The following is a 112,278-nucleotide window of genomic DNA, read 5'->3' as shown; positions in this document are numbered from 1 at the left end:
GGAAATCTCGGCGGCAGCCCAGGAAGCGGCACCGATTCCGTCCCGCAGAGTCTGAACCGCGCGGTGGATGACAGCCAGCAGACCGCCGAGGCTCCGGGCGCTCTGAACGAGGCGGCGGAAGAACTGGGCCGTCAGGCGGAGTTGCTGCGCGGCGGCGTGCAGGATTTCCTGTCGGAGGTGGGGGCGGCCTGATCAGGCCCGGCCTGCGGCGCCCGGCATTGACCGTGCCACGACCCGGCCGCCGGCCCGACCCTCCGCCGCCCAGGTCAACGCATCGTCCATGTCGGAGGTGATCAGCCGGTCCTGGTCGAGCATCGTGCCGAGGAATTCCGACCAGAGCCGCATCAACGGCTGTTCCCAGTCGCGGCCGACGACCATCGCCACCCGCGTCGCGCGCCGCTGCTGCAGCGTGCCGACGAAATCCGCCAGCTTGCGCATCTCCTCCATATCGAAACCCGTCAGGTCGGCCGGCCGCAGGTCCCATACCGCCGGCGCCCCGCCGGCAAAGGCCGGTTCCCGCACCAGGTCCTCGAAGATGGCACGGAAGCGCGGATAATCGAGACGGCCCTCGCAAGGCACCAGCACCACCTCGACCCCGTTCACATACCGCATCTGACAAGGCATCCGCCCTTGCCCCCATTGCCGGCTTCGCAACGGTGCCAGGGCCCGCAAGGGCACCCGGTCGAGCGTCCATCCTATCGCAGAATCCAGTGCGATCGCAGAGGTCAAATGGCGGACGCGCCTGCGCCGGCGGCATGGCTGGCACCTGCCGGCGGCCGGCAGCGGCCGGGGCGAATGCCCGACCGCTGCCGCGATTGACCGGTAGTGTCAGACGCGGATGGCATCCACCGGTTGCCCCGCCGCGACGGTGCCCATACGGGCCTGGCTGGCCCGCTGGTAGCGGAATTCCAACCAGGCATAGACGGCCACCATGTCGATGGTGAGAAGGACCAGGATCCAGCCGGCCCAGGAGATGCCGCCGCCGCCGAACAGCAGCAGAAGGCCGCAACCCGCCACGAAGGCCAGATTGGCACCGACGATCGTCGCGACCGCACCGCGGTGCGGCCGGACCGGCGCCGCCGCCGCGGCGACCGAGGCAGCGAAGACCAGGAAAGCGAGGCCGGTGACCAGAAGCCAGCCCGCGGTATCGAGGCCGAGCATCGTGCCGCCGTCGGGAAAGATCAGCGGGGCCAGGCTCTGCGGCAGGACGGCCAGCACCAAGCCGGCAGCGGCAGAGGATGCGGCGTCGACGAACAGGACGCGACGGAGGTTGGTGCGGGCCCGCTCGCTCGCCGCGGCGGAGGTCGGACGGTCGTGGGAGGTCATGGCAGGTTCCTTTCGGTTGCCGTTGCCCTTCCGATCTTGGCCTTTCCCTGCCTGCAGCCAATTACGCCAGACGTAAGCAACGGCGGCCCGACGACTACCTGGCAGGTAGTTGGGAACCGGCCCGGCTGCGATATCATGCCCGCCATGGACAGGAACGCGGCGGCATCGCAGTCGACATCGGGCCGGACGGAGCCGGGACGGACAGGGCCGGGACGGGCGGGGACGGGACGGGCGGCAACCGGCAGGCGGCAGGCCCGGGCCCGCAGCTCCTTCGGCGACCTGCTGCGCTACTGGCGCGGCAAGCGCCGGATGAGCCAGCTGGAACTGGCCCTGGCGGGCGAGATCTCGCAGCGCCATGTCAGCTTCCTGGAATCCGGCCGCGCCAATCCCAGCCGCACCATGGTCTTCCTGCTGGGCAACCTGCTGGACGTGCCCTTGCGCCACCAGAACCTGATGCTGCAGGCGGCCGGCTTCGCCCCCGCCTTCCGGGAGAGCGACCTGGAGGAGGCGGAGCTGGCCGCGGTCCGCCAGGCCCTGACCTTCATCCTGAAGAGCCAGGAGCCCTACCCCGCGATCGTCGTCGACCGCGGCTGGAACCTGCTGATGCAGAACGGCGCCTCCGCGCGGCTGCTCGGCGCCCTGCTGGGACCGCTGCCGCCGGGCGGCGAGCCGCCCAACGCCTTCCGCCTGACCCTCGATCCGGCCGGCCTTCGCCGCTACATCGTCAACTGGGAGGAGGTCGCCGCCCACCTGGCCCACCGGATCCACCAGGAACTGGACGCGATGGGCCCGCACGACCCGGCCGCCGAGGAGCTGGAGGCTCTTCTCGCCAGCGACGGCATGCCGGAGAAGGGCAAGGTGCTGGACTGGGCGGAGCTGCCCGGGCCGACACTGAACGTGGTGCTGGAGATGGACGGCACGCGGGCCGCCTTCTTCACCACCCTCACCACCCTGGGCACGGCGATGGACGTCACCCTGCAGGACCTGCGGATCGAAACCTGGTATCCGGCCGACGAGGCGACCGCGGCCCTGTTCCAGCCCGGCGGGCCCTTCGCCGCACCTTGAGGCGCCGCACCTTGAGGCGCCGCACCTTGAGGCGCCGATCCGGGAGGCGCCGATCCGGGAGGTGGTGGGGGAGCCGGCGCGACCTGCGCCCCGCCCGACAGATAAAGCTGCTGCAAATCTACCGGCAACGCCTTGACACAAGCCGCCTCATATAAGCCCGAGAACGACAAGGTTTCCATCAAGGGTGGGAATGCTCTATGGCGCGACGTGGCGCCGGCTCTCCGGCCGCCCGCGCAGCTCGTCGGCGAAGCGCTGCATGATCTTCACCGTGCGCTCCGGCGCGAAGCGCAGCTGCGCGAAGGCCGGGCCGGTATTGGCCACCTCGTGATATTCCGCGATCAGGCCGTCGCGCAGGGTCATCAGCGCGACCCCTTCGAACATCACCCGCTCGCCCGCCGCCTCCGGCAGCTTGGTGGCATAGCTGAAGACGTAGCGCGCCAAGCCGAGATCCGGACCGGCAACCCGCTCCTTCATGTCCCAGCGGAAGCCCTCCGCGGTGCGGTGGAACCAGTCGTCGATCAGGCCTGCGATCGCCGTCCGGCCGGTGAAGCTGCCGTAGAAGACGTCGTGATAGACGCCGTCCTCGGTGAACAGGGCGGCCAGGGCGGCGCCGTTGCGCGCCTCCACCGCCGCCGTGAAGCGGTCGAGCAGTTCATCGAAGGTCATGGCTGTGTCCCTATTCCGCCGCGTCGGCCCGGTCCTGCGGCTCCGCCGCGTCGGCCCTGTCCTGCGGCGGCACCTCCGGCACGGCGCAGCCGGTGACGCAGCAACGGCCCGGCTGCTTCGACACCCGGCTGCCGTCGTCGATCACGCCACGGTCCAGCAGGCTCTCCATCAGCGCCGCCTTCTCCCCCACCGGATAGTTGCGCCAGATCTCCCGCTTCATCGCTTCCGGCGAACCGCCGCCATGCAGCGAGATCACCGAATACCAGCCCGCCTGGTAGGAGGCGGTCAGGTCCTCCATCACCCGCGCCAGTTCCAGCCGCCGCTCCGCCGGGATGTCGGGCCGGCCGGCCAGCACCGCCGACAGCGATGCCGCGGTCTCCGGATTGTGGTCCTCCTCCGGTCCCGGCAGGGCGACGACGAGCCCGCCGGACACGTAGTGTGCCAGGCGCTGCATATCGTAGATCTTCGTCGCCAGCAGCAGCTTGCCGATATTGGCGAAGACCGGGTCCGGCATCGCCGCGCCGGACGGGTCCTTCACGCAGTAGGTGGAGGCGGCGACGCCGCAGGCGAAGAAGCTCTCGGTGATGGTGATCAGCTCCACCATCGCGTCGCGGATATGGCCGTGGCGGTCGGGGTCCAGGCCGTTCGCCTCGATCATCATGGCGCCGGCGCCGATCAGCAGGTCGCCGAAACCGGCCCGCGCGCCGATGCAGGAATGCCGGTGGTGGTTGGCATAGCTGGTGGTCATGAAGCCGCCCGCCTCCACCTGCCCGTCCAGGAACACCCGGTCATGGGGGACGAAGACGTCGTCGAACATCACCACGCCGGTCGACTGGCCGTAGCGGCCGCTGAACTTCGCCGCCGCCTCCCCCGGCCGGCCGGCGGGGCGGGCGATGATCGTCACGCCGGGGGCATCCACCGGCACCGCGCAGGCCACGGCGCAGGCCGCATCCTCCGGCCGGTGGGTGCGGCAGGGCATCACCAGGAACTCGTGCATGTAGGGGGCGCCGGTGACGATCGCCTTGGTGCCGCGGATCACGATGCCGTCCGGCCTGCGCTCGGTGACATGGACATAGACGTCCGGATTGGCCTGCGCGCCGGGCCGGGCCGCGCGGTCGCCCTTCGCATCCGTCATCGCCACGCCGAGGGTCAGGTCCTCCGCCTGCACCCGGTGCAGGTAGGCCAGGAAGCGGTCGTGCCAGCCCGCCGTGCCGCCCGCCTCCCCGTCCAGCCGCTTCGTCGCCTGGAAGATCGCATTCAGCGCGTCATGGGTCAGGTAGCGCTGCGCGCAGCCGGAGCGCTGGCAGACCAGGCGCACCGCCTCCAGCTTCCACAAGAGGTCGGTCGAGGTCTCATTGATATGCAGCATCCGGTTGACGGTCTCGCCGCTCGTCCCCTGGCACGCCGTCATCACCGGCCGGTGCTTTTCCTCCAGCGCCGTGTCGTAGGTGACGCCCACGGCGGCGATGCCGGGCGCCAGCAGGGGTTCGTCGGCGACATTATCCACCGCGCTGCCGTTGACGAACACGCGCGGGCTGTAGCGGCGCAGGGACTCGCGATAGTCGGCGGCGGTCATCAGCATGGGCGGTCTCCTGGAATCCGTTTGTTCGATATTTCTAACACTGTTAGAATTTCCGTCAATGAGCACACAGAACCGCCGTAAGGCCGTCAGCGCCCACAAGCGCGCCCTGATCCTGGACGCCGCCCGCGCCATCTTCGAGGAAGAGGGGCTGGAAGGCGCCAGCCTGCGCGCGATCGCCGCCCGCGCCGGCTATACCCCGGCGGCGCTCTACTTCCACTTCCCGTCGAAGGAGGCGATCTACGCCGCTGTGCTGCACGAATCCCTGGCCGCGCTGCGGGCGGCGGTGGACAGGGCGGTCGATGACGCGGCCGGGCCGGCGGCGCGGCTGCGGGCGGCGGGCATGGCCTTCTTCGACTTCTACGCCGCCCGCCCGCGCGACCTGGACCTGGGCTTCTACCTGTTCCGCGGCGGCATGAAGTCGGCCGGCCTGGGCCGGGACAACGATGCCGCGCTGAACGCCGCGCTGGAGGCGGCCCTGCAGCCGATCGCCGCGTCGGCGGAAGAGCTGGGCGCCGACCGGGCGGAGGCCGGCCGCATCATGGTCGATTGCTTCGCCCATGCCGCCGGGCTGCTGCTGCTCGCCCATACCGGCCGGATCCGCATGTTCGCCGCCTCCGCGCCGGCGCTGATGGAGGCGCATCTGGAGGAGAAACTGGCGCGGCTGCAGGGCCCTGCCGGCGCATGACCCCTCGATCCCCCTTGACCTCTGCGGTCATTGGCGGGACCGCAGCCCGCCTCTAGTCTCGCCGCCCGTCCAACCGATACCCGGAGCCCTGATGCACGGAACCAGCGCCAGCCATCCCTTCGACCGCGCCACCGCCGTGGAGATGCAGGCGGACGGCACCGCCACCGCACATACCGGGCCGGAATATTACGGCTTCGTCGGCCAGTTCGGCGGCGCCACGGCCGCCACCCTGCTGCGCGCGGTGCTGGCGCATCCCGACCTGCTGGGCGAGCCGGTCGCGCAGACGGTGAACTTCGCCGCGGCGGTCGAGAAAGGGCCCTACCGGATCGAGGCCCGCCCGGCGCGCACCAACCGCTCCACCCAGCACTGGCAGGTCGCGGCCTTCCAGGGCGACGACCCGATGCCGCGGATCACGGCCACCACGGTGACCGGGATCCGCCGCGCCGGCTGGAGCCACCAGAGCGCGGAACCGCCGGTGCTGCGCGACCCGTCGAGCCTGGCCGCCCACGAGACCGGCGGAGGCAGCGGCTGGACCTCCCGCTACCGCTTCCACTTCGACAGCGGCGCGCCGGAGATCGCCGCACCCGGTTTCGGCGAAGCGGCCCCGGCCGCGGCGGCCGAACCGGCGCCTGCCGCCTCCACCCTGTGGCTCGGCGATGCGCCGGACCGGCCCATCGACCATCTCAGCGTGGCCGCCCTGGCCGATGCCTTCTTCGCACGGGTCTTTCACATCCGGCGCGAGCTGGTGCCGCTGGGGACGGTCACCATGTCGACCTGGTTCCATGCCGGTGCCGCGGAACTGGCCGGGCTGGGGGCCACCCTGCTGGCCGCCCGGGTGGACGGCCGGCGCAGCAACGATTCCTATTCCGACCAGAGCGCCGAGCTCTGGTCGCCCGACGGGCGGCTGGTCGCCACCTCGCACCAGCTGGTCTACTACAAGGCCTGACCGCCACAACCGCATCGCAGGGAGTGCCAGTTCATGCCGACGATCGACCCCGCCGCCTCGCTGCTGCTGGTGATCGACTTCCAGGGACGGCTGATGCCGGCGATCCATGACGGTGCCACGGCCGTCGCCAATGCCCGGCGCCTGCTGGACGCCGCCGCCCTGTTCGGGGTGCCCACCCTGTTCACGGAGCAGAACGCCAAGGGCCTGGGCGGCACCGTGGAAGAGCTGGCGCCGCCGCCGGACCTGGTGGTCCACAAGATGAGCTTCGACGCCTGCCGCACCCCGGGCCTGCTGGAGCGCCTGCCGCCGGAACGCCACCTGGTGGTCGCCGGCTGCGAGGCGCATGTCTGCGTGCTGCAGACCGTGCTCGGCCTGCTGGACCATGGCCGCCGGGTCCATGTCGTCGCCGATGCCGTCGGCTCCCGCACAGCGGAGAACCGGGCGGCCGGCCTGAAGCGCATGGCCCGCCAGGGGGCGGAGACGGTGACGACGGAGATGGTGGTCTTCGAATGGCTGCAGACGGCGGAGCATCCGCGCTTCAAGGAGGCGATCAATCTAATTCGATAGAGCGCTGGTACGGTTGCATCATTGCGCCATAAGACATCAGACTGGAAGCAGACACCGCCTATCGGTGGACAAGCAGTGCGGCTCACGTCACCACGTCTAGATTTTGTTAGCCCGACGATAGCCCAGAAGTACCAAGATGACGGTGAGAGCAAAGCATTGGACTACCTCATGACATACAATGGCAATCTAAACAGACGACCCGACCTGAAACAACTACCCGACCAAATTTTTCTGTTGCTCCCAGATACTTGGTCAGTAGTACCGCACGAAGGTCGACAAAGGAGACCAAGTGCGAATCGCAGCTCATTCCACAATTGCCGCAAGTGAGCGGGCGCTTCACTCCATAGCTGATGCCCCGGTCGGCGAGCCATTGAGGCTCCCAAGCAATATCAGACATCTGGCCGGCGGCGCAGAAGCCGCCTTGGCGCAGGTTATCATCTCTTGGGCGCAAAAAAATCATGATGGCATGCTTGAAACCTTTATCGATACTCGCGAAAAAATTGACGATTTCGTGCGTCGGCTTCCGGGTCTAGTTGCGGCACTCTGCGCGGTTCAGGCGTCCGGCAAAGGCACAATCGGATCGATCGATACGTCGCTCAGGAATGCCGCATTGAAGCGCTTGGAGCAACTTCAGAGCGAACGCCCGAAACAAGGCTATCGGGGCGCCTCGGCGGAAATCCTATGCGCCGACCACCTAGGCCGAGACAGGCCCTACTTGTTGTATCTACCTCAATCTGGAAATGGAGCGGCGCTGCGCCCACGCGAGAACTTCCGAGCGCTGGCAGATTGGTTGTTGCGCGGTGCCATCCGCGGAGCGTACCGCGCAAATGTGCCCACAGATGCAGCGGACGCGATTGGTGCGATGCTGTACGAGACCTTCAAGAACACCGAAGATCACGCCTTGTCAGATATCGTGGGCAATCTACTCGACATTTCGATCCGAGCGATAAAAACCAATCACCATGCCATAGAACCAGAGAAAATGGCACGCATTGTTGGCGAATATAAGCCTCTAGCAAAATATTGCAATACTCTAACCGTTCCTAAAGGCGCCATTTATACTCATCTTTTCGAACTTTCTATTCTCGATTCTGGCCCCGGCTTCGCTGTGACTTGGACCGGGCGTTCACTGAAGGAGCTCTCTCTCGACGACGAAGAAGCTGCGGTCAAGGCATGCTTCGGACGCGGTAGCGCGAAAGGTCGCAGCCGCTTCGGCGAAGGACTACCGCACGTGATGCGGCTACTTGGTAGTCAAAAAGGATTTTTGCGGCTACGGACCGGCCGCATGTCGTTCTACATAGATTTCTCGGAGGAAGAACAGGCGGCTGAAGTAGCGCTACGGCGACATGAACAGGCCGACCTTGATTTTCTGGCACCAGTGGCCGGAAGCCTCCTGACGATCCTTATCCCCATTCGGCGGGCGTGATGAACTCGATCTACTCGTATCGCTTCGATATCGTGCGAAAAGCGTCAACATACGACGTCTTGCTGGTCTTTTCGGCAACGCCAAGCCTTAATTCTGAGGCATTGGCAGATTTGATAGAAAGTGAAGTCGCACAAAATCTGCTCCCTGACGAAGTAATTATTTTGGTGCGCGACTCCGAATTTAATACTACTATCTCGGAACTTACCAAAGACTCTCAGAACCTAGCGACGCTGGCCCGCCTGGGGAAGCGAACCAGTGTGACACTGATCGGCTACGGCTGCCTGGGCGAAGAACTACAGCGTAAACAAGTCAATGGACAAAATCCAGAAGCCAATGTCACGTTTTCAGAATTTAAGCGAAGAGCACTCACGAGCATATTCAGAGCTCGTCATGGATTCGTCGAATCCACGTCCACATACCATTTTGAGAACCCATCAGGACGACATACAGAGCGCTTCATAAGACTTTCCAATATTTTAGTTCGAGGCGCCGAGATTGCATTTATTGGCTTCTGCACACTGCCATATGTGCCTACACATGTGAGGACAGCCTATTTAGATACACCATCGCTATATCCCGTAATTGCGGCAATCAACGAGCAACGATCATCATTCAAGAACTCAAAGCCAATACTTGCCGACAATTTTTCATCATACGCCGGTATCCGAGGGTATAGATTTACGCATATTAAAGATTCTGTCTTGCTGATTTCCGCTTCATCAAGTGGCTCACTCGCATCAAAACTTATCGAAGAATATGGTTTTACGCATAATCAAGTAACTCACTTACTTTTTTTGGGCAACGACCACAGCCGCTCGAACATCGTGTGCGATTTGTACCGAGATCCCGTCTTCAATGCTGAAGGCATTGCCACACTGCCCTCTGTAGAAAGACCTGAGAATTGCAAAATGTGCCAAACCGGGTCACACGCCATCAAACTACAGGGCGATCAGTTTGAGTTTGCGGGCCCCCAGCAGGAACCGCTGCTAATCGCGAAAGGTGATGCACCTACCGGTCTTGCCGTACTTATGGATAGGTTTGCCGGAAGTAAAGTTTTTACAGTTGGCCTAGGGCAAAGTGTCGGTAGGCAACCGCGACAATTCAACATTAATTCAAAATTCTTACTCGAAAATAGGAGTTTTCAGGATCGTTTTCATTATGTAATTCGCCGCTCTATGCCCGCGAGCCTTAGACATGTGATTGCAGTTGACGAAGTTTGTATTCCATTCGCAGAGCAAATCGCGAGCGCCGTTTCGCCTGAAGTACAAGTTATAATTCGCGAAAATATCGATAACATTCCTAAATCGACGACTTCCTCTATAGTGATCGCCGGATTGATTATCGAAAGCGGACGCAACTTACTCGATGTCAGTCGAGACCTTCGCAGTATCGTGCCCGAAGCACCATTGATGTACTTGATTGGCTTCTCGAAGACGACCGGCGAACCCCGTCGGGAGTCGCTAGAGCGAACTCTCGTCCAAACTGCCAATCCCTACCCGTATCAGGTAATCGAGGTAGAGCGGATGGTGTTGCCGCTCTCGTCAGAGAGTAATCCTTGGGCGGCAGAGCGTAGACTATTACTCGATCCCGAAGTAAAGAAATTGATACCAAAAAATTTGCAAACCGCGATACTCAAACGGGTTAAACGCCTAAGCAATTCATCGACACCTCTTGAAAATGAACTTTTCGTTTCGAATACCGTAGGAGACAATCTGACCCTGCAGCCGGGTTTTGTATTTTGGCCGAGTGGTGTGCCGCAACGCAATCATTCTCAGGCGGATGTATACTTTACTATCGCGTCGGTATTACAACAACTCCGTGCGAATGCACACAGAACTCAGAAATCAGCAATCAAAAGTAATTGGTTTCAGCAAACGGTTCTCGCACCAGGAAATTTCGGCAGGTTCAACGACGACATTATTCAGGCGAGTATTCTACGAGCGGCGTACCCGTATGAAATGAATTTGACTGATTCACCCTCGGATAGTCGCGAGTTAAGTCGCTTAATCCGGCGCATCATCCAAGCAGCAAAAACTGAAAGAGGTGGCGCAGCTTCCGAGTTTTTGTTGGCGATTGCTACCGGTCGGGTTCGCTTGCGTCAAGCAGATCTTGAAACTGCGTTGTCGGCAAAACCAGGAAATGTGCCAATGGTCAATTTCTTGCTTAAAGTCTGCCAGAGTCGCCTTTTATCGCAAAAATAGATTAATTTACTCGGATAAAATATATACATGATATTATTATGATCGGATTTATGAATCGGTATATATTTTACGAAAATAGAAATCAATCTTCATCTCGCATAATTCTTTTCTGAGATTTTCTTTTCTTGTAAAAGCTGATATTTGGAAAAATTCTTTAGCAATCCTCCCTATGCTAACGTATTCCTCCCCGTCCAGATAGTCACACAGGGCATCGCTCACCACTTTGTTGATGTTGAGCCCCTTGCAGCGCGAAGATCATTGTGCGGCGACGCAGGTTCGGGCCCGAGCGCAGTTTGAAGCTCCCTTTGAGCAGGAGGTCAGGCTTGCGCCGTTCCTCACCGCTGGGTCCGAGGTAATCGTCCACAATCTCGTAGAACACCCGCTTCAGGCTCCTGGCATCTCTACCCTCGGAGGGCGCGGAGGTACTCCAGCCGGGCGCGGAAGGTTTCGCCTTCGTCGTTCTACGCGACCGAGCCGAGATGACCCCCGTATTCCTGCATCGTCGTTATAACTGCAGCTAAGGATGCCGGACTCCGCACCTTTTCACCGGCATGGCATACGATCATCTCCGGTCTTATTCTTCAGCATCGACCGAGAGGGGCCGCACCATGACCGGCGATCGCAGCTTCATCATTCCTGATGCCAACGCCTGGTGCCGCGACATGCCGGCATCCTCCGCCGTGCGCTGCGGCGACCTGCTGTTCATCGCCGGCCAGGTCAGCGCGGATGCGAAGCTGCGGCCGCTGGCGCGCGGCGATGTCCGGCGGCAGGCGCGCAACGCCTTCGCGCGCATCGCGGAGATCCTGGCGGCAGAGGGCGGCAGCATGGACGACGTGCTGGACGTGATGGCCTTCGTGAAGGATCCGCGCGACATGGACGCGGTGCTGTCGGTGGCGGCGGAGCATTTCCCCGACGAGGGGCCGGCCTGGAGCCTGGCCGGCATGGTGGGCAGCTACCGGCCGGAACTGCTGGTCAGCATCCGCGCCATCGCCCATCTCGGCCCGGGGAGGCGGCGTGGCGTGACGCCGCCGCGGATGGGGTGGATGCGGGGGCTGCCGATATCGGCGGCGGCGGCGAAGGGCGACCATGTCTTCACCTCCGGCCTGGTGGCCGCCGACAGTCGCGGCCTGCCGGTCAGCCCCGGCGACCATTTCGCGCAGGCGCGCTATGCCTATGACCGCCTGAAGGAGGTCCTGGCGGAGGCCGGCAGCGGCCTGCACGACGTGATCGACATGATCGCCTTCAACCACGACGCCCGCGGCATGGATGCCGCCGTGGGCACCTGGTGCGACGAGACGATTGCCGACACGGCGGTCGCGGAGGCACCGACCTATACCGCCATCGGCATGACCGGCCTGTGGCGGTCGGGCATGGTGGGTGCCTTCCGCGCCATCGCCGACCTGAGCGCCGGGCCGCGGGTGGCGCACAACCTGCCCAGTGTGCACTGGCATGCGGAGCGGAATTCCGGTGCCACCCGCAAGGCCGGCGGGCGGCTGGTCGGCATTGCCGGGCAGGTCGCCTCCGACGGGCAGCGCAACATCGTCGGCCGCGGCGATCCCGCCTCGCAGGCGCGCTACTGCTTCAGCCAGATCCAGGGCGTGCTGGAGAAGCACGGCGCCGGGCTGGAGCATCTGGTCGAGGTCACCTCCTTCCACAAGGATGTCCGCGACTGGGAGGCGGTGATGGCGGCCGCCGCCGACATCTTCCCGGCCGGCGCCGGCCCGGCCTGGACGCCGGTCGGCTGCACCGGGCTGTACCTGGAAGGCTATCAGCACGAGATCTACGCCCTGGCCATGCTGCCGGGGTGAGACAAATCGCAACCGCAGCGGCCCGGTGCTACATTGGCACCGTCGCTGACGGGGGCGGCCGAGCAAGGGGGCATACGTATGCAGGCTTTTCCGAACACCTTCTCTTCGTACCGCCTGGGGAACCTCACCCTGAAGAACCGGATCGTCATGGCGCCGCTGACCCGCCAGTCGGCGGAGGATGACGGCACGCCCACCGACGAGATGACGGCCTATTACGCCCGGCGCGCCCGCGGCGGGGTGGCGATGATCATCTCCGAAGGCACCTACGAGGAGGATGCGCTGGGCTGCATCGCCTACCTGAACCAGCCGGGCATCGCCAACGAGAAGCACATCGCCGGCTGGCGCAGGACGGTGGACGCCGTCCATGCCTGCGACGTGCCGATCATCCTGCAGCTGATGCATGGCGGCCGGGTCAGCGACCCGCGCTGCCTGTTCGCGGGCGAGGCGCCGGTCAGCGCCAGCGACACGCAGAGCCCGGGCTGGGTGCTCTATACCGACAGCGACCAGGAAAAGTATGACCGCCAGGTCGTCGGCCATTGGCCGAAGGTGACCTTCCCGCCGGCCCGCGCGCTGAGCCGGGAGGAGATCTTCCGCATCGCCGACGGCTTTGCCGAGGGCGCCGCCCGCGGCATGCAGGCCGGTTTCGACGGGGTGGAGATCCATGCCGCCAACGGCTACCTGCTGTACCAGTTCGTCGACCCGAAGCAGAACCTGCGCAGCGACGAGTTCGGCGGCAGCCCGGAGAACAACATCCGCTTCGCCAAGCTGGTCTGCGAGCGGGTGCGCGAGGCGATCGGGCCGGGCAAGCTGATCACCCTGCGCCTGTCGCAGGACGGGGTGGACGATTTCGGCGGCGCCTGGCCGGACGGCGTGCGCTATGCCGAGGCGCTGGGCCGCGCCCTGGCGGATGCGCAGGTCGACGCGCTGCACTGGTCCAGCTTCGACTGGACCGACAACCGCGACCCGAACAGCGCCGACCCGATGCCGACCGTTCTGCGGCGCGCCAGCGGCAAGCCGGTGATCGTCAATGGCGGCATCGCCGAGGGCCCGCATGCCGAACAGGTGATCACCTCCGGCGCCGGCGATCTCTGCGCCGTCGGCCGGCCGCTCTTCGCCCATCCGGACTGGCCCTACATCATCCGCGCGGGCGAGCCCTACAACTGGATCCCGTTCGACCGGAAATACGTGATCAAGCCGCCCTACGACTATAGCTGCGGCTATCCGCTGGACCTGAAGCGCAGCGTCTGGCCCGCCGACCTGAACCTGCGCCGGCGGCATCCGGAGGGCTGAGGGGGGCGAAAGGAAAGCCGGTTGCCGCCGCCGATGCTGCGGCAGGGATCCCCTGCCTCTGCCAAATATCGTCACCCGCGTACTTGATACGCGAGTCCATGCCGCCGCCTCTCAATAAGAGCCTGCCCTGATTGAGCCTCGCAGCACCATGGATTCGCGCAACAAGTGCGCGAATGACGCGTTGGAGGAGAAGCATGTGGCCCGAACTGCATCCTCGCCACGCGGAAGCGGTCACCAGTGGCCCAAGACTGGCCATGCCCGGTGAGGTCGGACATGACCGGCCATTGGGGCAATGCGGCGGCCACATGCGGCATCTGCGGAAGCGGCATTCCCGCGGCCGGGCCCGATCCCCTACCCTCTGGGCCGAGGAAACAGGACAGGGTCCACGCCATGCCGGAACAGGCCGCAGAGCCGCGCTATCGCTGGGTGATCGTCGCGGCCGCCGCCGTCATGCTGGCGGTGACGATGGGCCAGCTGGTCAGCGGCCTGTCCGTCTTCTTCCTGCCGCTGGAGCGGGAGTTCGGCTGGGCACGGGGCGATATCGCCCTGATCAACACCGCGGGGCTGGTCGGGCTGGCGGCTGGCGGCATCCTGCTGGGCCGGGCCGCGGACCGCTGGGGGATCCGGTGGATCTGCCTTGCCGGCGGCGCGGTGCTGGGCCTGTGCATCCTGGCCGCCTCCCAGGCGGAGGCGCTGTGGCAGCTCTACCTGCTGTTCCTGGTCGGCGGCGCGTTCGGCGGCGCCGCCTTCTTCGCGCCGCTGCTGGCGCTGGTCGGCAACTGGTTCGCGACCGGCGCCGGCATGGCGCTGGGCATCGCTTCCGCCGGCCAGGCGCTGGGCCAGGGCACGATCCCGGTGATCGCCGCGGTGGCGATCGAGGCGTTCGGCTGGCGCGGCGCCCTGGCGCTGCTGGGCGCCGGCACCCTGGCCCTGCTGCTGCCGCTGTCGCTGCTGGCACGCGACCCGCCGCCGCGGACCGGCGGCGCGGGCGGCGGCGCGGCCGGCCTGCACGGCATCCTGCCGCACCGCACCGTGGTGATCGTGCTGAGCGCCGCGGTGCTGTGCTGCTGTACCCTGATGGCGGTGCCGCTGATGCACCTGGTGCCGCTGATGCAGGACCGCGCTTTGTCGGCGTCGGAGTCCGCCGGCGTGATGTTCGCGATCCTGGCCGCCGGCATCCTGGGCCGGCTGGTGTTCGGCAAGCTGGCCGACATGGTCGGCGCGATCCCCGCCTACATGACCGCCTCCCTGTGGCAGACGGCGATGGTGTTCGGCTTCACCCAGCTCGACGGGCTGGGCAGCTTCTACCTCTACGGCCTGGCCTACGGCTTCGGCTATTCCGGCGTGATGACTGGCGTGCTGACAACGACGACCGCCCTGACTGCGCCCGCACGCCGTGCCGGCGCGATGGGCATCGTCACCGCCTTTGCCTTCCTGGCGCATGGCTTCGGCGGCTTCCTGGGCGGCCGGCTCTACGACATCACCGGCGGCTATACCCTGGCCTTCGCGGCGGCCGCCGCTTTCGGCATCGCCAACCTGGCCATTGTCGGTGGGCTCTACCTGCACATCCGCCGCGGCGGTACGCCCGTTCCTGCCTGAGCGCCGTCAGCGCGCCCGCTCCCGTGCCAGCAGCAGGCCGGCGGCCACGATCACCGCGATGCCGGTCCAGGTGACCGCGTCGGGGAATTCGCCGAAGACGAACAGCCCGATCGCCGCCGTGCCGACCAGTTCCAGGTAGACCAGCGGCGACAGCAGCGAGGCATCGGCATAGCGGAAGGCGTTGATCGACAGCACATGGCAGAAGGCGGAGACCGCCCCCATGGTCAGGATCAGCACCAATTGCGTCGCATCCGGCACGGCGAAGGTCCAGATCGCCTGCGGGGTCAGCAGCAGGGCGCCGACCAGGCATTGGAAGGCCAGGGTCGGCAGGACGCCGGCGCTGCGGGCCGCGACCCGGGTGGCGATGATATAGCCGGCGAAGCAGATCCCGCTGCCCAGCGCCAGCAGCATGCCGGTGGAGATCCCGCCGTCCGGACGGACGACGGTCATGGCGCCGGCGAAGCCCAGCGCCACCGCCGCCAGCCGCAGCGGCCGCGCCTTCTCCCGCAGCAGCAGCATCGCCAGCAGGGCGGCCACGACAGGTCCGACGAAATAGGCGCCCGAGGCTGTGGCCAGCGGGATCCGCGCGATTGCCAGGAAATAGAAGCTCATCGCCGCCATCAGGAAGGCGGTGCGCAGCAGGTGGGCGCCCAGGCCGCGCCGCGGCAGCGCCTTTCGCGGGCCCAGCCGCCACAGCGCGACCGGCAGCACGATCAGGGTCGCCGCGGCATAGCGCGACCAGGCCACGAAGAGCGGCGAGAAGCTCTCCCCCAGATGCTTGGCCACGCCGTCGACCGTGGGAATGATCAGCATCGCCGCCGCCATCAGCGCGATGCCCAGCAGTGGCCGGCTGTCGCCTGACTCGGCGCCCGGCGATGCCGGGCCGGTCAGTTCCCGGCCGCCTCCATGCGGCGGGATTCCAGCACCTCTTCGAGCCAACCGAGCTTCATCTCCGGCACCGACTTCAACAGCAGGTCGGTATAGGCGTCATGCGGCGGGGTCATCACCTCCGCCCGCGGCCCCTGGCAGACCACCCGGCCCTGGTACATCACCACCACATCGTCGGCAATCGCCTTCACCGTCGCCAGGTCGTGGGTGATGAACAGGTAGGAGAGATTGTCCTCCCGCTGCAGCCGCAGCAGCAGTTCCAGGATGCCGTCGGCGACCAGCGGGTCGAGGGCGGAGGTGACCTCGTCGCAGATGATCAGCTTCGGCTCTGCCGCCAGCGCGCGGGCGATGCAGACCCGCTGCTTCTGGCCGCCCGACAGTTCGCCCGGCAGGCGATTGGCGAAGCTGGCATCCAGGTCGATATGTTCCAGCAGCTCCACCACCCGGTCCATCCGCTTCCGTCCGCGCAGGCCCAGGAAGCGGGTCAGCGGCCGGCCGATGATCTCGCGCACCTCCTGCCGCGGGTTCAGGGCGACGTCCGGCATCTGGTAGATCATCTGCAGGGTCCGCAGCTCTTCCCGGCTGCGCCGCTTCAGATGCGGGGTCAGGGGGGCGCCGTCGAAGCGCAGTTCGCCGTCCCACGGCGGCAGCAGGCCCATCGCCACCCGCGCCAGGGTCGACTTGCCGGAGCCGCTCTCCCCCACCACCGCGACGGTGCGGCCCTGCGGCACGGCGATGGTGACATCCTCCAGGATGGTCTGGCCGCGACGATAGCCTGCGGTGATGCCGGTCATCTGCAGCACCGGCTCCGGCGCAGCCACCCCGGCCATCGCGCCCTCGGGCTGGCCGACGGAACGGACGCTGACCAGTGCCTTCGTATAGTCCTGCCGGGGCGCGTGCAGCACCTGCCCGGTCTCGCCATATTCCACCGTCTCGCCATAGCGCAGGACCATGATGGAATCGGCGATCTGCGCCACCACCGCCAGGTCGTGGCTGATGTAGAGGGCGGCGGTGTCCAGGTCGGAGATCGCGTCCTTGATCGCGGCCAGCACCTCGATCTGGGTGGTGACGTCCAGCGCCGTCGTCGGTTCGTCGAAGACGATCAGGTCCGGCTTGCAGACCAGGGCCATCACCGTCATCGCCCGCTGCAGCTGGCCGCCGGAGACCTGGTGCGGATAGCGCTCGCCGAAGCGGTCCGGGTCGGGCAGGCCGAGGCGGTGGTACAGGTCGCCGGCAAGCTGCCGCCCCTCATCGGCGCTGCAGACGCCGTGGATCACCGCCGGCTCGACGATCTGGTCGCCGAGCCGCAGCGCCGGGTTGAAGGCCGCCGCCGCGCTCTGCGCCACATAGGCGACCCGCTGGCCGCGCAGCTTCCGCACCGCCACCGGCGGCAGGTCCAGGACATTGTCGCCGTCCAGGATGATCTCGCCGTCGCTGATCCTTGTGCCGGGACGGGCATAGGCCATGGTGGCCAGGCCGATCGTCGACTTGCCGGCGCCGGACTCGCCGATCAGGCCCAGCACCTCGCCGCGGCCGACGGTGAAGGAGACACCCTTCACGATCTGGCTGCGGGCGTCCGGGTCGGACTGGCTGGTCTCGATCCGCAGGTCGCGCACGTCCAGCAGGGTGCCGCCCTGCGCCTGTCCCGTATCCACCATGTCCGCCTGCGCCATCCGCCTACCCTCCCCGCCGCAAGGTCGATGTGCGGTTCAACACCCAGTCGACCACCAGGTTCACGCCGATCGTCATGATCGCGATCGCCGCCGCGGGCAGCAGCGGCGCGATCAGGCCGAAGCTGATCGCCGCGGCATTCTCCTTCACGATGCCGCCCCAGTCCGCGGTCGGCGGCTGCACCCCCAGGCCCAGGAAGCTGAGCGCGGAGAGGAACAGCATGGTGTAGGAGAAGCGCAGTCCGAACTCCGCCACCAGCGGGGTCAGCGCGTTGGGCAGGATCTCCCGCCCCATGATCCAGGCCGGCCCCTCGCCGCGCAGGCGCGCGACCTCGACATATTCCATCACGGTGACGTCCATCGCGACCGCCCGCGCCACCCGGAACACCGGCGCGGCGAACAGCACCCCCATCACCGCGATCAGGATCGGGATCGACGAGGGCATCACCGACAGCACCACCAGGCCGAAGATCAGCGGCGGGATCGCCAGCACCGCGTCGACCGCCCGGCTGATCACCTGGTCCAGCGCGCCGCCGGCGGTGGCCGCCAGGAAGCCCAGCACGCTGCCCAGCAGGAAGGTGACCATCGTCGCCGCCAGCGAGATGCCGACCGTGGTCTGCGCGCCGTAGAGCAGGCGGGTCAGCATGTCGCGGCCCAGGTTGTCGGTGCCCAGCAGGTAGGTACCGAACAGCGGCTCCCAGACATCGCCGACGATCTCCCCCTCGCCATAGGGGGCGAGCCAGGGGCCGAAGGCGGCCAGGACGGCGAACAGCAGGACGATCGCCGCCCCGACCCAGACCGAGACCGGATAGCGGGCGGTCATTTCGCCTTCCTCACTTGGGATGCCGCAGGCGCGGATTGGCGAGGATCGCCAGGATGTCCGCGCTCATGTTCAGCAGCACGTAGGTCGCCGCGAAGATCATCGCGCAGGCCTGCACCACCGGCACGTCGCGCTTGGCGACATGGTCCACCATCAGCTGGCCCATGCCGGGATAGACGAACACCACCTCCACCACCACGACGCCGACCACCAGGTAGGCGAGGTTCAGCACCACCACGTTGATGATCGGCGACAGCGCGTTGGGAAAGGCGTGCCGGAACACCCGTCGCGCCCGGCTGACCCCCTTCAGGGTCGCCATCTCGATGAACGGCGCGGTCAGGATGTTGATCACCGCCGCCCGGGTCATCCGCATCATATGCGCCACCACCACCACCGTCAGGGTGGCGCAGGGCAGCGCCAGCGCGACCAGCTGGTCCCAGAGGCCGAGCTGCGGATTGGCGACCGCATTCGAGTTCGGCGGCAGCCAGCCCAGCAGGATCGCGAAGACCAGGATCAGCAGGTAGCCGACGAAGAATTCCGGCATCGACACGGTGGAGACCGTGCCGACCGACAGCACCCGGTCGAAGATCGTGTTGCGGTACAAGGCCGCCAGCAGGCCGAGCAGCAGCGCCAGCGGTACCGACACGATCGCCGCCACCGCCGCCAGGGTCAGGGTATTGCCCAGCCGGGCGCCGATCATCTCGTCGATCGGCCGCTTCGATGTCAGCGAGGTGCCCAGGTCGCCGGACAGGATGCCGCCCAGCCAGTCCGCATAGCGTTCCCAGGCCGGCCGGTCGAGGTCGAGATCGGCGCGGATCGCCGCCACCGCCTCCGGCGTGGCGCCCTGGCCCAGGATCGCCTCCGCCACGTCGCCGGGCAGCAGCTCCGTGCCGCCGAAGATCAGGAAGGAAACGGCCAGCAGGGTGACGGCCCCGTAGAGGAGCCGCCGCCCGACCAGCAATGCGAGTGCGCGCATCGCGGGCGTGCGCCGCGCCCGGTCCGGCTCAGCCTTCGTCCAGCCAGACCTTTTCCGCCGCCTTGTGGCCGGAGAAGTCGAACAGCGGATGCGGCTCGAAGCCCTTCACCGCCTTGGTGCCGGCATCCAGCCAGTCGTTGAACACCGGCACGATGGTGCCGCCGTCGGTGTTCACCAGGGTCTGCATCTCGGCATACATCGCCTTGCGCTTGTCGAAGTCGAGCTCCGCCCGCGCCTTCACCAGCAGCTCATTGAATTTCGCATTGTCCCACTTCGCCTCGTTCCAGGCGGCGCCCTTGGCATAGGCGGTGGAGAAGATCATGTCCGGGGTCGGCCGGCCGGCCCAGAACACGTAGCAGGCCGGCACCTTCAGCCAGACGTCGGACCAGTAACCGTCCGCCGGGTCGCGGATCACGTCGATGGTGATGCCGGCCTTGGCCGCGTTCTCCTTGAACAGCACCGCGGCATCGATCGCGCCGGCGAAGGCGGCGTCCGAGGTATGCACCTGCAGCGGCCCCGAATGGCCCGACTTCTTGTAGTGGAAGGCCGCCTTGTCGGGATCGTAGGTGCGCTGCGGCATCTCGGCATTGAAATAGGGATTGGTCGGCGCGATCGGGGTGTCGTTGCCCAGGCTGCCATAGCCGCGCAGGATCTGGGTCAGCATCTGCTCCCGGTCATAGGCGTATTTCATCGCCATGCGCAGGTCGTGATTGTCGAACGGCGGCTTGTCGCAATGCATCGGCAGGGTGTAGTGCGCCCAGGCCGGCGAGCGCAGGATCTGCACGTTCGGGTCGCGCTTCAGCAGCGAGATGGTCTTGGCGTCGACCCGGTTGATCATATGCGCCTGGCCCGAGCGCAGCGCCGCCAGCCGCGCTGTCGGGTCGTTCACCACCGACAGTTCGACCGCGTCGACATAGGGCCGGTCGCCGTCCCAGTAGTCCGGGTTGCGGGTCGCCGCCCAGCGCACGCCGGGCTCGAACATCTCCTTCACGAACGGGCCGGTGCCGACGCCGGCATCGGCCGGCAGGTCGCTGGGCAGGATCATCATGTGGTAGTCGGCCATGATCGCCGGCAGGTCGGCATTGCCGCCGTCCAGCTCCACCACCACGACATCCTTGCCCTCCGCCTTCACGTCGGTGACGGCGGTCAGCAGCGCCTTGGCCGCGGACTTGGAGTCCTTGCCGCGATGCAGGTTGATCGACCAGACCGCATCCTCGGCGGTCAGCGGCTTGCCGTTGTGGAAGTTCACCCCCTTGCGCAGCCGGAACCGCCAGACCCTGGCGTCCGGCGTCGCCTCCCAGCTTTCCGCCAGGTCGGGCACGATCACACCCTTCGCGTTCGCCTGGGTCAGCCGGTTGGCGTACTGGAAGGCGATGTCATTCATGACGAAATCGTCATAGGTGGTCGGGTCGAAGCTGTTGGTCGACGAGCCGCCGCCCACCGCCATCTTCAGGGTACCGCCGCGCTTCGGCATATGGTCGTCCGCCAGAGCCGGCCGAAGTAGAGACGGCGCGACGACTGCACCACCGCCAAGTACGGATGCCCCGGCAAGGAAATGACGGCGTGAGACGCTGAAAAGTCCGTCCTTGTCTTTGAATTTTTCTTCGGACATGGCAAATCCTCCCCATCGGCCCGTATGATTTCCCAGACGGCCGCGTTGGCCGCGGCGACTCATGCGGCATCATTCCGGATTGGATGGACTTTGCCAAGCATGCAGGCCGCTCCGCTTGCGCCGGACAATAGATTTCCATCCGTCCGAACTATTCACCGGACAGCATTCTGATCTTGGGAAATGTCCGCCCGCGTGCCGCCGCGGCGGGGCCCCCGGTCCCGTTCTCAGGAGCCCGGCGCGCCCATTCCCCATTTCCAGGGGCGGATTTCCACCGTCGCGAACAGCCCCGCCTTGCTGTAGGGGTCGTCGGCAACGAAGGCCTCGACATCTGCCAGGCTGTCGGCCTCGACCACCAGCATGGAGCCGTTCATGCGGGCGCCGTCGGCGGTCAGGGTCGGGCCGCCATGCAGCACCGTCACCGGGTGCGGATGCGCGCGCAGATGCTGCTGGTGGCTCGGTCGGGTATCCAGGCGCAGCTGTTCCGTGCCGGGCCGGTCGGTACCGAAAACGACGAAATACATTGCTTCCTCCCCCTCGCCAGCATGACCGGCGCCGCGGCATGCTGCACGTCCGAACGAAAGCCCGTCTTAAGGTTTCCGGGCTAGGCTATTGTCAGGGTGCAGGATCGCACCAACGACACTGGCAGATTGCGACCGGCAGGTCGGGACAGGCAAGGTGCGCGGGACGGTGATGAGCACCAGATCGATACAGCATAGGGAACGGGCGGCGGATGCCGACCACGCACCGGTCTCGGCGTTCAGGGCGCTGAACCGGTGGCTGGGCAGCATCCATATCGCCGCCGCGACCGCCCTCGTTACCTGTTTCGCCGTGACCTGTGCCCTGTCCGGGGCAGCGCTGCTGATCGAGAACGGCTTCTTTGGCGAGAAGTGGCAGGTCTATCTGGGTGCCACCGCGATCACCGTGCTGATCGCCGCGCCGATCGTCTACCTGGCGCTACGGGTGATCCGGCAGCTTGTCGCATCGCGGGAAGCGCTGCGCCAGATGACCGCGCGCCTGGCTTGGGCGCTGGACAGAGCGGAACGTGCCAGTGACGAGAAGTCGCGTTTCCTTGCGACCATGAGCCACGAACTGCGTACCCCGCTGAACGCCGTCATCGGCTTTTCCGACATGATCATGAACGAACGTCTCGGGCCGCTGCAGAACCAGCGCTACCGGGACTATGCCGGCGACATCAACGGCAGCGGCCAGCACCTGCTGGGCATCATCAACGAGATCCTGGACCTGGCGAAGATCGAGGCCGGCGAGATGCGGATCGACGATGACGATATCTGCGACGTCTCCGAGGCGCTGTCCACCGCAGGCCGCATGATCGCGCCGGACGCGGCGCGGCGCAGTGTCGACCTGACGGTCCTGCCGATGCCGCAGCGGGTACAGCTTCAGGCGGCAGACCGGATGGTGCGCCAGGTGCTGATCAACGTGCTGGCCAATGCGGTGAAGTTCACCCCGGCCGGCGGCTCCGTGGTGCTGACCCCCGAACTGCGGCCGCACGGCAACCTGGTGCTTGCCGTCACCGACAGCGGCATCGGCATGACCGCGGACGAGATCCGCGTCGCCCTGACCCCGTTCGGCCAGGTCGGTCATGCGCAGCGGGCAGAGAATGCCGGCACCGGGCTCGGCCTGCCGCTGGCCCGGGCGATGATGGAGCTGCATGGCGGCCGGCTCACCGTCCGCAGCACCCCGGGGCGGGGCACGACCGTGGTGCTGATCTTCCCCGCAAACAGGGTCCTGCCGGCACCACCCAACGTGATGCCGCTGAACGCATCGGCGACCCGCAGCGACCGCCCCCCCGCCGCCGCGGGCCTCAACAGCGCCGACATCATCCCGCTCAACGCGAGCGGACCGGAACGGTCGAAGCACCAGCCCTGACAGCCCGTCCGTGTCGTTACGCCGCCTTCAGCCCGAAGTCGTAGGCGACCTTCCAGCCCGGCGTCCGGATGCCCAGCTTCGCGGCCTCGTCCGCATCCTGCACCGGCTCGTAGCGCACGATCAGCGGCGACTTCACGCCGAACACCACGTCGCTGTCGATATAGGGATCGCCATCGGTGAACAGGTGCGTCGTCACCGGCTCGTAGCCCGGCGCGGATACGATGAAGTGCACATGCGCCGGCCGGATCGTGTGCCGGCCCAGGGCCTTCAGCATCCTGCCCACCGGCCCGTCGTCGGGCACCGAATAGCTGACCGGCTTCACGGTGCGCAGCGCATAGCGGCCATCGGCGTCGGTGGCGAACTTGCCGCGCAGGTTGAACTCCGGCTGGTCGGGATCCTGCACCTCGTACAGGCCGTTCGGCGCGGTCTGCCAGACGTCCAGGATCGCGCCCTCGATCGGCTTGCCGTCCCCATCGGTCACCCGGCCGCTGATGAAGACCTCCTCGCCGGGCGTGTCGCCGGCGATGCTCTCGCCTGCCGCGAAGGTCTTCGCGCCCTCGCGATAGAACGGGCCCAGCACGGTGGACTGGGTCGCCGTCTCCGGCTTCCGGTTGTTGATCGCATCGACCAGCATGGAAACGCCCAGGGTGTCCGACAGCAGGATGAATTCCTGCCGCTTGTCGTCGCACATCTGGCCGGTGGCGGTGAGGAACTGGATCGCGGTCATCCACTCAGCCTCGGTCAGTTCCACGTCGCGCACGAAGTCGTGCAGGTGGCGGATCAGGCTGGTCATCACCGCCTTCAGCCGCGGATCGCCGCATCCGGCCATCCGGTCGATGGCCATCTGCGTGATGTTGGTCTCGTTGAAATCGCGCATCACACCCGCTCCAGAATCACGGCAATTCCCTGTCCGACGCCGATGCACATCGTGCACAGCGCATAGCGCCCCTGGCGGCGCTGCAGCTCGTAGGCCGCCGTGGTCAGCAGCCGCGCGCCGCTGGCGCCCAGCGGATGGCCCAGCGCGATCGCCCCGCCATTGGGGTTCACATGCTCCGCATCCTCCGGCACGCCGAGCTCGCGCAGCACCGCGATGCCCTGCGAGGCGAAGGCCTCGTTCAGCTCGATCACGTCCATCTGGTCGATCGTCAGGCCGGCCTTCTCCAGCACCTTCTTCGACGCCGGCGCCGGCCCCATCCCCATGATCCGCGGCGGCACGCCGGCGGTGGCCGCCGCCACCATCCGCGCCATCGGTGTCAGGCCCATCGCGGCCGCCGTCTTCTCGTCCGCCAGCACCAGCGCACAGGCGCCGTCATTGACGCCGGAGGCATTGCCCGCGGTCACCGTGCCGTTCTGCCGGAACGGGGTCGGCAGCTTCGCCAGCGCCTCCATCGTGGTTTCGGGGCGCGGATGCTCGTCGACCTCCACCACCTGCGGCGGGCCCTTGCGCTGGGGGATCTCCACCGGGACGATCTCGGCGGCGAGGCGGCCATTCTCCATCGCCGCCTTCGCCTTCATCTGCGACCGGTAGGCGAAGGCGTCCTGCGCCGCGCGGTCGACCTTGTACTCCTCGGCCACGTTCTCGCCGGTCTCCGGCATGGAATCGGTGCCGTAGTGCTGCTTCATCTTCGGATTGACGAAACGCCAGCCGATCGTCGTGTCCTCGACTTTCGCATCGCGGCTGAAAGCGGTCTCCGCCTTGCCCATGACGAAGGGGGCGCGGGTCATGCTCTCCACGCCGCCGGCCAGCATCAGGTTCGCCTCGCCCGCCTTGATCGCGCGGGCGGCGATGGCCGTGGCATCCATGCCGGAACCGCAGAGCCGGTTCAGGGTGGCACCGGGCACGTCCACCGGCAGGCCCGCCAGCAGCGACGCCATGCGGGCGACGTTGCGGTTGTCCTCCCCCGCCTGGTTGGCGCAGCCGGCATAGACATCGTCGACCTTCTGCCAGTCGACCTTACCGTTGCGTCCCATCAGGGCGGCGATGGTGACCGCCAGCATGTCGTCGGGGCGCACCTTCGCGAGGCTGCCGCCGTAGCGCCCGATCGGGGTGCGCACCGCATCGCAGATGAAAGCCTCAGCCATTCTCTCTCTCCTCACTCAGGTTCGGTTGCGCCATGCACCTTGAGGCGCCGGCGCACCGGGAAGAAGTGCCAGCCCAGCCGCTCCGCGACCAGGCCCCAGATGCCCTGCGGGGCGAACAGCATGACCAGCACCGCCAGCGCGCCCAGCACGATCAGGTACCAGCTGCCCAGGTCGGCCAGCAGGCCGCGCAGGACGAAGAAGACGAGGGTGCCGACGATCGGCCCCTCGATGCGGCCGATGCCGCCGATGATGACGATGAACAGCACGCTCGCCGTCCAGTCCTGCAGGCTGAACGCGGCATCGGGCGAGATCCGCAGCTTCAAGAGGAAGATCAGCGCGCCCACCGTGCCGGTGATGCCGGCGACGACGACATAGAGCCAGAACTTGGTGCGGAAGGCATCCACCCCCAGGGACCGCGACGCGACCTCGCTGTCGCGGATCGCGGTCAGCGCCAGGCCGTGGCGGGCCCGCAGCAGCCAGTAGACGATCGCCGTCGTCCCCACCGCCAGGCCCAGGCAGATGAAGTAGAAGATCATGTCGCGGCCCAGCGGGCTGGTGCCCAGTTCCTTCACCACCGCGATCGGCAGGCTCATGCCCGAGCCGCCGCCCAGCGCCGAGACCTGGGCGAAGACCAGGCGGTAGACCTCCGCCACCACCCAGGTGCCGATGGCGAAATAGGCGCCGCGCAGGCGGAAGACCACGAAGGCGGTCGGCACCGCGAAGATGGCCGCCGCCAGGCCCGCCAGCACCAGGCAGAGCAGCGGGTGGATGTCCAGGTAGATGGCGAAGACGAACAGCGCATAGCCGCCCAGGCCGACAAAGGCCTGCTGGCCGATGGAGACCAGGCCGGCATAGCCCGCCAGCAGGTTCCACATCTGCGCCAGCGCCAGGAAGTAGCAGATCTCCATGATCAGCCGCATGTCCGCCCGGCCGGCCCAGAACGGCAGGGAGACCAGCACCGCCAGGACGATGACGAAGATGCCGAGCCCGGCCTGCGCGGTGCGGGTGGTGCGTTCGACGGAATAGCGTGCCATCGCCGCCCCCTCAGTCCACGGCGCGCGGGAACAGCCCGCGCGGGCGGATCACCAGGATCACCAGGAAGGCGATATGGCCGGCCAGGATCTGCCAGCCGGGATCGATCTTCGCGCCGATCGACTGTGCCACCCCGAGGATGATGCCGCCGATGAAGGTGCCCCAGAGGCTGCCCAGCCCGCCGATGATCACCGCCTCGAAGGCATAGAGCAGCCGCGGCGGGCCGATCGACGGGTCGAAGTTGGTGCGCATTCCCAGGAACACGCCCGCCACCGCCACCACCGCCAGCGAGATCGCCATCGCCAGGGCAAAGACATGGCGATTGTCGATGCCCATCAGCCGGGCGGTGTCCTGGTCGTCGGAAGTGGCGCGGAACGCCCTGCCCAGCTTCGTCCGGTAGAACAGCAACTGCAGCCCGCCGATCACCACAATGGCGACCAGGAAGATGATCAGCGGCACCAGGCCGATGGCGATGCTGTCGCCCAGCTGGATGGAGGCGGTGTCGAGCCAGCCCGACTGCAGCTTCTGGGAGTCGGCGGAGAAGACCTCCAGCAGCAGGTTCTGCAAGATGATCGAGATGCCGAAGGTGACCAGCAGCGGCGGCAGGATGTCGTCGCCCAGGGTCAGGTTCAGCACGCCGCGCTGCAGCGCATAGCCGATCACCGCCATCACCGGCACCACGATCAGCAGGCTGGTCAGCGGCGCCATGCCGGTGGCGTCGACGCAGACCAGGGCGATATAGGCGGCCAGCACGATCAGGTCGCCATGGGCGATGTTCACCAGCCGCATGACGCCGAAGATCAGCGACATGCCGGTGGCGAACAGCGCATAGAGTCCGCCGAGCAGGATGCCCTGGATGATGCTGTTGAGCCATTCGACCACGGGATCAGACTCCGAAATAGGCTTGCCGGATCTGCTCCCGGCTCAGGTCGGCGGGGCGTCCCTCAAGGGTCACCCGGCCTTCCTGGAAGCAGTAGATGCGGTCGGCGACCGCCATCGCCTGGTTGATGTCCTGTTCCACCACCATCAGGGTGCAGCCGGCCTTCGTGACCTGCGGCAGGCTGTCGTAGATGTCGCGGATGATCGTCGGCGCCAGGCCCAGGCTGATCTCGTCGCAGAGCAGCAGCCGCGGGTTCGACATCAGCGCGCGACCGATGGCGACCATCTGCTGCTGGCCGCCAGACAGCGCCGTGCCTGGCGACCGGCGGCGCTCCTGCAGGACCGGGAACAGGTCGTAGATCCGCGCCAGGTCCCAACTGCCCTTGCGCCCCGCATGGGCGCCGATCAGGAGGTTCTCCTCCACCGACAGGGAGGGGAACAGCTTGCGTCCCTCCGGCACCATGGCAATCCCCATCTCCACCACCGCGTCGGCGCGGGCATCGCCGATCTGCCGGCCGTCGAAGACCAAAGCCGCCCGGTCGTTGCGCAGCAGCCCGGTCAGCGAGCGCAGGAAGGTGGTCTTGCCCGCGCCATTGGCGCCGATGATGGCGATGGTCTCGCCCTCCGCCACCGCCAGGTCGATGCCGAACAGCGCCTGGAAGTCGCCGTAGAAGGCGGTGAGGCCGTGGGTTTCCAGCAGGGTCATCGTTCCGCCACCCTCAATCGACACAGACCAGGCCTGCACGTATTGAGACACGGCGCGATGGACCCGCGGATCAAGTCCGCGGGTGACGATTGTGGGAGCGAGGAAGCCGGGAACTGCGGGAACCGGCTCATTCGGCGCTGATCCCCATGTAGATCTCCTGCACCTGGGGCGAGTTGAAGACGGTCTGCGGGTCGCCCTCGTCCAGCTTGGCGCCGAAATTGATCACCACCAGCCGCTCCACCACCGAGAGCAGGGCATGGACCACATGCTCGATCCAGATGATCGCGGTGCCGGCGGCGTGGATCGCGCGGATCGTCGCCACCAGCTCCTGGCACTCCGCCTCCGTCAGTCCGCCGGCGATCTCGTCCAGCAGCAGGGCCTTCGGCTGCGTCGCCAGCGCCCGCGCCAGCTCCAGCCGCTTGCGCTCCAGCAGGCTGAGCTTGCCCGCCGGCATGTTCGCCTTCGGCAGCAGGCCGGTGCGCTCCAGGATCTCGGCACAATCGTCGGTGACCTGGGCCTCCGACCGGCCGGTGCCGTAGCAGGCACCCACCAGCAGGTTCTCGAACACCGTCATGTTCGTGAAGGGATGCGGGATCTGGTAGGAGCGGCCGATGCCGCGCCGGCAGCGCTCGTGCGGCGGCATCGCGGTGACATCGGTCTCGCCGAAGAAGATGCGGCCGGCATCCGGGCGCACATCGCCGGTGATCAGGTTGAACATCGTGCTCTTGCCGGCACCGTTCGGTCCGATCACACCGAGCGCCTCGCGCGGGTGCAGTTCCAGGTCCAGCTTGTTGGTGACCACCAGCGAGCCGTAAGACTTGGAGACCGTCTGCAGTCTGAGAAGCGGCGCCACCGGCATTCCCCGCAATGGAACAGAAGCGGCCGGGCCCGCGGACCGCGGACCCGGCCGGAGCCGATCAGGTGATCGGCTGCAGTTCGCCCTGCGCCGGGATGTTCGGCGCGGTCTCGTTGTTCACCACCAGCAGCTCGTAGGGGAACTTGCCGCCGTCCGACAGGCGCCACTGGCCACCGACCAGCGGCGTCTTGGCGACGTTCTTCACCGGGCCGCTGCCCCAGGCCACCGGGCCGACGATGGTGTTCAGGTTGGTGGAAGCGATCGCCGCCAGGTTGGCCTCGACATCCTTCGGGTCGGCGCTGCGCTTCAGCACGTCGATCGCCACCTCGAACAGGGCATGGGCGAAGCCGATCGGCTGCGTCCACTGCTTGCCCGTGCTCTCGGTATAGGCCTGCGCCAGCTGCATCGAGGACTGGCCGGTCAGCGAGGAGCTGAACGGATGGTTCGGCGACCACCAGACCTCGCTGGACAGGTTGTTGCCCTGCTTGCCCAGTGCCTCGACCGCCACCGGGAACAGGATCGCCTTGCCCATGGAGGCGATCTTCGGCACGAAGCCCTGCTGCCGTGCCTGGGTCCAGAATGTCGTGAAGTCCGGCGGGATCATCACGCCGGTGACGATCTCGACATTGGCATTCTTGAATGCGGCGATCTGGGCGGAGAAATCGTCGGTCAGGTTCTGGTAGCGGCCGGGATCCAGCAGTTCGAAGCCCTGCTTCGCCAGCACCGGCGGGAAGCCGAGCTCCGGATGGCCCCAGGCATTGCCGTCGCCGTCATTGGGGAACATGCCGCCCACCTTCTTGTTGGTGGGGATCGAGTTCCACATGTTGGTGAAGACCCCGATCACGTCTTCCAGGCCCCAGAAGAAGTGCCAGGTGTAAGTGAAGCCCTTTGCCGGATCGCCGCCGCGGGTGAAGAACCAGGGCTGCCACGGCGCCAGCGACGAGATGCAGGGCACGCCGTTCAGTTCCGCCTGGTCGCCGACCGGGTTGGTGGTCTCCGGCGTGTTGCCGACTACCAGCAGGTCGACCTCGTCGGACAGGATCAGCTCGCTGGCGACCTCTGCCGCGCGGTTCGGGTTGGACTGGCTGTCCTTGACCACGATCTCGACATTCCAGGTCTTGCCGCCGGACTGGATGCCGTCCTTCACCACGTTGCGGATCGCGGCGATGGTGAAGTCGTCGGACTCCGCGAAGGGGGCGAGCGGCCCGGTCTTCGGGCTGACCCAGCCCAGTTTCAGGGTCTCGGCCGCGCGCACCGCCGGGGCCGGGAACAGCGACCCGAAGGCCGCCACGCCGGCGGCGCCGCCGGCGAGCTTCAGCGCACCGCGGCGATTGATGGTGAAGCGCCCGCCGGACCGCGCCGGCAGAATGAGGTCCTTCTTCGCCATTCCGTTTCCTCCCTTTGGAACGTCGCGGCCGGTCGTGCCGGCCGATGTTCTGCCTCCGCCGGCCCCGCCGGGCGGAAGACCGACAGGTTAGTGTGTCGGACGCCGCCCGTGAAAGGCGTCGTCCAGCAGGGCCCGGATCCCGTCCCGCGTGACCGGGGCCGGATTGTAATAGGGGTTCTGCACGGCGAGGTCGGCGGCCCGGTCCAGCCCGTCCTCCGTCATGCCGATCGCCGAGAGCGCCGTCGGCGCACCGACCGACGCGGCCAGGTCGAACAGGCCGCCGCCGGCTTCCGCTGCCTGCGCCAGGCCCAGCGCCCGGGCCACCCGCGCCAGCGCCTCCGGCGCGGCCGCGGCGTTGTAGGACGCGGCATGCGGCAGGACCACGGTATGGGTCTCGGCATGCGGCAGGTTGAAGCTGCCGCCCAGGGTGTGACAGAGCTTGTGGTGCAACGCCATGCCGACGCAGCCCAGAACGGCGCCGCAGAGCCAGGAGCCGTAGAACGCCTCCGCCCGCGCCGCGGCATCGCCGGGATCCGCCACCACCCGCGGCAGGGCGGCCGCCAGGGCGCGGATCCCCTCCTCCGCCATCAGCGAACTCACCGGATTGGCATTCTCGGCATAGAGCGCCTCCACCGAATGGGCGATCGCGTTCATGCCGCTGGGCCCGGCGATCGCCGCCGGCAGGCTCGCCGTCAGGTCCGGGTCGTAGATGACGGTCCGCGGCAGTACCTTCATGTCGCGCAGGGTGCGCTTCACGCCGTTCTCGGTGAGGCCGATGATCGGCGTCATCTCGGAGCCGGAATAGGTGGTCGGCACCGCGATGACCGGCCGGCCGGTGTCCAGCGCGATCCCCTTGCCCAGACCGATCGTGGTGCCGCCGCCGACCGCCACATAGCAGTCGGCGTCCAGCTCCGCCGCGACCGCGCGCGCGCGGTCCACCGTCTCCATCGGCGTATGCATCACCGCACCGTCATGGACGCCGGCGGCGGCGGCGCCCAGGCTGGCGGCCACCGCCTCGGCGGTGTCGCGCTGCTCCGGCGTGCAGACCACCAGGGCACGGGCGCAGCCCAGCCGCTCCACCTCCGCCGGCAGGTCGGCGACCCGCCCGGCACCGAACACGACACGGCCGGGCAACTGGTCGTAGGTGAAATGGCGGCCGGCGCCGCCCTGGTTCTGCTCAGACATCGCCGGAATGCGCCTCCGCTGTGCGCTTCTTCAGGGCGCGCAGCACCTCCAGCTCCTTCGCCGTCGGCACCGGCGTCTCGGTCAGCCGGTCGGCAACCTTCAGGTCCCAGCCGGTCTTCGCCTTCGCCTCCTCCACCGTGGCGCCGGGATGCAGCGCCGTCAGGGTCAGCTCCGCCGTTTCCGGATGCGGCTCCAGGATGCCCAGATCGGTGATCAGCTTCTGCGGCCCGGCACCGGGCACCGCCAGCCCCTGGCGCCGCGGTCCGCCGCCCAGCGAGGTGACGAAGTCCAGGTCCTCGACGAAGGCCCGCGGGCTCTGCCGCAGGATCACATAGACCCGGCCGGTCGAGGTGGCGATCTCCGGCGCGCCGCCGGCGCCGGGCAGCCGCACCTTCGGCTTGTCGTAGGGGCCGATCACCGTGGTGTTGATATTGCCCCAGCGGTCGATCTGCGCCGCACCCAGGAAGCCGACATCGATCCGCCCGCCCTGCAGCCAGTAGCGGAACATCTCCGGCACCGAGACGACGGTGCGCGCGGTCTCCGCCAGTTCGCCATCGCCGATCGACAGCGGCAGCACGTCCGGGCGGGTGCCGATGGTGCCGGACTCGTAGATCAGCACCGCCTTCGGCGCGTGGGTCAGGCGGGCCAGGTTCGCCGCCTCGCTGGGCAGCCCGATGCCCACGAAGCAGACGGTGCCGTCGTCCAGCAGCCGCGAGGCCGCCACCGACATCATCTCGTCCGACTTGTAGCCGCGATCCGCCGCGGCCGCTGCGGGAGCGGTCTCAGACATAGCCGTCCTCCTTCAGCCGGGACCAGGTCTGCCCGAAGGTCGGGCAGTCCATCACGTAGCGCTGCATCCAGTCGCGGAAGCTGTCGCGTTCGCGGGCCACCGGGTCCCATTGCGTGTAGAACTTGTTGTGCCGCTTGTAATAGCCATGCGCGTAGGACGGATGCGCGCCGTTCGGCACCGCGCAGACCGCCGAGACGGTCCAGGCCGGCAGCACCACCGCGTTGGGGGCGGCGTCCAGCTCGTCGACGATCTCCTCTACCGTCACGATGGCGTGACGGGCGGCCAGCACCGCCTCCTTCTGCACGCCGACGATCCCCCACATCAGGACATTGCCCTCGCGGTCGGCCTGCTGGGCGTGGATCACCGCCACGTCGGGTCGGATCGACGGCACGCAGGCCAGTTCCTCGCCGGTATAGGGGCAGGTGATCCGGCGGATGTCGGGATTGTGCTTCTGGTGGTCGGTGCCCAGATAGCCGCGGAACACGGCGAAGGGCAGGTTCGCGGCGCCGGCCTCGTAGGCATTGGCCATCGCCGCATGCGAATGCTCGGAGATCTCCAGCGGCTGCGGCCAGCCCTGCTCCACCGCCTCGCGCAGCCGGTGCAGCGAACCGACCCCGGGATTGCCGCCCCAGGAAAAGACCAGCCGGCGCACGCAGCCCATGCCGATCAGCTGGTCGTAGATCAGGTCGGGTGTCATCCGGAACAGGGTCAGGTCCTTCCGCCCCTGTCGGATCATCTCATGCCCGGCGGCATGCGGGATCAGGTGCGTGAACCCTTCCATCGCCACCGACTGACCGTCCTGCACGAAGCGTCGGACGGCCTCCTCCAATTCCATGATCTCAGCCATTGCGGCCTGCATTCCCCTCGGCAGTTGCTTGTCCCATGCCGCACCGGACGGCGCCCCCACGCCGCCGGCGGGCCCTGAACGTCATCGTGGATAATAGGGCGGGATCTGCGCGTCCACGTTCACCCAGACCGATTTCGCCTGGCTGTATTCGCGCATCACCTCGAAGCCCATCTCGCGGCCATAGCCGGACTGCCCCGTGCCCCCGAACGGCGAACCCGGATTGACCCGCTTGTAGCAGTTGATCCAGACCATGCCCGACTTCATCGCGCGGGCGAAGCGGTGCGCCCGCGAAAGGTCGGCGGTCCAAAGTCCGCCGCCCAGGCCGTATTCGGTGCCGTTGGCGATCGCCAGCGCCTCCGCCTCGTCGGCGAAGGTGGTGACCGTGACGAAGGGCCCGAACACCTCCTCCTGGCAGACCCGGTCCTGCGGCTTCGCCCGCACCACGGTGGGGGCGACATAGCAGCCCTTCGCCAGCGCCGCATCCTGCGGCGCCGCCCCGCCGGCCAGGATCTCGCCGCCCTGGTCCTGCGCGATGCCGCAGTATTTCAGCACCCGTTCCTGATGCAGGCGGGAGGTCAGCGGCCCCATCTCGGTCGCGGTGTCCAGCGGGTTGCCGAGCCGGATCGAGCGGGCCAGCGCCAGGAAGCCTTCCAGGAACTGGTCGGCGATCCGCTCGTGCAGCAGCAGGCGGGAGCCGGCGATGCAGGCCTGGCCCTGGTTGTGGAAGATCGCGAAGGCGGAGCCGCCGATCGCGGCCCGGACGTTCGCATCCTCGAAGACGATGTTGGCGCCCTTGCCGCCCAGTTCCAGCTGCACCTTCTTCAGGTTGCCGGCGGAGGCCTGGACCACCTGCCGGCCGACCGGGGTGGAGCCGGTAAAGGCGATCTTCGCCACCTCCGGATGCTCCGCCAGATGCTGGCCGGCGGTCTGGCCGTAGCCGGGCAGGATGTTGACCACACCTTCGGGAAAGCCGACCTCGGCCATCAGCTCGGCGATCCGCAGGGTCGACAGCGGCGTGATCTCCGACGGCTTCAGCACCACGCAATTCCCGGCCGCCAGGGCCGGCGCCATCTTCCAGCTGGTGAACATCAGCGGGAAGTTCCAGGGCACGACCTGGCCGACCACCCCCAGCGGCTCCCGCAGCAGGTAGTTCAGGAAGCCCTGTTCCACCGGAATGACGGAGCCCTCGAACTTGTCCGCCATGCCGCCGAAATAGCGGTAGGTCACCGCGGTGCGCGGCACGTCCAGGATCTGCGTGTCGCGGAACGGGTGGCCGGTGTCCAGCGCCTCCAGCGCGCCCAGTGCCGCCTGCTCCGCCTCGATCCGGTCGGCCAGCTTCAGCAGCAGCCGCCCGCGGTCCATCGCCGCCATGTCGCGCCATTTCGGGAAGGCGGCCTGCGCCGCGGCGACGGCGCGGTCGACATCCGCCGCCTTCGCCTCCGCGACCTTGGTGATCAGGGAATTGTCGTGCGGGTTCAGCACGTCGATGGTGGCGCCGTCGGCGGCATCGACGAAGCGGCCGCCGATGAACAGGCGGTTCTGGATGGATGACGGATCGGGCGGCGAGATCATGGTCCCAGCCGTGCTCGGCGCGTTCATGCGCCCCTCCTTCGCTTGCGCGATACCTCCCTGCAACCGGCCCTTCTGTGTGGCCGGCGGCTGCCCCGTCCGCCCGGTACAAGGGCCGGACGGACGGGACGATGTCACGCGCGCCGGTTCAGAAGGTGACCGGAACGACCGGCGCCTCGCCCTTGATGATCATTTCCGGGATCCGCGGCGAGGCATTCTCCCAGACCAGCAGCATCGACCGCTTCGGGCTGAAGCCCTGGTGACGGATGTCGGCGGGCATGCAGGCCACGTCGCCCGGCCGCATGGTCACGCGGGCGCGCGGCCGGCCGGTATTCTTGTCCTTCACGTCCCAGATGATCTCGTCGGAGAGCTGGATGAACCATTCCACCCGGTCGTTGCCATGCTCCACCGGCAGGGTGAATTCCTCCGAGGTCGGGCAGTACAGGCTCTCCTTCACCACCGAGCAGACCGAAGGGTTCCAGGTGACGTCGGAGCGGGACAGATAGTCGAACAGGTTGAAGGCCGCGACCTCGCCCTCGAAGCCGGGCTCCGCCTCCACCACCGGCTGGTCGCTCTCGACATCGGCCAGCATGCGGTTCTGCGGGAAGCCGTTGTCGTCGGTGCGCATCGGCGCATCGCCGGGCAGGCCGACCATGCGCTCCGCCGTGACACGCTTGCGGTCGACGGCGGCATCATTGTCGCCGTTCTTGCGGCCCCAGGCGCCGCCGGTCTCGCCCGGCGCGGCGAAGGGATCATAGCCTTCGTTGGTCCAGTCGCGGACCATGTCGGTAAAGATCTCGTGCAGCTCATCGGAATCGAAGCGCTGCAGGTGGTCGCGGCCGGCCCGTTTCAGCACCTCGTGGTAGGTGCCAGCGAAAACATCGACCTCGCCGTAATGGTTGGTGGTGCCGAACACGGCGTCGAAGCTGACCGTGCCGTAGAAGAACTTCCAGGCGACCGCCCGCATCAGCGCCCGCATGAAGCCGTCGATCGGCATGATATGCTCGCCGTTCGGCCAGGTCAGGTGGGCGAAATACTCGTCGCGGCGCACCTTGAAATCGCCGAACCGATACGACTTGTAGCCGGTAACATTGTCGCGGGGAAAGATCTCGAAATCGTGGCAGAGCTCACTCATCTTTTCCTCCTTCATGGGGTCGTTGCCCCTCGGACGATCTCGACCCCGCTGCCCGCGGGGCCGTGCGGCGCGCTGCGCCGCGCTACGCTATGAGTACGGCCGGGAGGCCGCTCAGGGCCGGTCGTCGGTCTGGCAGATCTCGGCCCACTTCTCGACCGTGACCGGGCCCTTCATGGTCTGCAGCAGCACCACCGCCGGCGCCGCCGCGGAGAAGCGGTAGGCCGCCCCCTTCGGCAGCAGCGCCTGATGGCCGCGCTTCAGGATGATGCGGCCCATCTTCCTGCCGTCGGGGGTGTCGCCCACCAGATGGGCGCCGTTGGCGCCCTCGGCAACGACGGCGCGCGGATCGTTCAGCTTCACCAGGTGGACCTCGACCTCGCCGTCCATGCACAGGGCGAACTCGTCATGGTCCGCGGCAAACCAGGGGGAATCCCCTTCCGCGCGGGTCGCCTCGATGGTGTATTCCAGGTTGATGCCGACGGCGACCCGCTCATAGGGCGCGCAGCGCTCCGCCACCTCGAAGACATTGGAAAAGACGTAGTTCTTCGGATTGTCCTCGATGACGTCGACGCCGCCCTTCTTGAATTCCTTCAGGCTGCCGAGTTCGGTCTTGTATTCGGACATGCGTTCCTCCTCCTGACGATCCGGCCGGCGCGGCAATTCCCCCGGGTGCTTCCCCCGAAGAGGCTTCGCCGGGGAGGTTTGCCCGGAGAAGCCGCCCGAGAGGCAGGCGGAGAGGGCCCGGAAGGGCCACCGGATTCGATCCCAACTGCATCCGGTTCGGTGATGCCGCGCGGTGCTTGGGTCCCGTCGGCCGGGACCTGCAGGCAGCGACTATTGACGGCAATCGCCGGCTGCGCCATCACTTTCCGAATGTTCGCATATCGAACTGTGCGATATGTGTACTTTTGTTCGTATTGCGGAAAAATCATGGATCCAACCCCCGGCCATGTCAAGTCCTGAGGAAAACCGCGACTTCGTCGCATCGCTCGCGAAAGGTCTCGCGGTGATCCGCGCCTTCGGCCGCGATGCGCCGGAGCAGACCCTGACCGAGGTGGCCAGTCGCACCGGCATGTCGCGGGCGGCGGCGCGGCGCTTCCTGCACACCCTGACCTCGCTGGGCTATGCCGAGCTGGAGGGCAAGCGCTTCCGGCTGACGCCGAAGGTGCTGGACCTGGGCTATGCCTATCTCGCCTCCCTCAGCTTCGCGGAGATCGCGCAGCCGTTCATGGAGCAGGTCACCAGCGCGGTGCAGGAATCCTGCTCCGCCTGCGTTCTGGACGGCCGCGACATCGTCTATGTCGCCCGTGTGCCGACGAAGCGGATCATGTCGGTCTCGCTGTCGATCGGCACCCGCCTGCCCGCCTATGCCACCTCCATGGGGCGGGTGCTGATGGCGGGCCTCAGCGAGACCGAACTGCAGCGCCTGCTGGACCGGATCGAACTGCGGCCGCTGACGCCGCGGACGATCACCGACCGGGCGGAATTGGAGGCGGCGCTGGCCCAGGTCCGCAGCCAGGGCTATGCCCTGGTGGACGAGGAGCTGGAGGAAGGCGTGCGCTCCATCGCGGTGCCGATCCACACCCGTGCCGGCCGCACCGTCGCGGCGATGAACGTCAGCGGCCATTCCAGCCGGGTGACCCCGGACCATATGCTGGAGACCTACCTGCCGGCGCTGCGCTGTGCCGCGGCGGGGATCGAATCCTGCCTGCCCTGAACAGGCGGAAGCTGCAGAGAGGCGGCGCGGCGCCTCAGACCGGTCAAAGTGCCTGCAGGATGCCGGCCAGTTCCCTGACGCCGATCGCCTCGACACCCTCGGCTGCGGGATAGCGGTCTTCGCCGGCATGCACGACGAAGGCACGCTTCGGCTGCAGGTCCCCGCGGGCATTATGAAAGCCCTTGCCGGGCCGGCCGGCCAGCGCTCGCTTGATCTCCACGGCCCACAGCCCGTGGCCGCCCGGCAGTTCGAGTACCAGGTCGATCTCGGCGCCGGCGGCGGTGCGATAGAAGCTCGCGCCCGTGCGCGGCGGCGCGGCGGCGAGCAGGTTCTCGATGACGAACCCTTCCCAGCTCGGCCCGACGACAGGATGTCCGGACAGTGCGTCGAAATCCGCTATGCCGAGCAATGCATGCAGCAGGCCGCTGTCGCGCACATAGGTCTTGGGCGATCTGACCAGGCGCTTGCGGGTATTGGCATGAAAGGGCCGCAACCGCCGCACCAGCAGCAGGTCGACAAGCAGGTCGATATGGTGCGTCACGGTCGGCGCGCTGACGGACAGGCCGGCCGCCAGCTTCGACGCGTTGAGCAATGTCCCCTGGCTGTGGGCCAGCATGGTCCAAAGCCGTTCCAGGGTCTCGGCCGGGATCCGAATGCCGAACTGCGGTACGTCGCGCTCCAGATAGGTCCGGATGAAGTTGCGGCGGAAGACCAGGCTGTCTTCGTTGCCGGCCGCCAGGAAGCTGTCTGGAAAGCCGCCACGCACCCACAGGTCGAACATCGCCCGGCGGTCCGGCGCGGCCTCAAGCAGATCGAACGGATTCAATTCCACATACTCGATGCGGCCTGCGAGAGACTCGCCCGACTGGCGGAGCAGGTCGATCGACGCCGAGCCCAGGACCAGGAACCTTCCGGTGCGCCTTCCCGCGCGGCGCCCGCGGTCGATCAGGCCACGCAAGGTCTGGAACAGCTCCGGCACGCGGTGGATCTCGTCCAGGATGACGAGCCGGTCTTCGTGCGCCTCCAGAAACAGTTCCGGCTCTGCCAGCTTGTCCCTGTCCGTCCGCGATTCGAGATCCAGATATAGCGCGTCGGTACCATCGGCGATCTCATGCGCCAGGGTGGTCTTGCCCACCTGGCGCGGCCCGATCAGCGCAACGGCGGCCTGTCGGGACAGCGCAGTCCGAAGAATCTGAAGGGCGCGGCGCCGGATCACCATTACAGCATATTGAAATGTTACCTTTCAAAATTCAAGAAATTCACCCCGCATCGTTCAGGCGAACTGTCCCCAGCGGTGGCGGTTCAGGCGATGCTGTCGGGACACCCGGCCTGGGGGAATGGCAGAATGCACGCAGCACCGCCACGGGCGGCTGCACGTCGGGGAGGATGAAGAATGTGCCGGTTCCTGGCCTATAAGGGCCGCCCGCTGCTGATGGCGGACCTGCTGGTGCGGGCGCGCAACTCGCTGATCGCGCAGAGCCACCATGCCCGCATGTGGCAGAAGCCGGTCAACGGCGACGGCTTCGGCGTCGCCTGGTACCCGATGCACGACGATCCGGAGCCGGGCCTGTTCCGCAGCGTGGAGCCGGCCTGGTCCAACGCCAACCTGAATTCGGTGGCGCACAAGCTGGTCTCCCGCTGCTTCTTCGCCCATGTCCGCGACGCCACCGCCGGCTCGCCGGTCAGCCAGCTGAACTGCCACCCGTTCAACTGGCAGCGCCTGGTGTTCATGCATAACGGCGCACTGGAGGAGTTCGAGCGGATGCGCCGGCCGCTGACCGGGCGGCTGAGCGACCAGGCCTATCACAGGCTGACCGGCAGCACCGACACCGAGCATGCCTTCGCCCTGTTCCTCGACCGGCTGGGCTTCGCAGCGGAGCCGGAACTGGATGCGCTGGCCGACGCCATGACCGCCACCATCGGCGAACTGCTGGCGATGCGCCGGGAACTCGGCATCGACAGCCCCTGCTTCCTGAATTTCGCGGTCAGCGACGGCCGCCACCTGGTCGCCACCCGCTATGTCAGCCATACCGATCGCGAGCCGCACAGCCTGTACACCACCGCCGGCGCGCTGAAGCTGGACGAAAACGGCCGCTTCCGGGTGATGCATGCCGAGAGCGGCGCGCCGGATTCCGTGATCGTCGCGTCGGAGCCGCTGACCGCCTTCGAGAGCGACTGGGCGCCGGTGCCGCGCAACACCCTGATCCTGGTCGATGCGGAGAATGGCGTGACGATGCGGCCGCTGGACCTCGCCGCCTGAGCGTCGGGCCGCGCCCCTACTCCGCCGCGATCGTCATACCGCGGCGGCCGGCCGCCGGCGCCAGCGCGAACAGCTCCACCGCCCCCGCCCGTCCGCGCAAGCTGCGCAGGCCGAGCGGCCTGGCGGTGAGGTCCGGGGGCAGGGTCAGGCGGCGCAGCAGGGGTTCGGAGATCACCGCCGCGGCATCGCCCTCGCGTGCCACGTCCAGCATGCGGGAGGCGGTGTTCAGGGTATCGCCGATGGACAGGATCACCAGCCGGCTGTCGCCGCATTCGCCGGTGACCACCGGGCCGATATGCAGGCTGGCCCGCACCCCCGCCGCCTCGCCGAAGCTGCGGCGATAGGCCAGCTCGTTGCGCTGCAGGACCTCCAGGATCCCGGCATAGGCCTGCAGGACGGCGCTGTCGCGCAGGCCCGCCTCCGGTTTCCAGGCGGCGATCAGCTCGTCGCCGACATAGCCCTCTATCCGGCCGCCATGGGCGGTGACCGGCCGGTCCAGGTCGAAGAAGACGCGGGCGATGAAGGCATGCGCGGCCTCGTCGCCCAGCCGCTCCGCCATTGCGGTGGAGCCCTTCAGGTCGACCAGCAGGTAGATCCGTTCTTCCCGCACCGGCTTCGCATAGCGGCCCAGCAGCAGGCGGGTCATCGTGCCGGGCCCGACGATCCGCCGCACCTGCATGACATAGACGGCCACCACGAAGATGGCCGCGGCGAAACCGGTGTCGCGCCACAGTTCGACCGTCAGATAGCTGCCGAAGAATTCCCAGGTCGTGCAGCCGCTCGGACAGGTGATGTAGGTCGCAGTGATCGCCCGGTTGGCGAGCAGTAGGAGGACGATGGCGCCAATCAGCACCGCCTCGCGCATCAGCATGCCCTGCACGAAGCCCATGCGCCGGATCCAGGCACCGCCGGGTCCCTGCAGGTAGTACTGGTGCAGCGGGTACAGCACCAGGCCCATCACCGCGCCGGTACGGTAGGAATGCAGCGCCTCGTCCCAGGTATAGAGGAACGGGGTCACCTCGCTCAGTATCCAGGAGATGCCGAGAGACACGAAGCCGGTGCACAGCCCCAGCAGAAGGGTGGCACGGATGGCGCCCAGGATCCGCCTGTCGAAGCCTGCCGCCATCGCCGCCTTCCCGTCCCGTGGCCGACCATCCCCCAATAGATAGGGGAGCGGATCAACGCCGCCAGCATTCATGCGATCGTATAGCGCGGCAGGTCAATGCTTGCCGCGGCGGGGTAGCGCCGGGGATACTGCACTCTTCACCGCAAACAGACTTCCAGCCCACAGACGCGAGGATCCTCCATGCTGCCCAAGGCCGAGACCCTGTCCACGAGCCACGGTGCGATCTCCCTGGCCGATAGCGGCGGCTCCGGCCCGGCGGTGCTGATGATCCACGGCAATTCCGCCCGCAAGGAGATCTTCCGCCACCAGTTCGATCCGGCCCTGACGGCACGCTACCGGCTGCTGGCCTTCGACCTGCCGGGCCATGGCGAAAGTGCCGACGCGGCCGACCCGAAGCGCAGCTACACCCTGATGGGCTATGCCGACCTGGCGGCCGAGATCCTGGCGATGCGCGGCATCGCCAAGGCCACCGTGCTGGGCTGGTCGCTGGGGGGCCATATCGGCATCGAGATGATCAACCAGGCGAAGCTGCCGCTCAGCGGCCTGTTGATCACCGGCACGCCGCCGGTGCCCAACGACGTGGCGGTGATCGGCAAGGCGTTCCACCCCTCGCCGGTGATGGACCTGACCGGCGCAGCCGAGTTCAGCGATGCCGATGCGGAACTGTACTGCAAGCATACCTGCGGCCTGGCGGTGCCGCTCGACCCGCTGATCGTCGCCGGCTACAAGCGTACCCACGGCCTGTCGCGCACGACGATGTTCGAAAGCTTCACCGGGCTGGAGGTGCCCGACCAGGCCGCCGTGGTGGCCGGCACCGAGGTGCCGGTGGCGGTGGTCTCCGGCGGCGACGAATCCTTCGTCAACAACGATTATCTGGGCCGCTGCCGCTACGGCAATCTGTGGCGCGGCACAATCTTCGTCCTGCCCGGGGTCGGCCATGCCCCGTTCTGGGAGGCACCGCCGCGCTTCAACCCGCTGTTCGCGGCTTTCCTGGACGAGGTGGCGGGCTGACCGGCATATCGGAGGCAGCATGGCAATCTTCTTCGGCTTCGCGCCCTGGATCCTGTTCTACGTCCTGGTCCATACGTTGGGGCCGCTCGCCAGCGCTGTTCTCGCCACCGCCCTGGCAGCGGTCCTGGCCTTCCCATCCATCCGCCGCGGCGGGCCGAAGATCCTGGACATCGGCACGATCCTGTTCTTCGCCGCCTTCGCCATCCTGTTCGCGGCCGGCCCGCCGGCCTGGCTGCAGGTCTGGATGAAGGCGATCGCAGATGGCGGGCTGGCGCTGATCGTCCTGGTCTCCCTGGCGATCGGGCGCCCCTTCACGATCCAGTACGCGAAGGAGACGGTGCCGGAAGAGCATTGGGACAGCCCGCTGTTCTACCGGGTCAACCTGCACATCACCCTGGTCTGGCTGGCCAGCTTCCTGGTCAACACGGCCTCGTCGGCGATCAGCGTGCTGATCCCCGGGGAGCCGGGCTGGCTGACCTGGGCGATCCCGATGCTGAGCCTGATCGCCGCCTTCCGCTTCACCGCCTGGTATCCCGACCATGCGGCGAAGAGGGCTGCCGCCGGCGGCACCTGACTGCGGTCGCGGCAGGGAACAGAAGGCCGCGCCGGACGTTGCCCCGGAAAGGCCGGCCGCGCCGCTGCGCGTCGCCGGCGCCATCCGTCCGGAGGCACAGCATGCAACGCATCACAGACCCCGCCGCCGAAAGCCGCGAACTGCCCCTGCCCGAGCCGACGATCTGCTGGGTGATCGTGAAGGCGCGGGAATTCGAAGCGAAGGAGGCGCAGACCGACCCGGGCAGCGGCTCCAACCCGACCGACGACGACATGCAGGGCGTCCTGCAGGACAGCGCCGACGATCCGGTCGCGACGGAGCTCCGCCGGGTCCTGGACGGGCTGTCGGCGGAGGAGCAGGCGGGCCTCGTCGCCATGGCCTGGCTGGGCCGCGGCGATGGCGGGATCGGGGAATGGCCCGAGCTGCTGGCCGAGGCCCGCCGCCGGCACGAGCAGCCGACCGGGGCCTACCTGCTGGGCATGCCGCTGCTGGCCGACCATCTGGAAAGCGCGCTGGAAGCGTTCGGCGGCTCCTGCGCGGAGACGGATGCCGCCCGCCTGTAAGGCGCGGAGCCGCGGCGGCGGCGACCCTATCCGGCCGCCGCGGGCGCGGCTGCGGGCGCCGCCGCAGCGGCCGCCGCCTCCGCCGCCGCAAGCTTCGCCACCAGGCGCCGGTACTGGGTGAGTGCCGCATCGGCGGCGATCGGCACCATACGGAAACCTGGATCCAGCTTCAGCATCGCGTCCTGGGCGTGGATCATCGCACTGTCTTCCTCGAACGCCTTCACGACATTGGCGTGGATCGCCTCCGTCACCTCCGGCCGGTCGAGCGCGAAGTTGTGCGGGTGGGCGAAGAAATAATGGGTGCTGTCCTCGGTCTCCGGGGTCAGCGCCTGGCAGCCGCGGAATTCGGCGGCGTCGAGGCGATGGCCGGCCTGCGCGCCCGTGCCGGCGGGCTGCATGCCCGAATCCATCAGGAAGATGCCGGGAACCAGGAAGTCGTAGATGTTCCAGCGGTCGACATTGCCCGGCCAGTTCATGATCGCCTGCGCGAAGCCGGCCGGCTTGATGCCGGTCGCCCAGCGGGTGATCCGCACGCCGCGCTCCAGCCGCTCCACCTTCGGGGGAAAGCGGGAATAGGCCTCGTCCCCGCCCAGGGTGGTCGGGTGGACATAGGGCAGGTGGGCCAAGTCCAGCAGGTTGTCGCAGATCAGCAGGTAGTTCGTGCGGTAGTGGGTATAGCCCTGCAGGCTGCGCCAGCCCGGATCGTCGAGCCAATGGGTGTCCGGAATCAGGCTTTCGTCTGCCAGCGCCGGATTGCCGGGCCAGAGCCAGATCCAGTTGTGACGCTCCACCACCGGGAAGCGGCGCACCCGCGCCTGCGGCGGCACCCGGTCCTGCGACGGGATCTCGATGCAGCGCCCGTCCCGGTCGAACAGCAGGCCGTGATACATGCAGCGCAGGCGATCGCCCTCCTTCCGGCCGCGCGACAGCGGCGCGCCGCGATGGCAGCAGCGGTCCTCGAAGGCGATCACGCTGCCGGCGGCATCGCGCCAGAGGACGACGGGCAGGTTGACGATGGTGCGCGCGAGCAGGCCGCCCCCTGCATCGGATGTCACCTCGCTCGACCAGGCAGCGACGTACCAGCAGTTCCTGAGCAGCATTGCGACCCTCCCGAGATCCGATGATTGATTGCGGGAAAGGCTAGGCGGCTCTTGTCCATGCGTCGATATCATGACGATCATATCGATCATGTACGATGCTCATGATCCGAAGCTGGACCTGAACCTGCTGCTGGCGTTCGACGCGCTGTGGCGGGAAGGCAGCGTGACACGGGCGGCCGACGGGCTGGGCCTGACCCAGAGCGCGATGAGCCATGCGCTGCGGCGGCTGCGGCAGTTCTACGGCGACCCGCTGTTCGTGAAGGCAGGGCCCGGCATGCGCCCCACCCCAAAGGCGGAGCGCCTGGCGCCTTCCGTCCTGTCGGTGGTCGGGACAGTCCGCGGCGAGCTGCTGTCCCAGGCGGGCTTCGACCCCGCCACCGCCCGCCGCAGCTTCGCCTTCTGCATGACCGACATGGGGGAGCTGGTGTTCCTGCCGCCGATCATGGAGCGGCTGCGGGCGCTGGCGCCGCGTTGCCGGATCCGCACCCTTCAGGTGGCGACGGAGGCGGTGCCGGCGGTGCTGGAATCCGGCGAAGCCGACCTGGCACTGGGCTCCATGCACCTGGTACCGGAAGGGCTGTACCGGCAGGAGCTGTTCCGGCATCCCTTCGTCACCCTGGTCAGCACGCGCAACGGCGAGGTCGGCGATCGCATGACCCTGGAGCAGATCGTCCGCATGGGCCATGTGACCGTCACCCTGTCGGACCGCAGCGAGCCCTACGACAGGGCGCTCGAGGTGGAGCTGGAGCGACGCGGCATCCGGCGCGACGTCGTGCTGTCGACGCCGCATTTCCTGGTGGTGCCGCTGATCCTCGACCGCTTCCCCGACCTGGTCGCGACGGTGCCGCGGGAACTCGGCACCGTCTTCGCCCGCTACGATGCGGTGCGCGTGCTGCCGCCGCCGGTGGACCTGCCGGCCTTCAGCCTGCGCCAGCACTGGCATCCGCGGGTGCACCACGACGAGGCCAATGTCTGGCTGCGCCGCACCATCAAGGCGGCGTTCGAGGGCTATCCGGAATAGCGGTCGCCCCGGCCGTCAGTTGCTGCCGCGCAGCCAGACCGCCGTGTCGTGGAAGGCGACCCCGCCGGCCGGCGGCACCGGGTCGCCGCCGATCAGCTGGTTGATGCCCATGCCGCCGGTCCAGTCGCTGTTCGGCCAGATCCCCTCCACCACCACGGTTCCGGGCTGCAGCCCCTCGAAGCTGCGCCACAGCATGTCGACCTCGCCGCGGCCATTGCCCATGCGCACCCGCGCGCCTTCGCCCAGGCCCAGCCGCTCGGCATCCATCGGATGGACCAGCGCGGTCGGATGCTTTTCCCGCGCGCGGGAGCTTGGCGTCTCGGTGAAGCTGGTGTTCAGGAAGGTCCGCGCCGGCGGCGCGACCAGGCGGAACGGATGCGCGTCGTCGGCGCGCTCCACGATGTCGGCATAGTCAGGCATTTCCGGCAGGTCGGCATAATAGGGTCCGAGGGCAGCCCAGTCCGGCTTGAAGCGGAAGCGGCCGCCGGGCTGCGGGAAGCCCTCCAGGAAATGCGCCTCCTCGAACGGCGCGGTGAAGTCGACCCAGCCGCGCTCGGCGGCCTCCGCCCAGCTGCCGCGGCCGGAGGCGCGCAGGGTGGTGTCCAGAAGCTCCGCCGCGCTCATGTCGAAGCCGGGATGGTCGGCGCCCAGCCGCTTGCCCAGGGCGCAGATCACCTCGTGATTGGTCCAGCTCTCCGCATAGCGGTCCAGCACCCGCTGGCCGGCGGTCAGCATGGTATGGCCCAGGCCGTAATAGAGATCGTCATATTCCAGGAACACCGCCGCCGGCAGCAGCACGTCCGCCAGCTGCGCGGTGGCGGTCGGGAACTGTTCGTGCACGACGACGAACAGGTCGTCGCGGGTCAGGCCGCGCCGCACGGTGCGGCTGTCGGGCGCCACGTTGGCGGAATTGGCGTTCTGCATCAGCATCGCGGTGACCGGCGGACCGCCGGCCAGGGCATCGGGCTGGCCGGTCAGCACGGCGCCGATGCGGCTCTGGTCCAGCACCCGCGTGTCCGGGTCCAGCCGGTCCAGCGCATAAGCCGTGCTCAGGTCCAGCTTCCAGTTGTCCAGGTTCACGAAGAAGGCGCCGCCGCCCTGGTGCCGCCACTTGCCGCCAACCGCCGGCAGGCCGGTGACGGCATGCATCGCCGCGGCGCCGTTGCGCGACCGGGTGAAGCCGAAGCCCAGCCGGATGAAGGCGCGCTCGGTGCCGGCATAGAGCCGCGCGAAGTCGCGGATCGTGGCCTCCGTCAGGCCGGTGATCTTCGCCGCCCAGGCGGGCGTGCGGCCGCGCAGGTGGCGCTCGACCTCCGGGTCGAAGTCGGTCAGGCGGGCCAGGAAGTCGCGGTCGGCGGTGCCGTCCTCCAGCATCACGCACATCATCGCGCAGGCCAGAGCGGCGTCCGAACCGGGGCGCAGCACGATGGGAATGTCCGCCTGTTCCACCGTCGGCGTGCGGTAGCAGTCGACGACCGCCAGCTTCGCGCCGCGGCTCTTCCGGGCGCGCTGGATATGGGTCATCTGGTTGACCTGGGTGGAGACCGGATTGCCGCCCCAGACGATGATCAGGTCGGCCTCCGCCATCTCCCGCGGGTCCGGCCCGGTCAGGGCGCCGACCCCGGCGCGCCAGCCGCTTTCCGCCGGCGTGATGCAGATCGTCGTCTTCTGCCGCGAATAGCGCATGGTGTGGCGCAGCCGGTCGATCCCCCAGCGCTGCACCAGGCCCATCGTGCCGCCGGAATGATAGGGCCAGACCGTCTCGCTGCCATGGCGCTGGGCGGCCTGGGTGAAGGCCTCCGCGATCTCATCCAGCGCATCGTCCCAGGAGACGGGCGCGAATGCGCCCTCCCCCTTCGCGCCGACCCGGCGCTGCGGCCGGGTCAGGCGGTCGGGATGATGCACCCGCTCCGCATAGCGGGCGACCTTCGCGCAGACCACGCCCTGGGTATAAGGATTGTCGCGCGCGCCATGCACCCGGCCGATGCGGTCGGGGGCGATGCGCTCGACCTCCAGCGCGCAGGCGCTGGGGCAGTCGTGGGGGCAGGCGGAGCGGATTCTCTCGACCATGATGGCTCTTCCTCGGGCAGGCATTGGCGCCGTTGTCACCGGCGGCTCGTTCAGACTTCGTCGCGGAACTCGTTCGACCAGTGCAGCAGGCGGCGTTCCACCATGCGCAGCAGCAGGACGAGCACAAGCCCGATCAGGCTGAGCAGGACGAGGGCGGCGAACATCTCCGAAGCGTTCAGCATCGCCAGGGAGACGATGATCAGGTGGCCCATGCCGAAATTGGAGCCGACGAACTCCGCGATCACCACGCCGATCAGGGCGAAGGAAACCGCATTGGGCAGCGAGGCGAAGGTCCAGGCCAGGGCCATCGGGATGCGCACGTTGCGGGTCACCTGGCGCGGGCTGGCGCCCAGGGTGCGGCAGAAATCCACCATCTCCCGGTCGATCGACACCGCCCCCTTGAAGGCGTTGAAGAAGACCAGGAAGAACACCACGAACCAGGCGGTGACCACCTTCGAGACGACGCCCAGGCCGAACACCATGGTGATCAGCGGCACGAAGGCGATCCGCGGCATGGAGTTGGTCGCGACGATATAGGGGTGCAGCACCTTGTTCAGCACCCGGTTCTGCGACAGCAGCAGGCCGGCCAGGAAGCCGGTGCCGACCCCGACGACCAGGCCCAGGAAGGTCGCCCAGAGGGTGGCGCCCAGATGCGGCCAGATGAAGCCGGCCTGCGCGCCGAAGCTCCAGTCCCACAGCTTCACCGCCACCTGGCTGGGCTGGCTGATGAAGAACGGGTCGAAGATCGTGTTCTTCTTGAACCAGGGGATCCGGGTCAGCCCCTCCCACAGGCCCAGCACGGTGACCAGGATGGCCAGCTGCCACAGGCCGACGCGGAACCGCTCCCGCAGCTGGCTGCGGCGGGCTTCGGCCTCTGCCGCCGCCACGTCGGGCAGGTCGGCGGCTGCCGGGGCCGGTGCGCGGGGCGCGCTCATCCCGTCGCCTCCACGCTGGCGAACTGCTGGCCCAGCACATGCCAGATCCGGGCATAGGCCTGGGCGAAGGCGTCGCTCTCGCGCAGGGAAAAGACGTCGCGGGGATGGGCGATGCCGATCCGTTCGTCCAGCAGCACGCGGCTGGGCGGGCCGGACAGGACGACGACCCGGTCCGACAGGGTGATCGCCTCGTCCAGGTCGTGGGTGACCATCACGATGGTCTGGCCGAGCGACCGCCAGATCCGGATCAGTTCCTGGTGCAGCACCGTCTTGGTATGCGTGTCCAGCGCGCCGAACGGTTCGTCCAGCAGCAGGATGCGGGGGTCGCAGGCCAGGCTCATCAGCAGGGCGACCCGGCGGCGCATGCCGCCGGACAGCTGGTGGGGAAAGGCCTCGCCGAAGCCCTCCAGCTTGCCCAGCTTCAGCAGTTCGTCGACCCTGTCGTCGATCTTCCGCCGCGGCCAGCCGCGGAAGCGCAGGCCGAGCCCGATATTCCGGCGGACGGAATACCAGGGCAGCACCGTATCCTTCTGGAAGATATAGCCCAGCTGCGGCGGGATCTGGCCGGCGACCGGCCTGCCGTCGACCCGGATGCCGCCGGCGCTGGGCTCCAGGAAGCCGGCGATGATGTTCAGCAGCGTGGACTTGCCGCAGCCGGACGGGCCGACCAGGCTGACGAATTCGCCGTCGGCAATGGTCAGGTCGACCCGGCCGAGCGCCGTCACCTGGCGCCCGGCGGAGTGATAGACCTTGCCGACACCGTCGACGGCGATCTCCGGCATGAGGTCCTGCCTGCGGCCGGCTAGATGCCGCGGGCCTTCTTCACGAAGGACATGTCGACGCAGGTGTCGTAGGGCACCTTCGCCAGCTCCGCGTTCGAGTATTGCCGCCCATCGCCCATGATGTCGGTCAGGCGGGCATAGGCTGCCGGCGTGACGACATTGGTCCTGTTCCAGACCGCGTTCTGGTACAGCGCGATGGTCTTCACCAGGCTGTCCATCGACAGCGACGCGACATAGGGCTCGTGCACCAGCGCCGCGATGGTCTCCGCGCTCTCGGTGTTCAGGAAGTCCTGCGCCTTGCAGAGCGCGGTGATGAAGGCCTGCACGTCCTGCGGCCGGTCCTCGATCGTCTCCTCCAGGACATAGGTCGACAGGCCCGGCACGTCGCCGCCGAAGGTGCCGTTCCAGGCCGCGGCCTCTGTCACGTCGAACAGCGGCACCGCCCAGCCTTCGGCCGTCGCCGCCTCCACCATGCCCAGGGTGGCGATCGAGGCACCGACCTGGCCCGACTTCAGCGCGCCCAGCATGGTGGCCAGGCCGCCCAGGCCGCGGATATCCACCTTGTCCAGGATGCCGGCCTTGTCGCACATGTAGGTGGCCATCAGCCAGGTCGCCGATTGCGGCTGGGTGACGGCGATGGTCTGGCCGGCCAGGTCGGCGATCTTGGTGATCTTGCCGCTGTCCAGGTCCTCCTTGCGGACCAGGAGGTTGGCATAGGTGATCCGGGTGTCGAGGCTGAACACGATTTTCGCCGGCTTGCCCGCCAGTGTCAGGGCGATGGCGTCGTTGGTGCCGCTGGTGGTGGCGAAGACCTGGCCGGCGGCCAGCATCTGCTTGCCGCGCGGGCCGGACTGGGTGTCGATATAGTTCGCCTCCAGCCCGGCTTCCTTGAAGTAGCCGTTCTTGAAGGCGACGTAGGAGACGCAATAGATCGGGTCCGGACTGGCGATGCCGATATCCGCGCTGGCCGCCCGCGCCATGCGCGGTGCGCCCAGTCCCGCCGCCAGCAGACCGGCCGCGCCGGTTGCCATGAGGAATCCACGCCGCCCGATCTGCTGCATTGTCCCAGCCTCCTTGTTGTCTCCCAGATGGTCGACCAAATCGTCGACCATCCGAGATGACGAGTCAATGCGGACCCGGGTATGCAACCCGATGACGTCGCGTCAATGGCCCTGCAACAGCCGGGTCACCCACGCCATATGCTCCTGGAACAGCCGTTCCGCCTGCCCGCCCGCGCCGGCGATCACCGCGTCATGGACGCCGCCGAAGCGCTGCGCATATTCGCGGAACGGCAGGGCCGGCATCAGCGAGGCCATGTGCCGGTGGGTATGCTCGAAATGGGCAAGCCCGATGAAGCGCCGGATGAACAGGTTGCCGCCGATCACGGCGGCAGCGCAGTGATAGTCCGCGATCGACATCAGGAATTCGTAGGTGATGCCGCGGCCGGCCGCGCGCTCGACCTCGGCGATACGCTCGTCCAGTGCCCGCCCGTCCGCACCGGCGGCAATGGCTTCGGCGGCGAGGCGCAGGCTGGTGGCCCCCAGGGTCGACCAGACCGCCACGAAGCCGCGCACGTCATCGGCATCCAGCCGGGTGATCCGCACGCTGCGGTTCTGCAGCAGTTCGATCACCCCTTCACCCACCAGCAGGTGCAACGCCTCGCGGACCGGCGCCTTGCTGAGGCCGAGTTCCTTCATCAGCTCCGCGGCGACGAGGGTCTGCCCGGGAACGTAGCGGCCCTGGCGTAGCCCCTGCAGGATGTGGTTGATGACGATGCGGCTGCTGGAAAAGGCCGGATCCGCCGGTCGCTCCCTCTCCACCGGCGATACGATCGGCCGGAGCGGACCGCGATCCGCCGCTTCCTCTCCCGGTTTCTCCATCTTCACGTCCGGAGATGCTCCCTTCACGAACAGCGCGCCGACGCCTAGCACGCGACCGAGCGCCGCGCCAGCAGGCGCCGGCAGGGGGGCATGCAAGGGGCCGGCTGCCTTGACAAATACGGTCGGGGCGCGAAGCTTCCGGGGCTGGCTCAGCTGCGCGGACTGGCGGGACGACGGCACATGCCGGCCGCCGACAACAGCGACATCCGCTGCCCGGCGGGGCCGCCGCGCCTTTGCCACGCCGCCACCGTCGGGCCGTGATCGGCACATGCCCCAGGAACAGCATCGATCCGTGTGACGGCTGTCCCCGGCTGTGACGGCTGTCCCGGCTGTGACGGCTGTCTTGCGGGGGCGCGCCGCCGCCGCACCGGCGCATGATGATTTCCGCGGGACATGGGTGTGAGACACAGCGAACCGAGCATCATCGAGCACCGGCTATGGGCCGGCGATACGCCGCAGACCCGCGGCTGGTGTCCGAGTGCGCTTCGGCCGATGCAGAGCGGCGACGGCTGGCTGGTCCGGATCAGCCCGCCGCACGGCGAGCTGCGGCCGGCGCAGGCCGCCGGGCTGGCCGCCGCCGCCCGGCGCTTCGGCAACGGGCAGCTGGAACTCAGCAACCGCGCGAACCTGCAGCTGCGCGGCGTCCGCCTCGACGACCATGGCGCGCTGCTGGACGACCTGGCCCGGTTGGGGCTGATGACTCCCGCCGAGGCGCGGGGCGACGTGCAGCTGCCGGTGGTCCTGACACCTTTCCATGACGGGAACGACGGCATGGCGGCCCTGGCGGCGGATCTCGCCGCAGCGGGCCGGCTGATGCCCGAATTGCCGTCGAAGTTCGGCCTGGCGGTCGATGCCGGGCCGCAGCGGGTCTTGGCCGCGGTACCGGCGGACATCCGGATCGAGCGCAAGGTCGATGGCGGCCTCATGATACGCGCCGACGGCGCATCCGCCGGCCGGTCCGCCGCGCCGGCGGGGATGCCGGCCCTGGCCGCCGCGATCGCCCGCTGGTTCGTCGACAGCGGCGGCGTGACCGCGGGCCGCGGCCGCATGGCGGCACATCTGGCGGCCGGCCACCGCCTGCCCGCGGAACTGACCGGCGATGCCCGGCCGACACCGGCCACTGCCCTGCCACAGCCCGGCCCCTGCCCCGACCGGCTGCCGGGCGGCCTGCTGGTCGGCCTGCCGTTCGGCGCCCTGGCCGCCGACGGCCTGGAAAGGCTCGCCGACACAGGCGCGACCCTGCGCCTCACCCCCTGGCGGATGCTGCTGCTGCAGGGTGTCGAGCGGCCGCCGGCAGGGTCGGACCTGATCATGGACCCAACGGACCCGCTGCTTCGGGTTGCGGCCTGCATCGGCGCCCCCGGCTGCGTACAGGCCCAGGGGCCGACGCGGCCCCTGGCCCGGGCCCTGGCGCGGCAGCTGCCGGAGGGGGCCCGCCTTCATGTCGCCGGCTGCAGCAAGGGCTGCGCCCATCCGGGGCCGGCGGACATCACGCTCGTTGCATCGCAGGACGGCTACGGTGTAGTGCCACGGGGCCGCGCGGGGGACCCGCCGGCGCGTCTCCTTCCCCGCCCCGCGACCGGCGCCGGCTGCGATCCCGACCCAGCCTATGCCGCGACCCTGGCCAGCCTGCGCGACCTGCCACACGAAGATGATCCATAGCTACGAAACCGACGGCTCAGCGATCTACGCCCGCTCCTTCAGCATCATCCGGGCAGAGGCGGACCTTGCGCGCTTCGATGCGGAGGAGGAGCCGGTCGTGGTGCGGATGATCCACGCCCTGGGCATGGTCGGGCTGGAGGCGCATGTCCGCTTCTCCGCAGGGATGGTGCCTGCAGCCCGCACCGCGCTGCAGGCCGGCGCGCCGATCCTCTGCGACGCGCGGATGGTGTCGGAGGGCATCACCCGCGGCCGCCTGCCTGCCGCCAATCCGGTGATCTGCACCCTGCAGGCGCCGGAGGTGGCGGAGCTCGCCCGGTCGCTGGGCACCACCCGCTCGGCAGCGGCGGTGGAGCTGTGGCGGCCGCACCTGGACGGCGCGCTGGTCGCGATCGGCAATGCGCCCACCGCCCTGTTCCAACTGCTGAACCTGCTACAGGACCCGGCGGTGCCACGTCCGGCGGCGATCGTCGGCTGCCCGGTCGGCTTCGTCGGCGCCGCGGAATCCAAGGCGGCGCTGCTGGCCAACCCGCCCGCCCCGGCGCTGGCGGTGGAGGGGCGGCTGGGCGGCAGCGCGGTCACCGTGGCCGCGGTAAACGCCCTGGCCAGCCGGTCGGAGCGCTGACCGTGACGGCGGAGCTCAATGCCGCGGCGGGACCGGGCATCACCTGCGTCGGGCTGGGCCCGGGCGATCCGGAGCTGATGAGCGTGCGCGCCGACCGCCTGGTCCGCGGCGCCACCGACATCGCCTATTTCCGCAAGGCGGGCCGCCCCGGCAAGGCGCGCCAGATCGTCGAAGCCATGCTGGCCCCCGGTGTGCGCGAATATGCGATGGAATACCCGGTCACCACAGAACTGCCGCTGACCGATCCCGCCTATCACAGCCAGCTGGCCGCATTCTACGAGGACTGGACGGAGCGGCTGGCCGACCTTGCGGCAACACGCAGGGTGATCGTGCTGTGCGAGGGGGACCCGTTCTTCTACGGCTCCTTCATGCACCTCTATATCCGCCTGCAGGGGCGGGTGCCGATGCAGGTGGTGCCCGGCATCACCGGCATGTCCGGCTGCTGGACCGCCACCGGCACGCCGATGGCCTGGGGCGACAATGTGGTCACCGTGCTGATGGGGACCCTGCCGGAGGCGGAACTGGTGCGCCATGCCGCGGCCGGCGACGCGCTGGTGTTCATGAAGCTGGGTCGCAACCTGCCGAAGCTGCGCCGGGTGCTGGCCGCGATCGGCCGGCTGGAGGAGGCCTGGCTGGTGCAGGACGGCACCATGGCGGGGGAGAATGTGCGGCGCCTGGCCGAGATGCCGGAAGCGACAGTGCCCTACTTCTCCATCCTCCTGGTGCATGGCCGCGAGCGGGTGCCGGCCGCGGCCGCGGTCGCCGCGCCATGACCGGCCTGGCAAGCGGGGGCCGGCTGGCGATCGCCGGACTGGGCCCCGGCGACCCGCGGCTGGTGACGCCGGAGGTCGCCGCCGCCCTGGAAACTGCGACCGACCTGGTCGGCTACGGCCCCTATGTGGCACGGGTGGCGGCCGGGCCGGGCCTGGCCGTCCATGCCTCCGACAACCGGGAGGAGCTGGACCGCGCCCGCCACGCCCTGGACCTCGCCGCGGCCGGCCGGCAGGTCGTGATCGTGTCCTCCGGCGATCCCGGCGTCTTCGCCATGGCCGCGGCCGTGTTCGAGGCGCTGGAATCCGGGCCGCCGGCCTGGCAGGCGCTGGAGATCGCGGTGCTGCCCGGTGTGACGGCGATGCTGGCAGCCGCCGCCCGCCTGGGCGCGCCGCTGGGCCACGACTTCTGTGCCATCAACCTTTCGGACAACCTGAAGCCGGCGGCCCTGATCGAGCGGCGCCTGCGGCTGGCCGCGCAGGCCGATTTCGCGATGGCGCTGTACAACCCGCGCTCACGGGCACGGCCGGAGGGCTTTGCCCGGGCGCTCGCCATCCTGGGCGAGGAATGCGGGGCGGACCGCCTGATCTGCTTCGCCCGTGCGGTCGCCACCGACGAGGAGCGGCTGTCGGTCGTGACCCTGGCCGCGGCGGTGCCGGAGATGGCCGACATGCGCACCGTGGTGATCGTCGGCAGTTCCGCCACCCGCCGGGTCGGGCGGCATGTCTACACGCCGCGCGGCAGCGTTCCGGCGGGCAGCGGATGAGCCAGCCAGCGCAGCACCTCCGCCACCTCGCCGACCCGCGGCCGGTCGGGGATCGGCGGCCGGTCGATCATCACCACCGGCAGGCCGAGCGCGCGGGCCGCCGCGATCTTGGCATGGGCGGCGCCGCCGCCGGCATTCTTCGCCACCAGGCGGGTGATGCCGCGCGCCGCCATCAGCGCCCGGTCGCCATCGACCGTGAACGGCCCCCGGTCCATCACGATTTCCGCCTGAGGCAAAGCGAGCGGCGCCGAAGGCGCCTCCACCATGCGCAGAAGGTAGGAATGTTGCGGCTGGGCTGCGAACAGGTCGACCTGCAGCCGGCCGATCGCCAGGAAGATCCGTTCCGGCGCGCCGGCCAGCGCCGCCACTGCCGCCGCCATGTCGGGCACCACCTGCCACTCGTCGCCAGGCTCCGGCGTCCAGGCCGGCCGCTCCAGCGCCAGCAGCGGCAGGCCGATGCTGGCGCAGGCGGCCACGGCATTGCCGCTCATCTGCGCGGCGAATGGATGGGTGGCATCGACCAGGGCGGTGAAGCCGCCGTCTGTGAGGTAGCGCGCCAGGCCCTCCGGCCCGCCGAAGCCGCCCACCCGCACCGGCAGCGGCTGCGGCCGCAGCGCGGCGACCCGGCCGGCATAGGAGAATTCGCCGTCGATCCCGGCCTCGGCACAGGCCCGCGCCAGAGCGCTGGCCTGTTCGGAGCCGCCGAGGATCAGGACTCTGTGTCGGGAAGCTCTGGACATGGCTGAGCGCGGCATGGACGGGGCCGCCGGGTCTCCCTGGCTGACGATCATCGGGCTGGGGGAAGATGGGCTGGACGGGCTTGGCCTGGCAAGCCGGCAGGCGCTTGAGCGGGCCGAGCTGGTGTTCGGCGGCCCGCGGCACCTGACCCTGGTCGGCGCCGGCGATCGCGGCCGGCCCTGGCCGGTGCCGTTCTCCGTGGCCCCGGTAATGGCCGCGCGCGGACGAGCCGTCGCGGTGCTGGCCTCCGGCGATCCGTTCTGGCATGGCGCCGGCGCGTCGCTGACCGCCACGCTGGATGCAGCGGAATGGGTGGCGCATCCGGTGGCCTCGACCTTCTCGCTGGCCGCCGCCCGCCTGGGCTGGCCGCTGGCGGACTGCCTGTGCCGCGCGGTGCATGCCGCACCGTTCGAGATCCTGCTGCGCGACCTGACCGCCGGCGCGCGGCTCATCTGCCTGGTGCGCGACGGCGCAGCGGTCGGCGAACTGGCCGCCTGGCTCACCGGGCAGGGCTTCGGGCCTTCGCGGCTGACCGTGATGGAGGCGCTGGGCGGCCCGCGCGAACGGCTGCGCGGCACGACGGCCGCCGGCTTCGACCTGGCGGAGATCGCCGCGCCGGTCGCTGTCGCCGTCGCGGCGGAAGGTGGCGCCGGTCTGCCGCACTGCCCGGGCCTGCCCGATGCGCTGTTCGAGCATGACGGCCAGATCACCAAGCGGGCGATGCGCGCCCTGACCCTGTCCGCCCTGGCGCCGCGCCCCGGCGAGAGGTTATGGGATATCGGCGCCGGTGCCGGCTCCGTCGGTATCGAATGGCTGCTGGCGGCGCGCGGGACCACCGTCTCCGCTGTCGAGTCCCAGGCGGAGCGGGCGGAACGGATCGGCCGGAATGCGGCGCGTTTCGGTGTCGCAGACCGTCTGGCGGTGACGGTTGCCACGGCGCCCGCCGGGCTGGACGACCTGCCGCCGCCGCAGGCGGTGTTCGTCGGCGGCGGTGCCGGCCCGGAGCTGCTGGACCGGCTGTGGGCGCTGATCCCGGCCGGCACGCGGCTGGTGGCCAACGCCGTCACCCTGGAATCCGAGGCGCTGCTGGCCGACTGGTCGGCCAGGGCCGGCGGCCAGCTGCTGCGGATCGGGCTGGCGGAGGCGGCGCCGCTCGGACGCAAGCGGGGCTGGCAGCCCGCACGGCCGGTCGTGCAGTGGAGCACCACGAAATGACGGTGCATTTCATCGGCGCCGGACCTGGCGCGCCGGACCTGCTGACCCTGCGCGGGCGCGACCTGATCGCCGCCTCGCCGGTCTGCCTCTATGCCGGCTCCCTGGTGCCGGACGGCGTGCTGGCGCATTGCCCGCCGGGCGCGCGGATCGTCAACACCGCGCCGATGGACCTGGACGGCATCGTCGCAGAGATATCGGCGGCCCATGCCGAAGGGCTGGACGTGGCGCGGCTGCATTCCGGCGACCTGTCGGTCTGGTCGGCGATGGGGGAACAGCTGCGCCGGCTGGACGCGCTGGGCATCCCCTACGACATCACCCCCGGCGTGCCTGCCTTCTCCGCCGCCGCGGCGGCCATGGGCCGGGAACTGACCCTGCCGGAAGTGAACCAGACGGTCGTGCTCACCCGCACCTCCGGCCGCGCCTCCGCCATGCCGCCGGGCGAACGGCTGGAGGCCTTCGCTGCCACCGGCGCGCTGCTGGCGATCCACCTGTCGATCCATGTCCTGGAAGATGTCGTCGCGCGCCTGCTGCCGCATTACGGGCCGGCCTGCCCGGCCGCCGTGGTCTGGCGGGCGAGTTGGCCGGAGGAGCGGGTCGTGCGCGCGCCCCTCGCCGAACTGGTGGCGCAGGTCGGCACGGCGCCGGAGCGCACCGCGCTGATCCTGGTGGGCCCGGGCCTGGACACGGATGCTTTCGGAGAGAGCCGGCTCTACGCCGCCGACTATGAGCGGCGCTTCCGGCCCCGCTCGGCCGCGGCCGGCAGCGGCGGGGAGGCGGAGGGATGAGCGGTACCACCGCCATGCCGCCCGGCCTGCTGGTCTCCGCGCCCGCCTCCGGCACCGGCAAGACCACCGTGATGCTGGGCCTGGCCCGCGCGCTCGCCGATCACGGCCTGGCGGTGCAGCCCTTCAAATGCGGCCCCGACTATATCGACCCGGCCTTCCACCGGGCCGCAGCCGGCCACCCCTCCTACAACCTCGACAGCTGGTCGATGGCACCGGCGCAGCTGCACCGCCTCGCCGGCGCGGCGTCCGGCGCCGACCTCGCCCTGGCGGAAGGCGCGATGGGCCTGTTCGACGGCGCCGCGGCGCCGGGCGCGACCGGCATCGGCGCCAGCGCCGACATCGCCGCGCTGACCGGCTGGCCGGTGCTGCTGGTCCTCGACGTGTCCGGCCAGTCGCAGACCGCCGCCGCGATCGCCCGCGGCCTAGCCGGTCACCGTACCGGGGTGACGGTCGCCGGGGTGGTGCTGAACCGGGTCGCCAGCCCGCGCCATGAACGCCTGGTTCGCGACGGCATGGCCGCCGCCGGCATCGCCGTGTTCGGCGCCCTGCCACGCCGGCCGGACCTGAGTCTGCCGGAACGCCATCTGGGCCTGGTACAGGCGGAGGAACGGCCGGACCTCGAAGCGGCGATGGCCGGTCTGGGCCGCTTTGTCTCCGAGCATCTGGACCTCGACGCGATCCTGGCCGCAGCCCGTTGCGGCGCCATCGTCACGACCGAAAGCCATGCGCAGCTGCCCGACCCGCCCGGGCAGCGCATCGCCCTGGCCCGGGACCGCGCCTTCTCCTTCGTCTATCCGCACCTGCTGGATGCCTGGCGGCGGGCGGGGGCGGAGATCCTGCCCTTCTCCCCCCTGGCGGACGAGGGGCCGGCGCCACAGGCCGATTGCTGCTGGCTGCCGGGCGGCTATCCGGAACTCCATGCCGGCGCCCTGGCCGCTGCCGGGCATTTCCGGCAGGAGCTGCGGGACTTCGCCGACAGCCGGCCGGTGCATGGCGAGTGCGGCGGCTACATGGCGATGGGCGCGGGCCTGGTGGACGGCGACGGGGTGCGGCACGAAATGGCCGGCCTGCTGGGCCTGGTCAGCAGCTTCGCGCAGCGCAAGCTGCACCTGGGCTATCGCCGGGCGGTGCTGGCGGCGCCGATGGCCGGCTTCGCGCCCGGCACGGCGCTGCGCGGGCATGAGTTCCACTATGCCTCCGTCCTGGCGCAGCCGGATCCGCCGCTGGCGGAGGTGCAGGACGCCGGCGGCGCGGTGGTGACCGAGACCGGTTCGCGCCGCGGCCATGCCACCGGCACCTTCTTCCACCTGGTGGCCGGATCATGAGCGGCAGCGGCGGCAAGGGCTTCGTCAGCTTCGTCGGCTCCGGTCCCGGCGATCCGGAGCTGCTGACCCTGAAGGCAGTCGACCGGCTGGGCCGCGCCGACGCGGTGCTGTTCGACGACCTGGCGGCAGGGCCGATCCTGGGCCATGCCCGCCCCGGCGCGGAGCTGGTCGGCACCGGCAAGCGGGCCGGCCGGATCTCGCCGAAACAGGACCAGATCAACCGCCTGCTGGTCGACTATGCCCGGCGCGGTGCCCGGGTGGTACGCCTGAAGTCTGGCGATTCCGGCATCTTCGGCCGGCTGGAGGAGGAGATCGGCGCGCTGCGCGCCGCCGGCATCCCGTTCGAGATCGTGCCCGGCGTGCCGTCGGGCATCGCCGCGGCCGCGGCGCTGGGCATCCCGCTGACCCGGCGCTGCACCGCCCGCCGGGTGCAGTTCGTGACCGGCCACGACCAGACCGGCCGCCTGCCCGGCGACATCAACCTGGCCGCCCTCGCCGACCCCGCCGCGACCACGGTGATGTACATGGCGAAGCGGACCTTCGCCGCCCTGGCGGAGCGGCTGCTGGCCGCCGGCCTGCCGGCCGACACGCCCGCGGTCTATGCCGAGAGCGTCTCGACCCCGGCGCAGCTGGTCCGCCGCGCCACCCTGGGCAGCATCGCCGCGGCGCTGGCGGATGCCGGCGACGGGCCGGCGCTTGTGCTCTACGGCCCGCTGGCCTTCGACGACGCGGCGGCCGACCCGGCGACGCCCCTGTCGGGGGAGGACGAATGACCGCCCTGTACCTGGTCGGCATCGGCACCGGCGATCCCGGCCACCTGACCCTGGGCGCCGTGGCGGCGCTGAACGGGGCCGACCTGATCCTGCTGCCGGTGAAGGCCGGCGAGCGCGGCGAGCTGGCAGCGCTGCGCCGCGCCCTCTGCGCCACCCATCTGCGCGACCCGGCACCGCCGGTCACGGCCTTCGAGATGCCGGAACGCGATCCGGCCATCGCCGACTACGATGCGCGGGTCCGCGCCTGGCATGACGGGATCGCCGCCCGCTGGGCGGCGGCGATGTCGGCCAGCGGAACCGCCCCCGCATCCGTCGCGCTGCTGGTCTGGGGCGATCCGTCTCTCTACGACAGCACCCTGCGCATCGCGGAACGGCTGCAGGCGAACGGGGCGATCTCGGCCGTGCATGTCGTGCCCGGCATCACCGCGATCCAGGCGCTCTGTGCTGCCCACCGGATCCCGCTGAACGGCATCGGCCAGCCGGTCCTGGTCACCACCGGCCGGCGCCTGCGCGCTGACGGCTGGCCTGCCGACATTCCGACCGTCGTCGTCATGCTGGACGGCCAATGCGCCTTCACCACCCTGCTCGACCGCAACCTGCACATATGGTGGGGTGCCTATCTGGGCATGGACCGCGAGATGCTGGTCGCCGGCCCGCTGGCGGATGTCTCCGACCGCATCCTGGCCGAGCGGCAGGCCGCGCGCGACCGGCACGGCTGGATCATGGACACCTATCTCCTGTCCGCGCCCGCGGACGAATGACGTTTAGCTGTCCGCGCCCGCGGACGGGTGACCCGGAAGGATCGGATTGCGATGAGCGAACGGGACGAAGGGCTGACCGCGATTCCCTGCGGGGAACCCTATGAGGGCGAGCCGCCCCTGCTGGACGGCCCGCGCGAACCCGGCTGGCTGCAGCCCTGGAGCGGCTTCGACCCGCACTGCACCCGTGCGGACCATGACTGTTCCCGCCTGCCCTCGCAGACCGCGAACATCAAGACCGCCGGCGCCTATGACGGCATCGAATGCGGCGGCAACCGCTGGGCGGAGATGGCGGCGGCGGAGGCGCGGCTGTCGGTCGACCAGGGCGGCGGCCCGTTCGGCGCGGTGATCGTGCAGGTCGACGACGAGACCGGCGCGGCGATCCGCTACTGGCGCAACCGCAACCGGGTGACCGCGACCTTCGATCCGACAGCGCATGCCGAGGTCTGCGCGATCCGCGACGCTGCGCGCGAACTCGGCGTCTACAATCTCGGCCGCATCGCCCGCGACGAGGCGCGCCTGCCGCAGGCCGGCGCCACCTCCACCTGCATCCTCTATGCCTCCGCCGAACCCTGCCCGATGTGCTATGGGGCGATCTACTGGGCGCGGATCCCGCGCCTGGTCTTCGCCGCCACCCGCTACGACGCAGCGGTGCAGGGGGTGGAGTTTTCCGACGAGGCGCTCTACCGGGAACTCTCGCTGCCCTATCGCGACCGCCCGGGCATCCGCGCCCGCCAGGCGACGATCCCGACATCTCTCGACGCCTTCAACCTGTGGAAACGCAGCGAGATCGTGCCCTACTGAAGCGGGCCAGGCGCGGACCGCCGGGACAGCAGCGATTTCCCGCGCCTACAGCCCAGGGTTGATTTTTCTTGACGAAGGAAGGAACATAAAGTAAACATTGATGGAACTTTCGTGGCTACCGGAGGAGGATTTGATGACCCTCAGGACGCGCCTGCAGAGCAGGGGATACCCGTCCCCCGCCGCCACATCGGCCTCGGCCTTTCTCCCCGACCTCTGGAGGTCTCTGGTCGGTGTCCGGCCCGATCCGGGATCTTCCTCCGCTGGCAAGTCCAATGCCGGCAGCCCACCGGAAGGCGTCGCACCCGACGGCATCTCGACCCGCCACCCGCCCCACCTCCCGCAACGTCCGGCGGCCTCCTCGGGCCGGCCGGCGGGGTCTGGCCACCACCTCTCCAACCAGCTCCCGCCCTGGGGCCGGTTGGGCGGCAACGGTGTGGAACCTCCTTCCGGTACACTTCCAGTCTTGTCTGATGCGCAGGACCGCATCGACAGCCTCAATGCCAACACACCTGCCCTGTTCGAGATCGCCGACAACCCGAACGCGGATGGATCCGAGCCATGGCATGAACTTGGCTGGCTAGGACGTGCCGCAGTTCTGCAGCATGACCACATCATCGCCGAAGAGGCACGGCGCCAGTTCCTCGATCCCGACCTGCTGCGCGCGGTGATCTATCTGGAGAATGCACGCGGCGCCTCCTATGGCATGCCATCCGACATCGCCTACGAGGCGATGCCCGACTGGGTGCGGGAAGATATGCTGAGCCATATCGGCCTGGACAAGCCGAGCATCCTGCCGATGAACATACAACCGTCGACCTGGGGGCCGCTCGGGCTCGACTCTCGCAGCGCATTCGACCCACAGACCAATATCCGCGCCGGCGCGACCCTGCTGCGGCGCATCGTCGACCGCGTCCCCAACCCGGATCCGGCCAAGATCGGCTCAATCTACAATTTCACCGGCCGGGAGAACGTGAACGACTATGGCGCCGCGCTCGCCCGCGTCTATCGCGAAAGGCCCTGGGAAGAGAGGCCCTGGGAAGAAAGGCCCTGGGAGGATCGGAGATGAGCATCTCCGGTCCGGCCGGAACCCTGGCGATGGCCGGACCCGGAGCAGACGGCAAAGGAGCAGACGGCAAAGGGAAGGACTGCCGCGCGGCCGGATATCCCCTGGCGGAGCGGCCAAACTGGATGCGGTTCGGCGACCGGTTGGGCCGCACCCTCGCCCTGATCTGGCTCTGCTGGCTGCTCTTCGCGTCGCTGGACTTCTGGCTGACCGGACAGCCGTTCTACGCCCTCTACCTGGGGCTCGCCGGAACGCCCGTAATCCTCCTCGCCGGATTCGCCCTGGTCCATCCTCTGTTGCTGCTCTCCAGCCGGCTGGCCGGCTGGCCGGCGGCAAGCACCAGCGGGATGGCCGCAGCTCAGGAGGACGCAGCACAGGAAGACGAGGTCCGCCGCGGCTGGCGGGCCAGGGCGGCGTTCTGGCTGCTCCTCGCCGGACTGCCCTGTGCCGCTGCGCTTGCCGGCTTTCTCCCCTACGTCGCCGAGATCGACCTGGTGGGACGGGATTTGTGCCGGTTCGAGCCGGCGGTGGCGGGGCAGTCCGCAGGCCTGGCGCTGCCGAGCGGCGAGGCAGAGCGTGCGTATTGCCGCCTGGACCCGGTGCTGGCCACGATCGCGGTCCTGCCCCTGCCCCTGGCGGTCGTGATGCTGACCGCCGTGCTGCTGACCCTGGTCCGGGGCGTCTTCTTCGCCCGCCGACTGGCACCAGGACGGCGCGGGCCTGGACCGGACGCGGGCTTTGCCAATCCGCTGCCAGGCGTCTTGGCCGGCACCGCAGCGCCCCTTCTGACCGGCCTGTACATCCTCGCCCTTGGCCTGCTGCTGGCGACCGGTCCGTCACAGGCCAGCAGCGAGACGCTGTGGCTCGTCAGCCTCTTCGCTCCTCTCCTGGCTCTGGCCAGCCTGCCCCCAGCCTGGGCGCTGATATGGCTTGGGCGACGGCTGTGCAGGGTGCTGCGCCCCGGAGCGCCGACCGGGCCGCATTCCCCGGAGTGAGCGGTGGCGGACTGAGCATTGGCGTGAGCGAGCATCGCGGCAGGGCTTCGAGATCCTGCCCTGCTGATACAGACCATCTTCCGGGCTGCCGCAGCTTCCGATGGCAAAGCCGGCGCTGATTTGGAGCCTATGGAGCACATTCAGGACAAGGGAACTTCGCCATGTTGCCATGTCTCCAGAAGCCTGCGCGGCGACGCATGGCATTTGGCGACCATGTCGGACCGGTGCTGCTTGCGGCATGGCTTGGCCCGGCACTGGTCATCGGCGCCTGGCCGATGTGGCACGGCAATCCGGAGGTCCTTGCTGCAGGGCTGACCGTGGCGGCTCCGGCACTGACGCCGACCGCCTTCGCCGTGCTGTACAGCGCTCTGTGGATCCTCGGCCGCGAGACAGGCTGGCCGTACCGTCCGACAGCGCGGGTGGCAGGGGCTTCGCGTGGACGTTCCGACCATCGCTCCCGCCAGGCCAATCGCTTCCTGCCAGACCATCGCTTCCTGCCAGACCTGGCGTTCTGGCTGCTGGTCGTCGGACTGCCAGGCCTGCTGTCGCTGCCGGTCGCGCTCAGCGCCGTCGCCAAAGCCCCACCGCCATACCCCGCCGGCCTGGAGGGCGGCGACCTGTGGACCCTCCTGCGGCGCGGCGTGACGGGAACCTTCCCGCTGGTGATGCTGCCCTGGTCCTGCGCCTGCGCAACGGCGGTCGGCCTGTGGCTCTGCGCCAAACGGCTGTCGGACCGGCGGCGGGGCGCCACGCCGGACCTGCCCCTCGCCGCGGATCTGGGCGTCGTGGCGCCGACCCTGGCTATCGGCTTCCTGCTGGCTGCCACCTTGGCCGTGCCGGCCGGCCGCCTCGCCGCGGGGACTTCGGACGGCGTTGCGGCCGCCGTCGTGCTGGCGGGCATGCTTGCGCTCTCCCTGGCCGCCGCCCCGTTTCTCTCCCCCGTCGCGCTGCCGGCCCTGCTGCTCCTGTACCGCTGGCGCCGGGGTCGGACCGGCCCCGGCAACCGCCGCCACCCGCCGACAGCGCCGGCCGGCAGCCAGCGGAGGGGTCCGGCCGGGAATCATCCGCTGGCTGTGTAGCGCCGCGCCATTCATCGCCCCAGCACCAATGTGCGACACGGCTGGACCGAGGCTGCGGCAGCGCTGGCGGCGAGCCCGCAGCTCCGGCTTGTGCTGGATAGCCCCCTGGGAACGGGTCAGGGACAGGGCACACGCCGCCGAAACGCAAGCGGGGGGCGGGAGCGTCCGCCGCTCCCGCCCCCCGCCTTCCTTGCGGAACTGCCGGCTGACGGCTGCCGCTATTCGGCCGCGGCCTCCGCCGGGGTGGAACTGTCGTTCCAGTAGGCGGCGGAGCGGATGTTGAACATTTCGCGGAACTGCTTCGTGGAGTTCGGCAGCACCTCGCCGGTCTCCCAGTCCAGCAGCACGGCGTAACGCCGGCAGCAGTCCATGGCGTCGATCTCGCCCGCCTTGAACATGCGGGAGACCTCCGCCGGGTCGGTGGTCAGCCAGTCGCGGCGCTGCCCGCGCATCTGCTCGCGCAGCTTGCGGGTGGCGGCATGGTCGACCTTGTACTCCGCCAGGTCGGCATCGACCGTCTCGATCACCACGCCATAGTCGCGGGCGGCACGGGCGATGGAGACATAATCGTCGGCGACATCCTCCTTCACCGCCTCGGGATCGCGGTCCAGCGGGTCGCCATAGCCGCCGCCGCCGGCCGTCGGGCGGGAGAACCAGTCACCCTCGACGATCGGCTCGTCGGAGAAGACGGAGCCCATCCATTCGTCGGCGCCGGTCGCCTTGCGGCGCAGGGTCAGGCCGTGCGGCATCGACGGCAGGCCGCCCTGCATGCCGAACACGATCGCCCGCTCGCGGTCGCAGATATAGGAGATCACCGCCTTGTCCGCCTTGGTCAGGAAGGTGGACTTCACCACCCCCATGCCGCCGCGGAACTTGCCGGGCCCGGCGCTGTCGGTGCAGATCTCGAAGCGCTGGGTGAGGATCGGGCTGCCGCGCTCCTGCCCTTCCACCGGCTGCGCCTGCAGGCCGGTGCCGAAGCAGGCGGTGGTCGGGCCGGAACCGTCGCGGCCGTTGCGCGCGCCCCAGCCGCCGGGCAGCCAGTCGTACAGCATGAAGACGGAATCGGTCGCCTTGTTGTGGCCGCCGGTCAGCAGGTATTCCAGGTTGAAGGTGCAGGCCATCGCCCGCTCCGGCATGATCCGCGACCAGGTCTCGTAGGTGCCGTTCATGATCTTCTCGTAGACCATCATGAAGCCGGTCACCGCGGTCGGCCATTGCGCGTTCACCACCGAGCCCTCGGGCGCGACCACCTTGATCGCCCGGTAGAAGCCGGAATTCAGCGGCAGGTCGGGGAAGAAGGTCTTCATCCCCCCGACGATGCCGGAGAAGGTGGTGCCGAAGGCGGAGTTGTAGAGGGTGCCGATGACGTCGTGGGAGCCGGAGAAGTCGTAGACCACGTTGTCGCCCTTGATGGTGACCTTGGTCTTGACCGGGATCATCCCCTCGCCGCCGGCCGGGTCGCGGTCGATGAAGTCCACCGTCTCCCAGCTGCCGTCGGGCAGGGCGGTGAGGCGCTGGCGCACGGCGCGCTCGACATAGTCCTGCACCGCGGCCATGCCGGCCTTCACGACCTCCTTGCCGTACTTCGCCACCAGCCGCAGGATCTCGCGCTCGCCGACCCGGGTCGCCTCGATCTGCGATTCCATGTCGCCGATGATCGCGGCCGGGTCGCGGGTATTGCCGGCGATCATGTCGGCGATGTCGCGGCGGAACTCGCCGGCATCGACGATCCGCACCGGCGTGATGCGCAGGCCTTCCTTGAACATCTCCTTCGCCATCACGTCGAAGGAGCCGGGGACGGAACCGCCGATATCCGCCCAATGGCCGTTCGCCTGGGCATAGCCGATCACCTCGCCCTCGGCGAAGACCGGCCGCACCAGGCGCACATCGTTGAAATGCGTGCCCCCGGTATAGGGGTCGTTGACGATGAAGACGTCGCCCTCGCGCATCTTCCCACCGAACACCCGGATCACGTCCTTGCAGGAATAGTGCAGGGTGCCGACATGGACCGCGATGTCGTAATTGCCCTGCGCGATGGTGTCGCCATTGGCGTCGTGCAGCGCGTTGGAGAAGTCGCGGTTGTAGATCACGAAGGAATAGCAGGTCCGCAGCACCTGCTCCGCCATCTGGTCGACGGTGTTGATGAAGGCGTTCTTCAGCACCTCGAAGGTGACGGGATGCAGTTCGGTCTCGGTTGCCATGGTCATGCCTCCTCGATCCGCATGATGATGTTCATGTACTGGTCGATCTCCGCCTTCACGCCGGGCGGGATCACCGTGGTGGAGTCCAGCTGCTCCACCACCGCCGGCCCGGCGAAGCTGACCCCGGCGGGGATCTCCTCGCGCCAGTAGACCGGCGTGTCGATGCGGCTCTCGCTCTCGTCGAAGCGCACCTGGCGGGTGCCCTTCGGCGCCGGCAGCTCGCCGCCGGTCGGATGCTTCGCCAGTTCCGCATGCGGGGTCTTGCCGATCGCCCGCAGGTTCAGCCGGTACAGCTCCACCGGCGCGCCGTCGCGGCGGAAGTTGAAGCCGCGCTCATGCTCCTGGTGGAAATGTTCCACCGCCTCGTCCAGGTCGGTGAAGGGGCTGCCGACGGTCACCGCCAGCGACCGCCACTGGCCCTGGTACATCATGTCGATGCTCCGCTGCAGCACCATGTCCTCCGGTGCCACGCCTTCCTGCGACAGCCGCTCCCGCGCCTCGCTCTCCAAGGCCTTGAACTCGGTCTCGATCTCGCCGGCATCGGCCTCGGCCACCGCCTTGATGTAGGAGAAGCCCAGGTCGTGCTGGATGTCGACCAGCAGGCAGCCCAAAGCCGAGGTGACCCCCGGCGCCGGCGGCACGATCACCGCGGGGATCGACAGCTCCTTCGCCAGCGCCGCGCCGTGCAGGGCGCCGGCACCGCCGAAGGCGACCAGCGCGAAGTCACGCGGGTCGTAGCCGCGGGTGATGGAGATCAGCCGCACCGCGTCCGCCATGTTGGCATTGGCGACGGAGACGACGGACAGGGCCGCTTCGTCCAGGCCCAGGCCCAGCGGCTCCGCCACGCCGGTGCGCACGGCGTCCTTCGCCTTCTCGATGTCCAGGTTGATCTGGCCGCCGGCCAGGCTGGTGCCCAGCCGCCCCAGCACCACATTGGCGTCGGTGTTGGTCGGCGTGGTGTTGCCGTTGCCGTAGCAGGCCGGGCCCGGCGTGGCCCCCGCCGATTGCGGGCCGTTGCGCAAGGAGCCGGCATCGTCGATCCAGGCGAGCGAGCCGCCGCCCGCGCCGATCGTCAGCACCTCGATGGAGGGGAAGCGGATCGGATAGCCGAACTCCACCGACCAGTCCTTGGTCACCCGGGTCTCGCCGTCATAGGCCATCGAGACATCGGTGGAAGTGCCGCCCATGTCCAGGCCGATGGAATTGCGGAAGCCGCAGAGCATGCCGATATGGCGGCTGGCGATGGCGCCGGCGGCGATGCCGGAGGCCGCCAGCCGGGCGGAGAAATCCTTCACCGTATGGGCGGTCATCACGCCGCCGCCGGAATGCAGCAGCAGCAGGTCGGACTTGTAGCCGTCCTCCGCCAGTTTGGAGCCCAGCTCCTCCACATACTTGCTGACCACAGGGGTCAGCACCGCGTTCGCCGCGGTGGTGGAGAAGCGCTCATGCTCGAAGATCTCCGGCAGAACCTCCGACGAGACCGAGATCGGCACGCCGGGCATCTCCTCCGTCAGGATCTCCTTCATCCGCTTCTCGTTCGCCGGATTGACGAAGGCGTTCATGAAGCAGACCGCGACCGAGGCGACCTGGCGTTTCTTCAGCACCCGCGCGACCTCGCGCGCCTCCGCCTCGTCCAGCGGGGTGACGATGGCGCCGGAGGCGTCGACCCGCTCCGACACGGTCAGCCGGTCGCGGCGGCGGATCGGCGGCGGCGCCACGTCGTGATAGGTGTCCCAGAGGTCGTTCTTGTCGGCGCGCCGGATCTCGATCACGTCGCGGAAGCCCTTGGTGCAGACCATCGCCCCGCGCGGATAGCTGCGCATGATCAGGGCATTGGTGGCGACCGTGGTGCCGTGGGAGAACAGGGTGACGTTGGAGAGGTCGACCTTGGCTTCCTGCAAGCCCCGCATCACCCCGTCGATCGGGTTCGGGGTCGAGGCGGATTTCGCCACCCGCAGGGCGCCCGTCGCCTCGTCCAGGACGTAGATGTCGGTGAACGTGCCGCCGATATCGACGGCGACACGGATGTTCTGAGCCTCAGCCACTTAAAGCCTCCAGATGGGCGGAAATCGTCACGAAAGCGACGATTGTAGGAGAATCTTGCAGCGCAGCAAGCGGGGCCGCGGCACGCCGCCAGCCCCCCGCCTCATGGCTGCAGGCGGCTCCGGCGGTACAACCGGGCGTGCCTGGCCCTGGGCAGCAATCAGCCGCGCGGCGCCGCCTGTGCCCCGCGCACCAGCCGTCCCGGCAGGGCGCCGGTCGCGGCGCCGTTCTCCATGATCACTTCGCCGGAGACGATGGTCGCGTCATAGCCCTCCGCCTCCTGCATCAGGCGGCGGCCGCCGGCCGGCAGGTCGTAGATCATGTGCGGCGGGCGCAGGGTCAGGCGGTCGAAGTCGATCAGGTTGATGTCGGCCTTGTAGCCGGGCTTCAGCAGGCCGCGGTCCTGCAGGCCCACGGCGGCCGCCGTGTCCGATGTCTGCGCCTTTACGATCCAGGGCAGGTCGAGCTTCGGCCCCCGGGTCCGGTCGCGGCCCCAGTGGGTCATCATCGTGGTCGGGAAGCTGCCGTCGCAGATGATGCCGCAATGCGCCCCGCCATCGCCCAGGCCCAGCACGGTATGAGGATGCAGCATCATCTCCCGCGCCGGCTCCAGGTCGAAGCCGGCATAGTTGAACAGCGGCACGTAGATGAATTCCCGCCCCTCGTTCTCCAGCAGGATGTCGTAGATCAGCTCCCGCGGGTCGCGCTGCTGCGCGGCGGCCTGGTGCTGGATACTGGTCTCCGGCCGCGGCTCGTAGTCCGGCGGGTCGCCCAGGCGGAACTGCTTGTCGAAGCGGGTCAGGATGTGCCGCACCAGGTTGGGCAGGCGGCCCGGTTCCTCCGCCATGATGCGGGCGCGGAAGTCCGGGTTGCGCATCGCCGCCACCCGCTCCGCCAGCGGCAGGTCCTTGATTTCCCGATAGGTCGGGTGGGCGATGAACGGGTGCGCGGAGCCCTGCAGGCCCAGAAGGGTGCCGATGGGCCGGCCGCAGACCTGCGCCTTCATCGACAGGCCCGCATCGTTGAAGGCGGTGATGCGGCCGAGGATATCGCGCCAGACGTCCGGCGCCGGGTCGGTCTGGCTCAAGGACAGGCTCAGCGGCCGGCCGGAGATGCGCATCATCTCCTGCAGCATGGCGAACTCGTCATCGACATCGGCATCGCCGACCCGCGCCCAGGCCACCACGTCGGAGATCACCTGCAGCACGCCACGGCCGGTGCGGCCGACCCCTTCCGCGATGCCGACCAGTTCCCGCGCCGCGGCGCCGTAGGACGGGGTCGATTTCCCGTCGCTGGTCTGGTGGTTGAGGCTGCGCGAGGTGGTGAAGCCGAAGGCGCCGGCCTCCACCGCCTCGGCCGCCAGGCGGGCCATCGCCGCGATATCGTCGTCGGTCGCCGGCTCCCTGTCCGCGCCGCGCTCGCCCATCACAAAGACCCGCAGCGCGCCGTGCGGCAGCTGCGCGCAGATGTCCAGGTCGTGCGGGATCGCGTCCACCGCGTCCAGATAATCCGGCATGGAGTTCCAGGACCAGGGCAGGCCTTCCGCCAGGGCGGTTCCGGGAATGTCCTCCACCCCCTCCATCAGGCGGATCAGCATGGCATGGTCGTTGTCATGCACCGGCGCGAAGCCGACCCCGCAATTGCCCATCACCACCGTGGTGACGCCATGGTTGGAGGAGGGGTTCAGATGGCTGTCCCAGGTCACCTGGCCGTCATAATGGGTGTGGATGTCGACAAAGCCCGGGGTGACCAGCCGGCCGTCGGCGGCGATCTCCCGCCGGCCGGCGCCCGCGACCTTGCCCACTTCGACGATGCGGCCGTCCCTGACCGCGACATCGCCGGAAAAGGCTTCCGCACCGCTGCCGTCGACGATGCGGCCGTCGCGGATCACCAGGTCGAACGCACTCATTCCATCCCTCCCGAGGGTTCGCCGGTCGCCGATGCGCCGGCCTTGGTTGCAGCCAGGATCGGCGCCCTTGAACGCCCGGTCAACAGATGTCGATTGACAGGCCTGTCGCCGGCGGCTAACCAGCGCGCCAGGGAAGGGGCCCCCGCCGCTCGCGGGCGAAAGCCATGGTGAAGCCCCCCGGGTCACACAAGGCCCGGCACTGACGATCCGCCTTCTGCGCCAAACTTCAGGCATGCGGACGGCCGGCAATGCGAGCCCCCGGACGACTGACCCGCATGCACGCTGGAAGAGGTGCTGCCATGGACGGATCCGTCCGCACGACCCCGGAAAGGGTCCCGCCCGTCGAGACGTTGAAGAGCCAGGCCCGCCGCCTGCGCGACAGCCTGCAGGCCGCCGGCACGCCGGTCAGCCATGCACAGGCGCTGGAGCTGCTGGCGCGGCAATATGGCTGCCGCGACTGGAACGTGCTGCATGCCGCCGCCGGCAACCGCCCGCCGCCGGCGCCGGTCCAGCTGGGCGACCGGGTGCGCGGCCGCTACCTGTCCCAGGCCTTTGCGGGCGAGATCATCGGCGTCCGGGAACTGGCCGAGGGCCGCTACCGGATCACCGTGCAGTTCGACGAGCCGGTCGACGTCGTGACCTGGGACAGCTTCTCCGCCTTCCGGCGGCGGGTGTCCTGCACCATCGACCGGCGCGGGCGGACGGCGGAGCGCACCTCCGACGGACGGCCGCATATGGAGCTGGCGTTATAGCGCGGGGCCGAAGCGAGCGGTGGCGTCACCGCATCTCGCCCCCGTCGTCCTCGCCCTTAAGGCGAGGACCCATTCCGCAAGCTCTGCGGCGCCTCACTGATGGCGGAATGGGTCCGCAGACGAAGTCTGTGGACGGCTCAAGGCCGGGGTGACGGTGGGTTGCGGGCGAAACGGCGTCAGTCCACCTCAATGGGCGTGGCTGTCGCCGAACAGGTTGATCACCACCACGCCGGCGATGATCAGGCCCACCCCCGCCAGCTCCGCCCAGGACGGCACCTGCCGGTAGACGATGGCCGCGACCGCGACGATCAGCGCGGTGCCCAGCCCGGACCAGATCGCATAGGCGATGCCGACCGGGATCACCCGCACCACCTGCAGCAGCAGCAGGATCGCTGCGCCATAGCCGGCGAAGACGATCAGGCTGGGCACCAGCTTCGTCAGGCCGTCGGCGGCCTTCAGCGCGCTGGTGCCGATCACCTCGGCCACGATCGCCAGGCCGAGCAGGATGTAGGCGCCGATCATCGCGACTTATCCTGGGGGCAGCCGCCCGGGGCGCCCGGCCGCGGGAACTGCACGATGCCGGTATCGGTCGGCACCCGGTAGGCGCAGCCGTCCGGCGCCACCGCGATCGCCCCGCTCACCTGGGCCTCCGTCTCTCCCACCTCCTCGATCGACCAGGCGCCGTCCTGCCAGCGCAGGCGGGCAATGCGGCGCCGCGCCTGGTCCGGCGCCACGATCCAGTTGGTGCCGCCGGGCACCGCATCGACCAAGGCGGTGTTCGGCAGGGCGCTGCCGAAGCGATGGGTGGACCAGCCGGGCAGCTGCGCGGCCTCCGTCAGGTCGGCGCTGCCGGGCGTGTAGCGGTAGAGCCGCAGCACGCCGCCGATATGCGGCGTGGTGACGACGGCCAGAAGCGGCGCGCCGCCCCGGCCCCAGGGCACCGGCCCGACCGGCGACAGCCAGCGGTGGAAGCCCAGGGCCGGACCCTGCGCCAGGCGCCGCAGCTCCCCGTCGGCGGTGCCGTAGAGCGCCAGCCGGGCGCCGCCCTCCAGATCCGTCTCCACCACCGCCAGTTCCGCGGTCCCGTCGCCGTCGGCATCCCAGAAGCGGACCTCCCGGTCCTCGAACACCCGGTCCTCGGGCAGCACGGCCACCAGGCAGTCCATCCCACGCGCCTGCGCCGCCGGTCCCTGCAGCACCAGTACCCCGGGTTCCGCCGGTTCGCCGAAGACGCCATGCCGGTAGCTGTCCCGCGGATCGGCGAGCCAGGCACGGTCACCGCCATGCGCCGCCACCTGGCCCACCGGCGCCAGGCCCGGACAGGCCGGCGCTTCGCCGGCGGCCGGGGCCGCAGCCAGGATCGACAGCAGCAGCGGAAACAGGAACCTGGCGGTCACGATGCGGTATGCAGCGCGCCGGTCGTCCCGGCGGCGCCGGCCAGCCCTGCCCGGGCCAGTTCCGCATCCAGCCGGCCTTCCTCCACCGCATGGCAGGCCACCAGCGCCTCGCCGCCCCCCGGCACGGGTTGCGACAGGGCCTGCGGCCGCTCGCTGCGGCAGCGGTCGTTGGCGAACGGGCAACGAGGGTTGAAGGCGCAGCCCGGCGGCGGTGAGATCGGGTTCGGCACCTCGCCCTTCACCGGCTGCCGCGCGCGGCCCGACATGCCCAGGTCCGGCACCGCATCCAGCAGCATCCGGGTATAGGGATGCCGGGGACTGCGGAACAGCTGCTTCGCCGGCGCCACCTCCACCAGGCGGCCCAGATACATCACACCGATGCGGGTCGCCATGTGGCGCACCACCGCCAGGTCGTGGCTGATGAACAGGTAGGTCAAGCCGAACTCGTCCTGCAGGTCGCGCATCAGGTTCAGGATCTGCGCCTGGACCGACACGTCGAGCGCCGAGGTCGGTTCGTCGCAGACGATAAATTCGGGGCGGTTGGACAGCGCCCGGGCGATGCAGATCCGCTGCCGCTGGCCGCCGGAGAATTCGTGCGGGAATTTCCGCCCGTCGGCGGCGTCCAGGCCGACGGTGCGCAGCAGGTCCGCAACCCGGTCCGCGATCTCCGCCTTGTCCTGCGCCATGCCGAAGGCGCGGATCGGCTCCGCGATGATATTGTCGACCCGCCAGCGCGGATTCAGGCTGGCATAGGGGTCCTGGAAGATCATCTGGAAGCGCCGCCGCAGGCGGCCCAGCGCGCCGGCATTGGCCGGGTCGCCGATATCCATGCCCTCGAAGGCGATGCGGCCGGCGCTGGGCGGCATCAGGCCGACCACCAGCCGGGCCACGGTGGACTTGCCGCAGCCGGATTCGCCGACCAGGGCGAAAGTCTCGCCGCGGTTGACCGTGAAGCTGACCCCGTCCACCGCTTTCAGGTGCAGGCGCGGCGCCCCCTCCAGAAGCCGGTTGAGGAACGGCTTGGAGACGTCGAAGACCCGCCGCAACTCGTCCACCTGCAGCAGCGGTGCAGCCGCCAGCGGCTCGGCATCTGCAGCAGCGACGCTCACGACCGGCCCTCCGCCAGGGCTTCCGGAACCGCGTCCTGCAGCGCCAGCCAGCAGGCCATGTCTGTGCGGCCCGCCGGCATCGGCTCCGGCCGGTCGACATGACAGCGGTCGAAGGCGTGCGGACAGCGCGGATGGAAGGCGCAGCCGGGCGGGATCGCGGTCAGGCGCGGCATCGCGCCGTCGATCTGCACCAGCCGCGCCTCTTCGCTGTCCAGTTTCGGGATCGAGCCCATCAGGCCCTGGGTATAGGGATGGCGCGCATGACGGACCACGGCGTCGACCGGGCCGATCTCCGCCAGGCGGCCGGCATACATCACCGCCACCCGGTCCGCCGTTTCCGCGATCACGCCCATGTCGTGGGTGATCAGCATCACCGCCGCGCCATGTTCGGCACAGATCCGCTTCAGCACGGCGATGATCTGTGCCTGGACCGAAACGTCGAGCGCCGTCGTCGGCTCGTCGGCGATCACCAGCTGCGGTTCGGCACAGAGTGCCAGGGCGATCACCGCACGCTGCCGCATGCCGCCGGAGAACTGGTGCGGATAGCTGTCCACACGCTCCGCCGGGGCGGGGATGCCGACCTCGGCCAGCAGGTCGATCGCCCGCCGCCGCGCCGCCGCCGCACCCAGGCCGGTATGGGTGACGATGGTCTCCACCAGCTGCTCGCCGATCGTGAACAGCGGATTCAGGCTGGTCAGCGGGTCCTGGAACACCATGCCGATATGCCGGCCGCGGATCTTCCGCATCCGCGACGGCGGCAGGTTGTCGATCCGCTCGCCGTGCAGCCGGACCTCGCCGCCGCCGATCCGGCCCGGCGGCTCCAGCAGGCCGATCACCGCCGCCCCGGTCAGCGACTTTCCGGCGCCGGACTCGCCGACCACCCCCAGTACCTCGCCGGCGGCGATGTCGAACGACAGGTCGTCGACCGCGCTCAGGGTGCCGCGCCGCAGCGGGAACTCCACCCGCAGGTTGCGGACCGACAGGACCGGTGTGGCTGTTTCGGCCATCGGCGGCTTGCGGCCCCGGCTACTCGGCCGCCTCGCGGCTCGCCTCGCTCAACGGCAGGGCGGTCTGCGCCAGATGCACCCAGTAGGTGGCGCCATAGGCGATGACGTCGTCGTTGAAGTCGTAGCCGGGGTTGTGAACCATGCAGCTGCCTTCGCCCGCGCCGTTGCCGGCCCAGATGTAGCAGCCCGGCTTCGCCTGCAGCATGAAGGCGAAATCCTCCGACCCCATCAGCGGCGCCGGGTTGGTGTTCACCCGCTCCGCCCCGGCGACACGGGTCAGCACGTCGGCACAGAGCTGGGCCTCCGCCTCGCTGTTGATGGTGGAGGGATAGCGCCGCTCGTAGGTCACCTCCACCGTCGCGCCGAAGGCGGCGGCGACGCTCTCGGCCGTGCGGCGGATATTCGCCTCGATCATGTCCTGCACCGCCGGGTCGAAATAGCGCGCGCAGCCGGCGATGAACACTTCGTTGGGAATGACGTTGTAGTTCGCCCCGGCATGGATCTGGGTGATGCTCAGCACCGCCGATTTGATCGGGTCCACGTTCCGCGAGACGATCGCCTGCAGCGCGGTGACGATGTGGGAGGCGACCACGATCGGGTCGACGGTGTGGTGCGGGATCGCGGCATGGCCGCCATTGCCGGTCACCCGGATCTCCAGCATGTCGAAGCCGGCCATCATCGGGCCGGGCTTGACGCAGAAATGGCCGACCGGATGGCCCGGCATGTTGTGCATGCCGAACACCGATTCCACCGGGAACTTCTCGAACAGCCCGTCCTCGATCATCACCCGGGCGCCGCCCTCGTTCTCCTCCGCCGGCTGGAAGATGAAGTGGACGATGCCGTCGAAGTCCGGCTTCTCCGCCAGATGCTTCGCCGCGCCCAGCAGCATGGTGGTATGCCCGTCATGGCCGCAGGCATGCATCTTGCCGTCGATGGTGGAGCGGTGGTCGAACTTGTTCTTTTCCTGCAGGTCCAGCGCGTCCATGTCGGCGCGCAGGCCGATCGCCCGGTTGCCGCCGCCGGAGCGCAGGGTGCCCACCACGCCGGTGCGGCCCAGGCCGCGATGCACCTCGATGCCGAAGCTCTCCAGCTTCGCCGCCACCAGCTCGGAGGTGCGCTTTTCCTCGAAGGCGGTCTCCGGATGGGCGTGTATGTCGCGGCGGATCGCTTGCAATTCCTCGCGCCACGACGAAATGCGCTTGTACACCGGATCGTTTTCCATCCTGACCTCCTGATCGCTGGCGCGGCATCAGCAAACGCCGCGGGCCGTCCGTTGCGGATACTAAGCCAGATGTTGCCAGCCGCCGCCAGAGCCACCCGTCCCCGATTTCGGATCTGCGCTCTTCTTCGGGCGGCCGTCCTGGGTGCCCTCGCCGCCTGTGGCACCGCCCTGCCCGCCGCAGCCAACGACAGCGCCACGGCCCCGGCGGAGGATGCCGCCCTGCAGCAGGCCGCACCGCTGGCCGCGCTGGAACCCGGTGCGGTGCTGCGGCTGGCCGACGGAACCGCGCTGCGGCTCGCCTTCCTGCGGCTGCCCGACGTGATGACCGACCTTCCGGCCTCCGGCGACGGTGCCGCGATCGAGGTCGAGGCCTGGCGGGAGCGTGCGGCAACCGCCCTGCGCGACATGCTGGGCGGTGCGCCGGTCCGTTTCCGCGCGCTGGCCGCCGCGCCTGACCGCTACGGTGCCCTGCCCGCGATGGTGCTGGCCGCCGACGGCACACCGGTGCAGGAAGCACTGCTGTCGCGCGGCCTGGCACGGCTCGACCTGGCGGGATTGGCCGCGCCGGAGGCGGAAACCCTGCGCGCCGCGGAGGCGCAGGCCCGCATGCGACATCTGGGCCTCTGGAACGCCACCCCCTATCGGGTCCGCGCGCTGGCGGAGCTGTGGGACTGGGTCGGCACCTACCAGGTGGCGGTCGGGCGGGTGCACAGCGCGGCACGGGTCGGCGATAAATTTTTTGTCAATTTCGGGCCTGAGTACGACAGCGACGTCACGGTGTTGTTCAAGGGCCCCGTGGCGCGCCGGTTCCGCGATGAGGTCGCAGCCGGGCGGCGCCTGGAAGGCTGTCCCGTCCTGGTGCGGGGCTGGATCGAGTTCTGGAACGGTCCCCTGGTAGCGGCGAGCATGCCCGCCCAGGTGGAACCGCTGGAGAGTTGCGAAGGAGAGGCGGAGCGATGAGCGGCGCAGGAGCGGTGGAGTCCGTGAACGGAACGACAGGCGGCACCGGACCGGGAGACGGCAGGCCGTCCGGTCCGAGGGGGGCCGCGGCGCGCGGGCGTCGCCGGCCGCTGGCCGTGGCGGTCCTGGCGCTGTCGCTGCTTGGCGGGACCGCCCTGCCGGCCGCTCTGGCGCCGCCGGCCCAGGCCCTGGGCGAGGAGGATGACGGCTGGCTGCCGAACCTGATCTCGCCGGAGCAGGAGGCGCAGATCGGCGCGCAGCAGCACGACCAGATCGTCGCCCAGTATGGCGGCGTCTACGACGATCGGGGGCTGGGCGCCTATGTGGCGGAGATCGGCAGCCGCCTGGCCGCCGCGTCCGGCACCGGCGCGGACAGCTACACCTTCACCGTCCTGGATTCGCCGATCATCAACGCCTTCGCCCTGCCCGGCGGCTATGTCTACGTGACCCGCGGGCTGATGGCGCTCGCCAACAACGAGGCGGAACTGGCCGGCGTCATCGCGCACGAGATGGGCCATGTCATCGCCCGCCACGGCACCGAGCGGATGAGCCGGGGCATGATTGCCGAACTCGGCACCGCGATCCTGGGCTCGGTCTTCGACAGTCCGATCGCCGGCGGCCTGGCGCAGACCGGCGCCGGGCTCTGGCTGTCCGGCTATTCCCGCGACCAGGAGCGCGAGGCCGACAGCCTGGGCCTCGACTATATGCGCCGCGCCGGCTATCCGCCGATCGCCGTCGGCGCCTTCCTGGGCACGATGGGCCAGATGGAGGACCTGCAGAAGAAGCTGGGCAAGGGCGGCGGCGGCTTCGCGCTCATGGCCACCCATCCGCAGAACGCGGAGCGGGTGGAAGCTGCGGTGGCCCAGGCCGGCGGCAATACCGATGCCGCCTGGCAGGGCCGGCTGGGCTTCGGGCGGACCGCCTACCTGAACAGGATCGACGGCATGATCTATGGCGACGGCCCGAAGCAGGGCTATGTGCGCGGCAACCGCTTCGAGCATCCGGAACTGCGCATCGCCTTCGACGTGCCGGACGGTTATGGCCTGACCAATACGCCGGAAGCGGTTCTGATCAAGGGCCCCGGCAATGCGCAGGGCGTTTTCGACTCCGATCCCCGCAGCAATCCGACCCCCGCCGGCGGCGACCCGCTGATCTATATCCGCGACGTCTGGGCGCCGCAGCAGCAGGTGAAAGGACTGGAGCGGGTGGAGGTCAACGGCCAGCCGGGTGCGACCGGCCTGGTGGATCTGCGCAGCCGGTCCGGCGCGCAGACGGTCCGGCTGGTGGCGATCCGCGCCAACGGCGCCTTCTACCGCTTCCAGTTCAGCGCGCCCTACAACCAGGCGGGCGCCGTGGATCCGGCGTTCGAGCGGATCGCACGCAGCTTCCGCATCCTCTCCGCCGCGGAAGCCAGGCGCATCGAGCCTCTGCGCCTGCGGGTGGTGCCGGTCCAGGCCGGCGATACCTCCGCCAGCCTGGCTGCGCAATCGGCGCTGGACGCGCCGAAAACCGACCGCTTCCGGGTCCTGAACGGGCTGCGCGCGGGCGAGGAGATCGCGCCCGGGGAACGTGTGAAGACGGTGCTGTAGTTAGGCCGCCGGGCGGGCGCTCAGAACTCCAGGCGCTCGTCCGGCGCCAGTCCGGCCCGTCGGCCGATCTCGGCGCGTAGCTTGCTCATCGCGTTCTGTTCGATCTGACGCACCCGCTCCTTGCTGATGCCCAGCACCTGGCCCAGGCTTTCCAGGGTCACACCTTCTTCCGCCAGGCGGCGTTCGGCGATGATCATCCGCTCCCGCGGGGTCAGGCCCTCCAGCGCCGCCTCGAGCCAGCGCGCGCGGGTGACCGCGTCCCGCATCTCCAGCACCGTCTGCTCCGGCGTGGCACGGTCGTCGGCCAGCACGTCCTGCCATTCGTTCTCGCCATCCTCGCCGATCGGCCGGTTCAGCGACTGGTCGGCGCCCGACAGCCGCAGATCCATGCGTTCCACATCGGCTTCGCGGATGCCCAGATGCTCGGCCACCCGCCGCCGGCCGTCGGGCGGCATCGGGCCGTCCTGCACCTCGCCGATCTGGCTGCGCAGGCGGCGAAGATTGAAGAACAGGGTCTTCTGCGCCGCCGTCGTGCCGGTGCGCACGATCGACCAGTTGCGCAGGATGAAGTCCTGGATCGCCGCCCGGACCCACCAGCCGGCATAGGTGGAGAAGCGGACCTCGCGCTCCGGGTCAAAGCGCTCAGCCGCCTGCATCAGCCCGACGACCCCCTCCTGCACCAGGTCGGAGAGCGCCAGCCCGTAGTGGCGGTAGCGGCCCGCCACCGCGATCACCAGCCGGGTATAGGCGGTGATCAGTTCGTGCAGCGCGGCCTCGTCGCCATCGCGGCGCCAGGCCAGGGCGAGGGCCTGTTCCCGCTCCGCGCTCAGGAGCGGGGCATGCATCGCCTTGCGGATGAACCGCCTGTCGGCATTGAGGGAAAGGTCGTTCGCTGTCGCGGACATGGTCGGTCCTCCCGCTTGCCTGCCCGGCGGCGCAAGGCCGCACCGCCTGAAACGGATACGCGCGAGAGGCCGTCCTGGATCAGCGGGCGGGAAGGATGGACGAGGGCGAAGGAAAGGCGACGGCGCAGGAACGACCGGCGCTCAGCCGTGCAGCAGCTCCAGGCGGCTGCCATCGGCTGCGAAACAGGCCGCGGCCAGCGGGCCGCCGAAGCCGCAGCCCTCGTCGAGGGTCACGGCATAGGGGGTGCCGGGGCGCGCCTCCTCCGCGCCGCCTGCCGTGCGGCCCTCCGGGCTGCGCCGGAAGCCGCGGACCACGAGGCCGAAATCGTCGAACGGCTGGTCCATCCGGTCGAAATAGCCGGATCCCCACCAGAAGGTGTCGCCCTGCTCGGTCAGGGGCCGGCTGGGATCCACGCCGGCGCTGACGAACAGCATGCGGCGGTCCGCGGTATAGGCGGCGCGGCGGATGCCGTTCAGAAGCTCGTCATGGCCTGCATGCGCACGCAGCGCCTCCCGCGCGTCGCGGGTCCAGCGGCTGGTGGCGACCACCCCTTCCTGGAAGGCGCTGCGGGCCGTGTTGGCGGACAGGCGGTAACCTGCCAGGGTGCCGCCGATGCCATGCGCCAGCATCCAGGACAGCACGTCGCCGGGCGAGGAGGCGAACTGGATCTGCAGCAGCTTGCGCCACATCTCCTCCTGCTGGCCGCGCAGGTAGACGATGTCCTCCGCCTCCGCCCCGGGCAGGCAGAGGAATTCGCGGCGGAAGGTCAGCAGTTCGTCCAGCACGCCGGGCACGTCGGGGCCATGCCCGAGGAAATTGCCCAGATAGACCAGCCGGTCGCCGGCTTCGAGCCGGTCGGCCATGGCGCCATGCAGGGCGGACAGGCGGCCGGCCTCGCCATGGATCGAGGCGACGGCCCAGACCCGCCGACCGTGACGCAGAATCCCGAAGACCGACTCGTCGCTCATCGACCGCCGCTCATGCCGTGGAACCATGCAGCGACACGGTAGCCCGCGGACCGCTGCAGGACGGGCCTGTAGCAGTGCCGGCACCGCGCTGACAAGGGGATCGAAAGGCGGACACGAACGGCGGCGCCGGGCCCGCCGGTTGCCGGCTGGCGCCCGGTGGCCAGGCGCATGACCCGGCCGGCCCGCGCAAATTCGGTCCGCGAACCGGCAGGGTCATGATGCCGGAAAGGTCAGGCCGCCAGCACTTCCTCGAGCCGCCGGGTCGCCTGCTCCTCGTCGATCCGCTCGATGGCGGCGAGTTCGCGGGCCAGGCGGTCCAGCGCCGCCTCGTAGATCTGGCGCTCGGAATAGGACTGGTCGGGCTGCCCGGCATTGCGGTGCAGGTCGCGCACGACCTCGGCAATCGACACCGGATCGCCGGAATTGATCTTCGCTTCGTATTCCTGCGCGCGGCGGCTCCACATGGTGCGCTTCACCCGCGCCCGGCCCTTCAGCGTCTCCATCGCCGTCTTCATCTTCTGCGGCGAGGACAGCTTGCGGATGCCGACGCTGTCCACCTTGGTCAGCGGCACGCGCAGGGTCATCTTGTCCTTCTCGAACTCGATGACCATCAGCCGCAGGTGGTGGCCGGAAATCTCCTGCACCTCGATCGCCAGGATGCGGCCGACGCCATGGGTCGGATAGACGATATAGTCGTCCGGTGCGAAATCCGTGCTGTCGTCGGTATCGTTGGCCGGCCGCGCCGCCTTGCGCGCCTCGGCTTCCGAACGGGCATTGGCGGCCTTGGCGAGATCCTCGGTCCGGCGTGCCGTGGCCCGCGCGGGCACGATCATCGCCTTCGCGGCGCCCTTGCGGTTCGCGCCTGCCTGGGAGTCGTTGGCCGGCGCCGCCGCGACGGCGACCTTCGCCTTGGGCTTTGCGGCGGCCTTCCTGGCTTCGCTCTTTTTCGGCGCCGTCTTCTGGGCAGCCGTCTTCTCGGCAACCGTCTTCTCGGCAGCCTGGGCCGGAGCCGCCGCCTCCGTCGCCTTCTGGGCGGTCTTGCTGCTGGTCTTCGACTTCGCGGCAGGCGCTGCGGCGCTGCGCGTTTTCACATCTTCCATTTTTTCTACGCTACCTGTGGTCGCGGCCTTTGCAGCCGCCATTCTGTTTCGTCCGGCTTCGCCCTTGCCCGCGGCCGATTTCGGCGTTGCGGCAGGCTTGGCCCCTGCAGCCTTGCGCGACGACGCCGGCACGCCGCCCTCTGTCTTGCTCTTGGCCGCCGCGGCGGCCGAACCGGAAGTCTTTCCACCCTTAAGCCCCTGCCCCGCGGCCGCCATCCGGTCGCTTACGGACCGGGCGGCAGCCTGCGCGACGGGGGCCCTTGCGGCTTTTTTCGCCGCTGCCTTGCCTGCGGCCGCCGGCGCCGAGGCGGACTTACCCGATGCGGGCTTTCCGACTGCGGGCTTTGCGGCTGCGGGCTTCGTTGTCTTCGTCGTCTTCGTCGTCGCCTTCACCTGCTGCGGGGCGGCACGGCCTGCAGCTGCCGCCTTCCGGCCGGCCGGCTGCTTCGACTTCGGCGCTCCGGCCGCGGCCTTGCGCGCGGCCGGAGCCCGCGCCGGCGCCTTGCCGGAATCGCCCTTGGCAACCGATGTAATCTTTGCCGCCGATCGGCTCTTGCCCGCAGCCGATTTACCGGCTACTGAACCGCCCGTCGCGGCCTTGGCGGGCCGCGCCGCGGCGGCTGACTTGCCACTGCCGGACCTGGTCTTGGCGGCGGTTGCCTTGGCCGTACCGGCCTTGGCTGCACTGGCCTTGGCTGCACTGGCCTTGGCTGGAGCGACTTTGGCGGGCGCAGCGGCCGACTTGCCTGCTGGCGCCTTGCCGGCCGGCGCCTTGCCGGTGGTTTTGGCGGCCAGCTTGCCGGCGGCAGCGGCGCTTGCGCGGCGCTGCACACCGGACGGCGTGGCACCCTTCGCGGGACGCCGGGCAGGCTGGCGATTCTTGGAGCGATGCTTGCCGGTCGAGGGACCGGCACCTTCCTCGCTGACTTCGGCCGCCGCAGCGGCCCCGTGAGCAACAGAAGAAGACTGCATGGTGCTAACGCTTCCTGGTCTGGTAGTGACCCGCCTTCACAAGGCGGGACCGGCCCGCAGCGCACAACAACGCCCTATCGGCGAAACGATGAACTCGCACACCGCACGATAGGCCGCATTCGTCGTCGACAGACGCGCCGCCGCGCACCGAACCCGTGTCAGGGATTTCCGCAGCGCAGGATGATCAAATCCTCACGGCGTTTCCGGTAGCCGCCAAATTATCACAGTTCGGCTGGAAAAATCAAACATTTCCGGGACATAGGGCAGGTCACCGGAATTTCAATATGCAGTGGTATGGCTTCGTTGCAGCGCAGGGTTTCGCGCTCGTCTGGGCGCGCGGACGCCCCGGCCAACGCGACGCACGTCATTCATGCGGCACGGAAATCCGCGCTGCGCGCACCGGCAATGTGACACCGGGGGCAATGTGACACCGGGGCCGCGAGGGCCCCGGCGCTGATGACGGAGAGGCGGTGCCGGCCCTGCAGCCGGCTCAGCTGCCTTCGCCCGGCTGCTCGCTGAAGAACTTCTCGTATTTGCCTTCGACCCCCTTGTACTCCTCCGCATCGGCCGGCTCCTCGCCCTTGCGGGTGATGTTCGGCCATTTCGCGGAATAGTCGCGGTTCAGGTCGAGCCACTTCTCGGCCTCGCCCTCGGTATCGGGCAGGATCGCCTCAGCCGGGCATTCCGGCTCGCAGACGCCGCAATCGATGCATTCGTCGGGATGGATGACCAGCATATTCTCGCCCTCGTAGAAGCAATCCACGGGGCAGACCTCGACGCAGTCCTGGTATTTGCACTTGATGCAGGCCTCGGTCACGACGTAGGTCATGTTTCCTGTTCTCCGTCATCCAACTGCCGGCGCGACGCGGCGCAACGCCGCCTGGCACGCCGCCGGCACGCCAGGTATCCCCCGGTCATCTGTTTGACGCGCCCGGACGGGACCGGCTTCGGCAGGTCCCCGACGGGCGCGCGGCGATAGCCGCGCCGCGCTGCCGGCAGGACGGCGGCGGTCGCGGCGCGATAGCCCCACATAGCAGGCGGAACCGGCAAGTCAATCCTCCAGCCGCGCCCCTCCGGCGACGACGGGCTGCCCGGCCGCCGGCACATCCTCGTAGGCCAGCGCCGCATCCGGCGCCGAGCCCCGGCGCAGCGGCAGCTGCAGGATGCGCACCACGCGGATCTGCCGCCCCTGGGGAAAGGTCAGCACGTCGCCCGGGCGGACCAGCGCGTGGGTCTTCTCCACCACCTGGCTGTTGATCCGCACCCGGCGCCCCTCGATCAGGGCCTGTGCCTTGCCGCGGGTCCGGACGAAACGGGCGAAGACCAGGAACTTGTCCAGGCGCAGCCCGTCGCGCCCCTCGGCCGCCGGCCCCGGCATGGCGCCGGGCACCGCCTCGGCATGGGCGCTCACGGCTGCTTCGCCTGGCGCGACCGGCCGCGCCGGCGGCCCCTGCTGGCGGGCTTGCCCTCCGCCCCGCGTCCGGACCCGGCATCGCGCTTCGCGCCCGGCGCCGGCCGGCCGGCCAGCACGAGCTGCTGCAGCGGCGCGAAGGGGGAGGCGGCATGCACTGCCTGCCGCCGCGTCTCGTCCGCCTTGCGACGGCGCGGCGCCTCCGTCTTGCCGCGCTTGTACCGTCGCTGGTAGCGCAGCTGCCCGTCCTCGCCCCGACTCGGCTTGTAGCCCAGGCCCGCGAGCACATGGCCCAGGTCATCCGGGCTGCATCCCATCAGCGACATCAGGCCCGGATCCGCCGGCACCGGCCCCTCGCGCGCCAGTGCGCGGGTAGCATCGGCGACCCGGTCCAGCATGTCGAACCGCACCGCACGGTCGCCGAACACCATGAAGCCGGCGGCCAGCCACCAGCCTTCCGCCGGCGGTGCGGTCCCGGATGCCGCCAGATGGTCCCGCACGCTGAGCGATGTCAGGCCGGCGCGCGGCGCCGGCGGCAGCGGCGAGAGGCCGGCATGGACCGCGAACAGGCAGCATTTCAGCTGCGTCGGCGCCGGCTTCAGGAGCTGCGGCATGAAGGCCCCCGATTCGCCGATCCGGATCCCCTGCCGCCGCAGCAGGCGGCGGTCGTCGCGGCCGATGTCGCGGGACAGGTCCTGCATCTCGCTGCGGGGCACCGTGCCCAGCCGTTCCGACAACCTGAAGGCGAGCCCCCGGGCCGGCCCGGAAAGCCCCGCTGGCAGGCCGTCCGGCAGCCGCAGGAGCGGCGCCAGGACCTGCGCCACATGCCCATCCAGCCAGGCGGCGAGGCGGGCGGCCGCACGCTCGCGCGCCGGCCCGTCGAGTGCCTCGTGGGCCAGCAGGCGGATGCCGGGCCGCAGCATCGTGCTGCCGGCCACCAGCTGGCCGGCCGGCGCGGCATGGCCGTCCTCCTCCCACAGGATGCGACCGGTCGCGGTGTCGAGGCTCAGCGCCGCATCCGCCGCCTTTTCCAGAATCGCGGCGCGGCGCTTCAGCGCGCCGTGCAGCACCCGCCGCGCCGCCGACTGCACGGTCCGCGCCTCGCTGCCCGCCGGCGGCCGCTCCGTCTGCCCGGAATCGGCCTGGAACTGCAGTCCGGCGATGCGGCCGACGAACTCGCCCTCCACCGTCACCTCGCCATTGTTGCGCACCACCGCCTCCAGGTCCGCGCCCTCGCGCAGGCGGCGCATCAGTACGGAGGTGCGGCGGTCGACGAAGCGCTGGGTCAGCCGCTCGTGCAGGGCGTCAGACAGGCGGTCCTCGATCGCCCGCGCGCGCTCCTGCCAATGCGCGGCGTCGGCCAGCCATTCGCGACGGTGGGAGACATAGGTCCAGGTGCGGATATGGGCGATGCGCATCGCCAGGGTGTCGATATCTCCGTCGGTCCGGTCCAGCCGGTCGATGCTGCGTGCCACCCAGTCGACCGGCAGCACCTCTTCCTGCCCGGCCAGGTGCAGGTAGAGCCGCTTCAGCAGCCGGGCATGGGCCTCCGGCATGGTCTTGCGGAAATCCGGAACGCCGCAGACCTCCCACAGGAGCCGCACCCGGGCGGGCGAGTGGGTCAGGTCCGCCACCGCCGCATCCTGCGACAGGGTGCGCAGGGTGCGGTCGTCGTCGCTTTCCCGCCCGCGCTGCAGGCGGTCGTGCGGCGGCGGCCGGTCGAGGCTCTCCCGCAGGGCGGCCAGGCTGCGGAAGTCGAGCCCCGGATTGCGCCAGCGCGCCCGGCGCAGCATGTCGAAATTGTGCAATTCCACCCGCTCGATCAGCTCCGGCTCCAGCGGGCCCATGTCGGCGGTGGTGCCGAAGCTGCCGTCGCGCATGTGGCGGCCGGCGCGGCCGGCGACCTGTGCCACCTCCGCCGGCTGCAGGAACCGCATCTGTTCGCCGTCGAACTTGCGCATGCCGGCGAAGGCGACATGGTCGATATCCATGTTCAGGCCCATGCCGATCGCGTCGGTGGCCACCAGGTAGTCGACATCGCGGTTCTGGTAGAGCGCGACCTGGGCATTGCGGGTGCGCGGGCTGAGCGCCCCCAGCACCACTGCAGCCCCGCCGCGCTGCCGGCGCACCAGTTCCGCCAGCGCATAGACGTCGGCGGCGGAAAAGGCGACGATCGCGCTGCGCGGCGGCAGGCGCGACAGCTTCTTCTGCCCGGCATAGGACAGGGTCGACAGCCGCCGCCGGCTCATGAACTGCGCGCCCGGCACAAGCGCGCGGATCAGCCCGCGTGCGGAATCGGCGCCCAGAAACAGGGTCTCCTCGCGGCCCCGGGCGCGCAGCAGGCGGTCGGTGAAGACATGGCCGCGCTCCGGATCGGCGCAGAGCTGGATCTCGTCGACCGCCAGGAAGTCGGTCGACAGGTCGCGCGGCATCGCCTCCACCGTGCAGACATACCAGCGCGGATTGGCCGGGCGGATCTTCTCCTCGCCGGTGATCAGGGCCACCGAGGCGGGCCCCTTCTCCGCCACCACCCGGTCATAGACCTCCCGCGCCAGCAGCCGCAGCGGCAGGCCGATCATGCCGCTGGCATGGCCCAGCATCCGGCTGATCGCGTAGTGCGTCTTGCCGGTATTGGTCGGCCCCAGTACCGCGGTCACCCGGCCGCCGACGACCCGGTCCGCGACCTGCGGCGATGCCTGTTCAGACGCCGCGTCCGGCGGCATCGCATTGGCGCTGTCGGACGGATAACCGGGATTCCACAAGACCGCGTCCCCCAGGGGAATGGACCAGGGCCTCGCGCCATAAGGCGGCAGCGGGGCTGTCACGATGATCTTGGTGAACCGCGGCAGGTTGCAAGGGCTGCAGGCGAAGCCCGCGGAATCGCGGCCCGCACGCGGTTTGACCTGCCCAGACCCCCGCCACATACTCCGAGATCCCTGGAATCGGTGAGTGCGGATGGATCGCCATGGCGGCGGATAATGGAAGACCTACCCTGGACGAATGGGCGGAGCTGGCCCGGCAGGAGCTGAAGGGCAAGCCGCTGGAGGCGCTGACCTGGAACACGCCGGAAGGCATCGCGATAAAGCCGCTCTATACCGCCGCCGACCTGGAGGGGCTGGAGGCATCCGACAGCCTGCCCGGTTTCGCGCCCTTCATGCGCGGGGTGCGCGGCACGATGTACGCCAACCGCCCCTGGACGATCCGCCAATATGCCGGCTTCTCCACCGCGGAGGAGAGCAACGCCTTCTACCGCCGCAACCTGGCGGCGGGCCAGATGGGCCTGTCGGTGGCCTTCGACCTGGCCACCCACCGCGGCTATGACAGCGACCATCCGCGGGTTTCCGGCGATGTCGGCATGGCCGGCGTGGCGATCGATTCCGTCGAGGACATGAAGATCCTGTTCGACGGCATCCCGCTGGACAAGATGTCGGTCTCCATGACCATGAACGGCGCCGTGCTGCCGACCCTGGCGAGTTATATCGTCGCCGCGGAGGAGCAGGGGGTGTCGCCGGAGAAGCTGTCCGGCACGATCCAGAACGACATCCTCAAGGAGTTCATGGTCCGGAACACCTATATCTACCCGCCCGGACCCTCGATGCGGATCGTCGCCGACATCATCGGCTATACCGCCAGCCACATGCCGCGCTTCAACTCGATCTCGATCTCCGGCTACCACATGCAGGAGGCCGGGGCGACGGCGGTGCAGGAACTGGCCTTCACCCTGGCGGACGGCCGCGAATATGTCCGCGCGGCGATGGATGCCGGGCTGGACGTCGACGCCTTCGCCGGCCGGCTGTCCTTCTTCTTCGCGATCGGCATGAACTTCTTCATGGAGGTGGCGAAGCTGCGCGCCGCGCGCCTGCTCTGGCATCGCGTGATGACCGAGACCGGCGCGAAGAAGCCCGGCTCGAAGATGCTGCGCACCCATTGCCAGACCTCCGGCGTCTCCCTGACCGAGCAGGACCCCTACAACAACGTCGTCCGCACCGCCTTCGAGGCGATGGCCGCGGTCCTGGGCGGCACGCAGAGCCTGCACACAAATGCCCTGGACGAGGCGATCGCCCTGCCCAGCGAGTTCTCCGCCCGCATCGCCCGCAACACCCAGCTGATCCTGGCGGAGGAGACCGGGGTGACGAAGGTGATCGACCCGCTGGGCGGCAGCTATTATGTCGAGGCGCTGACCCATTCCCTGGCGGAGGCGGCCTGGGCCCTGATGGAGGAGGTCGAGGGCCTGGGCGGCATGACCAAGGCCGTGGAATCCGGCATGCCGAAGCTGCGCATCGAGGAGGCGGCCGCCCGCCGCCAGGCCCGGGTGGACCGCGGCGAGGATGTCGTCGTCGGCATCAACAGGTACGCCACGCCGGAGGACAATTCGCCGGAGATCCTGGAGGTCGACAATACCCGGGTCCGCGAACAGCAGATCGCCCGCCTGAAGCAGGTCCGCGAGAGCCGCGACGAGGCCGCCTGCAAGGCGGCGCTGGCAAAGCTGACCGAAGGCGCGCAGGGCGATGCCAACCTGCTGGAGCTCTGCGTCGATGCCGCCCGCGCCCGCGCCACGGTGGGCGAGATCTCCGACGCCATGGAGCAGGTGTTCGGCCGCTACCAGGCCACGATCCGCTCGATCTCCGGCGTCTACGGCCAGGCCTATGAGGGCGATGACGACTATCAGCGCATCCAGCGCGCGGTAGAGGGGTTCGCCGCCGAGGAGGGCCGCCGGCCGCGCATGCTGGTGGTCAAGATGGGCCAGGACGGCCATGACCGCGGCGCCAAGGTGATCGCCACCGCCTTTGCCGATATCGGCTTCGACGTCGATGTCGGGCCGCTGTTCCAGACCCCGGAAGAGGCCGCCCGCCAGGCGGTGGAGAACGACGTCCACGTGATCGGCGTCTCTTCCCAGGCGGCCGGGCACAAGACCCTGATCCCGGCGATGATCGCCGCCCTGAAGGCGGAGGGCGCGGAGGATGTCATCGTGGTCGCCGGCGGCGTGATCCCGTCGCGGGACTACGAGATGCTGCGCCAAGCCGGCGTGGCGGCGATCTTCGGCCCCGGTACCAACATCCCGAAGGCGGCGGAGAAGATCCTGCACCTGATCCGCGGGGAGAAGGCGGAGGCCGCCGAGTAGGCCCGGCCGGGCACGGGACAGGCCGGAGGACCGGCGGGCAATGGCGGTCTCCGCCGTCGTGGACGCGGCGGTCTATGCCGGCCTGCTCGCGCTTCTCTATCTGGTGCTGTCGGTCCGGCTGGTGCGCGCCAGGGTCGCCCATCGTGCACGCCGTACCGCCGCGACCCAGGCGGCGCTGGAGCGCGCCGATGCGGCCGCCACCGACTTCGCCGGCAGCGTGCCGCTGGCCCTGATCGTCCTGGCCCTGTGCGACCTGATGGCGGTCAGCCCCTATGTCGTCCATGTCCTCGGCCTCGGGCTGTTGGCGGCGCGCCTGATCCATGCCGTCGATGTCAGCCGGCGCGGGCCCGCCTCCACCGGTGCCTTCGCCGGCATCACCCTGACCTGGCTGGTGATCCTGGGCGCCGCCGCGCTGCTGCTGCTGCGTTGCCTGCAATACCTCGTCATCGGCTAGAGCCGCGGCCGTGTGAGGTGACGCGACAATGACGGACCGCGACGCCCTCCCGCGCTTCATCCCCGCCCCGCTGCCGCCCGACGAGGCGCAGCGGCTGCGCAGCCTGCATACGATGCAGGTCCTGGACACGCCGCCGGAGCCATGCTTCGACCGGGTTGCGGCCCTGGTGCAGCGGGCCTTCGGCACGCCGATCGCCCTGATCTCCCTGATCGACGAGTACCGGCAATGGTTCAAGGCCTGCGCCGGCACCGACCTGAAGCAGATCGACCGCAACCATGCGGTCTGTGCCTATACCATCCGGCAGGCCGATGTCCTGGTCGTCCCGGACGCCCTGCAGGACCAGCGCTTCGCGGCCAATCCGTTCGTGCGGGCCAGCGGCGCCCGCTTCTATGCCGGCGCGCCCCTGGTCGCGCCCGACGGCCAGCGGCTGGGCACGGTCTGCGCCATCGACATGAGGCCGCGCCACGATATTACCGACGAACAGACGACCCTCCTGCAGGACTATGCCGCCCTGGTCGTGGAACAGATGCAGCTGCGCATCGTGGCCCGCACCGCCGATACCGAGCGCCGCAGCCGGGAAACGACGGAACATCGCCTTGCCGAGACGGAGGAGCGCATGCGCCTGTTCGTGGAGCATGCGCCGGCCGCCATCGCCATGCTGGACCGGGAGATGAACTTCATCTCCACCAGCCGCCGCTGGATGGAGGATCTGAACCTGCAGCAGGAGGATGTGACCGGCGGCAACTTCTACGACCTGTTCCCCGACCAGCCGGCGCACTGGCGCGCGCTGCACCAGCGCTGCCTGGCCGGCGAGGTGCTGGAATGCGACGAGGACAGCTATCCGCGCGACGGCCTGCCGACGCAATGGCTGCGCTGGGCGCTGCATCCCTGGCGGGAAGCCGGCGGCGGCATCGGCGGCCTGATCGTCTTCGCGGAGATCATCACCGACCGGAAGCGCACCGCCGAGGCGCTGGAGCGCAACCGCACCTTCATGAAGGCGATCGCCGAGAATGTCAGCGACGGCATCGCCGCCTGCAATGCCGAAGGCCGGGTGATCTTCCGCAACCGCGCCCTGATCGAGATGGCGGGCCTGTCCGCCGACGATGCCCTACCGGGGCCGGAAAGCGGGACCTGGCTGCGGTTGCGCGAGCCGGCATCGGGCCGGCCGCTGGCGCGGACGGAGCATCCGATCCTGCGGGCGCTCGCCGGCGAGCGGATCCAGGATCTGGAGCTGATCCTCGACCGCATGGACGGCAGCCCGCGGACCGTGATCGCCAACGGCCGGCAGATGTGCGACGGCGAGGGCCGCAACCTCGGCGCGGCGGTGACCTTTGCCGACGTGACGGAGGCGCGCCGTGCCGAGGCGCGGCTGCGCGACAGCGAGGCCCGCTTCCGCTCCCTCTACCAGAACACGCCGGTGGCGCTGCACTCCGTCGATCCGGACGGCATGCTGATCAGCGTCTCCAACCGCTGGCTGACTCTGCTGGGCTATACCCGCGAGGAGGTGATCGGCCAGCGGGCGGTGGACTTCATGACGCCGGAATCCCGCCGGGTGGCGCTGGAAGTGGGGATCCCGGAGATCCAGCGGACCGGCGGCGCCCGCAACATGCATTTCCAGTACCTGCGGAAGGACGGCGCCGTGATCGACGTCCTGCTGTCGGCCTTCCTGGAGCGCGACGGGCAGGGCGGCATGGTCCGCTCGATGGTGGCGCTGATCGACATCACCGACCGGCTGCGGATGGAAGGCCAGCTGCTGCAGGCCAGGAAGATGGAGATGGTCGGCCAGATCACCGGCGGCCTGGCGCATGACTTCAACAACATCCTCGCGGTGGTGCTGGGAAACCTGGAGCTGCTGCAATCGTCGATGGACGGCAATCCCGACGCGCAGGAACGGGCCGGGTCCGCGCTGGAAGCGGTGCGCCAGGGCCGCGACCTGACCAACCGGCTGCTCGCCTTCGCCCGCCAGCAGCCCCTCGCCCCCTCGACCATCGACGCCAACGATCTGCTGAACGGCCTCGGCGATCTGCTGCGCAGCACCCTGGGCAACAGGATCGGGCTGGTGTTCGACCTGGCCGCCGGCCTGCCGCCGGTCCGGGTCGATCCGGGCCAGCTTGAATCGGCGCTTCTGAACCTGGCGCTGAACGCGCGCGACGCGATGCCCGAAGGCGGCCGGCTGACGATCGCCACCTCGGTGGCGGTACCGGAGGATCGCGCCGGACTTGCCGGCCTCGACCAGCCGATGGACAGCTTCATCCGCATCACCGTTGCGGATACCGGATCCGGCATCGCGCCGGAGATCCGCGAGACATTGTTCGAGCCTTTCGTCAGCACGAAGCCGGCCGGCAAGGGCAGCGGCCTCGGCCTGTCGATGGTCTACGGCTTCGTGAAGCAGTCGGGCGGGCAGATCCGGGCGGACAGTGCGCCCGATGCCGGCACCCGCATCACCTTCTTCCTGCCCATCGACCGCCAGGGCGCGGCGACCGCGCGCCGCAATGCCGTCGCCGGGACGCCGGCCTCCGGCCGGGGCGAGAAGGTCCTGGTGGTGGAGGACAGCGCCTCGGTCCGCGAGGTCGCCGCGGCGCAGCTGGAGGCGCTGGGCTATCAGGTGCGCCGCGCCGCCTCCGGCCAGGAGGCGCTCGACATGCTGGCGGTCGAGCCGGATATCGCGCTGCTGTTCACCGACATCATGATGCCCGACGGCATCGGCGGCCCCGAGCTTGCCCGCTCGGCCCGCCGGGGACATCGCGGGCTGCGGGTGCTGTTCACCTCCGGTCTTGCCGATCGGACGCAGCTGGAAGCGGCCGGGGTGCCGGTCGGCAGTCCGGTCCTGGCGAAACCCTATGACCGGGAGGCGCTGGCCGCTGCGGTCCGGGGGATCCTGGACAGGGCGCCCCAGGGGTAGCGTGGCGGCGCCATCGCGTGATCACGGGATCGGACGGCTTCGCATTGGTCGCATCACGACCGACTGTGCTAGACATGACGTGTGAAGGAATGCCGGAAGCAACCGGCAATCAAGGGAGGAAAGACCTGATGCGCAAGACCATCGGCATCGTCGGCGTTGCCGCCGCAGCCAGCCTGTTCGCCGCCTCGGCGGTGCTGGCGGACGACCATATCCGCAAGATCGACCCCTCGCCCTACGGGGCCGAGGACGAGGGCGGCGCCGCCGCCCACCTGCTGACGCCCGATGTGGTGAAGCAGGCGGCCGGCCTGATCAAGGAAGGCAAGCTCTACGCGCTGGGCATCGAGACCAATCACATGACCCCGGCCTACCCGCCACGCGGCTGGAAGACCTATGTCGTGCAGCCCGGCCAGCAGGCCGGCGTGGTGCCCTTCCCCAACAACGGCACCTACAACGACGATATCGTCTCCGGCTGGCTGGGCATCGGCTCGCAGATCGACGGGCTGGGCCATGTCGGGGTCGACAATGTCTACTACAACCAGAACCACGCCAAGGACTTCGCCGATGTCAGCGGCCTGAAGAAGCTGGGGGTCGAGAACATCCCGCCGATCGCCACCCGCGGCATCCTGCTGGACATCGCCAAGCAGAAGGGCAAGGAGGTGCTCGACCCCGGCCCCAGCATCACCATGGCGGACTATCAGCAGGCGCTGAAGGATACCGGCCTGGAGATCCGCAAGGGCGACGTGGTGCTGTTCCATACCGGCTGGATGAACATGCTGGAAAAGGACCCGAAGACCTTCGGTTCCGCCGAGCCCGGCGTCGATCCGGCGATCTGCGAGGACCTGGCCGCCAAGGGCGCGGTCGCCGTCGGCGCCGATACCTGGGGCCTGGACGCGATTCCGCCGATGGAAGGCAACGACGTCTTCCCCTGCCACGCCATCCTGCTGGCGCAGCACGGCGTCTATATCCTGGAGAACATGGATACCCGCCAGCTCGCCGCAGACGGCGCCACCGAGTTCTTCTTCACCGTCGGTGCGGGCCGGATCAGCGGCGCGGTGCAGATGATCGTCAATCCGGTCGCCATCCGCTGACCGGTTGAACCGGGTCCGGGGCCCTGCCCCGGACCGTCGTTCCGGGGCCGCATCGCCGATGCGGCCCCTTTTTTCATGCCCTGCCGATCGGCTATACGCAGGCAATGCCTGACACAGCATCCGCCGCCTCGGGCGGTCGCCCCGCCGGCCGTTCGCTTCCCGATACCGAAAGCTTCGCCGCCGCGATCCGCGCCGGCGACCGGCGCATGCTGGCGCGCGCCATCACCCTGGTGGAATCGACCCGGACCGACCATCGCGCCGCGGCGGAAGCACTGCTGGAGGCGCTGCTGCCGGATGCCGGCCGCGCCCTGCGGGTCGGCATCAGCGGGACCCCGGGGGTCGGCAAGTCGACCTTCATCGAGGCGCTTGGCCTGCACCTGGTCGATAGCGGCAAGCGGCTCGCCGTGCTTGCCGTCGATCCCACCTCCGCCCGCAGCGGCGGCTCGATCCTGGGCGACAAGACCCGGATGGAGCAGCTGTCGCGCCGGCCCGAGGCGTTCATCCGCCCCTCCCCCGCCGGCCGCAGCCTGGGCGGCGTGGCCCGCCGCACGCGCGAGGCGCTGCTGCTCTGCGATGCCGCCGGCCATGACGTGGTGCTGGTGGAGACCGTGGGCATCGGCCAGTCGGAAACCGCGGTCGCCGACATGGTGGACCTGTTCATGCTGCTGCTGGCGCCGGGCGGCGGCGACGACCTGCAGGGCATCAAGCGCGGCGTCATGGAGCTGGCGGACCTGATCGTCATCAACAAGGCGGATGGCGACCTGCTGCCGGCAGCGAAGACCGCACAGGCCGACTATCGCTCCGCCCTGGGCCTGATGCGGCCGCGCTTCGCCGCCTGGAAGGCGGAGGTGCTGCTCGCCTCGGCCTTGCGCAGCGAGGGGATCGGCCCGGTCTGGGAGCGGATCGAGGCCTTCCGGCAGGGCCTGACGGACAGCGGCGAATTCGACCGCCAGCGCGCCGACCAGGCCGTCAGCTGGATGTGGCGCGACCTGACCGACACGGTGGTGGAAAGCCTGCAGGCCGATGCCGAGCTGCGCGCCGCGGCGGAACGGCGGGAGCGCGAGGTGCGCGACGGCCGGTCGACGCCGATGGCGGCGGCCCGCAGCCTACTGGAGGCGTTCCTGCGACGGGGACCGGAAGCTGCGCGCCCCTAGCACCCGCCCGTCGCGGACCGGTGCCGTTCCGCTTGACGCCGGCGGGACGGTGCCGTAAACACCCGCCTTCCTGGAATATTGGCCTGTGCCTCGCCTGCACGACAGGTGGGCTGTGCCGGCCGCCGGGACCCACGATGCGGGCTGGCCCCCAGACAGATCCGGACATTCCGGCTGCGGCCGGGCGGCCGCCGCCGGGTGACCGGTGCACGATCGACGGAAAGGAACACGATATGGCACGGCGCTGCGCTGTGACGGGCAAGGGCGTGCAGTCCGGCAACAATGTCAGCCATGCGAACAACAAGACCCGCCGGCGTTTCCTGCCGAACCTGCAGCCCTATACGCTGCAGTCGGAGGCGCTGGGCCGGTCTGTGAAGCTGCGGCTGTCCGCGCATGGCCTGCGCTCGGTGGAGCATGCCGGCGGCCTGGACGCCTGGCTGCTGAAGACCCGCGACGACCGGCTCTCGCCGGAAGCGATGCGGATCAAGCGCCAGATCCGCAAGGCCGGCGCCGCAGCTTCTGCCGCCTGATCGGACGGCCCGGCCACCGTGCCGGGGCGCCGTTGACCGCATGACTGACGACCGGGCCTTCCCCGTGATGCCCCGCATCGGGGTGAGCATCGCCGTCCTGGCGATGATGGCGGCGGTCTATGCCTCCAACCTGCTGGTCGAGATCCCGATCAACGACTGGCTGACCTGGGGCGCCTTCACCTATCCGGTCACCTTCCTGGTGACCGACCTGACCAACCGCCAGTACGGCCCGGCCCGGGCGCGGATGGTGGTCTATGCCGGCTTCGTGCTCGGTGTCGCCCTGTCGGTGGTTGCCGCCGACTGGCGGATCGGCCTTGCCTCCGGCACCGCCTTCCTGGTCGCCCAGCTGGTCGACATCTGGCTGTTCGACCGGCTGCGGCGCAGCGGCTGGTGGCGGGCGCCGCTCGCCTCCTCGGTGCTGGGCTCGACCCTGGACACCGCCCTGTTCTTCAGCCTGGCCTTTGCCGGCACCGGCCTGCCCTGGATCACCTGGGGCGCCGGCGACCTTGGCGTGAAGCTGCTGATGGCCGCGACCCTGCTGGCCCCCTACCGGATGGCGATGGCCTTCCTGGGCTGGAGCTGGTCGCCGCGGCCGGCCGCCTGAGGTCTGCCGCCGCTCCACCACACATCACGGCTTGTCACCCTTGGCATTCGCCCTGTCCCGGGGGGCATCCTCGCCCTTGCGGCCTACCGCATTCACCCATCTCGGCGGCGGCCACTGAGCGGACACTCATACGCCGGCGCCGTTCTACCTCGTTGCCGTCGCCATCGGCCCCCGAGCCTACGGCATTCACATATCTCGTCAGCGGAGATCAGCCCTGCGGTCCTACCTATTTGCCGCATCCTCGGCCCCCGAGCCGAGGATCGTGGCAGGGCGGCGAAGCTGCGCGGCCTCCCTGTCCCGTCAGGCCCCTCGGGTCAAGCCCGAGGGCGACGGCAAAAATTGAGGCACGTCGATGAAATGTATGAATGCAGTAGCCCCGGAGAGGATCCATCCTGCAAGCCCTGCGGTGCTGCATGGCCAGCGGAATGGGGCCAGGGTTTTGGTTCAGCGCATCCCGCCCGCTTCGCGGCGGGCGCCGCGGCCGGCGGCCGCCGCCTGGGCGGTGCCGCTGGCGGCGCGGCCGCTGGGCGTATAGCCCGGCTCGGGACCCGGATCCTCGTCGAACAGCTCGGTCAGGTTCTCCATCATCACCCCGCCCAGCTGCTCGGCATCGACGATGGTGACCGCGCGGCGATAGTAGCGGGTCACGTCATGGCCGATGCCGATCGCGGTCAGCTCCACCGGGGAGCGGCTTTCGATCCACTGGATCACCTCCCGCAGGTGGCGGTCCAGGTAATTGCCCGGATTGACCGACAGGGTGGAATCGTCGACCGGCGCGCCGTCGGAGATCACCATCAGGATGCGCCGCTGCTCCGGCCGTGCCAGCAGGCGGTTATGCGCCCAGAGCAGCGCCTCGCCGTCGATATTCTCCTTCAGCAGCCCCTCGCGCAGCATCAGGCCGAGGCTGCGCCGCGACCGGCGCCAAGGCGCGTCGGCGGCCTTGTAGATGATGTGCCGCAGGTCGTTGAGGCGGCCCGGATTGGGCATCTTGCCTTCGCTGAGCCATTTCTCGCGGCTCTGGCCGCCCTTCCAGGCGCGGGTGGTGAAGCCCAGGATCTCGACCTTCACCGCGCAGCGTTCCAGGGTGCGGGCCAGGATGTCGGCGCACATCGCCGCCACCGTGATCGGCCGGCCGCGCATGGAGCCCGAATTGTCGATCAGCAGGGTGACGACCGTGTCGCGGAAGTCGGTCTCCGATTCCTGCTTGTAGCTGAGCGGCAGGACCGGGTTGGCGACCACGCGGGCCAGCCGGGCGGCGTCCAGGATCCCTTCGTCCAGATCGAACATCCAGGTCCGGTTCTGCTTCGCCAGCAGGCGGCGCTGCAGCCGGTTCGCCAGCCGCGCGACAACGCTCTGCATGCTGTGCAGCTGCTGGTCCAGATGCTGCCGAAGACGGGTCAGCTCCTCCGCGTCGCACAGGTCGTCGGCGACGACGACCTCGTCGAACTCGGCTGTGAAGGCGCGATAGGGCGGCGGCTGCGGCTGGTTGTGCTTCAGGTCGGGCCGCGGCGGGCGCAGGCCTTCGCCGCTTTCCTCGCCGTCGGCGGGCATCTCGCGCTCGCCGGCGGCCATCGCCTCCGACTCGCCGGTATCGTCGGTGCCGGCCTCCTCGGTCTCGTCCTGGTCGCCGCCCATGGCCTCGGCACCGGACTGCTCGCCGGCACCGCCCTCGCCTTCGCCCTCGCCCTGCTCCTGGTCGCTGTCCTCGTCCGGGGTGTCCTGGTCGTCCAGCTCGCTGCCATCGTCGTCGGACAGTTCCAGGTCGTGGATCAGGCGCCGGGCGACCCGCCCGAAGTCGCGCTGGCTGTCGATCGCTTCCAGCAGGTTGTCGATTTCCGACGCGCCCTTGTCGGTGATCCAGTCCCGCCAGAGGTCGACCATCTTGCGGGCCTCCTCCGGCATCGCCCGCCCGGACAGCTGTTCGCGCACCAGCATGCCGACGGCATCCGCCAGCGGCGCTTCCGACCGGTCGGTCATCCGCGCAAAGCCGCGGGCGCGGCATTTCTGGCGCAGGGCCTGGTCCAGATTGTCGGCCATCCCGGTCATCTGCCGGCAGCCGAGCGCTTCCACCCGCGCCTGCTCCACGGCATCGAACACGGCCCGCGCCGTGCCGCCGACCGGCAGCATCTTCGCGTGCAGGGCATCGTCGTGATGCCGCAGGCGCAGCGCCATGCCATCGGCCAGGCCGCGGATATTGCCGAGCTCGGCCCGGTCCATCTCCCGCGAGGGCGCGGGCAGGCGCGCCCGGTCGCCGCGCAGGCCCGGCGTCTCCGGTCCGAAGCTGACCTGCAGCTCCTTCTCGCGGGCGATGGCGCGGGTCGCGGCCGCGATCGACCGCTTCAGAACCTCGCCCGGGCTTTCCTTCTGCTGTCCGCTCACGTCGTTCGGTTCAGGCCATCTGGACGTTGGCGGCGGATTCCGGCAGCTCCTCGCCGAAGGCGCGCTGGTAATACTCCGCCACGGAAGGCCGCTCCATCTCGTCGCACTTGTTGAGGAAGGTGACCCGGAAGGCGAAGCCGATATCGCCGAAGATGCGGGCATTTTCCGCCCAGGTGATCACCGTCCGGGGGCTCATCACCGTGGAGATATCACCCGCCACGAAGCCCGCGCGGGTCATGTCGGCCACATCGACCATGGCGGAGATCTGCTTGCGTCCCTCGGCGGTATCGTATTCCGGCGACTTGGCGAGGCAGATGTTCACCTCCGCATCGTGCGGCAGGTAGTTCAGGGTGGTGACGATGTTCCAGCGGTCCATCTGGCCCTGATTGATCTGCTGCGTGCCGTGGTACAGGCCCGTGGTGTCGCCCAGCCCGACGGTATTGGTCGTCGCGAAGACCCGGAAGCAGGGATGCGGGCGGATCACCCGGTTCTGGTCCAGCAGGGTCAGCTTGCCCTCGACCTCCAGCACGCGCTGGATCACGAACATCACGTCCGGCCGGCCGGCATCGTATTCGTCGAACACGATCGCGGTGGGGGTCTGCAGCGCCCAGGGCAGGATCCCTTCGCGGAATTCCGTCACCTGCTTGCCCTCGCGCAGGACGATCGCGTCCTTGCCGATCAGGTCGATGCGGCTGATATGACTGTCCAGGTTCACCCGGATGCAGGGCCAGTTCAGGCGCGCCGCGACCTGCTCGATATGGGTCGACTTGCCGGTGCCGTGATAGCCCTGGACCATCACCCGACGGTTGTGGGCGAAGCCGGCGAGGATCGCCAAGGTCGTCTCCCGGTCGAACAGGTAGGCCGGGTCCGCGTCGGGTACGTGGTCGGTCGGTTCGCTGAAGGCCGGCACCACCATGTCGGTATCGATGCCGAAGACCTCCCGCACCTTCACTTCGGTGTCGGGCAGCGTGCTCGCTTGCGAGCCGGGGGTATTGATCGGTGTCTGGGTATTCATGCCTTGGATATCTTGGTCATTGCAGGCGTCATTCGGCAGACGTATCGATGCGGCGGCCGGCGGCCTGACAACAGGCCACCAGCGCATGCCGCCGAGGCACGTCTGCCATCGGGGGCTACAGCCCGCACGCCCATGCCCTTCCCGGCCGGAGGCGCGGTCCGGACGCGCAGTTAAGCATACCCACAGGCAAGAAGGTAGCGATACGCCTTGTTCACTGCCTTGAAGCGGTCCTCCGACCGCTTGTCGCCGCCCGTGGCATCCGGGTGGTAGCGCTTGGCGAGTTCCTTATACCGCGCCTTGATGTCGTTCAACGTGGCGTGCCGGTCAAGCCCGAAGACCTTCAGCGCCGCGCCCTCGCCCGGCTTCATCGGCCGTTCCGCGGCGCGCGGGTCGATGCCGTCGATGCCGCCATCGGCCCCGAAAGCCGCCGCGAAGATGCCGAGTTCGTCACGCATCCGGATCTCGTCGCCCCACTCGCCCGGCGACCCGCCGCGGCCGCTGAAGCGCCGGGTCGGCCGGTGCCAGGTGACGTCCTCGTGACGATAGGCCGCGATCTGGTCCGGGGTCATGCCGGCAAAAAAGTCCCACGCGGCGTTGTAATCCCTGACATGAGCCAGACAAAACATGTAGAACCCGTCCGCGCGGCGCCGGCTGCGGGGGGCGCGGAAGGTGCCGTCATCCGCACAGCCGGGCCAGGCGCAACTGCCCTGTGCAGCGGCCTGGACCGCCGAGCGGAGCTTCAGCGCGGCATCGCCATCGCCGGCCGCGGCGGCCATCTGGCCGTCCGCCCCTTCGACGATGGACTCGTTGACCTTACGTTGCGGCATTTCCCGGAGTATGCGTAGGAGCCAGGGCACAGGCAATCGCGCCGGACAGATGCCGGCAGCCACCGGCGGAAGACCTGGAAGCGAAAAACCTGAAATCGGGGCGTCCGCGTCGCAACGCGGCGCCGGGAGGACACGGAATGAACGTCGCAAAGCGCATCGAGGAAAAGCTCCGCAGGGCGTTTGCGCCACAGCATCTTGAGGTGATCGACGAATCCGCGGCCCATGCAGGCCATGCCGGGGTCGCGGAGATGGGCGAAGGGGCCAGGGAAACCCACTTCCAGGTCCAGATCGTATCGGACGCCTTCGAGGGCAAGTCCAGGCTCGATCGCCAGCGTTCGGTGAATGCCGTGCTGGCAGAGGAACTGTCGGGTCCGGTCCATGCGCTCAGCATCCGGGCGCGGGCGCCGGCGGAAGTCGGCCACTGACAACGGCATCTTGCCGCTATTCAATGAGGGCAACTTATGGTAGGTGGCACCGTTCAAATGCGAGAGTTATGCCAGACAACGACCCCGGGAAGAAACGTGCGTCCGCAGTCCAACAGAGACCAGCTGATCGTCGGCAATATTACGCTGCCGACGGGCCGAACGAGTATCAAGCTGTCCTATGTGGAGTGGCAGGCTCTGCGCCATGTCTGTCAGAGCCGCAACATGTCGCTCGATGATTTCTGCGCCGAGGTCGAGGCCGATCCCGGCCGAACCGAACGCTCCCGCACCATGCGGATCCGTGCCGCCGTCCTGCTGAACCTGCTGCAGCGCCTGCAGATCGACCTGCCCGTCAGCTAGGCGCCTCCCCCCCCGACCCGGAGCTGCCGCGCGGGCGCCCTGCCGCAACCCCGGGTGGTCAGGACAGGAGGCGTTCAGGGGAGAAGGTACCAGAGCAGCAGCGGCAGGGTCGCGAACGAGATCAGGGTCGACAGCACGACGGCACCGGCGACCAGGTCGCTGTCCCGCCCGTAGCGGGCGGCGAACAGATAGGTGAAGACCGCCACCGGCATTGCCGAGAGCAGGATCAGGACGCTCCGCGCCGTGCCTTCCAGGCCGAACAGCCAGGCGACCGCCAGGCCCGCCGCCAGGCCCAGGACCAGCCTGAGGACGGCGATCCGAAGACTGGTGCCCAGGCGCCGCACCTGCAGCGATCCCAGCGACACGCCGAGGGCGAGCAGCATCAGCGGGATCGTCAGGTCGCCGACCAGCGCGATCGTGTTGCCCAGGAAGCGCGGCACCGTGACGTCGGACGCCACCACCAGCACGGCCGCACCGATCGCGAACACGTTCGGCGTCAGCAGCGCCCGCCAGCCCCGGCCCTTGCCCGCCGCGATGCGCTGCCCCAGCGTGTGCTGCAGCATCGAGGTGACCGCGAAATAGGGGACGGCCAGGCCCAGCGCCTCGTCGCCGAAGGCGAAGAGGGCGAGCGGCAGGCCCAGATTGCCGGCATTGGGGAACAGGACCGGCGGCACGAAGCTGGCCAGCGGCCAGCCGGCGCTCCAGGCGAGGGCCCAGGCGGTGGCACCGACCAGGGCGCAGACCGCGATGGCGGCCGCGGCCTGCTCGGCCAGCAGCAGCAGCGGCAGGTCGTAGCGGGTCAGGCTCTCGAAGATCAGGCAGGGCGCGCCAAGCCACAGCACCAGACGGGTCACCATGTCGGTGTCGAAGCCCGCCCCCACCCGGGTCCAGGTGAAGCCGAGGCCGGCGGTCAGGACGACCGGCGCAAGCACCTCCAGCAGCGCCCAGATCATGCCCGGGCCCGTCGCTCACTGCATCGGTCAGGACCGGTCGGGGCGCCCGGCTGGCAGGCGGAAGGTTCCTGCGACCGCGTCCGGCGGCCGGTCATCCGGTCTCGCCGGCACCGTCGCCGCGGGCGGCCTGGTCCGGCGACAAGGGGGTCAGCCGCATCTGGGTGACCCGGGTGCGCTGGCGGCGAAGCACGTCGAAGCGGACATTATAGAACTGGAAGGCCTGCCCGACCTCCGGCAGGCGCCGCGCCTCGTGGATCAGCAGACCGGCCACGGTCGTCGCCTCGTCGTCCGGCAGGTTCCATTCCAGGCGCCGGTTCAGGTCGCGAATCGTCACCGACCCGGCGACCGTGTAGGACCCGTCGCCGTTCGCCTCGATGCCGACCACCTCTTCCGGATCGTGCTCGTCGCGGATATCGCCGACGATCTCCTCCAGGATGTCCTCCAGGGTGACGAGCCCCATCAGGGTGCCGTACTCGTCCACCACCAGGGCGAAATGCGCATGCCGGGTGCGGAAGGCATGCAGCTGCTCCCGCAGCGAGGTGGTGTCCGGCACGAACCAGGGTTCCTTCGCGACCGCCATCAGGTCGATGGAATCCAGGTCGAAATCGGCCGCCTGGGTCCGCGCCGCCATCAGCTCCCGCAGCAGGTCCTTGCCGTGCAGAACGCCGACGATGTTGTCGGAATCGTCGCGCCACAGCGGCAGCCGGCTGTGGCGGCTCTGCATCGCCTGGTCGATCAGAGCGGAGGTCGGTTCCGACAGGTCCAGCATCTGGATGTCGCGGCGATGGATCATCACGTCGGAAACCTCGACCTCGTCCAGGTCGAGGATCGAGCCCAGCATGTCGCGGGCGCTCTTGTGCAGGGTGCCCTCCTTGCCATGCAGGTCCAGGTGTGACTTCAGCTCCTCCGCCGCGCTGACCATGCTCTGGCCGGGCTTGATGTCGATGCCGAACAGCCGGAGCGCGCCGTTCACCAGCACCTGCACCGCATGTACCAGAGGTGCAAGGACGGCCACGACGACGGCGACGACCGGTGCCACGGCCAAAGCGGCGCGGTCGGGATTGTTGATGGCATAGGTCTTCGGCAGCACCTCGGCGAAGACCACCACGATCAGGGTCATCGCCAGGGTGGCGTAGACCACGCCCGCCTCTCCGAACACCAGGATCAACACCGAGGTGGCCAGCGACGAGGCCAGGATGTTGACCAGGTTGTTGCCCAGCAGGATGGTGCCGATCAGGCGGTCCTGCCGCTCCAGCAGCCGGCTGACGACGCGGGCACGCCGGTTGCCCTGCTGCGACAGGTGGTTGATGCGCGCCCGGGAGGCCGCTGTCAGTCCGGTCTCGGAGCCGGAAAAGAAGGCCGAGAGGCAGATCAGGACCAGGATCGCCGCGCCCGCCAGGGCCAGCTCGGTCAGGGAATAGGCTTCGCTCTCCATGATCACGCCATATTGCCGGGGCGGCGCACCGCATCCAAGGTGTCGCGCACCTCGTCCTCGGCGACGTCGTCGGCCAGGAAGGCGTTACCCAGGCCCCGCATCAGTACGAATCGCAGGCGCCCGCCCTCCGCCTTCTTGTCCTGCCGCATATGCGCGTAGAGCCGCCCGGCCGGCCAGTCCGCGCCGCCGATCTCCGCCAGCGACTGCGGCAGGCCGGCGGCGGCCAGGTGCCGGCGCACGGCGGCGGTGTCCGCGGCACCCAGCAGGCCCCGTCGTTCCGACAGGATCGCGGCGCAGAGCATGCCGACCGCCACCGCCTCGCCATGCAGGAGATCGCCTGTCATGCCGGCCTCCGCCTCCAGCGCATGACCGAAGGTATGGCCGAGATTGAGCAGCGCGCGGTCGCCGCTCTCGCGTTCGTCGCCGGCGACGAAGGCTGCCTTCGCCCGGCAGGAGCGGGCGATCGCCTCCGCCCGTGCCGCGCCGCCATCGGCGCCGTCCAGCACGGCCGGCCCATGCGCCGCAAGCCAGTCCAGGAAGGCGCGGTCGCCCAGCAGGCCATATTTCAGCACTTCCGCATAGCCGGCCCGCAGTTCGCGCGGCGGCAGGCTGTCCAGCAGGTCGGTATCCGCCAGCACCAGCTCCGGCTGGTGGAAGGCGCCGATCAGGTTCTTGCCGAAGCGGGTGTTGATCGCGGTCTTGCCGCCGACTGCGCTGTCGACCTGCGCCAGCAGGGTGGTGGGGACCTGCGCGAACCGGGTACCGCGCCGCAGCACCGCTGCGGCAAAGCCGGCCAGATCCCCGACGACCCCGCCGCCGAAGGCCAGCACCATGTCGCGGCGCTCGATCCGGACCTCCAGCAGCCATTCGCACAGGCGTTCGAAGCTGCCAAAAGATTTCGCCCCCTCGCCCGGCGGCAGCACCTGCGCGACCGCAGCGATCCCCGCCTCCGCCAGCGCGGTCTGCAGGGCCGGCAGGTGCCGGTCGGCAAGATTCTCATCCGTGACGATGGCGACCTGCCGCGGCCGGCCGGCCTGCGCCAGGTGGCGGCCGGCCTCGGCCAGCAGGCCGGCGCCGACGAGGATCCGGTAGCTGCGCGCGCCCAGCGCCACCTCCACCGTCTGGATCGCCGGTTCTGCCCGCCCCTTCAGCGCCGCGGCGCCGGTTTCAGCCGGCATGGTCCGTTCCTCCGTCCCGGCCGCCGACGCCCCGGGGTTCACTATCCACGCCATCGGCATCGACCCGACCGGCCGCGCCGGCGGCCGTCCCGCGCGCGGCCAGCGCGGCGATGATCCGGTCCACCACCGTTTCGTGATCCTCGTCGCCGCTGTCCACCGTCACGTCCGCCGTCTCGTAGAGCGGGTGCCGCCGCGCCATCAGGTCGCGCAGCACGTCCCGCGGGTTGCCCTGCTGCAGCAGCGGCCGGTGCGTGCGCCGCTGGCAGCGGCGCACCAGCACCTCCAGGCCTGCCCGCAGCCAGATCGACGTGCCGGCGTCCCGAATCCGGTCGCGCGTGGTCTCGTCCATAAAGGCCCCGCCGCCGGTCGCCAGGACCAGCGGCCCCTCCGCCAGAAGCCGCGCGATCACCCGCCGTTCGCCGTCGCGGAACGCGGCCTCCCCCATGGTGGCGAAGATGTCGGAGATGCTGCAGCCGGCCGCCTTCTCGATCTCGTCGTCGGCATCGACGAAACGCATACCCAGGCGGTTGGCCAGCCGCCGACCGATCGTCGACTTGCCGGAGCCCATCAGGCCGACAAGCACCAGGCTGCCGCCGGCTGCCCGGCCATCGCCATCCACGTCGCCCGCCGGTTCTGCCGGGCAGTCCCGACTCGCGGCGGAACCCGGCCCGGACAAGCCTGCCCGGCCGGGTCCGGGCCCGGCGGTCGGCGGATATGCCGGTGCAGGGGATGTCTCTGCTTTGGTCACGCCGGCCCGCTCCCCGCGGTCGGACCGGAGGAGGGTGTCATGGGACTGTCCTGTTTCAGGCATGCACGTCGGGGGGACCGGCGCGGTCGGGCAAGGTATGGGAACAAGGGTTTTCCAGCTTTCCCGCAGACTCGCACACCACGGGGCCGCTGGCAATTGCCCGCATGCCGGGCCGGACGGGACCGTCCGGCGGCATCGAAAGGGCGGGCCCGGCCGGCAGAAGAGGTTTGTTTCGTGCCGGCGCGACCGATAGACTGCAGGCAGATTCGCACCGCCGGCCGGTCCGGCGGCGGCGACCCCGCACCCCTAGCACAGATCGCTGCCGATGCGCCGGTTGACGGCTCTCCTTGCCCTTCTCGTGGTCTTCGTCCTGATCGTCGGGGCGGTTTTCCTCGCCACCTGGGAAATCCCGGCGCCGACGAAGACCGTTGAAAAGCCGATTTCGAGTGAGCGGCTGCGCCAGTGAGCCGCGACGGATGCCGGGCCGGCTGAGCGGCCGGTTCCGGACCGGGGCTGGCACCGCGCGGCGGGTCCTGGCGGCGGCATGCCTGCTGTACGCCGCCCAGTCCGTCCTGCCCGGCACCGCATTTCTCGATGGTGCCGCGGCGCAACCCACCACCCTGATCCCCGGCCTGTCGGGCGGCAATGCCGCTGCGCCGGACACCGGTTCCGCGCCTGCGCCACGGCCTTCGGCGCCGGCGCCGCAGCGGCCTTCCGGGCCGGCCCGGATCGAGATCGGCGAGCTCGACAGCCCGGACCGCGCACCGGTCGGCACCCTGGCGCCGCAGGACGGCGCCTTCCCGCCGGCGATCTGGCGCGACACGCCGGCCGCCGGACTGGAACCGCTGTTCGATACCCTGGCGCTGCCGACCCGCTCCGTCGCCCTACAGGAGATCCGCCGCCGCCTGCTGCTGAGCCCCGCCAGTCCGCCCCAGGGGGTGGCGCCCGAGACGTTCCTGCAATGGCGGATTGCCGCCCTGTTGGGGGCCGGGCGGGCGGGAGATGCCGCCGCCCTGGCCGCTGCGGCACCCGGCAATGCCCTGGCGGCGCCCGCTATGCGGCGCCGGGCCGCCGAGGCGGCCTGGCTGGCAGGGCAGGCACCGCTGGCCTGCGACCTGACCCGCAGCGCCCTTCTGGAAGGCGCCGATCCCTGGTGGGAGAAGTCGAACCTGCTCTGCCAGGTGGCGGACGGCAATCCGGCCATGGCGGCGCTGACGGCGGAAACCATCGCGGAGATCGGCGACCGTCCCGACCCCTTCATCCGCGCGGCCCGCCAGGCCCTGAACGGCAGCAAGGTGGCCGACGACCCGGCCCTGGTCGCGGATCCGCTGAACCTGGCCCTGTTCAGGCTGACCGGCAGCGCCCCGCCGGAGGGCATCGACGCGGGCGCCGGCGCCGCGGCGCTGGCCGCACTGGCGGCATTGCCGGAGGCGTCGCTGCGGATGCGCCTGCCGGCGGCCGAACGTGCCGTCGGAGAGGGCAACCTGCCGCCCGCGACCCTGGCCGGCCTCTGGCTGGAGGCCGCGGCCGGCGACAGCCCGGCAGCCGATGCCCCGGCCCGGACCTATCGTACCCTGGAGCGGCAGATCGGCGATCCGGGACAGACCCAGCCGCTTGAGGACAGTGTCGACGCCATGCTGCTGGCCGGCCGCAGCGCCGGCATACCGGTGGCGGCGGCGCGCACCGCAACGCCGCTGCTGGCGCGGCTGAACCCGGAACGGCTGAGCGGCGACCTGGCGGCGGAAACGATGCGGACCTTCCTTCGCGCCGGCGACGTGGAGGAGGCGCTGTCCTGGTGGCAACGGCTGCGGGCGGCCGGTGCGGACCCGCAGGCCCGCAGGGCCGAGACGGGCATCTGGGCCGTGCTGCGGCTGGCGTCGCCGGGCTTCCTGCCCTGGTCCGATGCCGACCATGCGGCCTGGACGGCGACCCTGGCCGACCTGCCGGAAAGCCGGCGCCGCAGTCGGGAGGAGACCTATCTGGCCCTGGCCGACGCCCTGGACCTGCCGCTGGGACCGGAACAGGCGGCCGCGCTGCGGGCCCTGCCGGCGCCGGACACGGCCGGCCCGGCCGCGCTGTCTCCCGGCGCCTCCCGCAGCCCGGCACAGCAGCGCCGGGAGGCCGTCGGGCGCTTCGACACCGCCGTCGCAGCGCGCCGCCAGGGCGAGGCGATGCTCGCCGCGCTTGCCGCCCTGCTGCCCGACGGGCCAGGGGCGGCCGACCTGGCCCTGGTGGTGCATCTGGCGCGCGGCCTGAACGGGCTGGGCCTGTCGGCGGAAGCCCGCCGCATCGCGGCCGAGAAGGCCCTTGCCGCAGGCCTCTGAGCGATGCCGCGCAGCGCCGACGACGATCCCGACATCGAGGCCTTCCTGGAGATGCTGGCGGCGGAGCGCGGCGCGGCGCGCAACACCATCGCCGCCTATGGCACCGACCTCGCCCGCCTGTCCGCCTTCCTGGCCGGACGCCGCCTGCGCCCCGTCGATGCGGGGTTGGAGGATCTGCGGCGCTGGCTGGCCGATGCCGCGACGGCGGGCCTGGGGCGCGCCACCGCCGCGCGCCGGCTGAGCTGCCTGCGGCAGTTCTACGGTTTCCTGCTGGAAGAGGGCCGCCGCGGCGACGATCCGACCCTGCGGCTGGCCTCGCCGCAGCGTGGCCGCCCCCTGCCGAAGACCCTCGGCGAGGACGAGGTCGCGGAGCTGCTGGCGGCGGCGGGCGCGCTGCCGGGGCCGGAGGGCCTGCGGATGACGGCGCTGATGGAGGTGCTCTACGCCACCGGCCTGCGGGTTTCGGAACTGGTCGGCCTGCCCTTTCCCCATCACGACGGCGAGCCCCGGATCCTGCGGGTCATCGGCAAGGGGGCCAAGGAGCGGATCGTGCCGCTGGGGGAGCCGGCGCTGGCGGCGATCGAGGCCTACCTTCCGGTCCGCGGCATCTTCCTGGCCCAGGCGCCGCGCCGCGGCAGCCGCTTCCTGTTCCCGTCCCGCGCCGCCGAGGGCCATCTGACCCGGCAGCGATTCGGCCAGCTGCTGAAGGCGGCCGCGACCGAGGCCGGCATCGCGGCGGAGCGGGTATCGCCGCATGTGCTGCGCCACGCCTTCGCCACCCACCTCCTGTCGCACGGCGCCGACCTGCGGGCGGTGCAGCAGATGCTGGGCCATGCCGATATCAGCACCACGCAGATCTACACCCATGTCCTGCAGGCCCGGATGCAGACCCTGGTGAACGAGCATCATCCGCTGGCCCGGGCAGGCAGCTAAGCCCGGCCCCCTGCCGCGCCGCCTCCCCCGGCGATGTTGACTTGCACCCGGCCGCAAGCCAGTTTGCCGCGATTTCAACCGCCACAGGCGCCGCCAGCCGCGGCAGGCCGGCCCGCCGCTGGGTCGGCCATGCCGCCGTGCGGCCCGGCCGCCCGCCTCCTGCCGCAAAGGACCCGCCGATGAGCTTCCAGACCGTCTCCCAGGCCAAGGCCCGCCTGAACCGCTGCGAACTGGCCGTGCCCGGCTCCAGCCCCAAATTCTTCGAGAAGGCGGCGAAGTCGGAGGCGGACATCATCTTCCTGGACCTTGAGGATGCGGTGGCCCCCGACCAGAAGGCGCAGGCGCGGGCGAACATCGTCCAGGCGCTGCATGACGTGGACTGGGGCAGCAAGAGCATGGCGGTCCGGATCAACGGCCTGGACACCCACTACATGTACCGCGACGTGGTCGACGTGGTGGAGCAGGCCGGCGACAAGCTGGACCTGATCATGATCCCGAAGGCCGGCACCGCCGCCGACATCTATGCCGTCGACATGCTGCTGACCCAGATCGAGACGGCGAAGGGCTTCACGAAGCGGATCGGCCTGGAGGCGATCATCGAGACCGCGCTGGGGATGCAGAACATCGAGCAGATCGCCGCCGCCAGCCCGCGGCTGGAAAGCCTGCATTTCGGCGTCGCCGACTATGCCGCCTCCACCCGGGCCCGCACCGTCAATATCGGCGGGCCGAACCCGGACTATGGCGTGCTGAGCGATCCGGACGGCGACGGCAACCGGCAGTTCTACTGGGGCGATATGTGGCACTACGCGATCAACCGCATGGTGATCGCCGCCCGGGCCAACGGCCTGCGCCCGATCGACGGGCCGTTCGGCGACTTCTCCGACCCGGAGGGCTACAAGGCGCAGGCGCGCCGCGCCGCGATCCTGGGCTGCGAGGGCAAGTGGGCGATCCATCCCAGCCAGATCGCGCTGGCGAACGAGGTCTTCGCCCCCTCCGCCGACGAGGTGGCGAAGGCGCGCGCGATTCTGAAGGCGATGGAGGATGCGCAGGCCGCCGGCCAGGGCGCCGTCGCGCTCGACGGCAAGCTGATCGACAATGCTTCGATCAAGCAGGCGCGCGTGATCGTCGACCAGGCCGAAGCGATCGGCATGTAGGCCGGCAGGCCCGACCCTTTCCCGCTGCCGACAGGACCAACCGAGGAACCGCAACCACATGCAGGTCTATCTGGACTTCGAGAAGCCGGTCGCCGAACTGGAAACCAAGATCCAGGAGCTGCGCCGCCTGTCGGAGGAGGGCGCGGACATCGCGCCGGAGGTGGAGCAGCTCCAGGGCAAGATCCACGAAGCGCTGAAGGACACCTACGGCCGGCTCTCCGCCTGGCAGAAGACACAGGTGGCGCGCCACCAGGATCGGCCGCATTTCGGCGACTATGTCGCCCGCCTGGCGGAGGATTTCGTGCCGCTGGCCGGCGACCGCACCTTTGCCGAGGATCCGGCGATGCAGGTCGGGATGGGGCGCATCGGCCGCCGCTCCGTGATGCTGATCGGGCACGAGAAGGGCCGCGGCACCGAGGGCCGGGTGAAGCACAATTTCGGCATGGCGCGGCCCGAAGGCTATCGCAAGGCGATCCGCGGCATGAAGCTGGCGGAGCGCTTCGGCCTGCCGGTGATCACCCTGATCGACACCGCCGGCGCCTATCCCGGTCCGGATTCGGAAGAACGCGGCATCGCCCAGGCGATTGCCGCCTCGCTGGACTGCTGCCTCGGCCTGGGCGTGCCGCTGATCGCGATGATCGTGGGCGAGGGCGGCTCCGGCGGCGCGGTGGCGCTGGCCGCGGCCGACCGGGTCGTCATGCTGGAGCATGCGGTCTATTCGGTGATCACGCCGGAAGGCTGCGCCGCGATCCTGTGGAAGGACCAGGACAAGGCGAAGGACGCGGCGGAGGCGCTGCGCCTGACCGCGCAGCACCTCTCCGACCTCGGCGTCATCGACGAGATCGTGCCGGAGCCCCTGGGCGGCGCGCATCGCGACCCGCTGGCCACGATCGACGCCGCCGGGACCGTGCTGCGCCGCCACCTGGACGCCCTGGCCGGACAGGCGCCGGACAAGCTGATCAACGACCGGCGCCGCAAGTTCCTGGAGATGGGAACGAACCTGTAGCCGGTCTCAGATCCGCCGCTCGCCCTCGTCGCCGTCCCCACCCTTGTCGCCGTCGGGCGTCCGGTTGGAGCGGGGCGCCTCGCGCGCACCCGAATCCGGGCCACTCCCCTGCCCCTCCGGCTTCTCGGGCACCAGCGCCTCGCGCTGCTCCGTCCCTTCGAGGTCCCGCGAATCGCTGTCCATGCTGTCATCGCCCGGCGGATTCACCCGGCGCAGGATGATGTCGCCGTTGGGCATCACCTCCGGCGGCTCGTATTGCGGCAGGTCGTCGATGAACAGTTCCAGCGCCCGCACCATCTTGTTCGCCGCTTCCAGCGCCAGCTTGCCGGCGGAGTCGAGCTGCTCCTTCGCCCCCTGGTCGTCCTGAGCAGCGGCAGGTACGACGGCAAGCGCCAGCGCCAGGACCGCCGCCGGCGCAACGGCCCGGCGGCCGGGCAGGAGCCGCACCCGGATGCCGCGCTGCTGCCGTCCCTTCGCCTGTGGCTTTGCCATCTTCCTGCCTCCCGTCTAAAAGACCTGACCATTCGTCCGCGGCCCTGCCGCGCGACCGGATGCCCCTCATATGGGGACGGCCCGGGCATGTCGCACCCGCCTTCCCCGAGACCATCCCGCAGAGCCTCACCGTCGATACCGGATGCCCCTTCTCGACAGACCCGCGCTTCTTGACCGCCTGGCCGGGATCGGGCTGCTGTCGCTCGACGTCGACGGCGTCCAGACCGACGGCGGGCTGTACTACGCAGAGGATGGCAGCGAACTGCGGCGCTTCCATGTCCATGACGGGCAGGGCATCAAGCAGGTGATGGCCGCCGGGGTCGCGGTCGCCTTCGTCACTGCCAGCACGACACCGGCGATCGGCCATCGGGCCGCCCGCCTGGGCGTGGCCCACGCCTTTCTCGGCGTGCCCGACAAGGAGGCGGCCCTGGCCGGCCTCTGCCAGACCCTGGGGCTGGGCCTGGACCGGGTCGCCCATGTCGGCGACGACGTGAACGACCTCGGGCTGCTGCGCCTGGTGGGCTGCCCGCTGACCGTGGCCAATGCCCGGCCGGAGGTGCGGGACGCCTGCCTTTACGTCACCACGACCCCCGGCGGCGCGGGCGCCGTACGGGAGATCTGCGACCTGATCCTGAACGCGAGAACCGAAACGACGAGGAGAGACGTCAGATGAGCATTTCCTTCGACGGCCGCGTGGCCATCGTCACCGGCGCCGGCGCCGGCCTGGGCCGCAGCCACGCCATGCTGCTCGCCTCCCGCGGGGCCAAGGTCGTGGTGAACGACCTGGGCGGCGCGGTGGACGGCACCAGCGGCTCCGCCGCCCCGGCCGACAAGGTGGTGGACGAGATCAAGGCCGCCGGCGGCGAGGCCGTGGCAAACTATGACAGCGTCTCCGACCCTGCCGGCGCGGCGAACATCGTGAAGACGGCCGTCGATGCCTTCGGCAAGGTCGACATCCTGGTGAACAATGCCGGCATCCTGCGCGACCGCAGCTTCACGAAGATGGATGCGGAGACCTGGAACGCCGTGGTCGCGGTGCATTTGAACGGCACCGCCTATGTCACCATGGCCGCCTGGCCGGTGATGCGCGAGAACGGCTATGGCCGGATCGTGCTGACCGCCTCCAATTCCGGCCTGTACGGCAATTTCGGCCAGGCCAATTACGGCGCCGCCAAGGCCGGCATGGTCGGCCTGATGAACGTGCTGAAGCAGGAAGGGCGGAAGTACAACATCCTGGTCAACACCCTGGCGCCGATGGCCACCACCCGGATGACCGAGGAGCTGATGCCGCCGGAGGCGGTGAAGCTGCTGCAGCCGGAGCTGGTCTCCCCCGGCGTCGCCTATCTGTGCAGCGAGACGAACGAGGAAAGCGGCATCGTCCTGTCCGCCGGCGGCGGCTATTTCGCCCGCATCCAGGTGATGGGCTCCGAGGGCGTGTTCATGGAGCCGGGCACCGAGGTGACGCCGGAGATGGTGGCCGACCAGTTCGCCAAAATCTGCGACATGAGCAACGCGCAGAACTTCGACAGCTCCACCGCCGAACTGCAGTACCTGTTCTCCAAGCAGATCAAGGGCGGCGTCGGCCACTCCCACTTCAGCTGAGCGGCGCATCCCCTTCACTGTCATCCCAGGCCTTGAGCCTGGGATCCAATCCGATAGCTGCGCGGCGCCGCACTGCCTGCGGAATGGATCCTCGGCTCGGGGGCCGAGGATGACACCGGCAGGGCAGGATCATCACCGGGCTGGCGGCGGCAGGAACGGCCTGACCGCTGCCAGCACGGCCTCCAGCACCTGCGCGC

General features: G+C 69.3%; 103 protein-coding genes and 1 pseudogene. 49 read left to right on the top strand and 55 right to left on the bottom strand.

Going from position 1 to position 112,278, the window contains the following annotated elements; genetic code table 11:
- Positions 1-63: 63 nt before the first annotated feature.
- Positions 64-192: a hypothetical protein gene (locus ACFOGJ_RS07470; RefSeq protein ID WP_379899223.1), complete on the top strand. Its 129-nt coding sequence runs from the start codon at positions 64-66 to the stop codon at positions 190-192.
- On the opposite strand, the gene ACFOGJ_RS07465 is transcribed toward ACFOGJ_RS07470, so the two are convergent.
- Positions 193-612, bottom strand: a complete 420-nt coding sequence (locus tag ACFOGJ_RS07465; RefSeq protein WP_379899222.1) for a hypothetical protein — start codon at positions 610-612, stop codon at positions 193-195.
- Positions 613-828: 216 nt separating this feature from the next.
- Positions 829-1,326: a hypothetical protein gene (locus ACFOGJ_RS07460; RefSeq protein ID WP_379899221.1), complete on the bottom strand. Its 498-nt coding sequence runs from the start codon at positions 1,324-1,326 to the stop codon at positions 829-831.
- 144 nt (positions 1,327-1,470) lie between these two features.
- Here ACFOGJ_RS07460 and ACFOGJ_RS07455 point away from each other — a divergent pair, with 144 nt between their 5' ends.
- Positions 1,471-2,391, top strand: a complete 921-nt coding sequence (locus ACFOGJ_RS07455) for a helix-turn-helix domain-containing protein (protein ID WP_379899220.1) — start codon at positions 1,471-1,473, stop codon at positions 2,389-2,391.
- A 195-nt stretch (positions 2,392-2,586) separates the two neighbouring features.
- On the opposite strand, the gene ACFOGJ_RS07450 is transcribed toward ACFOGJ_RS07455, so the two are convergent.
- On the bottom strand, positions 2,587-3,057 hold the full coding sequence (locus ACFOGJ_RS07450; RefSeq protein WP_379899219.1) for a nuclear transport factor 2 family protein: 471 nt from the start codon (positions 3,055-3,057) through the stop codon (positions 2,587-2,589).
- Positions 3,058-3,067: 10 nt separating this feature from the next.
- Positions 3,068-4,639 carry a 4-hydroxyphenylacetate 3-hydroxylase family protein gene (locus tag ACFOGJ_RS07445; protein ID WP_379899218.1) on the bottom strand — a complete coding sequence of 524 codons (1,572 nt, stop codon included), beginning with the start codon at positions 4,637-4,639 and terminating at the stop codon, positions 3,068-3,070.
- A 58-nt stretch (positions 4,640-4,697) separates the two neighbouring features.
- On the opposite strand from ACFOGJ_RS07445, the gene ACFOGJ_RS07440 reads away from it, so the two are divergent.
- The 5 genes from ACFOGJ_RS07440 (at position 4,698) to ACFOGJ_RS07420 (ending at position 10,464) form a co-directional block, all read left to right on the top strand.
- Positions 4,698-5,324: a TetR family transcriptional regulator gene (locus ACFOGJ_RS07440; protein WP_379899217.1), complete on the top strand. Its 627-nt coding sequence runs from the start codon at positions 4,698-4,700 to the stop codon at positions 5,322-5,324.
- Between the two features lie 91 nt (positions 5,325-5,415).
- On the top strand, positions 5,416-6,270 hold the full coding sequence (locus ACFOGJ_RS07435; RefSeq protein WP_379899216.1) for an acyl-CoA thioesterase: 855 nt from the start codon (positions 5,416-5,418) through the stop codon (positions 6,268-6,270).
- A 33-nt stretch (positions 6,271-6,303) separates the two neighbouring features.
- The gene (locus tag ACFOGJ_RS07430) at positions 6,304-6,837 is read left to right on the top strand and encodes an isochorismatase family protein (RefSeq protein ID WP_379899215.1); all 534 of its coding nucleotides are present in this window, start codon (positions 6,304-6,306) and stop codon (positions 6,835-6,837) included.
- A 289-nt stretch (positions 6,838-7,126) separates the two neighbouring features.
- Positions 7,127-8,263, top strand: coding sequence for a hypothetical protein (locus tag ACFOGJ_RS07425; protein ID WP_379899214.1), 1,137 nt, complete (start codon positions 7,127-7,129; stop codon positions 8,261-8,263).
- Positions 8,263-10,464: a hypothetical protein gene (locus ACFOGJ_RS07420; RefSeq protein ID WP_379899213.1), complete on the top strand. Its 2,202-nt coding sequence runs from the start codon at positions 8,263-8,265 to the stop codon at positions 10,462-10,464. The genes ACFOGJ_RS07425 and ACFOGJ_RS07420 overlap by 1 nt, the downstream gene beginning before the upstream one ends.
- 199 nt (positions 10,465-10,663) lie before the next feature.
- Here ACFOGJ_RS07420 and ACFOGJ_RS07415 read toward each other — a convergent pair whose 3' ends face one another.
- Positions 10,664-10,843 (bottom strand): hypothetical protein, encoded by a 180-nt coding sequence (locus tag ACFOGJ_RS07415; protein ID WP_379899212.1) that lies wholly within the window; start codon positions 10,841-10,843, stop codon positions 10,664-10,666.
- Between the two features lie 229 nt (positions 10,844-11,072).
- Here ACFOGJ_RS07415 and ACFOGJ_RS07410 point away from each other — a divergent pair, with 229 nt between their 5' ends.
- From ACFOGJ_RS07410 to ACFOGJ_RS07400, 3 genes are all read left to right on the top strand, one after another.
- Positions 11,073-12,272 carry a Rid family hydrolase gene (locus ACFOGJ_RS07410; protein ID WP_379899211.1) on the top strand — a complete coding sequence of 400 codons (1,200 nt, stop codon included), beginning with the start codon at positions 11,073-11,075 and terminating at the stop codon, positions 12,270-12,272.
- A gap of 78 nt (positions 12,273-12,350) precedes the next feature.
- Positions 12,351-13,562, top strand: a complete 1,212-nt coding sequence (locus tag ACFOGJ_RS07405) for an oxidoreductase (RefSeq protein WP_379899210.1) — start codon at positions 12,351-12,353, stop codon at positions 13,560-13,562.
- Between the two features lie 390 nt (positions 13,563-13,952).
- On the top strand, positions 13,953-15,161 hold the full coding sequence (locus ACFOGJ_RS07400) for an MFS transporter (RefSeq protein WP_379899209.1): 1,209 nt from the start codon (positions 13,953-13,955) through the stop codon (positions 15,159-15,161).
- A gap of 6 nt (positions 15,162-15,167) precedes the next feature.
- On the opposite strand, the gene ACFOGJ_RS07395 is transcribed toward ACFOGJ_RS07400, so the two are convergent.
- From ACFOGJ_RS07395 to ACFOGJ_RS07370, 6 genes are all read right to left on the bottom strand, one after another.
- Positions 15,168-16,100, bottom strand: coding sequence for a DMT family transporter (locus ACFOGJ_RS07395; protein WP_379899208.1), 933 nt, complete (start codon positions 16,098-16,100; stop codon positions 15,168-15,170).
- Positions 16,049-17,722 carry an ABC transporter ATP-binding protein gene (locus ACFOGJ_RS07390; RefSeq protein WP_379899207.1) on the bottom strand — a complete coding sequence of 558 codons (1,674 nt, stop codon included), beginning with the start codon at positions 17,720-17,722 and terminating at the stop codon, positions 16,049-16,051. Before ACFOGJ_RS07390 ends, ACFOGJ_RS07395 begins: the two co-directional genes overlap by 52 nt.
- A 4-nt stretch (positions 17,723-17,726) precedes the next feature.
- A complete protein-coding gene (locus tag ACFOGJ_RS07385) occupies positions 17,727-18,542 on the bottom strand; it encodes an ABC transporter permease (RefSeq protein ID WP_379899206.1) in 816 nt (271 codons plus the stop codon).
- Positions 18,543-18,552: 10 nt separating this feature from the next.
- Positions 18,553-19,515, bottom strand: coding sequence for an ABC transporter permease (locus ACFOGJ_RS07380; RefSeq protein WP_379899205.1), 963 nt, complete (start codon positions 19,513-19,515; stop codon positions 18,553-18,555).
- A gap of 28 nt (positions 19,516-19,543) precedes the next feature.
- A complete protein-coding gene (locus tag ACFOGJ_RS07375) occupies positions 19,544-20,989 on the bottom strand; it encodes an ABC transporter substrate-binding protein (RefSeq protein WP_379899204.1) in 1,446 nt (481 codons plus the stop codon).
- Between the two features lie 362 nt (positions 20,990-21,351).
- Positions 21,352-21,648 (bottom strand): YciI family protein, encoded by a 297-nt coding sequence (locus tag ACFOGJ_RS07370; RefSeq protein WP_379899203.1) that lies wholly within the window; start codon positions 21,646-21,648, stop codon positions 21,352-21,354.
- 169 nt (positions 21,649-21,817) lie between these two features.
- Between ACFOGJ_RS07370 and ACFOGJ_RS07365 the strand changes: the two genes are divergently transcribed.
- Positions 21,818-23,014, top strand: a complete 1,197-nt coding sequence (locus tag ACFOGJ_RS07365) for a sensor histidine kinase (RefSeq protein WP_379899202.1) — start codon at positions 21,818-21,820, stop codon at positions 23,012-23,014.
- Positions 23,015-23,030: 16 nt separating this feature from the next.
- Here the strand turns inward: ACFOGJ_RS07365 and ACFOGJ_RS07360 are convergent, their stop codons facing one another.
- From ACFOGJ_RS07360 to ACFOGJ_RS07300, 13 genes are all read right to left on the bottom strand, one after another.
- Entirely contained in the window at positions 23,031-23,891 is an 861-nt protein-coding gene (locus ACFOGJ_RS07360; RefSeq protein WP_379899201.1) for an intradiol ring-cleavage dioxygenase, read from the bottom strand.
- On the bottom strand, positions 23,891-25,096 hold the full coding sequence (pcaF, locus tag ACFOGJ_RS07355; protein ID WP_379899200.1) for a 3-oxoadipyl-CoA thiolase: 1,206 nt from the start codon (positions 25,094-25,096) through the stop codon (positions 23,891-23,893). The genes ACFOGJ_RS07360 and pcaF overlap by 1 nt, the downstream gene beginning before the upstream one ends.
- Before the next feature lie 11 nt (positions 25,097-25,107).
- On the bottom strand, positions 25,108-26,130 hold the full coding sequence (locus ACFOGJ_RS07350; protein WP_379899199.1) for a branched-chain amino acid ABC transporter permease: 1,023 nt from the start codon (positions 26,128-26,130) through the stop codon (positions 25,108-25,110).
- Positions 26,131-26,140: 10 nt separating this feature from the next.
- The gene (locus tag ACFOGJ_RS07345; RefSeq protein WP_379899198.1) at positions 26,141-27,010 is read right to left on the bottom strand and encodes a branched-chain amino acid ABC transporter permease; all 870 of its coding nucleotides are present in this window, start codon (positions 27,008-27,010) and stop codon (positions 26,141-26,143) included.
- Positions 27,011-27,014: 4 nt separating this feature from the next.
- On the bottom strand, positions 27,015-27,713 hold the full coding sequence (locus ACFOGJ_RS07340; protein WP_379899197.1) for an ABC transporter ATP-binding protein: 699 nt from the start codon (positions 27,711-27,713) through the stop codon (positions 27,015-27,017).
- 127 nt (positions 27,714-27,840) lie between these two features.
- Positions 27,841-28,566 (bottom strand): ABC transporter ATP-binding protein, encoded by a 726-nt coding sequence (locus ACFOGJ_RS07335; RefSeq protein WP_379899196.1) that lies wholly within the window; start codon positions 28,564-28,566, stop codon positions 27,841-27,843.
- A 64-nt stretch (positions 28,567-28,630) separates the two neighbouring features.
- The gene (locus tag ACFOGJ_RS07330; RefSeq protein ID WP_379899195.1) at positions 28,631-29,956 is read right to left on the bottom strand and encodes an ABC transporter substrate-binding protein; all 1,326 of its coding nucleotides are present in this window, start codon (positions 29,954-29,956) and stop codon (positions 28,631-28,633) included.
- 87 nt (positions 29,957-30,043) lie between these two features.
- On the bottom strand, positions 30,044-31,141 hold the full coding sequence (locus ACFOGJ_RS07325; RefSeq protein WP_379899194.1) for a maleylacetate reductase: 1,098 nt from the start codon (positions 31,139-31,141) through the stop codon (positions 30,044-30,046).
- Entirely contained in the window at positions 31,134-31,931 is a 798-nt protein-coding gene (locus tag ACFOGJ_RS07320; RefSeq protein WP_379899193.1) for a CoA-transferase subunit beta, read from the bottom strand. Before ACFOGJ_RS07320 ends, ACFOGJ_RS07325 begins: the two co-directional genes overlap by 8 nt.
- Positions 31,924-32,778 carry a CoA transferase subunit A gene (locus ACFOGJ_RS07315; protein ID WP_379899192.1) on the bottom strand — a complete coding sequence of 285 codons (855 nt, stop codon included), beginning with the start codon at positions 32,776-32,778 and terminating at the stop codon, positions 31,924-31,926. The genes ACFOGJ_RS07320 and ACFOGJ_RS07315 overlap by 8 nt, the downstream gene beginning before the upstream one ends.
- Before the next feature lie 81 nt (positions 32,779-32,859).
- A complete protein-coding gene (locus tag ACFOGJ_RS07310) occupies positions 32,860-34,377 on the bottom strand; it encodes an aldehyde dehydrogenase family protein (RefSeq protein ID WP_379899191.1) in 1,518 nt (505 codons plus the stop codon).
- A 118-nt stretch (positions 34,378-34,495) separates the two neighbouring features.
- Positions 34,496-35,482 (bottom strand): hydroxyquinol 1,2-dioxygenase, encoded by a 987-nt coding sequence (locus ACFOGJ_RS07305; protein ID WP_379899190.1) that lies wholly within the window; start codon positions 35,480-35,482, stop codon positions 34,496-34,498.
- 111 nt (positions 35,483-35,593) lie between these two features.
- Positions 35,594-36,106, bottom strand: a complete 513-nt coding sequence (locus ACFOGJ_RS07300) for a hydroxyquinol 1,2-dioxygenase (RefSeq protein ID WP_379899189.1) — start codon at positions 36,104-36,106, stop codon at positions 35,594-35,596.
- A gap of 325 nt (positions 36,107-36,431) precedes the next feature.
- Here ACFOGJ_RS07300 and ACFOGJ_RS07295 point away from each other — a divergent pair, with 325 nt between their 5' ends.
- The gene (locus tag ACFOGJ_RS07295; RefSeq protein WP_379899188.1) at positions 36,432-37,199 is read left to right on the top strand and encodes an IclR family transcriptional regulator; all 768 of its coding nucleotides are present in this window, start codon (positions 36,432-36,434) and stop codon (positions 37,197-37,199) included.
- Positions 37,200-37,242: 43 nt separating this feature from the next.
- Here ACFOGJ_RS07295 and ACFOGJ_RS07290 read toward each other — a convergent pair whose 3' ends face one another.
- Positions 37,243-38,418 carry an ATP-binding protein gene (locus ACFOGJ_RS07290; protein WP_379899187.1) on the bottom strand — a complete coding sequence of 392 codons (1,176 nt, stop codon included), beginning with the start codon at positions 38,416-38,418 and terminating at the stop codon, positions 37,243-37,245.
- A gap of 174 nt (positions 38,419-38,592) precedes the next feature.
- Between ACFOGJ_RS07290 and ACFOGJ_RS07285 the strand changes: the two genes are divergently transcribed.
- Positions 38,593-39,459 (top strand): class II glutamine amidotransferase, encoded by an 867-nt coding sequence (locus ACFOGJ_RS07285; protein WP_379899186.1) that lies wholly within the window; start codon positions 38,593-38,595, stop codon positions 39,457-39,459.
- A gap of 16 nt (positions 39,460-39,475) precedes the next feature.
- Here the strand turns inward: ACFOGJ_RS07285 and ACFOGJ_RS07280 are convergent, their stop codons facing one another.
- Positions 39,476-40,585, bottom strand: a complete 1,110-nt coding sequence (locus tag ACFOGJ_RS07280; RefSeq protein WP_379899185.1) for an adenylate/guanylate cyclase domain-containing protein — start codon at positions 40,583-40,585, stop codon at positions 39,476-39,478.
- Positions 40,586-40,765: 180 nt separating this feature from the next.
- Between ACFOGJ_RS07280 and ACFOGJ_RS07275 the strand changes: the two genes are divergently transcribed.
- The 3 genes from ACFOGJ_RS07275 to ACFOGJ_RS07265 all read left to right on the top strand — a co-directional run bounded on the left by ACFOGJ_RS07275 (position 40,766) and on the right by ACFOGJ_RS07265 (position 42,712).
- Positions 40,766-41,596 (top strand): alpha/beta fold hydrolase, encoded by an 831-nt coding sequence (locus ACFOGJ_RS07275; RefSeq protein WP_379899184.1) that lies wholly within the window; start codon positions 40,766-40,768, stop codon positions 41,594-41,596.
- A 19-nt stretch (positions 41,597-41,615) separates the two neighbouring features.
- Positions 41,616-42,170 (top strand): hypothetical protein, encoded by a 555-nt coding sequence (locus ACFOGJ_RS07270; protein WP_379899183.1) that lies wholly within the window; start codon positions 41,616-41,618, stop codon positions 42,168-42,170.
- 101 nt (positions 42,171-42,271) lie between these two features.
- Positions 42,272-42,712: a DUF3775 domain-containing protein gene (locus tag ACFOGJ_RS07265; RefSeq protein WP_379899182.1), complete on the top strand. Its 441-nt coding sequence runs from the start codon at positions 42,272-42,274 to the stop codon at positions 42,710-42,712.
- A gap of 26 nt (positions 42,713-42,738) precedes the next feature.
- Here ACFOGJ_RS07265 and ACFOGJ_RS07260 read toward each other — a convergent pair whose 3' ends face one another.
- Positions 42,739-43,812, bottom strand: coding sequence for an aromatic ring-hydroxylating dioxygenase subunit alpha (locus ACFOGJ_RS07260; RefSeq protein WP_379899181.1), 1,074 nt, complete (start codon positions 43,810-43,812; stop codon positions 42,739-42,741).
- A 70-nt stretch (positions 43,813-43,882) separates the two neighbouring features.
- Between ACFOGJ_RS07260 and ACFOGJ_RS07255 the strand changes: the two genes are divergently transcribed.
- Positions 43,883-44,833, top strand: a complete 951-nt coding sequence (locus ACFOGJ_RS07255; protein ID WP_379899180.1) for a LysR family transcriptional regulator — start codon at positions 43,883-43,885, stop codon at positions 44,831-44,833.
- 15 nt (positions 44,834-44,848) lie between these two features.
- Here ACFOGJ_RS07255 and ACFOGJ_RS07250 read toward each other — a convergent pair whose 3' ends face one another.
- From ACFOGJ_RS07250 to ACFOGJ_RS07230, 5 genes are all read right to left on the bottom strand, one after another.
- Positions 44,849-46,903, bottom strand: coding sequence for a molybdopterin-dependent oxidoreductase (locus ACFOGJ_RS07250; protein WP_379899179.1), 2,055 nt, complete (start codon positions 46,901-46,903; stop codon positions 44,849-44,851).
- Between the two features lie 50 nt (positions 46,904-46,953).
- Complete coding sequence (locus ACFOGJ_RS07245; protein WP_379899178.1) at positions 46,954-47,838, bottom strand: ABC transporter permease; 885 nt, start codon at positions 47,836-47,838, stop codon at positions 46,954-46,956.
- The gene (locus ACFOGJ_RS07240) at positions 47,835-48,620 is read right to left on the bottom strand and encodes an ABC transporter ATP-binding protein (RefSeq protein WP_379899177.1); all 786 of its coding nucleotides are present in this window, start codon (positions 48,618-48,620) and stop codon (positions 47,835-47,837) included. The genes ACFOGJ_RS07245 and ACFOGJ_RS07240 overlap by 4 nt, the downstream gene beginning before the upstream one ends.
- 20 nt (positions 48,621-48,640) lie before the next feature.
- A complete protein-coding gene (locus ACFOGJ_RS07235; RefSeq protein WP_379899176.1) occupies positions 48,641-49,651 on the bottom strand; it encodes an ABC transporter substrate-binding protein in 1,011 nt (336 codons plus the stop codon).
- A gap of 132 nt (positions 49,652-49,783) precedes the next feature.
- A complete protein-coding gene (locus ACFOGJ_RS07230; protein WP_379899175.1) occupies positions 49,784-50,500 on the bottom strand; it encodes a GntR family transcriptional regulator in 717 nt (238 codons plus the stop codon).
- A 399-nt stretch (positions 50,501-50,899) separates the two neighbouring features.
- On the opposite strand from ACFOGJ_RS07230, the gene cobG reads away from it, so the two are divergent.
- From cobG to cobJ, 4 genes are read left to right on the top strand one after another with little or no spacing between them, the layout of a single operon-like run.
- A complete protein-coding gene (cobG, locus tag ACFOGJ_RS07225) occupies positions 50,900-52,162 on the top strand; it encodes a precorrin-3B synthase (RefSeq protein WP_379899174.1) in 1,263 nt (420 codons plus the stop codon).
- On the top strand, positions 52,152-52,784 hold the full coding sequence (locus ACFOGJ_RS07220; protein ID WP_449288578.1) for a precorrin-8X methylmutase: 633 nt from the start codon (positions 52,152-52,154) through the stop codon (positions 52,782-52,784). Before cobG ends, ACFOGJ_RS07220 begins: the two co-directional genes overlap by 11 nt.
- Before the next feature lie 2 nt (positions 52,785-52,786).
- The gene (gene cobI / locus ACFOGJ_RS07215; RefSeq protein ID WP_379899173.1) at positions 52,787-53,557 is read left to right on the top strand and encodes a precorrin-2 C(20)-methyltransferase; all 771 of its coding nucleotides are present in this window, start codon (positions 52,787-52,789) and stop codon (positions 53,555-53,557) included.
- Entirely contained in the window at positions 53,554-54,321 is a 768-nt protein-coding gene (gene cobJ, locus ACFOGJ_RS07210) for a precorrin-3B C(17)-methyltransferase (protein ID WP_379899172.1), read from the top strand. Before cobI ends, cobJ begins: the two co-directional genes overlap by 4 nt.
- On the opposite strand, the gene ACFOGJ_RS07205 is transcribed toward cobJ, so the two are convergent.
- Positions 54,282-55,061 (bottom strand): cobalt-precorrin-6A reductase, encoded by a 780-nt coding sequence (locus ACFOGJ_RS07205; RefSeq protein ID WP_379899171.1) that lies wholly within the window; start codon positions 55,059-55,061, stop codon positions 54,282-54,284. The genes cobJ and ACFOGJ_RS07205 overlap by 40 nt on opposite strands.
- Here ACFOGJ_RS07205 and cbiE point away from each other — a divergent pair.
- From cbiE to ACFOGJ_RS07160, 9 genes are all read left to right on the top strand, one after another.
- Entirely contained in the window at positions 55,060-56,274 is a 1,215-nt protein-coding gene (cbiE, locus tag ACFOGJ_RS07200; RefSeq protein WP_379899170.1) for a precorrin-6y C5,15-methyltransferase (decarboxylating) subunit CbiE, read from the top strand. The two genes, ACFOGJ_RS07205 and cbiE, sit on opposite strands and share 2 nt — an antisense overlap.
- Positions 56,271-57,059 (top strand): precorrin-4 C(11)-methyltransferase, encoded by a 789-nt coding sequence (cobM, locus tag ACFOGJ_RS07195; RefSeq protein ID WP_379899169.1) that lies wholly within the window; start codon positions 56,271-56,273, stop codon positions 57,057-57,059. Before cbiE ends, cobM begins: the two co-directional genes overlap by 4 nt.
- Complete coding sequence (locus ACFOGJ_RS07190) at positions 57,056-58,384, top strand: cobyrinate a,c-diamide synthase (RefSeq protein WP_379899168.1); 1,329 nt, start codon at positions 57,056-57,058, stop codon at positions 58,382-58,384. Before cobM ends, ACFOGJ_RS07190 begins: the two co-directional genes overlap by 4 nt.
- The gene (gene cobA, locus ACFOGJ_RS07185; RefSeq protein WP_379899167.1) at positions 58,381-59,157 is read left to right on the top strand and encodes a uroporphyrinogen-III C-methyltransferase; all 777 of its coding nucleotides are present in this window, start codon (positions 58,381-58,383) and stop codon (positions 59,155-59,157) included. The genes ACFOGJ_RS07190 and cobA overlap by 4 nt, the downstream gene beginning before the upstream one ends.
- Positions 59,154-59,918 (top strand): precorrin-6A synthase (deacetylating), encoded by a 765-nt coding sequence (gene cobF, locus ACFOGJ_RS07180; protein WP_379899166.1) that lies wholly within the window; start codon positions 59,154-59,156, stop codon positions 59,916-59,918. The genes cobA and cobF overlap by 4 nt, the downstream gene beginning before the upstream one ends.
- Before the next feature lie 51 nt (positions 59,919-59,969).
- Positions 59,970-60,719 carry a nucleoside deaminase gene (locus ACFOGJ_RS07175; protein WP_379899165.1) on the top strand — a complete coding sequence of 250 codons (750 nt, stop codon included), beginning with the start codon at positions 59,970-59,972 and terminating at the stop codon, positions 60,717-60,719.
- Between the two features lie 133 nt (positions 60,720-60,852).
- Entirely contained in the window at positions 60,853-61,785 is a 933-nt protein-coding gene (locus tag ACFOGJ_RS07170; RefSeq protein WP_379899164.1) for a hypothetical protein, read from the top strand.
- Positions 61,782-62,777 (top strand): hypothetical protein, encoded by a 996-nt coding sequence (locus ACFOGJ_RS07165; RefSeq protein WP_379899163.1) that lies wholly within the window; start codon positions 61,782-61,784, stop codon positions 62,775-62,777. The genes ACFOGJ_RS07170 and ACFOGJ_RS07165 overlap by 4 nt, the downstream gene beginning before the upstream one ends.
- A gap of 197 nt (positions 62,778-62,974) precedes the next feature.
- Complete coding sequence (locus ACFOGJ_RS07160) at positions 62,975-63,856, top strand: hypothetical protein (protein ID WP_379899162.1); 882 nt, start codon at positions 62,975-62,977, stop codon at positions 63,854-63,856.
- 218 nt (positions 63,857-64,074) lie between these two features.
- On the opposite strand, the gene ACFOGJ_RS07155 is transcribed toward ACFOGJ_RS07160, so the two are convergent.
- The 3 genes from ACFOGJ_RS07155 to ACFOGJ_RS07145 all read right to left on the bottom strand — a co-directional run bounded on the left by ACFOGJ_RS07155 (position 64,075) and on the right by ACFOGJ_RS07145 (position 70,009).
- On the bottom strand, positions 64,075-66,057 hold the full coding sequence (locus ACFOGJ_RS07155; protein ID WP_379899161.1) for a hydantoinase B/oxoprolinase family protein: 1,983 nt from the start codon (positions 66,055-66,057) through the stop codon (positions 64,075-64,077).
- A 2-nt stretch (positions 66,058-66,059) separates the two neighbouring features.
- A complete protein-coding gene (locus ACFOGJ_RS07150) occupies positions 66,060-68,102 on the bottom strand; it encodes a hydantoinase/oxoprolinase family protein (protein ID WP_379899159.1) in 2,043 nt (680 codons plus the stop codon).
- Positions 68,103-68,260: 158 nt separating this feature from the next.
- Positions 68,261-70,009, bottom strand: a complete 1,749-nt coding sequence (locus ACFOGJ_RS07145; RefSeq protein ID WP_379899157.1) for an N-acyl-D-amino-acid deacylase family protein — start codon at positions 70,007-70,009, stop codon at positions 68,261-68,263.
- 299 nt (positions 70,010-70,308) lie between these two features.
- Here ACFOGJ_RS07145 and ACFOGJ_RS07140 point away from each other — a divergent pair, with 299 nt between their 5' ends.
- Positions 70,309-70,761 carry a glyoxalase superfamily protein gene (locus ACFOGJ_RS07140; RefSeq protein WP_379899156.1) on the top strand — a complete coding sequence of 151 codons (453 nt, stop codon included), beginning with the start codon at positions 70,309-70,311 and terminating at the stop codon, positions 70,759-70,761.
- Positions 70,762-70,947: 186 nt separating this feature from the next.
- Here ACFOGJ_RS07140 and ACFOGJ_RS07135 read toward each other — a convergent pair whose 3' ends face one another.
- The 5 genes from ACFOGJ_RS07135 to ACFOGJ_RS07115 are packed head-to-tail and all read right to left on the bottom strand — an operon-like array spanning position 70,948 to position 75,496.
- Positions 70,948-71,280 carry a DMT family transporter gene (locus tag ACFOGJ_RS07135; protein WP_379899260.1) on the bottom strand — a complete coding sequence of 111 codons (333 nt, stop codon included), beginning with the start codon at positions 71,278-71,280 and terminating at the stop codon, positions 70,948-70,950.
- Positions 71,280-72,158, bottom strand: a complete 879-nt coding sequence (locus ACFOGJ_RS07130; protein WP_379899155.1) for a hypothetical protein — start codon at positions 72,156-72,158, stop codon at positions 71,280-71,282. The genes ACFOGJ_RS07135 and ACFOGJ_RS07130 overlap by 1 nt, the downstream gene beginning before the upstream one ends.
- Complete coding sequence (locus ACFOGJ_RS07125; protein WP_379899154.1) at positions 72,155-73,267, bottom strand: ABC transporter ATP-binding protein; 1,113 nt, start codon at positions 73,265-73,267, stop codon at positions 72,155-72,157. Before ACFOGJ_RS07125 ends, ACFOGJ_RS07130 begins: the two co-directional genes overlap by 4 nt.
- Positions 73,264-74,274, bottom strand: coding sequence for an ABC transporter ATP-binding protein (locus tag ACFOGJ_RS07120; RefSeq protein ID WP_379899153.1), 1,011 nt, complete (start codon positions 74,272-74,274; stop codon positions 73,264-73,266). Before ACFOGJ_RS07120 ends, ACFOGJ_RS07125 begins: the two co-directional genes overlap by 4 nt.
- A 19-nt stretch (positions 74,275-74,293) precedes the next feature.
- Positions 74,294-75,496, bottom strand: a complete 1,203-nt coding sequence (locus ACFOGJ_RS07115) for a M20 aminoacylase family protein (protein ID WP_379899152.1) — start codon at positions 75,494-75,496, stop codon at positions 74,294-74,296.
- A 69-nt stretch (positions 75,497-75,565) separates the two neighbouring features.
- Between ACFOGJ_RS07115 and ACFOGJ_RS07110 the strand changes: the two genes are divergently transcribed.
- Positions 75,566-76,456: a thermonuclease family protein gene (locus ACFOGJ_RS07110; protein ID WP_379899151.1), complete on the top strand. Its 891-nt coding sequence runs from the start codon at positions 75,566-75,568 to the stop codon at positions 76,454-76,456.
- The gene (locus ACFOGJ_RS07105; protein WP_379899150.1) at positions 76,453-78,045 is read left to right on the top strand and encodes a M48 family metalloprotease; all 1,593 of its coding nucleotides are present in this window, start codon (positions 76,453-76,455) and stop codon (positions 78,043-78,045) included. Before ACFOGJ_RS07110 ends, ACFOGJ_RS07105 begins: the two co-directional genes overlap by 4 nt.
- Positions 78,046-78,065: 20 nt before the next feature.
- Here the strand turns inward: ACFOGJ_RS07105 and ACFOGJ_RS07100 are convergent, their stop codons facing one another.
- From ACFOGJ_RS07100 to ACFOGJ_RS07075, 6 genes and pseudogenes are all read right to left on the bottom strand, one after another.
- Complete coding sequence (locus ACFOGJ_RS07100) at positions 78,066-78,950, bottom strand: RNA polymerase factor sigma-32 (protein WP_379899149.1); 885 nt, start codon at positions 78,948-78,950, stop codon at positions 78,066-78,068.
- Between the two features lie 141 nt (positions 78,951-79,091).
- The gene (locus tag ACFOGJ_RS07095) at positions 79,092-79,919 is read right to left on the bottom strand and encodes a hypothetical protein (RefSeq protein ID WP_379899148.1); all 828 of its coding nucleotides are present in this window, start codon (positions 79,917-79,919) and stop codon (positions 79,092-79,094) included.
- A gap of 230 nt (positions 79,920-80,149) precedes the next feature.
- Positions 80,150-80,626 (bottom strand): annotated as a pseudogene (locus ACFOGJ_RS07090) (CarD family transcriptional regulator); the annotation flags it as partial.
- A gap of 1,855 nt (positions 80,627-82,481) precedes the next feature.
- Entirely contained in the window at positions 82,482-82,820 is a 339-nt protein-coding gene (gene fdxA / locus ACFOGJ_RS07085) for a ferredoxin FdxA (RefSeq protein ID WP_379899147.1), read from the bottom strand.
- A 222-nt stretch (positions 82,821-83,042) separates the two neighbouring features.
- Positions 83,043-83,402 carry an RNA-binding S4 domain-containing protein gene (locus tag ACFOGJ_RS07080; protein WP_379899146.1) on the bottom strand — a complete coding sequence of 120 codons (360 nt, stop codon included), beginning with the start codon at positions 83,400-83,402 and terminating at the stop codon, positions 83,043-83,045.
- The gene (locus ACFOGJ_RS07075; protein WP_379899145.1) at positions 83,399-86,164 is read right to left on the bottom strand and encodes a helicase-related protein; all 2,766 of its coding nucleotides are present in this window, start codon (positions 86,162-86,164) and stop codon (positions 83,399-83,401) included. The genes ACFOGJ_RS07080 and ACFOGJ_RS07075 overlap by 4 nt, the downstream gene beginning before the upstream one ends.
- A gap of 203 nt (positions 86,165-86,367) precedes the next feature.
- Between ACFOGJ_RS07075 and scpA the strand changes: the two genes are divergently transcribed.
- From scpA to ACFOGJ_RS07040, 7 genes are all read left to right on the top strand, one after another.
- On the top strand, positions 86,368-88,524 hold the full coding sequence (gene scpA / locus ACFOGJ_RS07070; protein ID WP_379899144.1) for a methylmalonyl-CoA mutase: 2,157 nt from the start codon (positions 86,368-86,370) through the stop codon (positions 88,522-88,524).
- A 40-nt stretch (positions 88,525-88,564) separates the two neighbouring features.
- Positions 88,565-88,978 carry an MAPEG family protein gene (locus ACFOGJ_RS07065; RefSeq protein ID WP_379899143.1) on the top strand — a complete coding sequence of 138 codons (414 nt, stop codon included), beginning with the start codon at positions 88,565-88,567 and terminating at the stop codon, positions 88,976-88,978.
- 28 nt (positions 88,979-89,006) lie between these two features.
- On the top strand, positions 89,007-91,880 hold the full coding sequence (locus ACFOGJ_RS07060; protein ID WP_379899142.1) for a PAS domain S-box protein: 2,874 nt from the start codon (positions 89,007-89,009) through the stop codon (positions 91,878-91,880).
- A gap of 128 nt (positions 91,881-92,008) precedes the next feature.
- A complete protein-coding gene (locus ACFOGJ_RS07055) occupies positions 92,009-92,968 on the top strand; it encodes a cyclase family protein (RefSeq protein WP_379899141.1) in 960 nt (319 codons plus the stop codon).
- Positions 92,969-93,072: 104 nt separating this feature from the next.
- Positions 93,073-94,122, top strand: coding sequence for a methylmalonyl Co-A mutase-associated GTPase MeaB (gene meaB, locus ACFOGJ_RS07050; RefSeq protein ID WP_379899140.1), 1,050 nt, complete (start codon positions 93,073-93,075; stop codon positions 94,120-94,122).
- 230 nt (positions 94,123-94,352) lie between these two features.
- On the top strand, positions 94,353-94,649 hold the full coding sequence (gene rpmB, locus ACFOGJ_RS07045) for a 50S ribosomal protein L28 (protein ID WP_379899139.1): 297 nt from the start codon (positions 94,353-94,355) through the stop codon (positions 94,647-94,649).
- A gap of 40 nt (positions 94,650-94,689) precedes the next feature.
- Complete coding sequence (locus ACFOGJ_RS07040) at positions 94,690-95,253, top strand: VUT family protein (RefSeq protein ID WP_379899137.1); 564 nt, start codon at positions 94,690-94,692, stop codon at positions 95,251-95,253.
- A gap of 444 nt (positions 95,254-95,697) precedes the next feature.
- On the opposite strand, the gene cobT is transcribed toward ACFOGJ_RS07040, so the two are convergent.
- The 3 genes from cobT to ACFOGJ_RS07025 all read right to left on the bottom strand — a co-directional run bounded on the left by cobT (position 95,698) and on the right by ACFOGJ_RS07025 (position 99,423).
- On the bottom strand, positions 95,698-97,632 hold the full coding sequence (gene cobT / locus ACFOGJ_RS07035; protein WP_379899136.1) for a cobaltochelatase subunit CobT: 1,935 nt from the start codon (positions 97,630-97,632) through the stop codon (positions 95,698-95,700).
- A 10-nt stretch (positions 97,633-97,642) separates the two neighbouring features.
- Positions 97,643-98,647 carry a cobaltochelatase subunit CobS gene (gene cobS / locus ACFOGJ_RS07030; RefSeq protein ID WP_379899135.1) on the bottom strand — a complete coding sequence of 335 codons (1,005 nt, stop codon included), beginning with the start codon at positions 98,645-98,647 and terminating at the stop codon, positions 97,643-97,645.
- A gap of 170 nt (positions 98,648-98,817) precedes the next feature.
- Positions 98,818-99,423 carry a J domain-containing protein gene (locus tag ACFOGJ_RS07025; protein ID WP_379899134.1) on the bottom strand — a complete coding sequence of 202 codons (606 nt, stop codon included), beginning with the start codon at positions 99,421-99,423 and terminating at the stop codon, positions 98,818-98,820.
- Positions 99,424-99,611: 188 nt separating this feature from the next.
- Between ACFOGJ_RS07025 and ACFOGJ_RS07020 the strand changes: the two genes are divergently transcribed.
- On the top strand, positions 99,612-99,899 hold the full coding sequence (locus ACFOGJ_RS07020) for a BolA family protein (protein WP_379899133.1): 288 nt from the start codon (positions 99,612-99,614) through the stop codon (positions 99,897-99,899).
- A gap of 96 nt (positions 99,900-99,995) precedes the next feature.
- Entirely contained in the window at positions 99,996-100,256 is a 261-nt protein-coding gene (locus tag ACFOGJ_RS07015) for a ribbon-helix-helix domain-containing protein (RefSeq protein ID WP_379899131.1), read from the top strand.
- Between the two features lie 74 nt (positions 100,257-100,330).
- Here ACFOGJ_RS07015 and ACFOGJ_RS07010 read toward each other — a convergent pair whose 3' ends face one another.
- From ACFOGJ_RS07010 to ACFOGJ_RS06995, 4 genes are all read right to left on the bottom strand, one after another.
- Positions 100,331-101,209, bottom strand: a complete 879-nt coding sequence (locus tag ACFOGJ_RS07010; RefSeq protein ID WP_379899130.1) for an AEC family transporter — start codon at positions 101,207-101,209, stop codon at positions 100,331-100,333.
- Positions 101,210-101,300: 91 nt separating this feature from the next.
- On the bottom strand, positions 101,301-102,644 hold the full coding sequence (locus ACFOGJ_RS07005) for an HlyC/CorC family transporter (RefSeq protein WP_379899259.1): 1,344 nt from the start codon (positions 102,642-102,644) through the stop codon (positions 101,301-101,303).
- A 2-nt stretch (positions 102,645-102,646) separates the two neighbouring features.
- Positions 102,647-103,822, bottom strand: a complete 1,176-nt coding sequence (gene aroB / locus ACFOGJ_RS07000; RefSeq protein WP_379899128.1) for a 3-dehydroquinate synthase — start codon at positions 103,820-103,822, stop codon at positions 102,647-102,649.
- Entirely contained in the window at positions 103,812-104,441 is a 630-nt protein-coding gene (locus ACFOGJ_RS06995) for a shikimate kinase (RefSeq protein ID WP_379899127.1), read from the bottom strand. Before ACFOGJ_RS06995 ends, aroB begins: the two co-directional genes overlap by 11 nt.
- 454 nt (positions 104,442-104,895) lie before the next feature.
- Between ACFOGJ_RS06995 and ACFOGJ_RS06990 the strand changes: the two genes are divergently transcribed.
- The 5 genes from ACFOGJ_RS06990 (at position 104,896) to ACFOGJ_RS06970 (ending at position 109,987) form a co-directional block, all read left to right on the top strand.
- Positions 104,896-105,036 carry a hypothetical protein gene (locus ACFOGJ_RS06990; RefSeq protein ID WP_379899126.1) on the top strand — a complete coding sequence of 47 codons (141 nt, stop codon included), beginning with the start codon at positions 104,896-104,898 and terminating at the stop codon, positions 105,034-105,036.
- A 10-nt stretch (positions 105,037-105,046) separates the two neighbouring features.
- Positions 105,047-106,894, top strand: coding sequence for a hypothetical protein (locus ACFOGJ_RS06985; RefSeq protein ID WP_379899125.1), 1,848 nt, complete (start codon positions 105,047-105,049; stop codon positions 106,892-106,894).
- A 3-nt stretch (positions 106,895-106,897) separates the two neighbouring features.
- Positions 106,898-107,827, top strand: coding sequence for a site-specific tyrosine recombinase XerD (locus ACFOGJ_RS06980; RefSeq protein WP_379899124.1), 930 nt, complete (start codon positions 106,898-106,900; stop codon positions 107,825-107,827).
- Positions 107,828-108,006: 179 nt separating this feature from the next.
- Entirely contained in the window at positions 108,007-108,981 is a 975-nt protein-coding gene (locus ACFOGJ_RS06975; protein ID WP_379899122.1) for an HpcH/HpaI aldolase/citrate lyase family protein, read from the top strand.
- Between the two features lie 58 nt (positions 108,982-109,039).
- Entirely contained in the window at positions 109,040-109,987 is a 948-nt protein-coding gene (locus tag ACFOGJ_RS06970) for an acetyl-CoA carboxylase carboxyltransferase subunit alpha (protein ID WP_379899121.1), read from the top strand.
- Between the two features lie 6 nt (positions 109,988-109,993).
- Here the strand turns inward: ACFOGJ_RS06970 and ACFOGJ_RS06965 are convergent, their stop codons facing one another.
- Positions 109,994-110,479 (bottom strand): hypothetical protein, encoded by a 486-nt coding sequence (locus tag ACFOGJ_RS06965; RefSeq protein WP_379899120.1) that lies wholly within the window; start codon positions 110,477-110,479, stop codon positions 109,994-109,996.
- Positions 110,480-110,621: 142 nt separating this feature from the next.
- On the opposite strand from ACFOGJ_RS06965, the gene ACFOGJ_RS06960 reads away from it, so the two are divergent.
- Both ACFOGJ_RS06960 and ACFOGJ_RS06955 read left to right on the top strand, forming a co-directional pair.
- Positions 110,622-111,152, top strand: a complete 531-nt coding sequence (locus ACFOGJ_RS06960) for a KdsC family phosphatase (protein WP_379899119.1) — start codon at positions 110,622-110,624, stop codon at positions 111,150-111,152.
- Positions 111,149-112,081, top strand: a complete 933-nt coding sequence (locus ACFOGJ_RS06955) for an SDR family oxidoreductase (RefSeq protein ID WP_379899118.1) — start codon at positions 111,149-111,151, stop codon at positions 112,079-112,081. The genes ACFOGJ_RS06960 and ACFOGJ_RS06955 overlap by 4 nt, the downstream gene beginning before the upstream one ends.
- Positions 112,082-112,278 lie beyond the last annotated feature (197 nt).

Source organism: Marinibaculum pumilum, from assembly GCF_042646425.1.
In the GTDB taxonomy this organism is placed as follows: domain Bacteria; phylum Pseudomonadota; class Alphaproteobacteria; order Ferrovibrionales; family Ferrovibrionaceae; genus Marinibaculum; species Marinibaculum pumilum.
The sequence above is the reverse complement of the archived record's forward strand: the minus strand, read 5'-3'. Positions and strand labels throughout refer to the sequence as shown.

Bases quoted from the DNA above. Each gene is read 5' to 3' on its own strand.
- ACFOGJ_RS07465 (WP_379899222.1), bottom strand. From the start codon at position 612: ATGCGGTATGTGAACGGGGTCGAGGTGGTGCTGGTGCCTTGCGAGGGC.
- ACFOGJ_RS07460 (WP_379899221.1), bottom strand. From the start codon at position 1,326: ATGACCTCCCACGACCGTCCGACCTCCGCCGCGGCGAGCGAGCGGGCC.
- ACFOGJ_RS07455 (WP_379899220.1), top strand. From the start codon at position 1,471: ATGGACAGGAACGCGGCGGCATCGCAGTCGACATCGGGCCGGACGGAG.
- ACFOGJ_RS07450 (WP_379899219.1), bottom strand. From the start codon at position 3,057: ATGACCTTCGATGAACTGCTCGACCGCTTCACGGCGGCGGTGGAGGCG.
- ACFOGJ_RS07445 (WP_379899218.1), bottom strand. From the start codon at position 4,639: ATGCTGATGACCGCCGCCGACTATCGCGAGTCCCTGCGCCGCTACAGC.
- ACFOGJ_RS07440 (WP_379899217.1), top strand. From the start codon at position 4,698: ATGAGCACACAGAACCGCCGTAAGGCCGTCAGCGCCCACAAGCGCGCC.
- ACFOGJ_RS07435 (WP_379899216.1), top strand. From the start codon at position 5,416: ATGCACGGAACCAGCGCCAGCCATCCCTTCGACCGCGCCACCGCCGTG.
- ACFOGJ_RS07430 (WP_379899215.1), top strand. From the start codon at position 6,304: ATGCCGACGATCGACCCCGCCGCCTCGCTGCTGCTGGTGATCGACTTC.
- ACFOGJ_RS07420 (WP_379899213.1), top strand. From the start codon at position 8,263: ATGAACTCGATCTACTCGTATCGCTTCGATATCGTGCGAAAAGCGTCA.
- ACFOGJ_RS07410 (WP_379899211.1), top strand. From the start codon at position 11,073: ATGACCGGCGATCGCAGCTTCATCATTCCTGATGCCAACGCCTGGTGC.
- ACFOGJ_RS07405 (WP_379899210.1), top strand. From the start codon at position 12,351: ATGCAGGCTTTTCCGAACACCTTCTCTTCGTACCGCCTGGGGAACCTC.
- ACFOGJ_RS07400 (WP_379899209.1), top strand. From the start codon at position 13,953: ATGCCGGAACAGGCCGCAGAGCCGCGCTATCGCTGGGTGATCGTCGCG.
- ACFOGJ_RS07390 (WP_379899207.1), bottom strand. From the start codon at position 17,722: ATGGCGCAGGCGGACATGGTGGATACGGGACAGGCGCAGGGCGGCACC.
- ACFOGJ_RS07385 (WP_379899206.1), bottom strand. From the start codon at position 18,542: ATGACCGCCCGCTATCCGGTCTCGGTCTGGGTCGGGGCGGCGATCGTC.
- ACFOGJ_RS07380 (WP_379899205.1), bottom strand. From the start codon at position 19,515: ATGCGCGCACTCGCATTGCTGGTCGGGCGGCGGCTCCTCTACGGGGCC.
- ACFOGJ_RS07375 (WP_379899204.1), bottom strand. From the start codon at position 20,989: ATGCCGAAGCGCGGCGGTACCCTGAAGATGGCGGTGGGCGGCGGCTCG.
- ACFOGJ_RS07370 (WP_379899203.1), bottom strand. From the start codon at position 21,648: ATGTATTTCGTCGTTTTCGGTACCGACCGGCCCGGCACGGAACAGCTG.
- ACFOGJ_RS07365 (WP_379899202.1), top strand. From the start codon at position 21,818: ATGAGCACCAGATCGATACAGCATAGGGAACGGGCGGCGGATGCCGAC.
- ACFOGJ_RS07360 (WP_379899201.1), bottom strand. From the start codon at position 23,891: ATGCGCGATTTCAACGAGACCAACATCACGCAGATGGCCATCGACCGG.
- pcaF (WP_379899200.1), bottom strand. From the start codon at position 25,096: ATGGCTGAGGCTTTCATCTGCGATGCGGTGCGCACCCCGATCGGGCGC.
- ACFOGJ_RS07350 (WP_379899199.1), bottom strand. From the start codon at position 26,130: ATGGCACGCTATTCCGTCGAACGCACCACCCGCACCGCGCAGGCCGGG.
- ACFOGJ_RS07340 (WP_379899197.1), bottom strand. From the start codon at position 27,713: ATGACCCTGCTGGAAACCCACGGCCTCACCGCCTTCTACGGCGACTTC.
- ACFOGJ_RS07330 (WP_379899195.1), bottom strand. From the start codon at position 29,956: ATGGCGAAGAAGGACCTCATTCTGCCGGCGCGGTCCGGCGGGCGCTTC.
- ACFOGJ_RS07325 (WP_379899194.1), bottom strand. From the start codon at position 31,141: ATGTCTGAGCAGAACCAGGGCGGCGCCGGCCGCCATTTCACCTACGAC.
- ACFOGJ_RS07320 (WP_379899193.1), bottom strand. From the start codon at position 31,931: ATGTCTGAGACCGCTCCCGCAGCGGCCGCGGCGGATCGCGGCTACAAG.
- ACFOGJ_RS07315 (WP_379899192.1), bottom strand. From the start codon at position 32,778: ATGGCTGAGATCATGGAATTGGAGGAGGCCGTCCGACGCTTCGTGCAG.
- ACFOGJ_RS07310 (WP_379899191.1), bottom strand. From the start codon at position 34,377: ATGAACGCGCCGAGCACGGCTGGGACCATGATCTCGCCGCCCGATCCG.
- ACFOGJ_RS07305 (WP_379899190.1), bottom strand. From the start codon at position 35,482: ATGAGTGAGCTCTGCCACGATTTCGAGATCTTTCCCCGCGACAATGTT.
- ACFOGJ_RS07300 (WP_379899189.1), bottom strand. From the start codon at position 36,106: ATGTCCGAATACAAGACCGAACTCGGCAGCCTGAAGGAATTCAAGAAG.
- ACFOGJ_RS07295 (WP_379899188.1), top strand. From the start codon at position 36,432: ATGTCAAGTCCTGAGGAAAACCGCGACTTCGTCGCATCGCTCGCGAAA.
- ACFOGJ_RS07290 (WP_379899187.1), bottom strand. From the start codon at position 38,418: ATGGTGATCCGGCGCCGCGCCCTTCAGATTCTTCGGACTGCGCTGTCC.
- ACFOGJ_RS07285 (WP_379899186.1), top strand. From the start codon at position 38,593: ATGTGCCGGTTCCTGGCCTATAAGGGCCGCCCGCTGCTGATGGCGGAC.
- ACFOGJ_RS07280 (WP_379899185.1), bottom strand. From the start codon at position 40,585: ATGGCGGCAGGCTTCGACAGGCGGATCCTGGGCGCCATCCGTGCCACC.
- ACFOGJ_RS07275 (WP_379899184.1), top strand. From the start codon at position 40,766: ATGCTGCCCAAGGCCGAGACCCTGTCCACGAGCCACGGTGCGATCTCC.
- ACFOGJ_RS07270 (WP_379899183.1), top strand. From the start codon at position 41,616: ATGGCAATCTTCTTCGGCTTCGCGCCCTGGATCCTGTTCTACGTCCTG.
- ACFOGJ_RS07265 (WP_379899182.1), top strand. From the start codon at position 42,272: ATGCAACGCATCACAGACCCCGCCGCCGAAAGCCGCGAACTGCCCCTG.
- ACFOGJ_RS07260 (WP_379899181.1), bottom strand. From the start codon at position 43,812: ATGCTGCTCAGGAACTGCTGGTACGTCGCTGCCTGGTCGAGCGAGGTG.
- ACFOGJ_RS07255 (WP_379899180.1), top strand. From the start codon at position 43,883: ATGACGATCATATCGATCATGTACGATGCTCATGATCCGAAGCTGGAC.
- ACFOGJ_RS07250 (WP_379899179.1), bottom strand. From the start codon at position 46,903: ATGGTCGAGAGAATCCGCTCCGCCTGCCCCCACGACTGCCCCAGCGCC.
- ACFOGJ_RS07245 (WP_379899178.1), bottom strand. From the start codon at position 47,838: ATGAGCGCGCCCCGCGCACCGGCCCCGGCAGCCGCCGACCTGCCCGAC.
- ACFOGJ_RS07240 (WP_379899177.1), bottom strand. From the start codon at position 48,620: ATGCCGGAGATCGCCGTCGACGGTGTCGGCAAGGTCTATCACTCCGCC.
- ACFOGJ_RS07235 (WP_379899176.1), bottom strand. From the start codon at position 49,651: ATGGCAACCGGCGCGGCCGGTCTGCTGGCGGCGGGACTGGGCGCACCG.
- ACFOGJ_RS07230 (WP_379899175.1), bottom strand. From the start codon at position 50,500: ATGGAGAAACCGGGAGAGGAAGCGGCGGATCGCGGTCCGCTCCGGCCG.
- ACFOGJ_RS07220 (WP_449288578.1), top strand. From the start codon at position 52,152: ATGATCCATAGCTACGAAACCGACGGCTCAGCGATCTACGCCCGCTCC.
- cobJ (WP_379899172.1), top strand. From the start codon at position 53,554: ATGACCGGCCTGGCAAGCGGGGGCCGGCTGGCGATCGCCGGACTGGGC.
- cbiE (WP_379899170.1), top strand. From the start codon at position 55,060: ATGGCTGAGCGCGGCATGGACGGGGCCGCCGGGTCTCCCTGGCTGACG.
- ACFOGJ_RS07205 (WP_379899171.1), bottom strand. From the start codon at position 55,061: ATGTCCAGAGCTTCCCGACACAGAGTCCTGATCCTCGGCGGCTCCGAA.
- cobM (WP_379899169.1), top strand. From the start codon at position 56,271: ATGACGGTGCATTTCATCGGCGCCGGACCTGGCGCGCCGGACCTGCTG.
- ACFOGJ_RS07190 (WP_379899168.1), top strand. From the start codon at position 57,056: ATGAGCGGTACCACCGCCATGCCGCCCGGCCTGCTGGTCTCCGCGCCC.
- cobA (WP_379899167.1), top strand. From the start codon at position 58,381: ATGAGCGGCAGCGGCGGCAAGGGCTTCGTCAGCTTCGTCGGCTCCGGT.
- cobF (WP_379899166.1), top strand. From the start codon at position 59,154: ATGACCGCCCTGTACCTGGTCGGCATCGGCACCGGCGATCCCGGCCAC.
- ACFOGJ_RS07175 (WP_379899165.1), top strand. From the start codon at position 59,970: ATGAGCGAACGGGACGAAGGGCTGACCGCGATTCCCTGCGGGGAACCC.
- ACFOGJ_RS07170 (WP_379899164.1), top strand. From the start codon at position 60,853: ATGACCCTCAGGACGCGCCTGCAGAGCAGGGGATACCCGTCCCCCGCC.
- ACFOGJ_RS07165 (WP_379899163.1), top strand. From the start codon at position 61,782: ATGAGCATCTCCGGTCCGGCCGGAACCCTGGCGATGGCCGGACCCGGA.
- ACFOGJ_RS07160 (WP_379899162.1), top strand. From the start codon at position 62,975: ATGGCATTTGGCGACCATGTCGGACCGGTGCTGCTTGCGGCATGGCTT.
- ACFOGJ_RS07155 (WP_379899161.1), bottom strand. From the start codon at position 66,057: ATGGCAACCGAGACCGAACTGCATCCCGTCACCTTCGAGGTGCTGAAG.
- ACFOGJ_RS07145 (WP_379899157.1), bottom strand. From the start codon at position 70,009: ATGAGTGCGTTCGACCTGGTGATCCGCGACGGCCGCATCGTCGACGGC.
- ACFOGJ_RS07140 (WP_379899156.1), top strand. From the start codon at position 70,309: ATGGACGGATCCGTCCGCACGACCCCGGAAAGGGTCCCGCCCGTCGAG.
- ACFOGJ_RS07120 (WP_379899153.1), bottom strand. From the start codon at position 74,274: ATGGCCGAAACAGCCACACCGGTCCTGTCGGTCCGCAACCTGCGGGTG.
- ACFOGJ_RS07115 (WP_379899152.1), bottom strand. From the start codon at position 75,496: ATGGAAAACGATCCGGTGTACAAGCGCATTTCGTCGTGGCGCGAGGAA.
- ACFOGJ_RS07110 (WP_379899151.1), top strand. From the start codon at position 75,566: ATGTTGCCAGCCGCCGCCAGAGCCACCCGTCCCCGATTTCGGATCTGC.
- ACFOGJ_RS07105 (WP_379899150.1), top strand. From the start codon at position 76,453: ATGAGCGGCGCAGGAGCGGTGGAGTCCGTGAACGGAACGACAGGCGGC.
- ACFOGJ_RS07100 (WP_379899149.1), bottom strand. From the start codon at position 78,950: ATGTCCGCGACAGCGAACGACCTTTCCCTCAATGCCGACAGGCGGTTC.
- ACFOGJ_RS07095 (WP_379899148.1), bottom strand. From the start codon at position 79,919: ATGAGCGACGAGTCGGTCTTCGGGATTCTGCGTCACGGTCGGCGGGTC.
- fdxA (WP_379899147.1), bottom strand. From the start codon at position 82,820: ATGACCTACGTCGTGACCGAGGCCTGCATCAAGTGCAAATACCAGGAC.
- scpA (WP_379899144.1), top strand. From the start codon at position 86,368: ATGGCGGCGGATAATGGAAGACCTACCCTGGACGAATGGGCGGAGCTG.
- ACFOGJ_RS07065 (WP_379899143.1), top strand. From the start codon at position 88,565: ATGGCGGTCTCCGCCGTCGTGGACGCGGCGGTCTATGCCGGCCTGCTC.
- ACFOGJ_RS07060 (WP_379899142.1), top strand. From the start codon at position 89,007: ATGACGGACCGCGACGCCCTCCCGCGCTTCATCCCCGCCCCGCTGCCG.
- ACFOGJ_RS07055 (WP_379899141.1), top strand. From the start codon at position 92,009: ATGCGCAAGACCATCGGCATCGTCGGCGTTGCCGCCGCAGCCAGCCTG.
- meaB (WP_379899140.1), top strand. From the start codon at position 93,073: ATGCCTGACACAGCATCCGCCGCCTCGGGCGGTCGCCCCGCCGGCCGT.
- rpmB (WP_379899139.1), top strand. From the start codon at position 94,353: ATGGCACGGCGCTGCGCTGTGACGGGCAAGGGCGTGCAGTCCGGCAAC.
- ACFOGJ_RS07040 (WP_379899137.1), top strand. From the start codon at position 94,690: ATGACTGACGACCGGGCCTTCCCCGTGATGCCCCGCATCGGGGTGAGC.
- cobS (WP_379899135.1), bottom strand. From the start codon at position 98,647: ATGAATACCCAGACACCGATCAATACCCCCGGCTCGCAAGCGAGCACG.
- ACFOGJ_RS07025 (WP_379899134.1), bottom strand. From the start codon at position 99,423: ATGGCCGCCGCGGCCGGCGATGGCGATGCCGCGCTGAAGCTCCGCTCG.
- ACFOGJ_RS07020 (WP_379899133.1), top strand. From the start codon at position 99,612: ATGAACGTCGCAAAGCGCATCGAGGAAAAGCTCCGCAGGGCGTTTGCG.
- ACFOGJ_RS07010 (WP_379899130.1), bottom strand. From the start codon at position 101,209: ATGATCTGGGCGCTGCTGGAGGTGCTTGCGCCGGTCGTCCTGACCGCC.
- ACFOGJ_RS07005 (WP_379899259.1), bottom strand. From the start codon at position 102,644: ATGGAGAGCGAAGCCTATTCCCTGACCGAGCTGGCCCTGGCGGGCGCG.
- aroB (WP_379899128.1), bottom strand. From the start codon at position 103,822: ATGCCGGCTGAAACCGGCGCCGCGGCGCTGAAGGGGCGGGCAGAACCG.
- ACFOGJ_RS06990 (WP_379899126.1), top strand. From the start codon at position 104,896: ATGCGCCGGTTGACGGCTCTCCTTGCCCTTCTCGTGGTCTTCGTCCTG.
- ACFOGJ_RS06985 (WP_379899125.1), top strand. From the start codon at position 105,047: ATGCCGGGCCGGCTGAGCGGCCGGTTCCGGACCGGGGCTGGCACCGCG.
- ACFOGJ_RS06980 (WP_379899124.1), top strand. From the start codon at position 106,898: ATGCCGCGCAGCGCCGACGACGATCCCGACATCGAGGCCTTCCTGGAG.
- ACFOGJ_RS06975 (WP_379899122.1), top strand. From the start codon at position 108,007: ATGAGCTTCCAGACCGTCTCCCAGGCCAAGGCCCGCCTGAACCGCTGC.
- ACFOGJ_RS06970 (WP_379899121.1), top strand. From the start codon at position 109,040: ATGCAGGTCTATCTGGACTTCGAGAAGCCGGTCGCCGAACTGGAAACC.
- ACFOGJ_RS06965 (WP_379899120.1), bottom strand. From the start codon at position 110,479: ATGGCAAAGCCACAGGCGAAGGGACGGCAGCAGCGCGGCATCCGGGTG.
- ACFOGJ_RS06960 (WP_379899119.1), top strand. From the start codon at position 110,622: ATGCCCCTTCTCGACAGACCCGCGCTTCTTGACCGCCTGGCCGGGATC.
- ACFOGJ_RS06955 (WP_379899118.1), top strand. From the start codon at position 111,149: ATGAGCATTTCCTTCGACGGCCGCGTGGCCATCGTCACCGGCGCCGGC.